111 protein-coding genes and 1 tRNA gene (1 of these 112 only partly in view) are annotated in these 110,595 nt (G+C 64.0%); 51 read left to right on the top strand and 61 right to left on the bottom strand.

What is annotated here, in order from left to right:
* Together ACQ6S1_RS06545 and ACQ6S1_RS06540 are read left to right on the top strand one after the other, a co-directional pair.
* Nucleotides 1–476, top strand: the 3' end of a protein-coding gene (locus ACQ6S1_RS06545; protein ID WP_445040388.1) for a tyrosine recombinase XerC. It extends 478 nt beyond the left edge of the window; only the last 476 of its 954 coding nucleotides appear in the window; the start codon falls outside the window, past its left edge; the stop codon is at nt 474–476.
* Between the two features lie 47 nt (nt 477–523).
* Nucleotides 524–649: a hypothetical protein gene (locus ACQ6S1_RS06540; RefSeq protein ID WP_445040387.1), complete on the top strand. Its 126-nt coding sequence runs from the start codon at nt 524–526 to the stop codon at nt 647–649.
* Nucleotides 650–792: 143 nt separating this feature from the next.
* On the opposite strand, the gene lpdA is transcribed toward ACQ6S1_RS06540, so the two are convergent.
* From lpdA to zapE, 7 genes are all read right to left on the bottom strand, one after another.
* On the bottom strand, nt 793–2,196 hold the full coding sequence (lpdA, locus tag ACQ6S1_RS06535) for a dihydrolipoyl dehydrogenase (RefSeq protein WP_445040386.1): 1,404 nt from the start codon (nt 2,194–2,196) through the stop codon (nt 793–795).
* A 22-nt stretch (nt 2,197–2,218) separates the two neighbouring features.
* Nucleotides 2,219–2,611 (bottom strand): MAPEG family protein, encoded by a 393-nt coding sequence (locus ACQ6S1_RS06530; protein WP_445040385.1) that lies wholly within the window; start codon nt 2,609–2,611, stop codon nt 2,219–2,221.
* Between the two features lie 16 nt (nt 2,612–2,627).
* Entirely contained in the window at nt 2,628–3,278 is a 651-nt protein-coding gene (locus tag ACQ6S1_RS06525; protein ID WP_445040384.1) for a LysE family transporter, read from the bottom strand.
* 12 nt (nt 3,279–3,290) lie between these two features.
* Nucleotides 3,291–4,568 carry a 2-oxoglutarate dehydrogenase complex dihydrolipoyllysine-residue succinyltransferase gene (gene odhB, locus ACQ6S1_RS06520; protein WP_445040383.1) on the bottom strand — a complete coding sequence of 426 codons (1,278 nt, stop codon included), beginning with the start codon at nt 4,566–4,568 and terminating at the stop codon, nt 3,291–3,293.
* A gap of 42 nt (nt 4,569–4,610) precedes the next feature.
* Nucleotides 4,611–7,559 carry a 2-oxoglutarate dehydrogenase E1 component gene (locus ACQ6S1_RS06515; protein ID WP_445040382.1) on the bottom strand — a complete coding sequence of 983 codons (2,949 nt, stop codon included), beginning with the start codon at nt 7,557–7,559 and terminating at the stop codon, nt 4,611–4,613.
* Between the two features lie 175 nt (nt 7,560–7,734).
* Nucleotides 7,735–8,700, bottom strand: a complete 966-nt coding sequence (gene mdh, locus ACQ6S1_RS06510) for a malate dehydrogenase (RefSeq protein ID WP_445040381.1) — start codon at nt 8,698–8,700, stop codon at nt 7,735–7,737.
* A gap of 64 nt (nt 8,701–8,764) precedes the next feature.
* Nucleotides 8,765–9,898 (bottom strand): cell division protein ZapE, encoded by a 1,134-nt coding sequence (zapE, locus tag ACQ6S1_RS06505; protein ID WP_445040380.1) that lies wholly within the window; start codon nt 9,896–9,898, stop codon nt 8,765–8,767.
* A 160-nt stretch (nt 9,899–10,058) separates the two neighbouring features.
* Here zapE and ACQ6S1_RS06500 point away from each other — a divergent pair, with 160 nt between their 5' ends.
* Entirely contained in the window at nt 10,059–10,913 is an 855-nt protein-coding gene (locus tag ACQ6S1_RS06500; RefSeq protein WP_445040379.1) for a trypsin-like peptidase domain-containing protein, read from the top strand.
* A 10-nt stretch (nt 10,914–10,923) separates the two neighbouring features.
* Here ACQ6S1_RS06500 and ACQ6S1_RS06495 read toward each other — a convergent pair whose 3' ends face one another.
* From ACQ6S1_RS06495 to ACQ6S1_RS06470, 6 genes are all read right to left on the bottom strand, one after another.
* Nucleotides 10,924–11,742 (bottom strand): hypothetical protein, encoded by an 819-nt coding sequence (locus tag ACQ6S1_RS06495; RefSeq protein ID WP_445040378.1) that lies wholly within the window; start codon nt 11,740–11,742, stop codon nt 10,924–10,926.
* A gap of 133 nt (nt 11,743–11,875) precedes the next feature.
* Nucleotides 11,876–12,655, bottom strand: coding sequence for a succinate dehydrogenase iron-sulfur subunit (locus ACQ6S1_RS06490; RefSeq protein ID WP_445040377.1), 780 nt, complete (start codon nt 12,653–12,655; stop codon nt 11,876–11,878).
* A 37-nt stretch (nt 12,656–12,692) separates the two neighbouring features.
* Nucleotides 12,693–14,501, bottom strand: a complete 1,809-nt coding sequence (gene sdhA / locus ACQ6S1_RS06485) for a succinate dehydrogenase flavoprotein subunit (protein ID WP_445040376.1) — start codon at nt 14,499–14,501, stop codon at nt 12,693–12,695.
* Between the two features lie 4 nt (nt 14,502–14,505).
* Nucleotides 14,506–14,886: a succinate dehydrogenase, hydrophobic membrane anchor protein gene (sdhD, locus tag ACQ6S1_RS06480; protein ID WP_445040375.1), complete on the bottom strand. Its 381-nt coding sequence runs from the start codon at nt 14,884–14,886 to the stop codon at nt 14,506–14,508.
* Between the two features lie 2 nt (nt 14,887–14,888).
* On the bottom strand, nt 14,889–15,296 hold the full coding sequence (sdhC, locus tag ACQ6S1_RS06475) for a succinate dehydrogenase, cytochrome b556 subunit (protein WP_445040374.1): 408 nt from the start codon (nt 15,294–15,296) through the stop codon (nt 14,889–14,891).
* 118 nt (nt 15,297–15,414) lie between these two features.
* On the bottom strand, nt 15,415–16,305 hold the full coding sequence (locus tag ACQ6S1_RS06470; protein ID WP_445040373.1) for an HpcH/HpaI aldolase/citrate lyase family protein: 891 nt from the start codon (nt 16,303–16,305) through the stop codon (nt 15,415–15,417).
* A 137-nt stretch (nt 16,306–16,442) separates the two neighbouring features.
* On the opposite strand from ACQ6S1_RS06470, the gene ACQ6S1_RS06465 reads away from it, so the two are divergent.
* Nucleotides 16,443–17,096 (top strand): carbonic anhydrase, encoded by a 654-nt coding sequence (locus tag ACQ6S1_RS06465; RefSeq protein WP_445040372.1) that lies wholly within the window; start codon nt 16,443–16,445, stop codon nt 17,094–17,096.
* 11 nt (nt 17,097–17,107) lie between these two features.
* Here ACQ6S1_RS06465 and ACQ6S1_RS06460 read toward each other — a convergent pair whose 3' ends face one another.
* Nucleotides 17,108–18,133, bottom strand: coding sequence for an aspartate-semialdehyde dehydrogenase (locus tag ACQ6S1_RS06460; protein ID WP_445040371.1), 1,026 nt, complete (start codon nt 18,131–18,133; stop codon nt 17,108–17,110).
* Between the two features lie 217 nt (nt 18,134–18,350).
* On the opposite strand from ACQ6S1_RS06460, the gene ACQ6S1_RS06455 reads away from it, so the two are divergent.
* Both ACQ6S1_RS06455 and bla read left to right on the top strand, forming a co-directional pair.
* Nucleotides 18,351–18,662 (top strand): hypothetical protein, encoded by a 312-nt coding sequence (locus ACQ6S1_RS06455; RefSeq protein WP_445040370.1) that lies wholly within the window; start codon nt 18,351–18,353, stop codon nt 18,660–18,662.
* A gap of 96 nt (nt 18,663–18,758) precedes the next feature.
* Nucleotides 18,759–19,628 carry a class A beta-lactamase gene (gene bla / locus ACQ6S1_RS06450; RefSeq protein WP_445040369.1) on the top strand — a complete coding sequence of 290 codons (870 nt, stop codon included), beginning with the start codon at nt 18,759–18,761 and terminating at the stop codon, nt 19,626–19,628.
* Between the two features lie 54 nt (nt 19,629–19,682).
* Here bla and leuB read toward each other — a convergent pair whose 3' ends face one another.
* Together leuB and ACQ6S1_RS06440 are read right to left on the bottom strand one after the other, a co-directional pair.
* Entirely contained in the window at nt 19,683–20,795 is a 1,113-nt protein-coding gene (leuB, locus tag ACQ6S1_RS06445) for a 3-isopropylmalate dehydrogenase (protein WP_445040368.1), read from the bottom strand.
* Nucleotides 20,796–20,896: 101 nt separating this feature from the next.
* Nucleotides 20,897–21,283, bottom strand: coding sequence for a RidA family protein (locus ACQ6S1_RS06440; protein ID WP_445040367.1), 387 nt, complete (start codon nt 21,281–21,283; stop codon nt 20,897–20,899).
* A 95-nt stretch (nt 21,284–21,378) separates the two neighbouring features.
* Here ACQ6S1_RS06440 and ACQ6S1_RS06435 point away from each other — a divergent pair, with 95 nt between their 5' ends.
* Nucleotides 21,379–21,984, top strand: a complete 606-nt coding sequence (locus ACQ6S1_RS06435; protein ID WP_445040366.1) for a GNAT family N-acetyltransferase — start codon at nt 21,379–21,381, stop codon at nt 21,982–21,984.
* Here ACQ6S1_RS06435 and ACQ6S1_RS06430 read toward each other — a convergent pair.
* Both ACQ6S1_RS06430 and ACQ6S1_RS06425 read right to left on the bottom strand, forming a co-directional pair.
* Nucleotides 21,960–22,730 carry a molybdopterin-dependent oxidoreductase gene (locus tag ACQ6S1_RS06430; protein WP_445040365.1) on the bottom strand — a complete coding sequence of 257 codons (771 nt, stop codon included), beginning with the start codon at nt 22,728–22,730 and terminating at the stop codon, nt 21,960–21,962. The genes ACQ6S1_RS06435 and ACQ6S1_RS06430 overlap by 25 nt on opposite strands.
* Nucleotides 22,730–23,329 carry a cytochrome b/b6 domain-containing protein gene (locus ACQ6S1_RS06425; protein ID WP_445040364.1) on the bottom strand — a complete coding sequence of 200 codons (600 nt, stop codon included), beginning with the start codon at nt 23,327–23,329 and terminating at the stop codon, nt 22,730–22,732. Before ACQ6S1_RS06425 ends, ACQ6S1_RS06430 begins: the two co-directional genes overlap by 1 nt.
* A gap of 152 nt (nt 23,330–23,481) precedes the next feature.
* Between ACQ6S1_RS06425 and ACQ6S1_RS06420 the strand changes: the two genes are divergently transcribed.
* The gene (locus ACQ6S1_RS06420) at nt 23,482–23,676 is read left to right on the top strand and encodes a CsbD family protein (RefSeq protein WP_445040363.1); all 195 of its coding nucleotides are present in this window, start codon (nt 23,482–23,484) and stop codon (nt 23,674–23,676) included.
* Between the two features lie 82 nt (nt 23,677–23,758).
* On the opposite strand, the gene leuD is transcribed toward ACQ6S1_RS06420, so the two are convergent.
* Complete coding sequence (gene leuD / locus ACQ6S1_RS06415) at nt 23,759–24,364, bottom strand: 3-isopropylmalate dehydratase small subunit (RefSeq protein ID WP_445040362.1); 606 nt, start codon at nt 24,362–24,364, stop codon at nt 23,759–23,761.
* A gap of 44 nt (nt 24,365–24,408) precedes the next feature.
* A complete protein-coding gene (locus tag ACQ6S1_RS06410; RefSeq protein ID WP_445040361.1) occupies nt 24,409–24,831 on the bottom strand; it encodes a metallopeptidase family protein in 423 nt (140 codons plus the stop codon).
* 125 nt (nt 24,832–24,956) lie between these two features.
* On the opposite strand from ACQ6S1_RS06410, the gene ACQ6S1_RS06405 reads away from it, so the two are divergent.
* The gene (locus ACQ6S1_RS06405) at nt 24,957–25,262 is read left to right on the top strand and encodes a hypothetical protein (protein WP_445040360.1); all 306 of its coding nucleotides are present in this window, start codon (nt 24,957–24,959) and stop codon (nt 25,260–25,262) included.
* A 53-nt stretch (nt 25,263–25,315) separates the two neighbouring features.
* Here the strand turns inward: ACQ6S1_RS06405 and leuC are convergent, their stop codons facing one another.
* Nucleotides 25,316–26,725 (bottom strand): 3-isopropylmalate dehydratase large subunit, encoded by a 1,410-nt coding sequence (gene leuC, locus ACQ6S1_RS06400; RefSeq protein ID WP_445040359.1) that lies wholly within the window; start codon nt 26,723–26,725, stop codon nt 25,316–25,318.
* Between the two features lie 87 nt (nt 26,726–26,812).
* The gene (locus ACQ6S1_RS06395) at nt 26,813–26,986 is read right to left on the bottom strand and encodes a hypothetical protein (RefSeq protein WP_445040358.1); all 174 of its coding nucleotides are present in this window, start codon (nt 26,984–26,986) and stop codon (nt 26,813–26,815) included.
* A 185-nt stretch (nt 26,987–27,171) separates the two neighbouring features.
* On the opposite strand from ACQ6S1_RS06395, the gene ACQ6S1_RS06390 reads away from it, so the two are divergent.
* The gene (locus tag ACQ6S1_RS06390; RefSeq protein ID WP_445040357.1) at nt 27,172–27,558 is read left to right on the top strand and encodes a hypothetical protein; all 387 of its coding nucleotides are present in this window, start codon (nt 27,172–27,174) and stop codon (nt 27,556–27,558) included.
* Between the two features lie 4 nt (nt 27,559–27,562).
* On the opposite strand, the gene rplS is transcribed toward ACQ6S1_RS06390, so the two are convergent.
* Both rplS and trmD read right to left on the bottom strand, forming a co-directional pair.
* The gene (gene rplS, locus ACQ6S1_RS06385) at nt 27,563–27,958 is read right to left on the bottom strand and encodes a 50S ribosomal protein L19 (RefSeq protein ID WP_445040356.1); all 396 of its coding nucleotides are present in this window, start codon (nt 27,956–27,958) and stop codon (nt 27,563–27,565) included.
* Nucleotides 27,959–28,033: 75 nt separating this feature from the next.
* Nucleotides 28,034–28,786: a tRNA (guanosine(37)-N1)-methyltransferase TrmD gene (trmD, locus tag ACQ6S1_RS06380; protein WP_445040355.1), complete on the bottom strand. Its 753-nt coding sequence runs from the start codon at nt 28,784–28,786 to the stop codon at nt 28,034–28,036.
* 76 nt (nt 28,787–28,862) lie between these two features.
* Here trmD and ACQ6S1_RS06375 point away from each other — a divergent pair, with 76 nt between their 5' ends.
* The gene (locus tag ACQ6S1_RS06375) at nt 28,863–29,405 is read left to right on the top strand and encodes a hypothetical protein (protein ID WP_445040354.1); all 543 of its coding nucleotides are present in this window, start codon (nt 28,863–28,865) and stop codon (nt 29,403–29,405) included.
* On the opposite strand, the gene rimM is transcribed toward ACQ6S1_RS06375, so the two are convergent.
* From rimM to ACQ6S1_RS06355, 4 genes are all read right to left on the bottom strand, one after another.
* The gene (rimM, locus tag ACQ6S1_RS06370; protein ID WP_445040353.1) at nt 29,390–29,947 is read right to left on the bottom strand and encodes a ribosome maturation factor RimM; all 558 of its coding nucleotides are present in this window, start codon (nt 29,945–29,947) and stop codon (nt 29,390–29,392) included. The two genes, ACQ6S1_RS06375 and rimM, sit on opposite strands and share 16 nt — an antisense overlap.
* 56 nt (nt 29,948–30,003) lie before the next feature.
* Nucleotides 30,004–30,384 (bottom strand): 30S ribosomal protein S16, encoded by a 381-nt coding sequence (gene rpsP, locus ACQ6S1_RS06365; protein ID WP_445040352.1) that lies wholly within the window; start codon nt 30,382–30,384, stop codon nt 30,004–30,006.
* Between the two features lie 69 nt (nt 30,385–30,453).
* Nucleotides 30,454–32,019, bottom strand: a complete 1,566-nt coding sequence (ffh, locus tag ACQ6S1_RS06360; RefSeq protein ID WP_445040351.1) for a signal recognition particle protein — start codon at nt 32,017–32,019, stop codon at nt 30,454–30,456.
* Nucleotides 32,020–32,193: 174 nt separating this feature from the next.
* Nucleotides 32,194–32,574, bottom strand: a complete 381-nt coding sequence (locus ACQ6S1_RS06355) for an energy transducer TonB (RefSeq protein WP_445040350.1) — start codon at nt 32,572–32,574, stop codon at nt 32,194–32,196.
* Between the two features lie 109 nt (nt 32,575–32,683).
* On the opposite strand from ACQ6S1_RS06355, the gene ACQ6S1_RS06350 reads away from it, so the two are divergent.
* From ACQ6S1_RS06350 to ACQ6S1_RS06325, 6 genes are read left to right on the top strand one after another with little or no spacing between them, the layout of a single operon-like run.
* Entirely contained in the window at nt 32,684–33,376 is a 693-nt protein-coding gene (locus ACQ6S1_RS06350) for an alpha/beta hydrolase (RefSeq protein ID WP_445040349.1), read from the top strand.
* A gap of 33 nt (nt 33,377–33,409) precedes the next feature.
* Nucleotides 33,410–34,474, top strand: a complete 1,065-nt coding sequence (locus tag ACQ6S1_RS06345; protein ID WP_445040348.1) for an MBL fold metallo-hydrolase — start codon at nt 33,410–33,412, stop codon at nt 34,472–34,474.
* 32 nt (nt 34,475–34,506) lie between these two features.
* Nucleotides 34,507–35,361: a diaminopimelate epimerase gene (gene dapF, locus ACQ6S1_RS06340; RefSeq protein ID WP_445040347.1), complete on the top strand. Its 855-nt coding sequence runs from the start codon at nt 34,507–34,509 to the stop codon at nt 35,359–35,361.
* Nucleotides 35,358–36,605 (top strand): tRNA (N(6)-L-threonylcarbamoyladenosine(37)-C(2))-methylthiotransferase MtaB, encoded by a 1,248-nt coding sequence (gene mtaB / locus ACQ6S1_RS06335; RefSeq protein WP_445040346.1) that lies wholly within the window; start codon nt 35,358–35,360, stop codon nt 36,603–36,605. Before dapF ends, mtaB begins: the two co-directional genes overlap by 4 nt.
* On the top strand, nt 36,605–37,897 hold the full coding sequence (gene ftsY / locus ACQ6S1_RS06330; protein WP_445040345.1) for a signal recognition particle-docking protein FtsY: 1,293 nt from the start codon (nt 36,605–36,607) through the stop codon (nt 37,895–37,897). Before mtaB ends, ftsY begins: the two co-directional genes overlap by 1 nt.
* 5 nt (nt 37,898–37,902) lie before the next feature.
* On the top strand, nt 37,903–38,490 hold the full coding sequence (locus ACQ6S1_RS06325; protein WP_445040344.1) for a septation protein A: 588 nt from the start codon (nt 37,903–37,905) through the stop codon (nt 38,488–38,490).
* A gap of 33 nt (nt 38,491–38,523) precedes the next feature.
* Here the strand turns inward: ACQ6S1_RS06325 and ACQ6S1_RS06320 are convergent, their stop codons facing one another.
* From ACQ6S1_RS06320 to ccmA, 5 genes are read right to left on the bottom strand one after another with little or no spacing between them, the layout of a single operon-like run.
* Nucleotides 38,524–39,108, bottom strand: coding sequence for a DsbE family thiol:disulfide interchange protein (locus tag ACQ6S1_RS06320; protein WP_445040343.1), 585 nt, complete (start codon nt 39,106–39,108; stop codon nt 38,524–38,526).
* Nucleotides 39,105–39,260: a heme exporter protein CcmD gene (gene ccmD / locus ACQ6S1_RS06315; RefSeq protein ID WP_445040342.1), complete on the bottom strand. Its 156-nt coding sequence runs from the start codon at nt 39,258–39,260 to the stop codon at nt 39,105–39,107. Before ccmD ends, ACQ6S1_RS06320 begins: the two co-directional genes overlap by 4 nt.
* Nucleotides 39,257–39,988, bottom strand: a complete 732-nt coding sequence (locus ACQ6S1_RS06310) for a heme ABC transporter permease (RefSeq protein WP_445041224.1) — start codon at nt 39,986–39,988, stop codon at nt 39,257–39,259. Before ACQ6S1_RS06310 ends, ccmD begins: the two co-directional genes overlap by 4 nt.
* A gap of 47 nt (nt 39,989–40,035) precedes the next feature.
* Nucleotides 40,036–40,704, bottom strand: a complete 669-nt coding sequence (gene ccmB / locus ACQ6S1_RS06305; protein WP_445040341.1) for a heme exporter protein CcmB — start codon at nt 40,702–40,704, stop codon at nt 40,036–40,038.
* The gene (gene ccmA, locus ACQ6S1_RS06300) at nt 40,701–41,306 is read right to left on the bottom strand and encodes a heme ABC exporter ATP-binding protein CcmA (RefSeq protein ID WP_445040340.1); all 606 of its coding nucleotides are present in this window, start codon (nt 41,304–41,306) and stop codon (nt 40,701–40,703) included. Before ccmA ends, ccmB begins: the two co-directional genes overlap by 4 nt.
* A gap of 93 nt (nt 41,307–41,399) precedes the next feature.
* Between ccmA and acnA the strand changes: the two genes are divergently transcribed.
* The 3 genes from acnA (at nt 41,400) to ACQ6S1_RS06285 (ending at nt 45,645) form a co-directional block, all read left to right on the top strand.
* A complete protein-coding gene (gene acnA / locus ACQ6S1_RS06295) occupies nt 41,400–44,162 on the top strand; it encodes an aconitate hydratase AcnA (RefSeq protein WP_445040339.1) in 2,763 nt (920 codons plus the stop codon).
* A gap of 73 nt (nt 44,163–44,235) precedes the next feature.
* Entirely contained in the window at nt 44,236–44,967 is a 732-nt protein-coding gene (locus ACQ6S1_RS06290) for a DUF1223 domain-containing protein (RefSeq protein WP_445040338.1), read from the top strand.
* 273 nt (nt 44,968–45,240) lie between these two features.
* Nucleotides 45,241–45,645: a DUF2794 domain-containing protein gene (locus ACQ6S1_RS06285; protein ID WP_445040337.1), complete on the top strand. Its 405-nt coding sequence runs from the start codon at nt 45,241–45,243 to the stop codon at nt 45,643–45,645.
* Between the two features lie 3 nt (nt 45,646–45,648).
* Here ACQ6S1_RS06285 and ACQ6S1_RS06280 read toward each other — a convergent pair whose 3' ends face one another.
* From ACQ6S1_RS06280 to ACQ6S1_RS06260, 5 genes are all read right to left on the bottom strand, one after another.
* Entirely contained in the window at nt 45,649–45,828 is a 180-nt protein-coding gene (locus ACQ6S1_RS06280; protein WP_445040336.1) for a hypothetical protein, read from the bottom strand.
* 79 nt (nt 45,829–45,907) lie between these two features.
* The gene (locus tag ACQ6S1_RS06275) at nt 45,908–46,375 is read right to left on the bottom strand and encodes a DUF3597 domain-containing protein (RefSeq protein WP_445040335.1); all 468 of its coding nucleotides are present in this window, start codon (nt 46,373–46,375) and stop codon (nt 45,908–45,910) included.
* Between the two features lie 47 nt (nt 46,376–46,422).
* A complete protein-coding gene (locus ACQ6S1_RS06270) occupies nt 46,423–47,331 on the bottom strand; it encodes a tellurite resistance TerB family protein (RefSeq protein ID WP_445040334.1) in 909 nt (302 codons plus the stop codon).
* A gap of 114 nt (nt 47,332–47,445) precedes the next feature.
* Nucleotides 47,446–47,988 carry a GNAT family N-acetyltransferase gene (locus ACQ6S1_RS06265; protein ID WP_445040333.1) on the bottom strand — a complete coding sequence of 181 codons (543 nt, stop codon included), beginning with the start codon at nt 47,986–47,988 and terminating at the stop codon, nt 47,446–47,448.
* A 65-nt stretch (nt 47,989–48,053) separates the two neighbouring features.
* A complete protein-coding gene (locus ACQ6S1_RS06260; protein ID WP_445040332.1) occupies nt 48,054–48,836 on the bottom strand; it encodes a Bax inhibitor-1/YccA family protein in 783 nt (260 codons plus the stop codon).
* Nucleotides 48,837–49,070: 234 nt separating this feature from the next.
* Here ACQ6S1_RS06260 and ACQ6S1_RS06255 point away from each other — a divergent pair, with 234 nt between their 5' ends.
* Nucleotides 49,071–49,313 (top strand): hypothetical protein, encoded by a 243-nt coding sequence (locus ACQ6S1_RS06255; protein ID WP_445040331.1) that lies wholly within the window; start codon nt 49,071–49,073, stop codon nt 49,311–49,313.
* Here ACQ6S1_RS06255 and ACQ6S1_RS06250 read toward each other — a convergent pair.
* The gene (locus ACQ6S1_RS06250; RefSeq protein WP_445040330.1) at nt 49,310–51,844 is read right to left on the bottom strand and encodes an ABC transporter permease; all 2,535 of its coding nucleotides are present in this window, start codon (nt 51,842–51,844) and stop codon (nt 49,310–49,312) included. The two genes, ACQ6S1_RS06255 and ACQ6S1_RS06250, sit on opposite strands and share 4 nt — an antisense overlap.
* A complete protein-coding gene (locus ACQ6S1_RS06245) occupies nt 51,841–52,524 on the bottom strand; it encodes an ABC transporter ATP-binding protein (RefSeq protein WP_445040329.1) in 684 nt (227 codons plus the stop codon). Before ACQ6S1_RS06245 ends, ACQ6S1_RS06250 begins: the two co-directional genes overlap by 4 nt.
* 37 nt (nt 52,525–52,561) lie before the next feature.
* On the opposite strand from ACQ6S1_RS06245, the gene ACQ6S1_RS06240 reads away from it, so the two are divergent.
* The 13 genes from ACQ6S1_RS06240 to ACQ6S1_RS06180 all read left to right on the top strand — a co-directional run bounded on the left by ACQ6S1_RS06240 (nt 52,562) and on the right by ACQ6S1_RS06180 (nt 64,578).
* Entirely contained in the window at nt 52,562–53,245 is a 684-nt protein-coding gene (locus ACQ6S1_RS06240; protein WP_445040328.1) for an arylesterase, read from the top strand.
* Between the two features lie 26 nt (nt 53,246–53,271).
* Entirely contained in the window at nt 53,272–53,853 is a 582-nt protein-coding gene (gene thpR, locus ACQ6S1_RS06235) for an RNA 2',3'-cyclic phosphodiesterase (RefSeq protein ID WP_445040327.1), read from the top strand.
* Nucleotides 53,828–54,154 carry a 4a-hydroxytetrahydrobiopterin dehydratase gene (locus ACQ6S1_RS06230; protein ID WP_445040326.1) on the top strand — a complete coding sequence of 109 codons (327 nt, stop codon included), beginning with the start codon at nt 53,828–53,830 and terminating at the stop codon, nt 54,152–54,154. The genes thpR and ACQ6S1_RS06230 overlap by 26 nt, the downstream gene beginning before the upstream one ends.
* Entirely contained in the window at nt 54,155–54,520 is a 366-nt protein-coding gene (locus tag ACQ6S1_RS06225; RefSeq protein WP_445040325.1) for a YkvA family protein, read from the top strand.
* Between the two features lie 158 nt (nt 54,521–54,678).
* Entirely contained in the window at nt 54,679–55,182 is a 504-nt protein-coding gene (locus tag ACQ6S1_RS06220) for an invasion associated locus B family protein (RefSeq protein WP_445040324.1), read from the top strand.
* An 85-nt stretch (nt 55,183–55,267) separates the two neighbouring features.
* Nucleotides 55,268–55,624, top strand: coding sequence for a hypothetical protein (locus ACQ6S1_RS06215; protein WP_445040323.1), 357 nt, complete (start codon nt 55,268–55,270; stop codon nt 55,622–55,624).
* 111 nt (nt 55,625–55,735) lie between these two features.
* Nucleotides 55,736–56,884 (top strand): dual-specificity RNA methyltransferase RlmN, encoded by a 1,149-nt coding sequence (gene rlmN, locus ACQ6S1_RS06210; protein WP_445040322.1) that lies wholly within the window; start codon nt 55,736–55,738, stop codon nt 56,882–56,884.
* The gene (locus ACQ6S1_RS06205) at nt 56,881–57,327 is read left to right on the top strand and encodes a hypothetical protein (protein WP_445040321.1); all 447 of its coding nucleotides are present in this window, start codon (nt 56,881–56,883) and stop codon (nt 57,325–57,327) included. Before rlmN ends, ACQ6S1_RS06205 begins: the two co-directional genes overlap by 4 nt.
* A gap of 50 nt (nt 57,328–57,377) precedes the next feature.
* The gene (locus ACQ6S1_RS06200; protein ID WP_445040320.1) at nt 57,378–57,986 is read left to right on the top strand and encodes a LemA family protein; all 609 of its coding nucleotides are present in this window, start codon (nt 57,378–57,380) and stop codon (nt 57,984–57,986) included.
* A gap of 4 nt (nt 57,987–57,990) precedes the next feature.
* A complete protein-coding gene (locus tag ACQ6S1_RS06195; RefSeq protein WP_445040319.1) occupies nt 57,991–58,824 on the top strand; it encodes a TPM domain-containing protein in 834 nt (277 codons plus the stop codon).
* Complete coding sequence (locus ACQ6S1_RS06190; protein ID WP_445040318.1) at nt 58,825–59,445, top strand: TPM domain-containing protein; 621 nt, start codon at nt 58,825–58,827, stop codon at nt 59,443–59,445. It abuts the gene before it with no gap.
* A gap of 59 nt (nt 59,446–59,504) precedes the next feature.
* Nucleotides 59,505–64,247: an NAD-glutamate dehydrogenase gene (locus ACQ6S1_RS06185; RefSeq protein WP_445040317.1), complete on the top strand. Its 4,743-nt coding sequence runs from the start codon at nt 59,505–59,507 to the stop codon at nt 64,245–64,247.
* A gap of 58 nt (nt 64,248–64,305) precedes the next feature.
* Nucleotides 64,306–64,578 carry a hypothetical protein gene (locus tag ACQ6S1_RS06180; protein ID WP_445040316.1) on the top strand — a complete coding sequence of 91 codons (273 nt, stop codon included), beginning with the start codon at nt 64,306–64,308 and terminating at the stop codon, nt 64,576–64,578.
* 15 nt (nt 64,579–64,593) lie between these two features.
* On the opposite strand, the gene ACQ6S1_RS06175 is transcribed toward ACQ6S1_RS06180, so the two are convergent.
* The 5 genes from ACQ6S1_RS06175 to htpX form a co-directional block, all read right to left on the bottom strand.
* Nucleotides 64,594–64,749 carry a hypothetical protein gene (locus ACQ6S1_RS06175; protein WP_445040315.1) on the bottom strand — a complete coding sequence of 52 codons (156 nt, stop codon included), beginning with the start codon at nt 64,747–64,749 and terminating at the stop codon, nt 64,594–64,596.
* Between the two features lie 135 nt (nt 64,750–64,884).
* On the bottom strand, nt 64,885–66,471 hold the full coding sequence (purH, locus tag ACQ6S1_RS06170) for a bifunctional phosphoribosylaminoimidazolecarboxamide formyltransferase/IMP cyclohydrolase (RefSeq protein WP_445040314.1): 1,587 nt from the start codon (nt 66,469–66,471) through the stop codon (nt 64,885–64,887).
* 60 nt (nt 66,472–66,531) lie between these two features.
* On the bottom strand, nt 66,532–68,244 hold the full coding sequence (locus tag ACQ6S1_RS06165) for a heparinase II/III family protein (RefSeq protein ID WP_445040313.1): 1,713 nt from the start codon (nt 68,242–68,244) through the stop codon (nt 66,532–66,534).
* 76 nt (nt 68,245–68,320) lie between these two features.
* Nucleotides 68,321–69,637 (bottom strand): RsmB/NOP family class I SAM-dependent RNA methyltransferase, encoded by a 1,317-nt coding sequence (locus tag ACQ6S1_RS06160; RefSeq protein WP_445040312.1) that lies wholly within the window; start codon nt 69,635–69,637, stop codon nt 68,321–68,323.
* Nucleotides 69,638–69,668: 31 nt separating this feature from the next.
* On the bottom strand, nt 69,669–70,628 hold the full coding sequence (gene htpX, locus ACQ6S1_RS06155) for a zinc metalloprotease HtpX (protein WP_445040311.1): 960 nt from the start codon (nt 70,626–70,628) through the stop codon (nt 69,669–69,671).
* An 85-nt stretch (nt 70,629–70,713) separates the two neighbouring features.
* On the opposite strand from htpX, the gene ACQ6S1_RS06150 reads away from it, so the two are divergent.
* From ACQ6S1_RS06150 to ACQ6S1_RS06135, 4 genes are all read left to right on the top strand, one after another.
* Complete coding sequence (locus ACQ6S1_RS06150; RefSeq protein ID WP_445040310.1) at nt 70,714–70,923, top strand: DUF1674 domain-containing protein; 210 nt, start codon at nt 70,714–70,716, stop codon at nt 70,921–70,923.
* A 254-nt stretch (nt 70,924–71,177) separates the two neighbouring features.
* Nucleotides 71,178–72,968, top strand: coding sequence for an ABC transporter ATP-binding protein (locus tag ACQ6S1_RS06145; protein ID WP_445040309.1), 1,791 nt, complete (start codon nt 71,178–71,180; stop codon nt 72,966–72,968).
* A gap of 13 nt (nt 72,969–72,981) precedes the next feature.
* Nucleotides 72,982–74,352, top strand: coding sequence for a TIGR03808 family TAT-translocated repetitive protein (locus tag ACQ6S1_RS06140; RefSeq protein ID WP_445040308.1), 1,371 nt, complete (start codon nt 72,982–72,984; stop codon nt 74,350–74,352).
* The gene (locus ACQ6S1_RS06135) at nt 74,339–75,064 is read left to right on the top strand and encodes an extensin-like domain-containing protein (protein ID WP_445040307.1); all 726 of its coding nucleotides are present in this window, start codon (nt 74,339–74,341) and stop codon (nt 75,062–75,064) included. The genes ACQ6S1_RS06140 and ACQ6S1_RS06135 overlap by 14 nt, the downstream gene beginning before the upstream one ends.
* A 6-nt stretch (nt 75,065–75,070) precedes the next feature.
* Here ACQ6S1_RS06135 and msrA read toward each other — a convergent pair whose 3' ends face one another.
* The 5 genes from msrA to tsaD form a co-directional block, all read right to left on the bottom strand.
* The gene (msrA, locus tag ACQ6S1_RS06130; protein WP_445040306.1) at nt 75,071–75,685 is read right to left on the bottom strand and encodes a peptide-methionine (S)-S-oxide reductase MsrA; all 615 of its coding nucleotides are present in this window, start codon (nt 75,683–75,685) and stop codon (nt 75,071–75,073) included.
* Between the two features lie 89 nt (nt 75,686–75,774).
* Nucleotides 75,775–77,724, bottom strand: a complete 1,950-nt coding sequence (gene acs, locus ACQ6S1_RS06125; protein WP_445040305.1) for an acetate--CoA ligase — start codon at nt 77,722–77,724, stop codon at nt 75,775–75,777.
* Nucleotides 77,725–78,125: 401 nt separating this feature from the next.
* A complete protein-coding gene (locus ACQ6S1_RS06120; protein ID WP_445041223.1) occupies nt 78,126–78,548 on the bottom strand; it encodes an EVE domain-containing protein in 423 nt (140 codons plus the stop codon).
* A complete protein-coding gene (locus tag ACQ6S1_RS06115; protein WP_445040304.1) occupies nt 78,548–79,528 on the bottom strand; it encodes an NAD(P)H-dependent glycerol-3-phosphate dehydrogenase in 981 nt (326 codons plus the stop codon). Before ACQ6S1_RS06115 ends, ACQ6S1_RS06120 begins: the two co-directional genes overlap by 1 nt.
* A complete protein-coding gene (gene tsaD, locus ACQ6S1_RS06110; RefSeq protein ID WP_445040303.1) occupies nt 79,525–80,577 on the bottom strand; it encodes a tRNA (adenosine(37)-N6)-threonylcarbamoyltransferase complex transferase subunit TsaD in 1,053 nt (350 codons plus the stop codon). Before tsaD ends, ACQ6S1_RS06115 begins: the two co-directional genes overlap by 4 nt.
* A 94-nt stretch (nt 80,578–80,671) precedes the next feature.
* On the opposite strand from tsaD, the gene hemC reads away from it, so the two are divergent.
* The 4 genes from hemC to ACQ6S1_RS06090 all read left to right on the top strand — a co-directional run bounded on the left by hemC (nt 80,672) and on the right by ACQ6S1_RS06090 (nt 85,636).
* Nucleotides 80,672–81,604, top strand: coding sequence for a hydroxymethylbilane synthase (gene hemC / locus ACQ6S1_RS06105; RefSeq protein WP_445040302.1), 933 nt, complete (start codon nt 80,672–80,674; stop codon nt 81,602–81,604).
* A 1-nt stretch (nt 81,605) separates the two neighbouring features.
* Nucleotides 81,606–83,882: a uroporphyrinogen-III synthase gene (locus tag ACQ6S1_RS06100; protein WP_445040301.1), complete on the top strand. Its 2,277-nt coding sequence runs from the start codon at nt 81,606–81,608 to the stop codon at nt 83,880–83,882.
* On the top strand, nt 83,879–85,489 hold the full coding sequence (locus ACQ6S1_RS06095; protein ID WP_445040300.1) for a heme biosynthesis protein HemY: 1,611 nt from the start codon (nt 83,879–83,881) through the stop codon (nt 85,487–85,489). Before ACQ6S1_RS06100 ends, ACQ6S1_RS06095 begins: the two co-directional genes overlap by 4 nt.
* 71 nt (nt 85,490–85,560) lie before the next feature.
* Nucleotides 85,561–85,636 (top strand) — tRNA-Thr (locus ACQ6S1_RS06090).
* A gap of 62 nt (nt 85,637–85,698) precedes the next feature.
* Here ACQ6S1_RS06090 and ACQ6S1_RS06085 read toward each other — a convergent pair.
* Together ACQ6S1_RS06085 and ACQ6S1_RS06080 are read right to left on the bottom strand one after the other, a co-directional pair.
* Nucleotides 85,699–86,418, bottom strand: a complete 720-nt coding sequence (locus tag ACQ6S1_RS06085; protein ID WP_445040299.1) for a class I SAM-dependent methyltransferase — start codon at nt 86,416–86,418, stop codon at nt 85,699–85,701.
* An 82-nt stretch (nt 86,419–86,500) separates the two neighbouring features.
* Nucleotides 86,501–88,687: a TonB-dependent receptor plug domain-containing protein gene (locus ACQ6S1_RS06080; protein ID WP_445040298.1), complete on the bottom strand. Its 2,187-nt coding sequence runs from the start codon at nt 88,685–88,687 to the stop codon at nt 86,501–86,503.
* A 206-nt stretch (nt 88,688–88,893) separates the two neighbouring features.
* Here ACQ6S1_RS06080 and ACQ6S1_RS06075 point away from each other — a divergent pair, with 206 nt between their 5' ends.
* From ACQ6S1_RS06075 to ACQ6S1_RS06035, 9 genes are all read left to right on the top strand, one after another.
* Nucleotides 88,894–89,526, top strand: a complete 633-nt coding sequence (locus tag ACQ6S1_RS06075; protein WP_445040297.1) for a MoeA family protein — start codon at nt 88,894–88,896, stop codon at nt 89,524–89,526.
* Nucleotides 89,492–89,863, top strand: a complete 372-nt coding sequence (locus ACQ6S1_RS06070) for a winged helix-turn-helix domain-containing protein (RefSeq protein ID WP_445040296.1) — start codon at nt 89,492–89,494, stop codon at nt 89,861–89,863. Before ACQ6S1_RS06075 ends, ACQ6S1_RS06070 begins: the two co-directional genes overlap by 35 nt.
* The gene (locus tag ACQ6S1_RS06065) at nt 89,863–90,069 is read left to right on the top strand and encodes a TOBE domain-containing protein (RefSeq protein WP_445041222.1); all 207 of its coding nucleotides are present in this window, start codon (nt 89,863–89,865) and stop codon (nt 90,067–90,069) included. Before ACQ6S1_RS06070 ends, ACQ6S1_RS06065 begins: the two co-directional genes overlap by 1 nt.
* A gap of 1 nt (nt 90,070) precedes the next feature.
* Nucleotides 90,071–91,090 (top strand): ABC transporter substrate-binding protein, encoded by a 1,020-nt coding sequence (locus ACQ6S1_RS06060; RefSeq protein WP_445040295.1) that lies wholly within the window; start codon nt 90,071–90,073, stop codon nt 91,088–91,090.
* A complete protein-coding gene (locus ACQ6S1_RS06055) occupies nt 91,087–92,097 on the top strand; it encodes a FecCD family ABC transporter permease (RefSeq protein WP_445040294.1) in 1,011 nt (336 codons plus the stop codon). Before ACQ6S1_RS06060 ends, ACQ6S1_RS06055 begins: the two co-directional genes overlap by 4 nt.
* Nucleotides 92,094–92,891, top strand: a complete 798-nt coding sequence (locus tag ACQ6S1_RS06050; RefSeq protein WP_445040293.1) for an ABC transporter ATP-binding protein — start codon at nt 92,094–92,096, stop codon at nt 92,889–92,891. Before ACQ6S1_RS06055 ends, ACQ6S1_RS06050 begins: the two co-directional genes overlap by 4 nt.
* A gap of 647 nt (nt 92,892–93,538) precedes the next feature.
* Nucleotides 93,539–94,648: a TRAP transporter substrate-binding protein gene (locus tag ACQ6S1_RS06045; RefSeq protein ID WP_445041221.1), complete on the top strand. Its 1,110-nt coding sequence runs from the start codon at nt 93,539–93,541 to the stop codon at nt 94,646–94,648.
* Nucleotides 94,649–94,720: 72 nt separating this feature from the next.
* Entirely contained in the window at nt 94,721–95,332 is a 612-nt protein-coding gene (locus tag ACQ6S1_RS06040; protein WP_445040292.1) for a TRAP transporter small permease subunit, read from the top strand.
* Entirely contained in the window at nt 95,329–97,185 is a 1,857-nt protein-coding gene (locus tag ACQ6S1_RS06035; protein ID WP_445040291.1) for a TRAP transporter large permease, read from the top strand. The genes ACQ6S1_RS06040 and ACQ6S1_RS06035 overlap by 4 nt, the downstream gene beginning before the upstream one ends.
* Before the next feature lie 9 nt (nt 97,186–97,194).
* Here the strand turns inward: ACQ6S1_RS06035 and ACQ6S1_RS06030 are convergent, their stop codons facing one another.
* From ACQ6S1_RS06030 to gcl, 9 genes are all read right to left on the bottom strand, one after another.
* On the bottom strand, nt 97,195–100,449 hold the full coding sequence (locus ACQ6S1_RS06030; RefSeq protein WP_445040290.1) for an error-prone DNA polymerase: 3,255 nt from the start codon (nt 100,447–100,449) through the stop codon (nt 97,195–97,197).
* A complete protein-coding gene (locus ACQ6S1_RS06025; RefSeq protein WP_445040289.1) occupies nt 100,446–102,008 on the bottom strand; it encodes a Y-family DNA polymerase in 1,563 nt (520 codons plus the stop codon). The genes ACQ6S1_RS06030 and ACQ6S1_RS06025 overlap by 4 nt, the downstream gene beginning before the upstream one ends.
* Complete coding sequence (locus ACQ6S1_RS06020) at nt 101,899–102,696, bottom strand: ImuA family protein (RefSeq protein ID WP_445040288.1); 798 nt, start codon at nt 102,694–102,696, stop codon at nt 101,899–101,901. Before ACQ6S1_RS06020 ends, ACQ6S1_RS06025 begins: the two co-directional genes overlap by 110 nt.
* A 161-nt stretch (nt 102,697–102,857) precedes the next feature.
* Nucleotides 102,858–103,436 carry an HPF/RaiA family ribosome-associated protein gene (locus ACQ6S1_RS06015; protein ID WP_445040287.1) on the bottom strand — a complete coding sequence of 193 codons (579 nt, stop codon included), beginning with the start codon at nt 103,434–103,436 and terminating at the stop codon, nt 102,858–102,860.
* A gap of 127 nt (nt 103,437–103,563) precedes the next feature.
* Nucleotides 103,564–105,477, bottom strand: coding sequence for an OmpA family protein (locus ACQ6S1_RS06010; protein WP_445040286.1), 1,914 nt, complete (start codon nt 105,475–105,477; stop codon nt 103,564–103,566).
* A gap of 224 nt (nt 105,478–105,701) precedes the next feature.
* Nucleotides 105,702–106,676: a 2-dehydropantoate 2-reductase gene (locus ACQ6S1_RS06005; RefSeq protein ID WP_445040285.1), complete on the bottom strand. Its 975-nt coding sequence runs from the start codon at nt 106,674–106,676 to the stop codon at nt 105,702–105,704.
* Between the two features lie 125 nt (nt 106,677–106,801).
* Nucleotides 106,802–107,686 carry a 2-hydroxy-3-oxopropionate reductase gene (gene glxR, locus ACQ6S1_RS06000; protein ID WP_445040284.1) on the bottom strand — a complete coding sequence of 295 codons (885 nt, stop codon included), beginning with the start codon at nt 107,684–107,686 and terminating at the stop codon, nt 106,802–106,804.
* A 45-nt stretch (nt 107,687–107,731) separates the two neighbouring features.
* Nucleotides 107,732–108,499: a hydroxypyruvate isomerase gene (gene hyi / locus ACQ6S1_RS05995; RefSeq protein ID WP_445040283.1), complete on the bottom strand. Its 768-nt coding sequence runs from the start codon at nt 108,497–108,499 to the stop codon at nt 107,732–107,734.
* 48 nt (nt 108,500–108,547) lie between these two features.
* Entirely contained in the window at nt 108,548–110,323 is a 1,776-nt protein-coding gene (gcl, locus tag ACQ6S1_RS05990; protein WP_445040282.1) for a glyoxylate carboligase, read from the bottom strand.
* Between the last annotated feature and the right edge of the window lie 272 nt (nt 110,324–110,595).

Here is a 110,595-nt window from a genome sequence, read left to right as displayed (position 1 = left end):
TGCTCGCTCTGCTCTATGGCTGCGGCCTGCGCATCGCCGAAGCGCTTTCCCTCAAGCGTGAGGAAGCGCCCATCGAGGGCCGCCGCGCGGTAACGGTCACCGGCAAGGGGGGCAAGATGCGCACCGTGCCCATCATCCCGGCGGTCGCCAACGCCATCGAGGATTACATCAAGCTCTGCCCGTGGACGCTGAAGCCGAACGGCCCGCTCTTCGTCGGGGCCAAGGGCGGGGCTCTGTCGCCCCGCATCGTGCAGCGCGCCATGCAGGAGCTTCGCGGCGCGCTGGGCCTGCCGGAAACGGCCACCCCGCACGCCTTGCGTCACTCATTTGCAACACACCTGCTGGCACGTGGTGGTGATCTACGGTCGATCCAGGAACTTTTGGGCCACTCAAGCCTTTCTACGACACAGATCTACACCGAAGTGGATGCCGCCCGCCTCATTGCCGTCCATGCCGCGACCCATCCGCGAGCATGACGCGCCCGAGGCCCGGGATCGCCTCGGTCCGAAAAACGGGGCGGACCATGTCGTTGAAGCGCAGTCTCTATCTTGTCGCAGGTTATTTCGTGGCGCTGACCCTGATGGGCGCGCCCTTCGCCCTGATCGAGGGCGGCGCCCCGTCGAGCGCCATGGCGCAGGCGCAGGACTAGGGTTCACGCAGTTTTGTCGACCCGATGTCACAAAGCCGGGCGATAAAGAGAAAGCTGGTCCCCCAACCGGCACAATCTCCAGGATTCGAGACCCTCGAGATTCGAGAAAGGCCCCGCCGCAAGACGGGGCCTTTCTTGTTGGCTCACATGTGCAGAGCGCGTTTTTCGACGGCGAGCGCCGCTTCCTTCACGGCCTCCGACAGGGTCGGATGGGCGTGGCAGGTGCGGGCGATGTCCTCGGACGATGCCCCGAACTCCATCGCCACGGCGGCTTCCGCGATCAGCGTGCCGGCATCGGCGCCGAGGATGTGCACGCCCAGCACGCGGTCGGTCTCTGCGTCGGCCAGCACCTTCACGAAGCCGTCGGTCGTGTTGTTGACCTTGGCGCGGCCGTTCGCGGTGAAGGGGAACTTGCCGACATTGTAGGCGGTGCCCGAGGCCTTCAGCTCGTCCTCGGTCTTGCCGACGGAGGCCAGTTCCGGCGCGGTGTAGACCACGCTTGGGATCACGTCATAGTTCACGTGGCCCGCTTTGCCGGCCAGCAGCTCGGCCAGGGCCACGCCCTCGTCTTCGGCCTTGTGCGCCAGCATCGGGCCTGCGATCACGTCTCCGATGGCATAGATGCCCGCCACCTTCGTCTGGAAATGTGCGTCGGTCTTCACGCGGCCGCGCTCGTCGAGCTCGACGCCCGCTTCCTGAAGGCCGAGGCCCGCCGTGTAGGGCACACGGCCGATGGCCACCAGCACGACATCGGCCTCGAGCGTCTCGGCCTCGCCGCCCGCCGCCGGTTCCACGCTCACCTTCAGCACGTTGCCGGATGTGTCGACGCCCGTCACCTTGGAACCCAGCTTGAAGGCGAAGCCCTGTTTGGACAGCACGCGCTGGAACTGGCTCGCGGTCTCGGTGTCGATGCCGGGCAGGATGCGGTCCAGGAATTCCACCACCTGCACCTCGGCGCCCAGCCGGCTCCAGACCGAGCCGAGCTCGAGGCCGATCACGCCCGCGCCGATCACCAGCAGCTTCTTGGGGACCGACGTCAGCGCCAGCGCGCCGGTGGACGATACGATGCGCTCCTCGTCGATCTCGATGCCGCGCAGCTTCGCCACGTCCGAGCCCGTGGCGATCAGGATGTTCTTCGTTTCTAGCGTCTGCGGTTCGCCGCTCTCCGGCGTCACCAGAACGCGGCCCGCGCCGGGGATCGAGGCGGTGCCGTGGAAGGCGTCGATCTTGTTCTTCTTCAGCAGGAATTCGACACCCTTGGTGTTGCCCTCGACGCCCTTGTCCTTGAAGGCCTGCATGGCGGCGAGGTCGAGTTCCGGCTGGGATACCTTGATGCCCATGCCGGCGAAGGCATGTCCGGCTTCGGCGAACAATTCGGAGGCGTGCAGCAGCGCCTTGGAGGGGATGCAGCCCACGTTCAGGCAGGTGCCGCCATGGGTCGCCCGCTTCTCGACAACGGCCACTTTCAGCCCGAGCTGTGCCGCGCGGATCGCGGCCACATAGCCGCCCGGGCCGGTGCCGATGACGATGAGATCGTAGCTTGCCATTGTCGAAGAACCTTTCAGAGCGTCACCAGGTGAGGGCAACCAGCATCAGCGTCAGCCCGATGGCCGACGCGATCCAGACGAGAGACCGGATATAGGGGATTCCGGCCAGATAGAGGGGGATGTAGGCAATGCGCCCGGCGAACCACAGCCATGCGCCGAACGCGCCGAGCCCACCGGCCTGGCCCGTCACCACCAGCGCCAGCGCCAGCCCGATGAAGGCCGGGTAGGTTTCCTTGTAATTGTTGAGCGCGCGGTCGGCCCGTCCGGCCAGCGCGCCCTTCGGCTTCACATCGCCGTCGCGCGGGCCGGCGTTCCAGGCGGTGCCCAGCTCCTTCGTCGCCAGCAGGCCCTGCAGGGCGGTGTGCACGAACAGGAGGAGGACGCTGAGGGCAAGGACGATGATCTCGTGCGGCATGTCAGCTCCTCGGGGTTCAGGGCGCGCGTTGCAACGCGAGGCGAACGCCCAGCGCGATGAAGATCAGGCCGGTCGCGCGGCTGACCCAATGGCCGAACCGCACGAAGCCCTTCCGGATCGCGGGCGTCGTGAAGAACACGGCCACCAGCGAGAACCACACGATGCATTCGAGCGAGATCAGCAGGCTGTAGATCGCCTGCCCGGACACGGGCCGCTCGTGAGACACGAGGACGGTGAACAGGGAGACGAAGAACAGGGTGGCCTTCGGGTTCAGCAGATTGGTGAGAAAGCCGATGCCGAAGGATCGCGATGTCGGGCGCTCGGGCAGATCCTGCCGGTCCACGATCATTGCCGGATCGGCGGCATCGCCGCTCTTCCGGCCGGCGCGCAGCGACATGATGCCGATGAACAGCAGATAGGCCGCTCCCGCGAACTTGATGATCGTGAACGCCAGGATCGACTGCGACACGATGAGACCCACGCCAAGGACGGTGTACGTGGCGTGGATCAGGATGGCGGATGCGATGCCGAGCGCCGAGAGCACGCCCGCGCGGCGGCCGAACGCGACGCTCTCCCGCACCACGCAGAAGAAATCGGCCCCCGGCACGATCATCGAGATCGTGAAGATGGCCAGCAGCGTGGCAAGTTCGGCGCCGTCGATCGGCATCGCGTCACGTCCTCAGAGATCGAGGACGAGGCGCGCCGGGTCTTCCAGGGCTTCCTTGACGCGGACGAGGAACGTCACCGCGCCCTGACCGTCGACGATGCGATGGTCGTAGGACAGCGCCAGATACATCATCGGGCGGATCACCACCTGGCCGTTCTTGGCCACGGGGCGCTGCTCAATGCGGTGCATGCCCAGAATGCCCGATTGCGGGGCGTTCAGGATCGGCGTCGACATCAGCGAGCCGTAGACGCCGCCATTGGTGATGGTGAACGTGCCGCCCTGCATGTCCTCCATGGAGAGCTGGCCCTCGCGCGCCTTCTTGCCGAGGCCGCCGATGGTCTTCTCGACCTGGGCGATGCTCAGGGTCTCGGCATTGCGCACCACCGGCACGATCAGGCCGCGATCGGTGCCGACGGCCACGCCGATGTTGTAATAGTTCTTGTAGACGAGATCGGTGCCGTCGATCTCGGCGTTGACCTCGGGAATCTCCTTCAGCGCCTGCACGCAGGCCTTCACGAAGAAGCCCATGAAGCCCAGCTTCACGCCGTGCTTCTTCTCGAATACGTCCTTGTACTGGGCGCGCAATTCCATCACCGCGCCCATGTCGACGTCGTTGAACGTCGTCAGCATTGCGGCGGTGTTCTGGGCGTCCTTCAGGCGCTTGGCGATGGTCTGGCGCAGGCGGGTCATCTTCACCCGCTCTTCCTGCGCGCCCTGGTCGGCCGAGGCCGGCGCACGCACCTGCTGTGCCGGAGCGGGAGCGGGAGCGGCTTGCGCCTGCAGCATGTCGCCCTTGGTCACGCGGCCGTCCTTGCCGGTGCCGGACACGCCCGAGGGGTCGATGCCGGTTTCGGTCGCGATACGCCGCACCGAGGGGGCGAGGCCCGCATCGGAGGGGGCGGCCTTCGGCTCGTTCTTCGGAACGGCGCGTTCCTTCGGCTCTTCCTCGGCGGCGTTGATCGGCTGCGCTGTGTCGGTTTTCGCCTGCGGCTTGCCGGTATCGCCGGCCTTGTCCTTCGTGGAGGGCGCGGCCGAGGAGGCCTGCGCACCATTGCCCTCGCCGATGGCGCCGAGCAGGGCACCCACCTCGACCGTCTCGCCTTCCTGCACGCTGATCTCGGAGAGCACGCCGGCGGCCGGTGCCGGCACTTCCACCGTCACCTTGTCGGTTTCGAGCTCGACCAGCGGCTCGTCGGCGCGCACCGCATCACCGGCCTTCTTGAACCATTTGCCGATCGTTGCCTCGGTGACGGATTCACCAAGCGTGGGAACGCGGATCTCGGTTGCCATGTCCTACCTCTTTGCGCGCCCCTCTCGGGCGTCAGCTTTCGTTCAGGCGAACGCCTCGTCCATCATCTGCTTGAGCTGGGCGAGATGCTTCGGCATCTGGCCCACCGCGGTCGAGGCGGCCGGCGGCCGTCCCACATAGCGCGCGCGCCGCTCACCGGGCGCCTTGTTCGAGGCCCAGTTGATGTATTGATCCACGAAGAACCACGCGCCCATATTGCGCGGCTCTTCCTGGCACCACACGATCTCCGCATTGCGGAAGTGCGACAGCTCTTGCGCCAGCGAACGCGCCGGGAACGGATAGAGCTGCTCGATGCGCAGGATGTAGACGTCGTCGATGCCGCGCTTCTCGCGCTCCTCGACGAGGTCGTAATAGACCTTGCCCGAGCACAGGATGATGCGGCGGATCTTGTCCTCGGAGACGAGGCCCGTGCCGCCCATGCGTTCGTCGAGCTCGTCGTGCAGCCAGCGGTGGAAGAAGGTGCCGGGCCCGAACTTGTCGATGCTCGACACCGCCTTCTTGTGCCGCAGCAGGCTCTTCGGCGTCATGATGACGAGCGGCTTGCGGAAATCGCGGTTCAGCTGGCGCCGCAGAACGTGGAAATAGTTCGAGGGCGTCGTGATGTTGCAGACCTGGATGTTGTCCTCGGCGCACATCTGCAGATAGCGCTCCAGGCGGGCCGAGGAATGCTCGGGCCCCTGGCCCTCATAGCCGTGCGGCAGGAGCATCACGAGGCCGGACATGCGCAGCCATTTCTTCTCGCCGGCGGTGATGAACTGGTCGATCACCACCTGCGCGCCGTTGGCGAAGTCGCCGAACTGCGCTTCCCAGAGGGTCAGGGCGTTGGGCTCGGCCAGCGAATAGCCGTATTCGAAGCCGAGCACGGCCTCCTCCGAGAGCATCGAGTTGATGACCTCGTAGCGTGCCTGGCCCTCGCCCAGATGATTGAAGGGCTTGTAGCGGCCGTCGGTCTCCTGATCGGTCAGCACCGAATGGCGCTGCGAGAAGGTGCCGCGCTCCACGTCCTGGCCGGACAGGCGCACGGGGTGGCCCTCCTTGAGGAGCGAGCAGAACGCCAGGGCCTCGCCGGTCGCCCAGTCGATGCCTTCGCCGGTCTCGATCGCCTTGCGGCGCGCATCGAGGAAGCGGCCGATCGTGCGATGGGCCTGGAAGCCCTCCGGCACCTTGGTGATGCTTTCGCCGATGGCGCGGATCTCGTCGATCTCGATGCCGGTCTTGCCGCGCCGCGGATCGTCGATGTCCTTGCCGGCGGGCCTGAGGCCGGCCCAGCGGCCGTCCAGCCAGTCGGCCTTGTTTGGCAGATAGCCGGAGCCGGCCTCGAACTCGGTGTCGAGCCGGGCGCGCCATTCGGCCTTGCGGGCAGCGACCTCGTCCTCGGTGACGACGCCTTCCTCGATCAGTTTCTTCGAGTAGATCTCGAGCGTCGTCGGACGCTGCCGGATGATCTTGTACATCTGCGGCTGCGTGAAGGACGGCTCGTCGCCCTCGTTATGGCCGAAGCGGCGGTAGCAGAACATGTCCACCACCACGGGCTTCTTGAACTTCTGGCGGAACTCGACCGCGATCTTGGCGGCGAAGGTCACGGCTTCCGGATCGTCGCCGTTGACGTGCAGCACCGGCGCCTCGACCATCTTCGCCACGTCGGACGGGTAGGGCGACGAGCGCGAATTGCGCGGGCTCGTGGTGAAGCCGATCTGGTTGTTGATGATGACGTGGATCGAGCCGCCGGTGCGGTGGCCGTTCAGCCCGGACAGGCCGAAGCATTCCGCGATCACGCCCTGGCCGGCGAATGAGGCGTCGCCGTGCAGCAGGAGCGGCAGCACCGCCGTGCGCTCCTTGTCGCCATGCTGGTCCTGCTTGGCGCGAACCTTGCCCAGCACCACCGGATCGACGATCTCGAGGTGCGAGGGGTTCGCGGTCAGCGACAGATGCACGTTGTTGCCGTCGAACTCGCGGTCCGACGACGCACCGAGATGGTATTTCACGTCGCCCGAGCCCTCGACGTCCTCGGGGGCCGAGGAGCCGCCCTTGAACTCGTGGAACAGCGCGCGGTGCGTCTTGCCCATCACCTGCGTCAGCACGTTGAGGCGGCCGCGATGGGCCATGCCCAGCACGATCTCCTTCACGCCCAGATTGCCGCCGCGCTTGATGATCTGCTCGAGCGCGGGGATCAGGCTTTCGCCGCCGTCGAGGCCGAAGCGCTTGGTGCCCGTGTATTTGACGTCGAGGAACTTCTCGAAGCCCTCGGCCTCGATCAGCTTGTTCAGGATCGCGCGCTTGCCCTCGCGGGTGAACTCGATCGACTTGTCCGGCCCCTCGATGCGCTCCTGGATCCAGGCCTTCTCGGCCGGCTCGGAGATGTGCATGAACTCGACGCCCAGCGTCGAGCAATAGGTGCGGCGCAGGATGGCCAGGATCTCGCGAAGCGTCGCGAACTCCATGCCGAGCACGTGGTCGATGAAGATCTTGCGGTCGAGGTCGCCTTCCTCGAAGCCGTAGGTCGCGGGGTCGAGTTCCTCCAGCGAGCCGGAATTGCGCATGCCGAGCGGGTCGAGGTCCGCCGCCAGATGGCCGCGCATGCGATAGGCGCGGATCAGCATCAGGGCGCGCACGCTGTCGCGGGTGGCGCGTTGCGCGGTCTCGGGCGCGATCTCCTGCCCGGCGCTTGCCGCCTTGGCCTGGATCTTGGTGCCGATGGCCTTTTCGACCGCCGGCCAATTGCCGTCCAGCGCCGAGACCAGTTCCCCGTTCAGCGGGCGCGGCCAGTTTTCCTGCTTCCAAGAGGCGCCCTGCGCGCTTTTCTCGATGTTCTGGGGATTGTCGCCGAGGCCGCGGAAGAAGTCCGCCCAGCCGGCGGCCACCGAATTCGGGTCGCGCTGATAATCGGCGTAGAGATCTTCGAGATAGGCGGCGTTGCCACCGTAGAGAAAGGCGCTGTCGAGGAAGTCTTGGTTCGCCTTTTGGCGTGGCATGATGTGTCCCGGCGTCGTGCGTTCACAGCCCGGCCCCACGCCGGACTGCTGAGATGAAACGGCACCCCGCCGGATCGCTCCGGCCCCGTGCCTAAGGTCTGCCAATCACGGACGGGTTTCAACACCCGTCCGGCAATTTTCGTCAGCGATAATGAATGTTTGCGGCGGTCTTGCGTCAGGAGCCGAGGTGCGGCGCGATCTGCTGGCAGGATTCGACCAGTCCGCGCACGGATTCGATGGATTTCTCGAACATGCCGCGCTCGGCGCCGTTCAGCTCCACCTCGACCACGCGCTCCACGCCGTTCGCGCCGATCACCGCCGGCACGCCGACATAGAGCCCGTCGACGCCGTACTGGCCTTCGAGATGGGCCGCGACGGGCAGAACGCGCTTCTTGTCGCGCAGATAGCTCTCGGCCATCGCGATGGCAGAGGAGGCCGGTGCGTAGAAGGCGGAGCCGGTCTTCAGCAGGCCCACGATCTCGCCGCCGCCCTTGCGGGTGCGCTCGACAATGGCGTCCACCTTGGCCTGGCTGGTCCAGCCCATGCGGATCACGTCGGGCAGCGGGATGCCGGCCATCGAGGAATAGCGCACCAGCGGCACCATGTCGTCGCCGTGGCCGCCCAGCACGAAGGCCGAGACGTCTTTCACCGAGACGCCAAGCTCCTCGGCCAGGAAATAGCGGAAGCGCGCCGAATCCAGCACGCCCGCCATGCCCACCACCTTGTTGGCCGGCAGGCCGGAGGCCTTCTGCAGCACCCACACCATGGCGTCGAGCGGGTTGGTGATGCAGATCACGAAGGCGTCGGGGGCGTATTTGCGGATGCCCGCGCCGACCTGCTCCATCACCTTGAGGTTGGTGCCGACCAGATCGTCGCGGCTCATGCCGGGCTTGCGCGGCACGCCGGCGGTGACGATGACGACATCCGCGCCCTCGATGTCCGAATACTGGTTGGTGCCCTTCATGTTGCTGTCGAAGCCCTCGATCGGCGAGGCTTCGACGAGGTCCAGAGCCTTGCCCTGCGGGGTGCCTTCGACGATGTCGAACAGCACGACGTCGCCGAGTTCCTTCATGCCGGTCAGAAGGGCGAGCGTGCCGCCGATCTGTCCGGCGCCGAGCAGTGCGATCTTGTTGCGGGCCATGGAGAGAGCCTCCCTCGAACGGGTGGGAAAGATGGCCCTGAACTAGCCCGGAGCGGGGGGCGGTTCAAGGAGCGTCGACGGCGATTTCGACCCTCTTCTCTGGCATGCCAAATACCCATGCCGCGGAACGCATTTCCGTGAGGCGCGAGGCGGTGCGCTGGAACACCCAGGCCTGCCGTCCTTCCCTCAGCAAACCTTCGGGTTCGGCAGCGGCGGAAGCGATCAGCCGGACCCGCCGCTCATAGGCCTCGTCCACGAAGAGAACGAAGCGGCGGACGGCGTCCTGCGGCTGGGTGTCGAGCGTCGGAATATGGTCGACGAAAATGGTGCCGTAGCGCCCGGTGATGGCCCCGAAATCGGCGGGTCCGCGGGCCACCTTGCACAGCTCGTCGAATGTGAAACGCGCAACCCCGTTATGCGCATTGGGGATGACAACTTCGCGGCCCTGAACCTGCAAGGTCTCGGCTTTTCCCTGTGCGACGCCGGCGCATCGCCGAAACGCCGCATCCATGGCCGAGTCGGCGCGGCCATCGAGCGGCGCATGCCAGCTCTGCGCGATCTCGCCCTTCTCCTGGCGGAAATCGGTGCGCGAAGAGAGTTCCGCCACGTCGAGCCGCTGTTCCAGCAGCGCGATGAAGGGCAGCACCAATTCGCGGTTCAGCCCCCCGGCATAGAGCTTCGACGGCGGCGCGTTCGAGGTCGCCACCACGATGGTGCCGCGCTCGAACAGGCGGCCGAACAGGCGCGACAGCATCATGGCGTCGGCGATGTCGGTGACCTGCATCTCGTCGAAGCACAGAAGCCGGGTCTCGTCCGCCACCGCATCGGCCACCGACAGAATGGGGTCCTCGCCCGCGCCCAGGCCCGCTTTGCGCTTGGCGTGCACGCGCGCATGCATGTCCACCATGAAGGCGTGGAAGTGCGCGCGCGTCTTGCTCGCCACCGGGGCCAGATCGAAGAACAGATCCATCAGCATGGATTTGCCGCGCCCGACCTCGCCCCAGACGTAGATGCCTTTGGCAATGGTCTTCGCGGGCTTGCGGCCGAACAGCCCGGCCAGGAAGCCCTTCGCGGGTGCGGGCTCGGCCAGCTCCTGCAACAGGCGGTCGAACCGTGCGGCAAGCGCGGCCTGCGCCTCGTCGCGCTCGATCTTTCCGGAGGCGACAAGCGCTCCGTATTGCTCGGTCAGTGTCGGCATTGCAGGCCCGATATAGGCCGGCGAGAGGGCAAAGTCTTCCCCATGCTGGAGGTGAAACAATTTTGCTACGCCCCGGAACCAATGACGGCTTCGTGCGTTCCGCAGGGTTGACGTTATTTGTGGCAGGCTCATCCTGTAGGCAATACAGGGGGCCTGGCTGATGCGCCGCTATGTGTTCGTCGCGTTGATTGCGTTGGTTGCGTTTGGTGTGTCGATGTGGACCGGGGAGGCGGATGCCGTCACCATCGGTTCGGACGCCCGTCTCACCCTGGCGGATTTCGCCGCCAAGACCCGCCAGCCTCTGGAAGTCTTCGAGAGCCGCTACGCCGCCACCGGCATGGTGGTCTGCTCCGGCGTCTATTCCACCGCGCAGCTCACCATCCGCAACGACGTCGTCACTACCGCGGCCCATGCCTTCTACGGTCCGGACGGCAATCCGCGCGGCGACCTGTCGTCCTGCGTCTTCACCATCGCTGTCGACGGCGCGGCGCGCGAGATCCCGCTCGTCGTGTCCTCGCTGAAAGTCGGTTCGCGCAATCCTTATGCGGTGTCCCCGGTGTTCGACTGGGCCGTCGTGCGGCTGGCCGCGTCCGTGCCCAATGCCCGGCCCTATGCGCTCGGCCGGCCGGGCGTCGCGGGCATGCCCATCGTTCTGCTCGCCCATCGCCATCGCGGCTGGGTGTACGATGGACGCAAGGCCATCGAGGCTTGCGCCATCCGCGAATCCCATTTCGAGGACCGCGACAGCCCGCGCGAGATCGCCATCGATTGCAGCGCGGGAGAGGGGGCCTCTGGCAGCGCCATCATGACGCCCGGCGCAACGGGTTCGATGGTCGGCATCTATGTCGGCTGGCGCAGCACCCATCCTGAAACGGCGGGGCCCTATTCCGAAACCCACATGAATTTCGGCGTGGCGGTGGAAGGCGCGTTCCGGTCGGCCATCCTCGCCGTGACGAAGGTTCCGGGGCCGACGGACGTTCCGGCCACCACGGCGTCGGTCGCCGGGCTGCGCTAGGACGCTCCTGTCAGCGGCGGTCGGCGAACGACATCGCCGCCATCTGCTCGGCGGGAACGGGCGGCGTCACGCCCAGGAGATCGTTGGCCTGCCGCACATCGGCCTCGTCCACCTTCCCGCGATTGGCGCAGGCCAGCGCGAAGGCCGCCGATTGCGCGTCGCCGCGATGCGCCGCGTTCTTGTAGGCCGACAGGCAAATGAGGGGCGAAACCTGCGGCGCGCGGGCCATGGCGGCATGCGCCGCGCCCACCCGCTCGCCCTGGGCCGGAATTTCCGTCGGCGTGGCGGCCTTCTGCACGGCAACTTCGGCGGCGGCTTCCGCCCGCGCGGTCGCCGCGATCTCCACCACGGCGCTGGTGTCGGCGGTGTCGAGCGAAATCCCCACAAGGCCATTGGTCTGCGCCACGATGGGGCGGGTCAGATCCTCACCGGCGGCCATGCGCAGCAGCACCGCGGCGGTTTCGAGATCGCCATCCTGGGCGCTCGTCTTGTAGGCGGCCAGCAATTCGATGGGCGTCTTCGCGCCGGCGGTTTCCACGAGGCCCGGCGCCAATTGATCGGAATCGACGAGATAGATCTTTGACGGCGGGTCGGTCCGGGCGTTCTTCACCGACACCTTCTTGCCGGCGGCCTTGCCCTTGCCCGTCCTGGCGGCCTTGCGCACCGCCTTGCCCTTGGACTTCGCTTTGGCCTTCGCGGATTTCTTGGCGGGCGCGGCTTCGGCCTGCGACGCCGCGAGGGGATTCATCGACAGCGAGAGGCCGACCGGAGCCGCCGCCAGCACAAATGCCAGCGCGCAGCCGGTCAGAACGGTATGGGTGAGCTTCATCGATTGTTCCCGAACTGTGCGACGGACGGCGGCGTGCCAAGCCAGCGGTCGACATCGTCTTCGGTCGGGAAACTACAGACCAAATCCGGCTAAAAATCGGCAACCCGGAGGCGAGCTCCGGGCGCTTTGCATGTCAGACGTCGCGTTCCTGCATCAGCTTGCGGATCTCGATGATCGCGGCGGCCGGGTTCAGCCCCTTGGGGCAGACATTGGCGCAGTTCATGATGGTGTGGCAGCGATACAGCCGGAACGGGTCTTCCAGCGTGTCGAGCCGCTCGCCCAGGCCCTCGTCGCGGCTGTCGATCATCCAGCGATAGGCCTGCAGCAAGGCGGCCGGGCCGAGATAGCGCTCCCCGTTCCACCAATAGGAGGGGCACGACGTCGTGCAGCACGCACACAGAATGCATTCGTACAGCCCGTTCAGCTTCTCGCGGTCCTCGGGCGTCTGCGTCCATTCCTTGTCGGGCATGGCCGTGTCGGTCTTGAGGTAGGGCTCGATCAGGTTCACCTGCTCGTAGAAGCGGGTCAGATCGGGCACCAGATCCTTTACCACCGGCATGTGCGGCAGCGGGTACACCTTGATGACGCCGCCCACCTCGTCCATGCCCTTGGTGCAGGCGAGCGTGTTGGCGCCGTTGATGTTCATCGAGCACGAGCCGCAAATGCCCTCGCGGCACGAGCGTCGGAAGGTCAGCCCGGGGTCGATCTTGTTCTTGATGTAGTGCAGGCCGTCCAGGATCATCGGGCCGCAATCGTCGCGGTCGACGAAATAGGTGTCGACGTGCGGGTTCAGCCCGTCGTCCGGGTTCCAGCGATAGACGCGGAATTCCGTCAGCCGGGTCGCGCCCTCGGGCTTCGGCCACACCTTGCCTTCGACCAGTCTGGAATTCTTCGGCAGTTTCAGTTCGGCCATGGCCTGAAAGCCCTCCCGGGCGGTCCTCTTTCGAAACTCAGTAAACCCGCTTCTTCGGAGCGATGTACTCGACCTCGTCCGTCAGGGTGTACGAATGCACGGGGCGGTAATCGATCTCGACGGTCCGGGTCTCGGTGTCGGCCGAGGCCAAGGTGTGCTTCATCCAGTTGACGTCGTCGCGGTCGGCGAAGTCCTCGCGGGCGTGGGCGCCGCGGCTTTCCTCGCGGTTCAGCGCGCTCTCCACCGTCACCACGGCCTGTCCGATGAGGTTGTCGAACTCAAGCGTCTCGATGAGGTCGGAGTTCCACACCAGCGAGCGATCGCTCACCTTGATGTCGTCGGCCTTGGCCCACACGCTGTGGATCAGCTCCTGGCCTTCCTTCAGCACTTCGCCGGTGCGGAACACGGCGCAGTTCGATTGCATCACGCGCTGCATGTCGAGGCGCAGCTCGGCGGTCGGCGTGCTGCCGTTGGCGTGGCGCAGCCGGTCGAGCCGGCCCAAAGCCTTGTCGCAGGCATCGCGGGTGAATTCGGGCTGCGGTGCGCCGGGCTTGATGATCTCGGCGCAGCGCTGGCCGGCGGCGCGGCCGAACACGATGAGGTCGGTCAGCGAGTTCGAGCCCAGCCGGTTGGCCCCGTGCACCGACACGCAGGCCGCTTCGCCCAGCGCCATCAGGCCGGGCACCACGTAGTCCGGGTCGCCGTTCTTCTTCAGCACGACCTCGCCGTGATAATTCGTGGGGATGCCGCCCATGTTGTAATGCACGGTCGGCAGGACGGGGATCGGCTCGCGCGTCACGTCCACGCCCGCGAAGATGTGCGCGCTCTCGGAGATGCCGGGCAGGCGCTCGTGCAGCACGGCGGGATCGAGATGCTCCAGATGGAGCATGATGTGATCCTTGTTTTTGCCGACGCCGCGGCCCTCGCGGATTTCGATGGTCATCGCGCGCGAGACCACATCGCGCGAGGCCAGGTCCTTGGCGTGCGGCGCGTAGCGCTCCATGAAGCGCTCGCCTTCGGAATTGGTCAGGTAGCCGCCTTCGCCGCGCGCGCCCTCGGTGATGAGGCAGCCCGCGCCGTAGATGCCGGACGGGTGGAACTGCACGAATTCCATGTCCTGCAGGGGCAGGCCCGCGCGCAGCACCATGCCGCCGCCATCGCCCGTGCAGGTGTGCGCCGAGGTGCAGGAGAAATAGGCGCGGCCATAGCCGCCCGTCGCCAGGATCGTGGTATGGCCCCGGAAGCGGTGGATCGTGCCGTCGTCCATCTTCATGGCGATGACGCCACGGCAGGCGCCCTCGTCGTCCATGATGAGGTCGAGCGCGAAGTATTCGATGAAGAACTCCGACTTGTACTTCACGCACTGGCCGTAGAGCGTGTGCAGGATGGCGTGGCCGGTGCGGTCGGCGGCGGCGCAGGTGCGCTGGGCGGGGCCGCCCTCGCCATATTCCGTCGTCATGCCGCCGAACGGGCGCTGGTAGATGCGGCCCGCTTCGGTGCGCGAGAACGGCACGCCCCAATGCTCCAGCTCGTAGACGGCGGCCGGCGCGTTGCGGCACAGATATTCGATGGCGTCCTGGTCGCCCAGCCAGTCCGAGCCCTTGATGGTGTCGAACATGTGCCAGCGCCATTCGTCGGCCGACATGTTGCCGAGCGCGGCCGACATGCCGCCCTGCGCCGCCACGGTGTGCGAGCGGGTCGGGAACACCTTCGTGATGCAGGCGGTGCGCAGTCCGGCCTGGCTCGCGCCCAGAACGGCCCGCATGCCCGCGCCGCCGGCGCCCACCACCACCACGTCATAGGTGTGGTCGTGGATCTCGTATGCGGGAGCCGTGTTGCCGTTCATAATGTCACTGCCCGAGGCTGAGCTTGAGGAGGAAATAGGCGGCGATCGCCGACAGGCCGTAGGAGAAGAAGATGTTGCCGACGACGGCGATCTTCCGGGTGGCCTTGCCGTGCACGTAATCGTCGATCACGTTCTGCATGCCCACCTGCATGTGCACCGCGTTGCACAGGATGAACAGGAACAGCGGGATGCCGAGCCAGGGCGAGGAGATCGCGCCCGCGACATCGGTGTAATCGGCCCGGCCCAGCAGGACGAAGGCCACGATCAGCACGATGGAGAGCGGCAGAAGGGCGTAGGACGTCACCTTCATGTGCCAGTATTCGCGCGTTCCGCTGCCGGAAGCGCCGTGGCCGCGAACGCGGGCGAGGGTGCTGCGGGCCACCATGGTCAACCCCTCAGATAGATGACGAGCCAGAGAAGGATCGTCAGCGCGACGGACAGCACGAGCGTGGCCTGCGCCCACAGCATCCGCGTCGGCCGGTCGACGCCGCGCCCGGTGTCCCAGACGATGTGGCGCACGCCGCCGATGGCATGATGGATGATGGCCCAGCTCAGCCCGATCAGGACGACGATGCCGATCCACGAGCCATAAAGCCCGGCCACCCGCTCATAGGCCTCGCGCCCCTGCGCCAACGCGCCCAGCCACACGACGAGCAGGATGATGCCGAGATAGGCGATCATTCCGGTGATGCGGTGGGCGATGGACATCGCCATGGTCCAGGTGAACCGGTAGATGTCCAGATGCGGGGAAATCGGCCGTTGTGGAAGGCTTCGGGCGGGGCGGGTATCGGCCAAGGCGTTGCGTTCCTTATCCTGATCGCTCTTGCCGACCAGGTGATCGGCTTTTCCTATCGAATGCACGGCTGCGGCGCAATGCAGCACCCGGGCTTCCGGTTCGCATAGGGGCCATGCATTAGACTAATTTAAGAGCCGCGATCCTGTCTGCCATGGCGATCGTGCGATGCGCCTCTTCCAGATGCAGGCGCTCCACCATGCGGCCGTCAAGCGCGATCACGCCGCGGTCGGCGTTTTCCGGCTTGTCGAACGCCGCGATCACGTTGTGCGCCTCGGCAATGTCCTCGGCGGAGGGGCCGAACAGCCGGTTCGCGGGTTCCACCTGGCCCGGATGGATGATGGTCTTGCCGTCCATGCCCAGGGTCCGGGCCTGGGTGCACTCGGCCTCGAAACCTTCGGCATCGGTGAACTGGTTGTAGACGCCGTCGAGGATGAACAGGCCCTCGGCCCGCGCGGCCAGCACGGCCAGGCTCAGCCACGGCACCACGGCGGCGCGGTCGCCGGTTTCCTTCACGCGCGTCTCGCGGATGATGTCGTTGGTGCCCAGCACCAGTCCCGCCAGCCGGTGTCCCTCGGGCGTGCGCACCGAGGCCGCGATCTGGGCGATGTCCAGAAGCCCGCGCGCCGTCTCCACCATGGCCCACAGCTTGATGCCGTGCGTTTCGGGCCGTCCGCGCAAATGGCGCTCGGCGGCGAAGATCTCGGCCACGCTTTCCACCTTGGTCAGCAGAACCGCGTCCGGGCGCGCCAGCACGGCGGCGCTCATGTCGTCTTCGAAGAATTCGGTGCGGGCGGCGTTCACCCGCATCACCACTTCGCGGTCGCCATAGCCGCCGGTGCGGATCGTCTCGATCACCTGCTGGCGGGCGCGGGGCTTCACTTCGCGCGCCACCGAATCCTCGAGATCGAAGACCACCGCGTCGACCGGCAGCGACCGGGCTTTTTCCTGAGCACGGCCGTTCGAGCCGGGAATGTACAGAACGCTGCGACGGGGACGGGGATTTTGCATGGGCGCGAGACCTAATTCATTTGGCTGCGATCTGCCAAGTACGCCCGATGCATGGCTCATCCGCAACGTTTGCGCTGCAAAAGGGGCTGGACCGAAACGTAGACAGCTTCTAGGACGCGCGTGCGAAGGAGTACAGCATGCTGCCAAAAGGTCTCGTCGACGGATATCGCCTGTGGCGCGATTCCGGGCTTCCGCAGGAGCGGGGGCGGCTCGCCCAATTGGCCGCTCTGGGGCAGGCGCCGCAGGCCTTCATCATCGCCTGCTGCGACAGCCGCATGTCGCCCGAGACGGTGTTTTCCTCGGGGCCCGGCGAATTGTTCGTCATGCGCAACGTGGCGAACGTGGTGCCGCCCTACCAGCCGGACGGCCGCCACCACGGCACCTCCGCGGCCATCGAATTCGCGCTGCTCGGCCTCGCGGTGCCCCACATCGTGGTGCTCGGCCATTCCTATTGCGGCGGCGTGAAGGCCTATCTCAATTCCAGCTTCGACGAGGGCGCGCGGGGCGATTTCATCGGCCATTGGATGGATCTGATCGAGGGCGCGCGGGAAGACGCTCTCGGCCGCGATGCATCGCTGACGGGCCGTGCGCTCGAACTCGCGACCGAGGAGGCGGGCATCCGGGTTTCGATCCGCAATCTGCGCACCTTCCCCGAGATCGCCCGGCGCGAGGCCGAGGGCACCTTGTCCCTGCACGGCGCCCATCTCGACATCGCCAATGGCCAGCTCACGGCCATGGACGACGAAACGGGCGCTTTCGCGCCCGTCATCAACACGTCCATCTTCGGGTGAAAGCGGGCGGCTCAGGCCGCCTTCTTCAGCAATCCGCGATTGATGAGGCATTCGGCGATCTGAACCGCGTTCAGCGCCGCGCCCTTGCGCAGATTGTCCGAGACGATCCACATCGACAGGCCGTTCTCGACCGTGAAATCCTCGCGGATGCGGGAGATGTAGGTGGCGTCCTCGCCGGTCGCCTCGTACGGCGTCACGTAGCCGCCGGCCTCGCGCTTGTCGACGACGAGGCAGCCCGGCGCCTCGCGCAGGATGTCGCGTGCCTCGTCGGCCGAGATCGGGCGCTCGAACTCGATGTTCACCGCTTCCGCATGGCTGACGAACACCGGCACGCGCACGGCCGTGCAGGTCAGCTTGATCTTGGGGTCGAGGATCTTCTTGGTCTCGACCATCACCTTCCACTCTTCCTTGGTGAAGCCGTCGTCCATGAAGACGTCGATGTGGGGAATGACGTTGAAGGCGATCCGCTTGGGAAACTTCTCCGGGGTGGGCTCGTCGTTGACGAAAATGCCCTTGGTCTGGTTCCACAGCTCGTCCATGGCGTCCTTGCCGGCGCCGGAGACGGATTGATAGGTCGAGACCACCACGCGTTTGATCGTCGCCGCGTCGTGCAGCGGCTTCAAGGCCACCACGAGCTGGGCCGTCGAGCAGTTCGGATTGGCGATGATGCCCTTCTTGGTGTAGCCGGCCACCGCGTCGGCGTTCACTTCCGGCACCACCAGCGGCACGTCGGGGTCGTAGCGCCAGGTCGAGGAATTATCGATGACGATCGCGCCCTGGGCTGCGATCTTCGGCGACCATTCCTTCGACACCGCGCCGCCGGCCGACATCAGGCAGATGTCGGTCTTGGAGAAGTCGAAATTCTCGAGGTTCTGGCATTTGAGGGTGCGGTCGCCGAACGACACTTCGGTGCCCTGCGAACGGCGCGAGGCAAGAGCGACGATCTCGTCGACGGGAAAATCCCGCTCGTCGAGAATGTTCATCATTTCGCGGCCCACATTGCCCGTGGCGCCGACGACGGCGATCCGATAGCCCATCAGGGGTTCCTCTTCTGCGCGCCCGGCCTCGCGGACGCGGCTCCATGCATGGCGGATGTGGCACGTGCCCCGTCCGTCATCAAGATGACGCCCGCTATAGGCGAAGACATCGCGAAGTCAACGAAACGCTGACGATTGTGGCCTAATTGCGCTTGTGGAACCTTCCACCGTGCGTGCACATTGCCTTTTCAAGAGATCCGTCGTCCGGAGCAACACCATGCGTATCCTGTCTGCCGCGGCCATCGCCGCCCTCGCTGTCACCGCGCTGGCCGCGCCTGCCTCGGCCCAGGAAGACCGCAATCTCCCGGGCGTGCGCGTCACCATCGGGCCGAGCTTCCTCGATCCGGGCACCGCGCAATCGCCGCGCACCGTGCGCGACTACGAGAAGTCGAACCTCACGGGCAATTCCTTTCTGTCGTCGAATTATTCCGGCGTCGAAGGCTTCCAGCGCTTCCCGTTCCACGATTCGCTCGACCTGCCCGACAATCCGATGATCTACGTCCTGCGCGCCCCGGATCGGGTTCGCTGATCGGCCGATTTTCCCGAGATTGAGAAAAGCCCCCGTCAACCGGGGGCTTTTTTGTTGTGCTATGTCCGGCCGCTCTCGAACGCGGATGAGACCATCATGAACCCCACACGGCGCCTTCTCCTGTGCGGCCTGGCCTGCGTGCCCATGACGAATGCCTTCGCCCGTGAAAGGGATTGGGCCGGCGAGCTGGCGAAGCTCGAAGCAGGGATCGAAGGCCGCCTCGGGATTGCCGTGCTCGACACCGGCACCGGGCGTGCGCTGCACCATCGCCGGAACGAGCGCTTCCCCATGTGCAGCACATCCAAGCTGCTCGCCTGCGCGGCCTTGCTGGAGCGGGTGGATCGCGGCGCCGACCAGATCGATCGCCGCATCCGCTTCGGTCGGGACGATCTCGTGGACTATTCACCACTCACCGAGCCTCACGCCGGCGGGGCGGGCATGACGCTCGACGAACTCTGCCGCGCCGCCATGATCGTCAGCGACAACACGGCCATGAACCTCATCCTCGGCGCGATCGGCGGGCCGCCAGCGGTCACCGCACTGGCCCGCGCTCTGGGCGACGACACGACCCGGCTCGACCGCACCGAGCCCACCCTGAACGAGGCCGTGCCCGGCGATCCGCGCGATACGACCACGCCGGCCGCCATGGCGGCAAACCTCCGCAAGCTCGCGCTCGGCACGCACCTGTCCGAGGCATCGCGCAGGCGTCTGGCCGGCTGGCTCGTCGCCAACGAGACGGGCGATGCGCGGCTGCGGGCGGGTCTTCCGAAGGATTGGCGCGTCGGCGACAAGACCGGCAGCGGCGTCCGTGGAACGACCAACGACGTCGCCATTTTCTGGCCGCCCGTCCGTCCGCCCCTGATCGCGGCGGTCTACCTCACCGAAACGGACGCCCCGCCCCGGAAGCGCGAGGCCGTTCATGCCGCGATCGCCCGGCTGGCGGTGGAATGGTCCCGCACTGCCTGACACAATAAAAAAGCCCCGGCGAACCGGGGCTTTTTCGTCTTGTGAAAGCAGGCCTCAGCCCAGCTCGTGCTCGAGGGCGGCGATGATGGCCTTGCCCATGTCCACGGTGCCGATGCTCTTCTCGCCCGGCGCGGCGATGTCGGCCGTGCGCAGGCCCTGCGACAGCACGCGGGCGATGGCGCGGTCGAGCGCGTCGGCCAGGTCGGCCATGTCCAGCGAATAGCGCAGCGCCATGCCGAAGCTGGCCAGCTGTGCGATCGGATTGGCGAGGCCCTTGCCGGCGATGTCGGGCGCGGAGCCGTGAGCCGGCTCATACATCGCCTTGCGCTTGCCGGTCTGCGGGTCCACCGGGCCGAGCGAGGCCGAGGGCAGCATGCCCAGCGAGCCGGTTAGCATGGAGGCCACGTCCGACAGCACGTCGCCGAACAGATTGTCCATCACAAGCACGTCGAACTGCTTCGGATTGCGCACGAGCTGCATGGCACAATTGTCGGCCAGGATGTGCTCCAGCGTCACGTCGGAATAGTCCTTGGCGTGCAGCGCCGTCACCACCTGGTTCCACAACAGGCCGCTCTTCATCACATTGCGCTTCTCGGCGGAATGGACGCGGTTCTTGCGCAGGCGCGCCAGATCGAAGGCGACGCCGGCGATGCGCTCGATCTCGCTGGTCGTGTAGACCTGCGTGTCCACCGCGCGGCGCTGGCCGTTCTCCAGCGTCACGATCTCCTTCGGCTCGCCGAAATAGGTGCCGCCGGTCAGCTCGCGGATGATGAGGATGTCGAGACCCTCGACCACTTCACGCTTCAGGGACGACGAATCCGCCAGCGCCGGATAGCAGATGGCCGGGCGCAGATTGGCGAACAGATCGAGGTCCTTGCGCAGGCGCAGCAGGCCGGCTTCAGGGCGCTTCTCGAAGGGCACCTTGTCCCATTTCGGTCCGCCCACAGCGCCGAAGATGATGGCGTCGGCCGCATCGGCCTTGACCATGGCCGCGTCGCTGATCGCCTCGCCGTGCGCGTCGAACGCTGCGCCGCCCACCAGATCTTCCTCGATGGCGAAGGAGGCGATGCCGCGCGCCTCGATCCATTTGATGAGCTGCTTGACCTCATCCATGACCTCCACGCCGATGCCGTCGCCGGGAAGAAGAAGGAGCTTGTGCGTGGCCATGTCGATCATTCCTTGCGGTATTTTGTATGCCTGTGGGGCGAGGGCCCTGCCTAATCCCAGCCGGACGCGGTGACAAGCGCCCGGAGGTCCTTATACGCCCGTCAGCTCTTCTTGAGAGCCGTCAGTTCGATCTCGATCAGCATTTCCGGGCGGTAGAGCCCCGACACCACGTAGATGCCGGCGGCCGGGCGGGCCTCGCCGAGATATTCGCCGCACACGGGGAACACCTTTTCGGCATCCGTCTGGCTCGTCACGAAATACTGCACGCGCACCGCATCGGCGAAGCTCGAACCGGCTTCTTCGAGCGTTTTGGCGATGATGGCGAAGGCGTTGCGGGCCTGCTGCACCACGTCCGCCGGGAAGGTCTTGGTCTCCGGGTCCGGCCCGGTCGTGCCGGCCACGAACACCCAATCGCCCTGCACCACGGCGCGGGAATAGCCCGCGATCTTCTCGAATTCGGAGCCGGAGGAGATGAGGCGGCGGGTCATGGAGGCGTCCTTCCTTGTTGCGGTCCGCACATCGCGCAATGCGGCGCGGCACGCAAGCCTTGTTGAGGCGGGGCCGCACCTGATACCCCGTTTTCATGAGCGATCTGCCCGACCATCCCGCCGCGATCAGCCTCGAAGGCCGCTTCGTCCGCCTCGAGCCCCTGTCCGACGAACACATTCCGGACCTGGCCGCCGCGGCGCGCGATCCGCGCATCTGGGGCTATTCGGTGCGCGGCGAGGTCGACGATTATCTCGGCACGGCCCAGCACTGGATGCGCACCGGCGCGGCCGTTCCCTTTGCCGTTCGGCAGAAGTCCGATTGCCGCATCGTGGGCATGACGCGGCTGTTCGACATCGTGACGCCGCACCGCCGGCTGGAGCTGGGCTACACCTGGTACGTGCCGGAGGTCTGGGGCACCGTGGTGAACCCGGAGGCCAAGCGCCTTCTGCTGGGCCATGCCTTCGAGGGCTGGGGCGCCCATCGCGTTGAGTTCAAGATCCACCACGGCAATCTGCGCAGCCAGGCGGCGGTCGCCAAGCTCGGCGCCGTGCGCGAGGGGGTGCTGCGCGCCCACATGATCCTGCCGGACGGCACGCGGCGCGATTCGGTCGTGTTCTCCATCATCGCCGACGAATGGCCGAACGTCCGCGCACGGCTCGACGAGCGGCTGAAGGGCTACAGCCCCGAAAACCAATTGTAGCCCTCGTTCTCCCAATAGCCGCCGTCGTATCGGTCGGTCACCTCGATCGAGACGACGTGCTTGGGGTTCTTGAAGCCCAGTTTGGTCGGCATGCGCAGCTTCATCGGGAAGCCGTAGATGCGGGGCAGGGTCTCGCCCGCGAAGGCGAACGACATCTGCGTCTGCGGGTGCAGCGCGGTCGCCATGTCGATCGAGGTGAAATAGCCGTCAGCGCAGCGCAGCGTGACGTAGGGCGCGCGCAGATCCGCCCCGACGCGCTGCAGGAAATCGGAAAACCGCACCCCCGTCCAGGAGCCGATGGCGCTCCAGCCCTCCACGCAGATGTGGCGGGTGATCTGCGTGAAATGCGGCAGCGCATTCAGCTCGGCCAACGTCCACGGCCGCGCCTCGGCGATCTTGCCGGCAAGCTCCAGCCGCCAGTCGGCGCCGTTCACAACGGGTGCCTGATCGGCGCGATAAAAGCCGTTGAACGGAAAGGGCCGGGTGATCATCTCGGCCGGATATTCCGGTGCCAGCTTGTCCGGGTTGAACAGCAGCGCCTGCACCCTGTCGTTGAAGCGCGACATCGTGCTCAGCACGGTCTCCGCCGACCGGCTGTCGGAGAGGTCGCAGCCCGTCAACATCACCAGCGAGCCGAGGCCTGCCGCGCTCTTCAGAAAGGCCCGCCGCGTCGTGGGGTCGAGGCCGCGTGCAGCGTCGCGGATCAGGTCGTCAGCATCGATGTCGGGACGGCGGGGGCGGCGCATCAGCGGCCTCTTACCATGGAGAGAAGGCTGCGCGGCACGGCCAGCGCCATCGCCACGTGCACGGCGCTGAAGAGGACGACGGCGCTCATCGCCACGAAATGGACGAGCCGCGCCCCCTCATAGCCGCCCATCACGGCGGCGATTTCCTGAAACTGGATCGGCTTCCACACGCACAGGCCGGACACGATCAACGCCAGCATGGCCGCGATCACGCCCACATAGGCCGTCTTCTGCACGGCATTGTAGATTGTCAGGTCCTCGTGGCTCAGCCGCCCGCGCAGGAAATCGGACGTATCGGTCCACACAGCGCGCGGCGTCAGCGGCCAGAACCGGGCGCGGAAGCGGCCCGAGATCAGGCCGAAGGCGAGGTAGATCAGGAGATTGCCCGCGAACAGCCACATCGCGGCGAAGTGCCATTGCAGCGCGCCGCCCAGCCAGCCGCCGAGCGTGACGCCGTCCGGAAAGCGAAAATCGAACAGCGGCGAGGCGTTGTAGATGCGCCAGCCGCTCATCACCATCAGCAGGATGGCGAAGGCGTTGATCCAGTGCGTCAGGCGCACGATCAGCGGATGGATCACGGGGCGTGGCGGGGGGCTCATTCCAGCAATGATAGGCCGGTTGGCGGCTTCTGGAAGCGCACATCTTCGCGACGGCGTTCGGCGCGCTATGGAACAATCAGACGGGATGGCGGGTTGTTATGGCAAGGCAGCGACAGTCTAGCTGCAGAAGAAACAAGAAGAGGAGCCGAACAATGGGCGGAACCACCGACAAGATCAAAGGCATGGCCAATGAGGCCACCGGCAACGTCAAGCAGGGCGTCGGCAACATGACCGGCGACGAAAAGATGAAGGCGGAAGGTAAGGCTCAGGAGCTCAAGGGCGAAGCCCAGCAGGCCTTGGGTGATACCAAGAATGCCGTCAAGGATGCTGCCAACAAGCATCTCTGAGCGAACGCTCGAAACGCCTCGATGCTCAACTGATAATCGACATTGAGTGGCCCCGTTCCTGAGGAACGGGGCCGTTTCGCGTTCAGGCCCAGGGGCGCTCGGCTGCGAGCTTCGTCTCGTAATCGGCGATCTGGGGGGCCTTCACCATGGTCAGGCCGATGCCGTCGAGCCCGTTCAGCATGCAATGCTTTTTGAAGGGGTCGATGTCGAACCGGATCACGCCGCCGTCGGGCCCGCGGATCTCCTGCGCCTCCAGATCCACCGTCAGCCGGGCATTGGCGCCTCGCTCGGCGTCGTCCATCAGCTTTTCCAGCTCTTCCGGCGAGACCTTGATGGGCAGAATGCCGTTCTGGAAGCAATTGTTGTAGAAGATGTCCGCGAACGAAGTCGAGATCACGCAGCGGATGCCGTAATCCAGCAGCGCCCACGGCGCGTGCTCGCGCGAGGAGCCGCAGCCGAAATTCTCGCCCGTCACGAGGATCTCGGCGCCGCGATAGGCCGGCTTGTTCAGCACGAAATCCGGGTTCTCGTTGCCCTGCTGGTCGAAGCGCATCTCGGCGAACAGGCCGGCGCCCAGTCCCGTGCGCTTGATCGTCTTCAGATATTCCTTCGGGATGATCATGTCGGTGTCGATGTTCACCAGCGGCAGGGGCGCCGCGATCCCGGTCAGCGATGTGAAAGGCTGCATATCGTCCTCCGTCGGCGCGTCGGCCGTCTCGTTCCGTGTCGGCCTCAGCGGGCCGCGTCCACCTCGGCCTCGATGGCCTCCATATCCTCGTCGGACAGCCCGATATGGTGTCCGATCTCGTGGATCAGCACATGGGCGACGATGTCGCCCAGCGCTTCCTCGTTCTCCAGCCAATATTCCAGAATGGGCCGCCGGTAGAGAAACACCCGGTTCGGCATCTGCCCCGTCTGCGGCGTCGCGCCGCCCTGGGCGATGCCCACGCCCTGGAACAGGCCAAGCAGGTCGAACTCGCTCTCGATGCCGAGTTCTTCCAGCACGTCCGCCTCGGGAAAATCCTCGACGATGATCGGCACCTCGCCCGACACCCGGCGGAATTCCTCCGGCAGGCGCGCGAAGGCGTCGATCGCCAGCGTCTCGAAATCGCTGAGCGTCGGCGCCGTGCGCGGGGTCCAGTCGAAAGCCGTCATCGGGGCGCTCCCTCGTTCACCATGTGCCGGGAAAAGCCCATGGCGATGCTCGTAAATCTACCTTGGGGATGAAACCGATCCCGCGTTCGGCAGTTAACCTTCCATCCACCGGAAAGGATATCCCGATGAAATTGTTTGCCACGGCCGCCCTCGGCCTCATGCTCGGCGGCCTCGCCATGGTCGCTCCGGCCTCCGCTGTTCCGGCTCCGGTCGCCCAGACCTCGTCGGCGGCAACCGCCACATCCGGCCTCGATCTCGTCCAACATCGCGATTATCGCCGTGACCGTCATCGCGACTGGCGCCGCGATCGCCATCATCGCCGGGCCGACCGCCATGTGCGTCGCCATCGCGAGGTGTGCCGTTACCGCAACGTGCTCCGCCGCGACCATCGTGGCCATCGCGTCACCCGTCGCGTTCTGGTCTGCCGCTAAGAGCGATCAGAGCCCAACGATCAGCGGCCGCCCCACGGGCGGCCGTTTTCGTTTCAGTGACCCCAGTCGCGAATGTCGACGAAGCGCCCGGCCACCGCCGCCGCCGCCGCCATGGCCGGCGAGACGAGGTGCGTGCGGCCCTTATAACCCTGACGTCCCTCGAAATTACGGTTCGAGGTCGAGGCGCAGCGCTCTTCCGGGCGCAGCTTGTCGGGGTTCATGGCCAGGCACATCGAGCAGCCAGGCTCGCGCCAGTCGAAGCCCGCCGCCTTGAAGATCTTGTCCAGACCTTCCGATTCCGCCTGCATCTTCACGAGGCCGGAGCCGGGAACGATCATGGCGTTGACATCGGGGTGCACCGACTTGCCCTCGACCACCTTGGCCACGGCCCGCAGATCCTCGATGCGGCCATTGGTGCAGGAGCCGATAAAGATGCGGTCGAGCTTGATGTCGGTGATCTTCGTGCCGGGCGTCAGGCCCATATATTGCAGCGCGCGCCATTTCGCGGCCCGCACGTTCTCGTCGGCGATCTCGTCGGGGTTCGGCACCAGGCCGGCGACGGAGGTCACGTCCTCGGGGCTCGTGCCCCAGCTCACGATGGGCGGCAGCGAGGCGGCGTCGAGCCGCACCTCGCGGTCGAAATGGGCGCCCTCGTCCGAGACGAGCGTCTCCCAATAGCGCACGGCCGCATCCCAATCGGCGCCCTTGGGCGCGCGGGGGCGATCCTTCAGATAGGCGAAGGTCGCGGCGTCGGGCGCGATCAGGCCCGCGCGTGCGCCGCCCTCGATCGACATGTTGCAGAGCGTCATGCGCCCTTCCATCGACAGCGCGCGAATGGCCTCGCCGGCATATTCGATCACAGAGCCGGTGCCGCCCGCGGTGCCGATCTCGCCGATGATGGCGAGCGTGATGTCCTTGGCGGTCACGCCCTCGGGCAGCGCGCCGTCCACGGTCACACGCATGTTCTTGGCCTTGCGCTGGATCAGCGTCTGGGTGGCCAAGACGTGCTCCACCTCCGAGGTGCCGATGCCGTGCGCCAGCGCGCCGAACGCGCCATGCGTCGAGGTGTGGCTGTCGCCGCACACGATCGTGGTGCCGGGCAGGGTGAAGCCCTGCTCGGGGCCGATGATGTGGACGATGCCCTGCCGGGCGTCGAACTCGTTGTAATATTCGATGCCGAACTCGCGGGTGTTCTCGGCCAGAGCCGCGATCTGGGTGGCGCTCTGCGGGTCCGGGTTCGGCAGGTTGCGGTCCGAGGTCGGCACGTTGTGATCGACCACCGCCAGCGTCTTGTGCGGGGCGTGCACCTTCCGGCCCGCCGTGCGCAGGCCCTCGAAGGCCTGCGGGCTCGTCACTTCGTGGACGAGGTGGCGATCGATGTAGAGCAGGCAGGTGCCGTCGTCCTGCCGTTCGATCACGTGGTCGTCGAAGATCTTGTCGTAGAGTGTGCGCGCCTGGGTCATGGATCGTCTCGTCGTGTCGTTCACGTAGCGTCGGCCGCGCTCCGCAGGGAACGTCGGCAATCTCTCGGCGGCCCGTGGGCCGTCAGCTCAGAGGGAACGCGTAAGGTCTGCCGCGCCGGCGGCAACGAGGCGGCCGAAGAACCGCGCGGGCATGCGCGCATGGTCGTCCAGCGAGGCGAAATCCAGCGTCGAGCGCACGCGCGGAACGATGCCGCGGCATGGGCGCACGCTGTCACAGATCTCGGGACGCGACGGGTTCATGACGCCGCTTATAACATTTCCAAGGCGTCGCGGTAAATAATCTTCGGGGCTCGACGCCCCGTCCTTGGCGCCGGCTCTGGTATATCAAACCACATCACGAGTTTGGGTATTGTCGGCTTTCCGCAAACATGGTCAGCTTCCCGACGGCATCGCCTCATAACGAAAAACGTCCGGGAGGAAACGGCATGTCATTCTACGGTCTCGGGGCCGTTTTGGGTGCGGTCCTGCTCATGTCCGCAGGCGCCGCCGTCGCGCCTCCGCTGCGCGCGCCGCTCCAGTGCGGCAACAGCGAGGATTTCGTGGCGCGTCTGTGCACCGGCGCGAGCTATTCCGATGTGCTGGCCCGCACGCTCGCCCAGCGGGTGCGCTCGGCGGCCTATGATGGCCAGGATGCCGTTCTCGACGCCTTGTTCTCGTCGCCGGTTCCGGGGGTGGACATCTCGCCCGGCCAGCGTCTCGCACGGTGGTGGATGGAGCAGACGGGCCAGGCCGTCATGTCCCGCTATTCCTACCAGTTGCCCCATGTAAAAAACGCGGCCGAAGCCGCGCTTTTGGAACGTCCGGAAATCTGAAGCCTCAGGCCGTGGCGGCCGCGGCCTGCGAACGGTCGGTCTTCTTCTCGGCGATACGGGCCTTCTTGCCGCGCAGCTCGCGCAGGTAATAGAGCTTGGCGCGCCGCACCTTGCCGCGACGCAGCACCTTCAGCGAATCGATGATGGGCGAATAGAGCGGGAACACACGCTCGACGCCTTCGCCGTAGGAGATCTTGCGGACCGTGAAGTTCTCGTTCACGCCGCCGCCGGACTTGGCGATCACCACGCCCTCATAGGCCTGGATGCGCGAGCGCTCGCCTTCGCGAACCTTCACGTTCACCTGGACCGTGTCGCCGGGAGCGAACGAGGGGATCACGCGCTGCGCAGCAACGACGTCCATCTGCTCGCGGTCGAGCTGTTCAATGATGTTGGCGGCCATGACACCTTCTCCGCAGCGCCGCGCCCGAGCAAGCGGGGGCGCTCATGCACCTGAATTCCTGATTGAGCGGCGCTATTACCCGATCTTCGGCGGCTTGTCGACGCCTGATGACAGGCTCGCGACATATTTCGCAAAGAGATCGGGTCGGCGCGCCCGCGTTGCCTTCACCGATTCCAGCTTTCGCCACGCCGAAATGGCGCGATGATCGCCCCAGGTCAACACGTCCGGAACCGCCCGCCCGCGCCATTCGGCCGGTTTCGTGTATTGCGGGTATTCCAGCAGCCCGTTTTCGAAGCTTTCGTCCGACCCGGATTCGTCGTGCCCCATCACGCCGGGCAACAGCCGCACGCAGGCATCGAGCAAAAGCAAAGCGGCCGGTTCTCCGCCGGACAGAACCGCGTCGCCGACGGAAACCTCCTCGATCCCGCATTCCTGGATGAAGCGTTCGTCGACCCCCTCGAATCGGCCGCAGATCACCACCACACCCGGTCCGGCCGCGAGATCGCGCACCAGATCCTGTGAGATCGGCCGCCCGCGCGGCGTCATCAGCACGCATCGGCGCACATCGGCGCATATCGGCGCATCATCGGCGCACGCATCGGCACTCTCCAGCGCCGCCGCCAGCACGTCCGGCCGCAACACCATTCCGGGCCCGCCGCCGAAGGGCGTGTCGTCCACGCTGCGGTGGCGATCCGTGGCGAAATCACGGGGGTTGATGGTGTCGAGCGTCCAGATCCCGTTGTCCCGCGCCCGCCCGGCCAGGCTCATGCCGAGAGCGCCGGGAAACATGTCAGGATAGAGGGTTAGAACCGTCGCGCGCCACGTCATCGCGTCACCTCGGTGTCAAGCCGCTGTCATGCAGCATCGGGCAGGGTGCAGTCGACATGCCGTAGGTAGGGCCGCGATGGAAGACCCATTTCGAAACCAGCTCCGGGAAAACGAACGCGTCCTGTGGCGCGGAACGCCCGATCCGATGGCCTTCGCCCTGACCTTCGATAGCCTGGCGCGGGCCGGTTCGGCGTTGGTCGTCATCACGATGCTGTTGCTGGCACCCCCGTTGAACGTGGCGAATCCAGCGATCGCAGCCATCCTGTCGATCGGCCTCATATCATTGTTATTGCTTGCTTTTTTCACCCTTTTGACGCCGGTGTTGCGTTACGTGGGAGGCCGGGGCACGGCCTACGCCATCACCAGCGATCGCATATTGATGTCGCGCGGTTTCGGCCGCCGTATCATTCCGCTGGAGACGCATCAGATCGAGTGCCTCGAAACGCGGCCACGCAGTTCCAGGCGTGGCGATATCGTGCTGCGCCGTCGCATCGTCCAAGGCGTGGAAGGCTGGCGCACCGCCGAGCACGCCCTTATCGCCGTCGAAGATCACGAGAGCGTCGCACGTCTGATCGCCGACCGGCTTCTCGCCGATCCCGGCGTTCAGCCCGCCTCCTGATCGCTCTCACGCTCGCGCTCTTCCTTGCCCTCATCCAGCCAATCGCCCGGAGGGGCGATCACCACGCGCCCTTGGGGCACATCGACGGAGGGCACAAAGTCGCGTGTGAACGGCAAATAAGCGCTCGGGCGCTTTTCCAGAGCGATTTCAAGAACATCGCCCGCCCCGAAATCGACGATCGCAGCGATCTTGCCGATGGGGGTGCCGTGCTCATCCTCCGCTCGCAGGCCGATCAGGTCGGCCTGGTAGAATTCGTCTTCGTCCTCGTCCACGGCGGGCAGGCGCTCGCGCGGCATGTAGAGGCAGATATTGGTCAAGGCCGCGGCTGCATCGCGGTCGGCCACGCCGTCGACGCGTGCCACCACCATGTCGCCCTGCAGGCGGGCCGTGGTCAGCGTAAAAAATCGTTTGCCGTCCTCGCTCTCCAGAGGGCTGTAGCCCTTCAGAGAGAGCGGGTCGGCGGTGTAGGCCTTGACGCGTATCTCTCCCCGCACGCCATGGGGCGCGCCGAAAACGCCGACAAGGATGCGGGCAGGAGCCATTCGCGCACTCACCTATCCTATTGCCGCGCCGAAGCTTTCCGGCGCGGCAAGGGTTCTCAGGCCTCAGCCGATTCGGCAGGCGTGGCAGCAGCGGCAGCGGCTGCTTCCTCGGCGGCCTTGGCGGCGTCGAGACGCTCCTGCGCCTTCTTGCCCGGCTGACCCTTGTTGGGGTTGTTGCGGGCGTCGCGGGTGGCGATGCCCTTCTCGGCGAAGAAGCGCAGAACACGGTCGGTGGGGGTCGCGCCCTTCTTGATCCATTCCTGGGCCTTCTCGACGTCGAGCGTCACGCGCTCGGCATCCTTGGCCAGCATCGGGTTGTAGGTGCCGACGCGGTCGATGAAGCGGCCATCGCGCGGCGAGCGCGAGTCGGCGACGACGATGCGGTAGAACGGACGCTTCTTGGCGCCACCACGGGACAGACGGATCTTAAGGGACATTTTCTTCTCCTGTTTCTCTGGGCGGGCAGAGCCCTTTCCCAATATCTTCAAGTGCTTGGTTTAAAATCGCTATTTCTTCTTACCGAACCCGGGAAACCCGCCCAGTCCAGGCAGGCCATTGCCGAGGCCGGGTAATCCGCCCGGCGCGCCGGGGAAATTCGGGGGCAGCCCGGGCATGCCTCCGGGCGGCAATTGCGGCATGCCGCCCGGGCCGCCCTTGGCCATTTTCTCCAGCATATCTGGCGTCACGCCCGGCGGCAGACCGCCCGGCATTCCACCGCCCATGCCCGGAATGCCGAGCTTGCCGGCAAGGCCCGCAAGCCCGCCGCCACGGCCGCCCTTGCCCATCATCTTCATCACATCCGCCATCTGGCGGTGCATCTTCAGAAGCTTGTTGACGTCTTCGACCCTGGTGCCGGAGCCGGCCGCGATGCGCTTCTTGCGCGAAGCCTTGAGGATGTCGGGATTGCGCCGCTCGGCCGCGGTCATCGAACCGATGATGGCCGATTGGCGCTTCAGCACTTTGTCGTCGAGATTGGCGTTTTCGAGCTGTGCCTTCATCTTGCCCATGCCCGGCAACAGGCCCATCACGCCCGACATGCCGCCCATGCGCTGCATCTGCATCAGCTGGTCGCGCAGATCGTTGAGGTCGAACTGGCCCTTGCGCAGCCGCTCCGCCGTCTTGGCCGCCTTCTCGGCGTCCATCTGTTCGGCGGCGCGCTCCACAAGCGCAACCACGTCGCCCATGCCCAGGATGCGGCCGGCGATGCGGGAGGGGTCGAACTCTTCCAGCGCGTCCATCTTCTCGCCGACGCCGATCAGTTTGATCGGCTTGCCGGTCACGGCGCGCATGGAGAGCGCCGCGCCGCCGCGGCCGTCGCCATCGACGCGGGTCAGCACGATGCCGGTCACGCCGAGTGCGCCATCGAAGGCGCGTGCGGTGTTCACCGCGTCCTGACCGGTCAGCGCGTCGGCCACGAGGAGAACCTCATGCGGATTGGCGATCCGCTTGACCTCGGCGGCCTCGGCCATCAGGGCCTCGTCCACCGTGGTGCGGCCCGCGGTGTCGAGCATCACGACGTCATAGCCGCCGAGCCGCGCCGCCTGGATCGCGCGCTGGGCGATCTGCACCGCCGACTGACCGGCCACGATCGGCAGCGTCGACACGCCGATCTGCGTGCCCAGCACGGCCAATTGCTCCATCGCCGCCGGGCGGCGGGTGTCGAGCGAGGCCATCAGGACCTTCTTGCGCTCGCGGTCCTGCAGGCGCTTGGCAATCTTGCCGGTCGTCGTCGTCTTGCCAGAGCCCTGGAGGCCGACCATCAGGATCGGCACGGGCGCGGCAGCTGCCAGCGAAATCGATTGGGCGTCGGAACCAAGCGTCGCCACCAATTCGTCGTGGACGATCTTGATGACCATCTGGCCGGGCTTGACCGAGCGCAGCACCTCGGACCCCACCGCGCGCTCACGCACCCGGTCGGTGAAACCGCGCACCACGTCCAGCGCCACGTCCGCTTCCAGCAGCGCCCGCCGCACTTCGCGCATGGCTTCGCCAACGTCGCTCTCCGAGAGAGCGCCGCGTCCGCGCAGCTTGTCGAATATGCCGCCGAGGCGGTCCTGAAGGTTGTCGAACATCCGCTTCCCTTTTCTCGGCACGCGCAACACAAAGTGCGCCCGAGGGCGCATCGCGCTGTCGGGCGTTGACCTCCAGCCTCAAGGGCTGGTCGGTTGCTCACACGTATTTAAGCGTGAGAGAAGTGGTGGCGAATACAGGCGCAGGCCGGCAAAGTCAAGATTTTGGAGGCCTGCTCACCGCGGTCTGACAGGGCGCGGAGCTTCTCGAGGATCGTTGAACACCATAGTGCCGTGGAAGCGGATCGGTGCGTCGAGGCTCGCCGGAACGGGCGGGAACTTCGTGCTGACCACGATATCGATGAAGCCTTTCTCGAGAGCTTGTTTCATTCCGCCAAAAACGCGGACATCTCTGATCGAGCCATTGCGCGTGAGCACGAAAGAGTAGCGTACTTGTCCTCCTGCCCGCGCAACTTTCGGATAGTGGACATTGGCGACGATCGCCGACCGCACGCTGTCTCCATATCGGTCGAGATCTGAGGCGGCGGAGGCCGGAGTCGCAGCCATACCCAGCAGAAGCGCCGAGAGCACTCCTACCTTCGCAATAAACATTTTCATTCAAGTCCCCCGCGTCACACAACCAAAGGGGGAGCAAAAAGGCAATGGTGAAAACAGGTTGAACGCCCCTTGCCTTGCTCGATGTATCAGGGAGTGGCACAACCCCCGCATGATCGATTCAAAGCTCACCGGCCGTCTCGACTTCGCTCATACCACGCCCACCAAGCCGCCCTTCGCGGCCGGGCGCTACAATCTCGGCCTGTTCGAGGAACGGGACGCCCAGATTGTTGTTCCGGAAGGCATCGATCCCACGGTGCCCGTGCCGTTGATGGTGCTGTTCCATGGCGGCGGCGGCAGCGCCGACAAGATCACTCCCATCATGCAGAAGCATGCGGAAGACAACAAATTCCTGCTTCTCGTGCCGCAATCGCTGCTGCCCACCTGGGATATCGTCATCGCCGGCAATGGGCCTGACCGCGAGCGCCTCGATGTCGCCCTGGCCGAGATCGCCTCCCGGTTCACCATCGATCGCGAGCGCGTCGCCTTTGCCGGCCATTCGGACGGCGGCTCCTATTCGCTGTCGAACGGCGTCGCAAACGGCCATTTCGTCACGCATATCCTTGCCATGTCGGCCGGCTTCATGACTCCGCTGGCTCAGGAAGGCACGCCGCACATCTTCATCGCGCATGGCTCGAAGGACACACAGACTCCCGTCGAGACAGCGGGTCGCGATCACGCCACCAAGTTGAAGGCGGCAGGCTATGACGTCACCTACATCGAATATGATGGGCCCCATGCCTCGCAGCCGCCCATCGTGTCCGTTGCCGTCAAGTATTTCCTCAATTATCCGCCACGTGGCTGAGCCAAACGGGGCAGGGGCGCGTTACACCTGACCATGAAGCGTCGCACCCTCCTGAAAGCCGTCGCCGTTCCCGCTCTTCTCGCCGCTGGCGGCGTGGCGTGGGGTCGCAGTTCTGCCGGCGGCAATTCCTATTATTCGGGTCCCGTTTCCGATCATTTCGACGGCGAACGGTTCTTCAATCCCGGCAATCCGCCCGACAAGCCGGCATGGGTAACCGTTCGTGCCGTGTTCCTCACGCCGAAGGCGGAATGGCCGGATCATTATGAAAGCCCGTTTCGTGATGTGCCTCCGCCGCGGGTGGAGGGGGCAGGTCTTCGCCTCACGCTTATCGGCCACGCGTCTTTCCTGCTGCAGGCGGGCGGTCAGAACATCCTGATCGACCCGGTCTTTTCGGAACGCGCCTCTCCCTTCACCTTCATGGGGCCGGAGCGGCACAATCCGCCGGGGATCGCCTTCGACGATCTGCCGAAGATTCATGCGGTTCTTGTTACGCACAATCATTACGACCATCTCGACACCGACACCCTGTCGCGCCTTGCCGCCCGGGACAATCCGCGCGTCCTCACGCCGCTCGGCAACGACACCATCATGCGCAATCATGATCGGGCCATCGCGGCCGAGGCCTACGATTGGGGCGCCCGTGTTGAGCTTGCTCCGGATGTTGCCGTCACCTTCGTGCCGACAGCTCATTGGTCGGCGCGCTGGCTGGGCGACCGGCGAAAGGCGCTGTGGGCCAGCTTCGTCATCCACACGCCGGCAGGGCGGATTTATCATGTGGGAGACACGGCGTTCGCCAACGATGCGAACTTCACGGCCCATGGCCGGGAATATGGGCCGTTCCGGTTGGCCGTCCTGCCGATCGGGGCCTATGAGCCGCGCTGGTTCATGAAGGACGCGCACATGAACCCCGACGAGGCGGTGAAAGCCTTCCAGGCTCTTCGTGCCGAACAGGCGGTTGGTCATCATTGGGGTACGTTTCAGCTGACGGCCGAGCCGGTCGATGCTCCGGAGCGGGCATTGGCCGATGCGCTGGCGGCTGGCGGCATCGGGCGCGAGCGTTTCGTCGCCTTCCGGCCCGGTCAGGTCCTGGAGGTGTAGCGGATGCGCTGCACTTCGCCCTATATGAAGTCATGAGCGCGCTCGCGAACCATCCCTTCGTCAAGATGAATGGCCTTGGCAACGAGATCCTGGTTGTCGACCTGCGCGACGGCACGCCTGCGCCATCGCCGGAAGAAACGCGTGCGATCCACGCCTCGGGCCTGACCTTCGATCAGATCATGACGATCGAGCCCGGCTCTGGTGATGAAGATTTTCGCACGCGCATCCTCAATCAGGACGGCTCGGAATCCGGGGCCTGCGGTAATGGCACGCGCTGCATCGCCTGGCTGGTAATGGAAGAAACCGGGAAAGACCGTCTGCGGATCGGGTCGGCAGGAGGGGCGTTGATCGCCGTCCGGGGTGATGGCCCCCGAAGGATTACCGTCGATATGGGTGCGCCGCGTTTTGGCTGGGCCCAGATTCCGCTGGCCGAGCCGTGCGAGGATACACGCGCCATCGCGGTCGAGGCGGGGCCCCTGCGCACACCGTCGGCTGCGAATGTCGGCAATCCGCACGCCATCTTCTGGGTGTCCGACATCGAAGCCTACGATCTAGCCGTCCTCGGGCCCGAGCTCGAGCGGCACCCGATGTTTCCGGGGCGGGCCAACATCTCGCTGGCGCATGTCACCTCGCGCGATGCTCTGACGCTGAAGGTGTGGGAACGTGGCGCCGGTCTCACCCTGGCGTGCGGCACGGCGGCCTGCGCGGCGGCGGTATCTGCGGCGCGCACCGGCCGCACCGGCCGCCAGGTGTGTGTTACCTTGCCGGGCGGCGAACTCCTGATCCACTGGCGCGAGAGCGACGACCACATCCTGATGACCGGCCCGGTCGAGACCGAGTTCGAGGGTCGGTTCGATCCATCGATCTTTGCGGGCCACGCCGCATGAGCGTGGAAGTCGTCACCTTCGGCTGCCGGCTCAACATGAACGAGTCGGAGGCCATCCGCCGCGCCGCGCTTGAGGCCGGCCGCAACAATCTCATCGTCGTCAACACGTGCGCCGTCACCGCGGAAGCGGGTCGTCAGGCGCGGCAGGCCATCCGCCGCCTGCGCCGGCTCAATCCGGGTTCGGAGATCGTGGTTACGGGCTGCGCCGCCCAGGTCGAACCGCACACCTATGCCGATATGCCCGAGGTTTCGGGCGTCATCGGCAACGGCGAGAAGATGCAGGCCGACACATGGGCCGCGCCTTTCGGGCTCGACAGCAGCGAGCGCATTCGTGTCGACGACATCATGTCCGTGCGCGAGACGGCCCATCACCTCGTCGATGGCTGGCAGGGCCGTCCGCGTGCCTTCGTGCAGGTGCAGAACGGCTGCGATCATCGCTGCACATTCTGCATCATCCCATATGGCCGAGGGCCCTCCCGCTCGGTGCCGATGGGCGTGGTGGTCGATCAGGTGCGCCATATTGTGGCGCGCGGCTGCGGCGAACTGGTCCTGACCGGCGTCGATCTCACCAGCTACGGTGCCGATCTGCCGGGTCGGCCCGCCTTGGGCAAGCTTGTGCGCACCATACTAAAACTCGTGCCCGAGCTGCCGCGCCTGCGCATCTCGTCCATCGACGCGGTTGAGGCCGATGACGATTTGCTGGCCGCGTTCGCCGAGGAGCCTCGCCTCATGCCGCATCTGCATCTGTCGCTTCAGGCAGGCGACGACCTCATCCTCAAGCGTATGAAGCGCCGTCATCTGCGGGCCGACGCCATTGCCTTCTGCAACAATGTCCGGCGCCTGCGGCCGGATATGGTGTTCGGCGCAGATTTCATCACGGGTTTCCCGACCGAGACTGAAGGCCAGTTCCGTCGCACGCTCGATCTCGTGGGCGAATGCGGGCTGACGCATCTCCACGTTTTTCCATTTTCCGCCCGCCCCGGCACGCCGGCGGCGCGCATGCCAGCTGTGGCGACCGAGATTGCGCGCGAACGCGCCGCTCGCCTCCGCATACGCGGAGCCGGGGCCCTGCACCGGCATCTCTCGGGTGAAATCGGCAGGCACCATGTGGTGCTTGCGGAAAATAACCATACCGGGCGCACCGAAGGCTTTGCGCTGGTGAAGCTCGCGCGCCCCACCGAGACCGGACGTCTCGTACCTGTCACCATCGCCGGCCACGACGGCGCACAGCTATTGGCAGCCTGATGAGCGAACCCGAACAGCCCAAACGCGGCTTCCTCTCCCGCCTGCTTGGTATTCCGGTCAAGCCCGAGCCCGATCCGGAACCTCAGGCTGATGAGAGGCTCGGGGGCCTGACGCCGGAACCACCTGCTGTGGTCGCGACGCAACCGGAAGTTCCGCCGGCCCTCGATATTCCAGATCTCGTCGTGCAGCCGCTGCCGCGTTCAACAGACGAGGATGCGGCGGCGACCGAGGAGGAGCTTCCGGATATCGAGCCGGACGCCGCGCCTGTCCCGGAACTGCCCGTTGAAGTGGATGTGTCGGCTGTGCCGGAAGACGCAGCTCTGTCGCCCTTCGTGGCGCCATCGAGCGAGCCTCCGCCCGTCGGCACGCCGGGTCCCGGCTGGTTCACGCGCCTTCGGCAGGGGCTTCAGCGCACGTCCGACCGTCTGGGTACCGGCATCTCGGACCTATTCACCAAATCGCGTTTCGATGCCGGGACGCTGGACGATCTGGAAGACCTGCTGATCCAGGCCGATCTTGGCATGGACACAGCCATTCGCATCACGCAGGAAGTCGGCCGCCAGCGTCACGAGCGCGGCCTTGATGCGCACGGCGTTCGTGGCGTGGTGGCGAGCGAGGTCGAAAAGGCTTTGCAGGCTGTCGCCAAGCCGCTCGTCGTGGATGGAGCCGAAAAGCCTTTCGTCATCCTCATGGTCGGCGTGAACGGTTCCGGCAAGACGACGACGATCGGCAAGCTCACTCAGAAATTCCGGGACGAGGGGCGCAGCGTCTGGCTTGCGGCGGGCGATACGTTCCGCGCGGCGGCTGTCGATCAGTTGCGGGTCTGGGCCGAGCGTACGGGCGTGCCCATCGTCACCAAGGATGTCGGCGCGGATTCGGCTGGTCTCGCCTTCGAAGCCTTGGAAAAGGCGCGTGCCGCGAACGCCGACGTTCTCCTCGTCGACACGGCCGGCCGCCTGCAGAACCGGGCCGAGCTGATGAACGAGCTCGAAAAGGTGATCCGCGTCCTCAAGAAACAGGACGCAACCGCACCGCATGCCGTGCTGCTCGTGCTCGATGCCACCGTGGGCCAGAACGCCCTCAGCCAGGTCGAGGCGTTCCGCAAGACTGCGGGCGTGACCGGCCTCGTCATGACCAAGCTCGATGGCACCGCGCGCGGCGGCATTCTCGTGGCCGTCGCCGAGAAGTTCGGCCTGCCGATCCATTTCATCGGCGTCGGCGAAAGCGTCGGTGATCTCGAGCCCTTCGATCCTCGCGATTTCGCACGCGCTCTGGTGGGGCTCGACAAGTGACCGACATGAACCCTTCGACAACTCCGAAGCACCTCAACCCGCTGTTGAAGCTCGCGCTCGAACTCGGCCCGCTGGCCGTATTCGTCATCGCCAACAATCGCGCCGATCTTTTTTGGGCCACCGGCCTGTTCATGGCTGCGACCGCATTGGCGCTCATCGTGTCCTGGGTGATGATGCGGCGCCTTCCCACCATGCCGCTCGTCACAGGCGTGGTCGTCCTCGTGTTCGGCGGGCTCACGCTCTATCTGCACGACGAGCTCTTCATCAAGCTCAAGCCCACCATCGTCAATCTGCTGTTCGCGGCCGTGCTGCTTGGCGGCCTGGCCTTCGGCAAATCGCTGCTGGCCATCGTGCTCGACACGGCATTTGCTCTGGATGAAGAGGGCTGGCGCAAGCTCACCCTTCGCTGGGGTGTTTTTTTCGTGTTCCTCGCCGTGTTGAACGAGGTCATCTGGCGAAATTTCTCGACGGATTTCTGGGTGGGCTTCAAGTTCTGGGGCGTCTTCCCGCTCACCTTCCTGTTCGCCGCCTGCCAGTTTCCGCTGCTCCAGCGCCATGCCATCCCCGAAAAGGCCGCGCCGGAGCATCTGTGATCAGGCCGTGACGTCGAGGAGGTGCTGCCGCCCTTAGCGGCTGGCCTGTGCCGTGCCCCGTTCGGCCTTCTCGATTTCCGGCAGGATGATGTCGGTCAGCGAGGCCTCGGTCAGCGGACCGATGTGCTTGTAGGCGATACGCCCGTCCTTGCCGACGATGAAGGTCTCCGGCACGCCGTAGACCCCCCAGTCGATCGCGGCACGGCCGGCCTCATCCATGCCGATCGCGGCGAACGGATTGCCGAGATCGTTGAGGAAGCCCCGGGCATTGTCGGGCTTGTCCTTGTAAGCAATACCGACAAGCCGGGCACGGCCCAGCTCCGACAGGCGCATCAGCAGCGGGTGCTCCTGGCGGCAGGGTGCGCACCAGGACGCCCAGACATTGACGATGGTGATGCGGCCATTGCCGAGATCCGCGCGCGACAGGCCGGGAACCGGCTTCCCGCTCGTCTCGGTCAGGCCCTCCAGCGGCGGCAGCGTGAATTCCGGCGCCGGCCGGCCGATCAGGGCCGACGGGATGCGTGAGGGGTCGCCGGAATACAGGCGCACGTAGAACAGCACGCACAGTGCGACGAACAGCGCCAGAGGCAAAATGATAAGCGCGCGCCGCAGTGTCATGGCTGCTCGTCCTGCCGTGCAAGCCGCGCTTCCAGCTTCACCAGTGCCGCCTTTTGCCGGCGGTGCTGGAGAAAGCTCCAGGCGATCAGAGCCAGAAGCGTAACAGCGGTGAAGCCATAGGCCGCGATGATATAGCCGGAATGCTCGTTCATGCGCCGCTCCTTGCCGCCCGCAGCCGCAGGCCGCGCAGGCGGCGGCGTATCAATTCCGTCCGCATCGCCGCCAGATGCAGAGTGATGAACATCAGCGTGAACGCCGCGGCGTTGATCATCAGGGGAATGAGGATGGAGGCATGGATGGTCGACCCGCCGGCGCGGAAGACCGAAGCCGGCTGGTGCAGCGTGTTCCACCAGTCCACCGAGAATTTGATGATGGGAATGTTGACGAAACCAACGAGCGTCAGGATCGCGACAAGACGCGCCGCCCGCGTGGGTTCGTCGAGCGCCGCGCGCAGGGCGATGACGCCCAGATACATCAGGAACAGCACGAGCTCCGACGTCAGGCGCGCGTCCCACACCCAATAGGTGCCCCACATCGGGCGGCCCCACAGCGAGCCGGTGACCAGCGCGATCAGGGTAAAGGCCGCGCCGATCGGGGCCGCCGATTGGGCGGCGACATCGGCCAGCGGATGTCGCCAGACGAGAACCCCGAGGCTTGCCGCCGACATCAGCGACCACGCGAACATCGACAGCCAGGCGGCCGGTACATGGATGAACATGATGCGCACCGTGTCGCCCTGCTGGTAATCGGCCGGCGCCACGAAGAAGGCCTGCCACAGCCCAAGAGCCAGGAGCACGATCGTCAGAAACGCAAGCCACGGCACCACGCGCACGGCGAACGATTGAAAGACCGCAGGATTTGCGAGCGACATCACGGACATCATCCGGGCCGATGTAGCTCCGCCGGTTTTCGGAGGCAATGGCATGGTCACTGCAGTGCTCCTCGCAGGGCCGCGGCGGCGGCGATTGGCGCCAGCACAAGGCTGGCGAGCGTCACACCCATCAACAATGCTAGGGGCGCGAAAGATGGCGTCGCCGAAAGAACATTTTCCGTGGCCGATACGCCGAAGATTAGGGTCGGCACGGTCAGCGGCATGACCAGAACCGGCAGCAGCAATCCGCCCCGCTTCAGGCCCACGGTCAGCGCCGCGCCCATGGCACCCAGAAGGGTCAGGGCGGGCGTACCTATCAGGAGGGTCAGAGAAATCGAGGCGAGCGCCGGCGGCGGCATGTTCAGCAGCAGCCCCAACAAGGGCGCCGCGACCGCGAGCGGCAGGCCCGTTCCCACCCAATGCGCAGCCACCTTGGCCAGAACGATCAGGGAGAGAGGCGTCGGCGCCGCGAACAGAAGATCGAGCGATCCGTCCTCCGCGTCGGCGCCGAACAGGCGGTCGAGGCCGATAAGCGTCGACAGCAGTGCGGCGATCCACAACATGGCCGGCCCGATCCGTGCCAGCAGAACGAGATCGGGGCCGATGGCGAAGGGCGTCACCGCCACCACGCACAGGAAGAAGACAAGAGGCAGGCCGAATCCGCCGCCCGCGCGCACCAGAAGCACGAAATCCCGGCGCATCACCGCCGCAATGCTTGTCATCATGCCGCGTGCCCCAGAACCATGTGCCTGAGGTCCGGCCATCCGAGGTCCGAATGCGTGGCGGCCACCACAAGCCCGCCTTCGGAACGATGCGCGGCAACGAGCGTGGCGAGGCGGGCCAGACCATCGGTGTCGAGTGCGGTCGCCGGTTCATCCAGCAGCCAGATCGGCCTTTGGCAGGCCAGAAGCCGCGCCATGGCCAGGCGACGACGCTGCCCGGCCGAGAGCATGGCGGCCGGAAGATCGGCCGCATGGCCGATGCCGACGGTTTTTAGAGCGCGTTCGGCATCGATGCCGCCTCCGCCCAGGATGCCGATCCAGGCGGCGAGGTTCTCGAGCGAGGTCAGCGCGGATTTCGCACCATCGGCATGGCCCAGAAGATGGATGTGCTCGGCCGGCAAACTTTCCTCGCTCATGCCGCCGAGTTCGATGCGGCCTTTATCGAGAGGCAGGAGATGGGCAAGGGCACGCAGCAAGGTCGACTTTCCCGCGCCGTTGGGGCCTGTCACCACCAGCGCCTCGCCGGGCTCGACCTTGAGGGACACCTCATCCAAAACCAGCCGCTCCCCGCGCTCCACAGCAATGCAGTCCACGATCAAACGCATGGCAGCACCTCATTGGTATGCCACCGCTTTTTCTGGAAGGATTCGAAGGCAGCCCCTATAATCCGCGCGCGAACGGCCGAACCGCCCCAGGCGATGCTCGACGTCCCCGTATTTTCCCGCCGGAATGTCCAGGTTCCGGCCCCATGTCCGGTGAAAGGACCCGCCATCGTGACCACGTCTTCCCTCGACAGTTTCAAGTGCCGCAAGACGCTCACGGCTGGTGATAAATCCTATGTCTATTACAGCTTAGAGGACGCCGAGAAAAACGGCCTCTCCGGAATTTCCCGACTGCCGGTGTCGATGAAGGTTCTTCTGGAGAACCTCCTTCGCTTCGAGGACGGGCGCACCGTCAAGGCCGAAGACATTCGCGCCGTCGCCGAATGGCTGGTGGAGCGCTCCAGCCAGCATGAGATCGCCTTCCGCCCGGCGCGGGTCCTGATGCAGGATTTCACGGGTGTCCCCGCGGTGGTGGATCTCGCCGCGATGCGCGATGCGATGAACGCCCTGGGCGGCGATCCCCGGCGCATCAACCCGCTCATTCCCGTCGATCTGGTCATCGACCATTCCGTCATCGTCGACGAGTTCGGTACGCCGCAGGCCTTCGCCCACAATGTCGAGCTCGAATACCAGCGCAATGGCGAGCGGTACCGTTTCCTGAAATGGGCGCAGCAGAGCTTCGACAATTTCCGCGTCGTACCCCCGGGCACGGGCATCTGCCATCAGGTCAATCTGGAAAACCTCGCCCAGACTGTCTGGACGAAGGATGAGAACGGCGAGACCGTCGCCTATCCTGATACGCTGGTCGGCACCGACAGCCACACCACCATGGTCAACGGCCTATCGGTTCTGGGCTGGGGCGTCGGTGGCATCGAGGCGGAGGCCGCCATGCTCGGCCAGCCGCTCTCCATGGTCATTCCTCAGGTCATCGGCTTCCGCGTCTCGGGCAAGCTGCGCGAGGGCGTCACCGCCACCGACCTCGTCCTCACCGTCACCCAGATGCTGCGCAAGAAGGGTGTCGTCGGCAAGTTCGTCGAGTTCTTCGGCCCTGGCATTGGCAACATGGCGCTGGAAGACCGCGCGACCATCGGCAACATGGCGCCGGAATACGGCGCGACCTGCGGCTTCTTCCCCGTGGATGTCGAGACCCTTCGTTATCTTGCGCAGACCGGCCGCACACCTGACCGCGTCGCCCTGGTCGAGGCCTATATGAAGGCGCAGGGCATGTTCTGGACGCCCGAGACGCCGGATCCGGAATTCACGGATCTGCTCGAACTCGATCTCGACAGCGTCGAGCCCTCGCTCGCCGGTCCGAAGCGTCCTCAGGATCGGGTGCTCCTGTCCGAGACCAAGACGGGCTTCGTCGAGGCGCTGTGCAGCGAGTTCAAGAAGAACGAGGAAGTTGGCGCCCGCTTCCCCGTGGAAGGCGAGGATTATACGATCGGCCACGGGGATGTCGTCATTGCGGCGATCACCTCCTGCACCAACACCTCCAATCCCAGCGTGATGATGGCCGCAGGCCTGCTGGCCCGCAACGCAGTCGCCAAGGGGCTCACTGTCAAACCGTGGGTGAAGACCTCGCTTGCGCCCGGATCGCAGGTCGCCGCCGATTATTTCGAGAAGGCGAACCTGCAGGACGATCTCGACAAGCTCGGCTTCAACGTCGTCGGCTTCGGCTGCACCACCTGCATCGGCAATTCCGGCCCTCTGCCGGAGGTCATCTCGGAAGCCATCAATGCCCATGACGTGGTGGCTGCGGCGGTCCTCTCCGGCAATCGCAATTTCGAAGGCCGTGTGAACCCCGACGTGCGCGCCAATTATCTGGCATCGCCGCCGCTGGTCGTCGCCTATGCGCTGGCCGGCTCGCTGCAGGTCAATCTGGCGCGCGATCCGCTCGGCACGGGTTCGGACGGCCAGCCGGTCTATCTGCGCGATATCTGGCCGAGCAGCCAGGAGGTGGCCGAGTACATCCGCGAGAACGTGACGAAGGAGATCTTCGCCAGCCGCTACGCGGACGTGTTCAAGGGCGATGAAAACTGGCAGGCCATCGCGGTGTCCAAGGGGCTTACCTTCCCTTGGGACGATGCCTCGACCTATGTGCAGAACCCGCCCTATTTCGAGGGCATCACGTCCACGCCCAAGCCCATCGAGGACATCGACGACGCTCGCATCCTCGGTCTGTTCCTCGATTCCATCACGACCGACCACATTTCTCCGGCCGGTTCGATCAAGCAGGAAAGCCCGGCGGGTCATTATCTGCGCGACCATCAGGTACGGCCACAGGACTTCAACCAGTACGGCACGCGGCGCGGCAACCATCAGGTCATGATGCGTGGCACTTTCGCCAACATCCGCATCAAGAACCAGATGATTCCCGGCATCGAGGGCGGTGTCACCGTTCATGAACCGTCTGGTGAAAAGCTGCCGATCTTCGATGCCGCCATGCGTTACAAGCAGGAGGGCGTGCCCCTCGTCGTTTTCGCGGGCAAGGAATACGGCACCGGCTCCTCGCGCGACTGGGCGGCCAAGGGCACCGTTCTGCTCGGCGTCCGCGCCGTCATCGCCGAAAGCTTCGAGCGTATCCATCGCTCCAACCTCGTCGGCATGGGGGTGGTGCCGCTCGTCTTCGGCGCCGGCACCAGCTGGAAATCGCTTGGCCTAACGGGCGTGGAGACCGTCACGATCCATGGCCTGTCCGAGGGGCTCAAGCCGCGCGACGTGCTGCTGGCCAAGATCACCTTCCCGTCAGGCGAGGTGAAGGAAGTTCCGCTGGTGTGCCGCATCGACACCTATGAAGAGCTGGAATATTTCCGCAACGGTGGCATCCTGCACTACGTGCTGCGTTCGCTCGCGGCCTGATCGTCATCTCCGCCCGCTCCCTCTCGCTCTCGTGACTCACGAGGGCGGGAGAGCGGCCTAGAATGCGCGGACCATGCCGTCATCGACGCTCTCTCTCCCTGCTCTGGTTCTCGCTCTCACGACAGTGTTTGCCGGCACTTCTGCCGTCGCCGAACCTCGGGCCGTCGTGGAATTGTTCACGAGCCAGGGCTGCGCGGCGAGCCCCAAGGCTGACAGCCTCCTTTCGGATCTGCTGAAGCGCGGCGATGTCGCGGTTCTGACCTTCCCCGTGGATTACTGGGATTATCTCGGCTGGAAAGACACGTTCGGCGATCCCGCGCATACCGCGCGCCAGCGGGCCTATGCCCGCGCTCGCAGCGATCGCAAGGTCTACACACCGCAGATCATGGTGAACGGCGTCGTTCCCGCCGTGGGCAGTGACCGGACAGCTGTCGAGAAGGCGATCGACGAGACGCTTGCGGGCGCAGAAGTTCTGCAGATTCCGATTGAGGTCGAAGAGGCCGGCGGGCAGATCGCCGTCGAAATTGGGGATCACCCCGCCAGCCCGGACGCTGAAGTCTGGCTGTTTGCCTTAAGCCGCACCAAGACCGTCGAGATTGCCGGCGGCGAAAATGCACACCGCAAGATCACCTACACGAACGTCGTTAGGCGGATGACGCGCCTCGGCGCTTGGGCCGGAAAGGCCGTGCATTTCATGGTGCCGCATTCCGAAGCCGTGCCGAAGGATGCGGATCATTATGCGGTGTTGGTGCAGCGAGGGTCCGGCAGCATGCCGGGTGCCATTCTCGGCTATTCCGAGCGCTGACAAGGCAAAAAAAAGGGGCCGGCGAACCGGCCCTTCTAGTACCCGCGCAATCTTCGCGGGCTGATCGGTTGGCCCGGCCGCGCAACCGTCAGGGGCTGGGGGGCTGGAAAAAGACGGTCAAACGACCGGGCACCGAGGCAACGATCCGATATTGCTGGCCGGGTACGGCGGCCAAAGGGCCGAACAGCGGCGAAAATAAGAATTCTCTCGCGCCTGAAATAGGGTAAGGCGCGGCTTGCGCATGCGGCGCTGCGGGGTGATCATGACGTTCCGATGAAACCATCCGAGGTGCGTATGGGAGACGTCGAAGCCATAGAAAATCTGCGGGCCCGCCGGTCTAACGGTCCGGCCGGGCCTTCATCACCGACACCGCCCCCAACTGCGGTGGCCTTCAACCGACTTGAACTCCGCGAGATCCTGAATGTCTATGGCCGCCTGGTGGCGGCTGGTGACACGCGCGATTATGCGATCGACATGCTGAAGGAACGGGCGGTGTTTTCGCTGTTCCGCCACATGGGGGAAATGCCGCTTTACCGGATCGAGAAGAACCCCGCTTTGCGCAGCCGGCAGGGCATGTATTCCGTCGTTGCCGCAACAGGTCTGATCCTGAAGCGTGGCAACGAGCTGGATCGGGTTTTGGGTGTGTTGGACCGCAAGGTCCGGCTGGTCGCCGGCTAGCGCCTATTCTTCCTCGACCAGAGCCTCGATCGCACCGATGGCGAGCTCGAGATCTGCGATCTTGCGCAGGGCGTTATCGGAGGGGAGCATATCGGCCTCGGCGGCCTGCAGCAGAAGCGAGCGCTGGGCGTCCATGAGACGGTCCTGAAGCGCTGTGAGCTGGTTCTTGGTCGTGTCGTTCATTGGAATGCCATAACGCGGCGGCGGAGACTTATCCACCCCTTAAGCGAGAAGCGGCCTGCCGAAGCAGGCCGCTTATTCATCAGGCCTGGAGATCTGCCGGGATCTTGCCGCCGTTTTCCGCCAGCTTGGCCATCAGCTGCTTGTGCAGCCAGATGTTCATCGTCGCGCTGTCGTCGGTGTCGCCTGTGTAGTTCAGATCCTGTGCCAGTTCCTTGCGGGCGGCGAGGCTGGAATCGAGATCCAAGGCCTTCATCAGGTCGACGATCGAAGTGCGCCAGTTCAAGGTCTGGCCCTTTTCCTTCACCTTCTGATCGAGGACGGCAGCGACGTCGACATTGCCGCCGGCCGGTGCTGCGGTCGGGCGGGCTGCGGAGCCGGCCGCGCTTCCGGGAGCACCCGCCGCAACGTTCGGCTGTGCGACGCCGCCTGAGGCGCTGGTCGTGGTTCCTGTCGTACCGGTACCTGCACTTGGTGCCGTACCGGGCGCGGGGGCTGCCTCTGCCCGGCCGCCGAAGATCGAGCTCATGATCTTTCCGAGAATGCTCATATCGTCCTCCTGTGGGGATCTGTCATTGATTGCGTGTGGAGCGTTGATCAGGCGAGGCCGCGGGCCGCGGAGACGATCTGCGCATCGAGATGCGCAACGAGATCGGCGGGCAGATCGAGCAGCGCCGCGAGGCGGTCGAGATAAGCCTTTTCCTCCGGCGTGTCGGGATCGCCGATGACTGCCCGGGAGGCGACATAAAGCTCGGATGCCTGCTCTCGCGAGCGCGCAAGGCGGGCGATCGCCGCTGCATCCGCCCGGTTTCCGATGGCATCGAGCAGAAAGCCCTTCTCCTCGGAGCTCAGCCCGAGTTCGCGGATCTGCTCCTGAATGCGGGTGCCTTCCTCACTGTCGAGGTGACCGTCGGCCTTTGCGGCGGAAATCATGGCCTGCACGAGCGCGACGCCCAGTTCGCGACCGTCCTGATCCTTTTCCTCGTCCAGATGGAAGCCGCTGCCAGCCGGAGGCGGCGTGTTGGGCACGCTCGTCTGCTGCGCGGCGGCCTCGGCGCTTTGTTGCTCCTGCCAGTTCTTGTAGGCCTTGTAGGCAAGGGTCCCGAGGATCGCGAGGCCGCCCGTGCGGATCAAGCCGCCGCCATCGCGCAGCTCGCCGCCCGAGCGTCGGTTGCGTCCCGCGAGCAGGATGGACAGAAGTCCGCCACCAGCCGCCAATCCGCCAAGCCCGCCTGGGATGCGCGAGGCGAGATCGCCGAGACCTCCTCCTGCGCCACCAAGGCCTCCCAAGCCACCGAGGCTGCCGAGATCGAAGCCACCGCGCCCCTCGGGCAGGCCGGAATCGGAACGCCCTCCGCCGAAGCCTCCCGGGCGGCCGCCAAGACCATCGCTGAGGCTGCCTAGGTCATTGCTTTCGTTGCCGGGCCGCGGCTGAGAACCACGCGAAAGGCCGCCGCGGCCCGCTTGGCCGCCGAGCATGGTGTCGAGAATGGAGCCGAGATCCATGGGCTGTCTCCTGCTGTTCTATGCAGCGGAGAAAGCCTTTCAGACCCCGTTCGGTTCCGAGGAATGGAGGAAACAGACCTTTGTTCAAGCGTCCCGAGGGAGGCTTCAATAGGGTCATTCGCCCGCCGGCTCGCCCGGCTCGAAATCGGGGAGGGAGCGATCGCCCAGGCCGAGAGGCCGCTGCATGATGGGCGTGTCGATCCACTGCCCAAACTTGCGGCCCACGGATTTCATGGTGCCGACCATCTCGAACCCGGCCCGCTCATGCAGCTTCACCGAGCCGACATTGGCGCTGTCGCCGATGACCGCGATCATCTGCCGGAACCCGTGCACTTCGCATGCCGCGATCAAGGCCGTGAGCAGGGCACGGCCCACGCCTTTGCCTTGCCAGTTCTCGGCGACATAGATCGAATCTTCCACCGTGAAGGCATAAGCGGGCCGTGCGCGGAAAGGGCCCGCATAGGCATAGCCTGCCACCTGGCCATCGATCTCGGCGGTCAGGTAAGGAAAGCCGCCCTCGGTAAGGCCGGTAAAGCGCCGTGTCATCTCCTCCAGACCCGGCACCTCCAGCTCGAAGCTGGCGGTGCCGGTGCGAACTGCGTCGGCATAGATGAGGGCGATGGCGGGCAGGTCGTCGGATTTGGCGGCACGGATCATGGCGCCAGAATGCACACAAAAAAGCCCCGGACAATGCCGGGGCTTTTCGTGATTCTGATCGTCCCTTACTCGCGATTGCCGAGCAGCGAGAGCAGCATCGTGAAGAGGTTGATGAAGTCGAGGTAGAGGGCCAGCGCGCCCATGATCGCCTTGCGGCCCATCATGGTGCTGTCGTCCACCGCGTTGTACATCTCCTTGATGCGCTGGGTGTCGTAGGCGGTGAGGCCCGAGAACACCAGCACGCCCGCCACCGAGATGACGAACTGCATCATCGAGCTCTGCATGAACAGGTTCACGACGCTCGCGATGATCAGGCCGAACAGGCCCATGATCAGGAACGTGCCGAGGCCCGACAAGTCACGCTTCGTGGTGTAACCGTAGAGGCTCAGCGCGCCGAACGAGGCGGCAGTGATGAAGAACACGCGAGCGATCGACGTTCCCGTATAGACGAGGAAGATCGTCGACAGCGACAGGCCCATCAGCGCCGCGAACGACCAGAACGCGATCTGCGCGCCGGATACCGTCATCGTGTGTAGGCGGGCCGACAGGAAGAACACCATGCCGAGCGGTGCCAGCATCACGGCCCATTTCAGCGGACTGACGAACAGCGCATAGCCGATGCCGGTCAGATACACGCCGTCGCGGATTTGAGCAGCAGCGCCGGCCGGGTTGTTCGTAACCGAGGCCATGAAAGCGCCGATCGCGAACAGGCCCGTAATGGCAAGACCGATCGCCATGTAATTGTAAACGGCGCCCATGTAGGACCGCAGGCCCTGGTCGATTACCCCGGCCTCCGTGCGGGCGCGGGTGTCGATCCCGACATTCCCGAAGCGGTCGAAGTTAGCCATAAACGTTCATCCCCTTGGTTACCCCGCATTCGTGGCGCGGGATCTCAGCACGCAATATGGGAAATCGAGGTGCTGTGAACAAGCGTAGTTCTACGGCTCGCGGCGGTTTTCGCCTCACGAGAGCGCGAGTTAGGTGCCTGTGGATTTTCCAGTCCGAGCTGGTAAGGCTCGATGTTGTCGGTGCAGAAAGAACCATTGCGGCAAGGGCCGCTTGCTGACCAAGGGGGAAAGTACGTGGCTCTTTGGGACGACGACAGAAGCGCTTTTCACGATGGCGTCCTCATCGTGGAGTTCACGGCCGACACGGAAGCATTCCTATCGCTCGAACGTGCGATGAGTCCCGATGACCCTGGCGATGATGCCCGGGAAGTGATCATGCTCGGCATGGTGTCGGGTCCGTGGGCGGATCGGGACGAGGCCGTGTCCCGCTGTAAGGAAAGGGCCGAGAGCCTGATGGCGGAGGCGGGATATCTCTAGAGTTCCCGCAGCACCCGAGCCGGCTTGTGGCGCACCAGCCGCCAGGTTCCCGCCAATCCCAGTATGAGCGTCAAAACCAGGGCCAGAGCCGTGACGGACAGGATGCCCGTGGCGTCGAAATGAAAATCGATCCGCATCATCTGCGTCACGATCACCAAAGCGGACAGCGAGCCTGCCACCATTCCGAAGATGGCGCCCGCCGCGCCGATCAACAGATATTCGAGCCCGAAGGCTGTCATGATCGACGCGCGGGTTGCGCCCAGCGTTTTCAGGATCATGGCGTCGTACAGCCGGTAGCTGTGACCGGCCGCAAGCGCGCCCGCGAGAACGAGCACGCTTGCCAGGACCGTCACGCCGCTTGCCGAGCGGATGCCCAGCACGAGCTTGCCCACGACGTCGCCGATCGTGGCCAGGGCATCCTTGACGCGGATCGCGATGATCGAGGGAAACTGCGCCGCCGCGTCGCGCAACAGCGTGCGTTCGATCTCGTCGCCTGCATCCGGCAGCGCCAGCGTCGCAAGGTATTGATACGGCGCCCCGGCAAAGGTGTTGGGCGAGAACACCAGCACGAAATTGATGCCGAGATTCTCCCAGTCGACGGTACGGAAATTGGCGATCTTCGCCGAGATTTCGCGGCCCAGCACATTCACCACAACCTCGTCGCCAAGTTTCAGGCCAAGCTCACGCCCAAGATCGGTTTCGAACGAGACGAGGTTGTCACCGGTGTGGCCGGGTTCCCACCATTGCCCGGACGTGATCTCGGAGCCTTCGGGCAGGGTGTCGGAATGGGTCAGGCCGCGGTCGCCGCGCAGCACCCACTCGGCCTCGCCTGCCGGGTAATTCTCGGTGCTCTGTCCTTTCAGCTGCGTGATGCGACCGCGCAGCATCGGCACCTCGCTGATCTCGGCACCCGGTGCCTTGTCGTTCAGGAAAGTCTTGAAGGCTGACTGTTCGCTGTTGGGAATGTCGATGAAGAAGAAGCTGGGCGCGCGTTCCGGCAGGCTTGCCGTCAGCTGGTTGCGGATCGAGGAATCGATCAGCGTCACCGTCACGAGCAGTGCGATGCCCAAGCCGAGCGAGAGCACGATCGAGGGCGTGAGTGCGCCCGGACGGTGGATGTTGGCAATGGCCAGTCTCAGCGCCGTGTCAGTGGCGCGTGGAACACGGCGGGCCAGGATGATGATGCCGGAGGCGACGAGCCGGAGCAGGCCAAGGATCAATATCGCGGCGGCGACGAAGATCAGAGCGATCTTGCGGTCGAAGGCTGTTGCCACCGTCAGCGCCAGCAGGGCCGCCAATATGGCGCCCGTCAAGACGATGTAGCGGCGGCGGGGCAGGCGGCGCATGCCTTCCGAGAGGTGTTCGCGAAACAGCGCGGAGACCGGCATGTCGTGGGCGCGCCCCAAGGGCCACAATGCGAAGACGAGCGCCACCAGCACTCCGAACAGAGCCGCCAGGACAAGCTGGCCGGGTTCCACGGATGCCGCGAAGGGCAGGGGCAGCAGGGCGGAGAACGCCCATTCCACAGCGAAGGGCAGAAGCGCGCCGGCGATGAGGCCGATGGCGATGCCGATCGATGCGATCATCAGGATCTGCACCAGATAAATCGCGAAGATACGCCCACCCGACGCGCCGAGGCATTTCAGCACCGCGGCCGTCTCGCGCTTCTTCTCGACGAACGCATTGACCGCATTGGCCACGCCCACGCCGCCCACGACAAGTGCCGTCAGCCCGACAAGCGTCAGGAACTGGCTGAACAAGGCGATGTTGTTCGACAGCCGCTCGGACGCATTGTCTCGCGTGCGGGCGCGCCATCCGGCCTGCGGAAAGGCTTCCTTGGCCTCGTCCAGTATGGCCTGCGGCGCGCCGGCCGATGAATCGGCCAATGCCAATCGATAATTCCAGCGCACGAGGCTGCCCGGCACCAAAAGGCCACTCGCGGCCAAGGCCTCGCGTGAGAGCAGGACGCGGGGGCCGAGCCCGATGCCTTCCGAAAGTGCGTCGGGTTCCGAGATCAGCTCCGCCCGCAATTCCACCATTGCGCTGCCGATGCTCAGCCGGCTGCCGATCGGCACGTTGAGGCGCCCGAGAAGGGCCGGGTCGACCACGGCGCCGAATGCGCCATCACGTTCCGCCAGTAGATCGGACAGGGGCCGTTGGGGCTCGGTCCTCACGTCGCCGGCCAGAGGATAGGCGCCGTCGACCGCCTTCATCTCGGCCAATGCCGCATCGCCGTTTTCGCTGCGGGTCATGCTGCGCAGCGTGGCGACGGCCGACACCCGGCCTTTTTGCTCCAGGAAGGAGAGTTCCTCCGAAGTTGCCTCGCGGTGAACGAGTGCAAACGCCGCATCACCACCCAGAATGGCGCGTCCTTCCCGGGACAGGCCGGCGTTCAGGCCCTGCGCCAATGAGCCCACCCCGGCGATCGAGGCGACACCCAGCGCAAGGCAGGCGATGAAGATGCGAAACCCGCTCAAGCCCCCGCGCATCTCGCGCAGCGCAAGCCGAAGCGACAGCAGAAATCCGCTCACGCGCTCACCAATGTTTCGGCCGCTTCGATCATGCCGGAGCGCATCCGCACCACACGGTCGCAGCGCCGCGCCAAGGCGGGGTCGTGGGTCACCAGAACAAGTGTTGCGCCGCGCTCTCGCGTCTTCGTGAAGATCAGATCGGCGATCATCCGTCCGGTCGCCTCGTCGAGGTTGCCGGTGGGTTCGTCAGCCACCAGAACCTCCGCGCCAGGGGCGAGCGCACGGGCCAGCGCAACGCGCTGCTGCTCGCCGCCCGACATCTGTGCCGGGTAATGGCCGGCACGCGCGCTCAGCCCCACCGCCTCCAATTCCGCCCGGGCCCGCGCGAGCGCGTCGTCGACGCCCGCAAGTTCGAGCGGCACGGCGACGTTCTCCAGCGCCGTCATGGTCGGGATGAGGTGAAAGCTCTGGAAGACGACGCCGATGTGGCGGCCGCGAAAGCGGGAGAGCGCATCCTCGTCCTGGGCGGTCAGGTCGGTGCCCAGCACGGATACTTTCCCCGCGTCCGGGCGCTCGAGCCCGGCCAGCACCATCAGCAGCGACGACTTGCCCGAACCGGAGGGGCCTGTAAGCCCCACGCTCCGGCCCCTATCTATGTGCAGCGACACCCCTTTCAGAATGTGGACGCGCCCGGCTCCCCTGCCGAGGCTCAGTTCTACGCCGTCGAGGTCGATCGCCATGCCGTCCGCACATTCCTCTGTTCAGGAGTTCTGCCATATGGAGAAGGTGTCCCCCTCCCGCCAGTCACGATACGGTGGGCGCGCCGTCCGCATTGTCGCAGCGCTCGTCGCGGTTTGTCTTGCCGTCATCACGTTTCCGGAAGCCGCCATGGCGCGCACGCTGAAACTCGTCGCCTTCGGCGACAGCCTCACCGCCGGTTATGGGCTTGCGCCCGCGGAAGCCTTTCCGAATGTGCTTGAGCGATCGCTGAAATCACGGGGCCACGATGTCGTCGTCGCCAACGCCGGTGTGTCGGGCGATACCGTGGCGGCCGGGCTCGCCCGCCTGGACTGGTCGATCCCCGGTGGCACAGACGGCGTCATTCTCGAGCTTGGAGCCAACGACGCCCTGCGCGGTCAGGACCCGGCGGCGACAAAGGCCGGCCTCGTCAAGATTCTCGACCGCCTGAAAGCCCGCAACATCCCCGTTCTCATCGCAGGCATGTACGCCCCACGCAATCTCGGCGCGGCCTATACGGGTGCGTTCGACGCGATCTATCCGGATCTCGCGAAGCAATACGGACATCCACTCTATCCGTTTTTCCTTGATGGCGTGGTGGGCGAGGCGCGTCTCAATCTGCAGGACGGCATCCATCCCACGGCCGAAGGCGTACGCCTCATCGTGGACAGGATCACGCCGAGTGTGGAAGATTTTATCCGCCGGATCGATTCCGGTTCCTGAGATTCGCGCCTCACGGAGTGAACGACATGCCTCGCTTGTTCACCGGGCTCGAAGTGCCGGCGAAGATCGCCGATCGTCTCGCTCTGCTACGCGGCGGGCTTCCCGGCGCCCGCTGGATCGATGTCGAGAATTATCACATCACGCTGCGTTTCCTTGGCGACGTGGACGAGCGCACCGCGCGTGAGGCCAGCCTTGCGCTGGGCAATGGTCATCGTGAGCCGATCCCCGTCACCATCGACGCGCTGGATGCGTTCGGGGGTGTCCGGCCGCGCTCGCTGATCGCAAAGGTCGAGCCCGGCGCGGAATTGCTGGATCTTCAGGCCGAGCAGGAGCGGGTGCTGCGGCGTGTCGGTCTTCCTGCGGAAAGCCGCAAATACACGCCCCATGTCACCCTCGCGCGGCTGCGTGACACTTCTCCCCGCGCCGTGGCCGATTGGCGGGCGATGCGGGGAGGCATGGCCCGCATGACATTCGAGGCGAGCCGCTTCGTGCTGTTTTCCTCGCGCGATTCCACCGGTGGTGGCCCATATCTGGTCGAGCAGACCTATCCGTTCGGATTCGAGATGGACGAGGATGAGCACGATGACGAAGACGGCCTTGCATGGTGACGAGCGCGCGGCGGCGCTCGCTTCCCTGGGCGGTTGGGCGCTCGCCGCTGACGGCACCGCCATCCACCGGCAGTTCACCTTCGCCGATTTCTCCGAAGCATTTGCCTTCATGACGCGGGTGGCATTGGCCGCCGAGACGATGAACCATCACCCGGACTGGGCGAATTCCTACGACAGGGTGGACATATCTCTGTCCAGTCACGACATCGGGGGCTTGAGCGAACGCGATATTCGACTGGCCCGGACGATCGATCGTCTCGCGGATCAAACGGAACGTTCTCCCGCTCATGGAGCTGCCTGAATGACGGATGCTGCCGATCTCGATCTCGAACTTACGGAAAAGGAACGCATCGTCCGCAAGGGCTTCTGGCCGAAGCTGCGTCGTATGGCGGCGAGGCTTCCCTTCGCCGAAGATGCGGTATCCGCCTATTATTGCGCGTTCGACCGCGAGACTCCGACACGCGTACGGCTGATCCTGCTGGGCGCGCTCGTGTATTTCATCGTTCCGTTCGATGCGGTGGCGGATTTCCTTCCCCTGTTCGGGCTCGCGGACGATGCCGGCGTCCTGTCCGCAGCGCTCCTCGCCGTTGGCGCGCACATCAGCGACAGCCATCGCGCGGCAGCGAAATCTGCCCTGGAGAACATGCGGAACGGGCTGCAGGCGTAAGGCCCGGCTGGCCACACTTCACAAATCTTCTCCAAATTTCGCCAATTTTTACCTGTTGTCAGCATTTCCCGGCCCACATTTGGACCGCGAGGGGGGTCGTTCCCCCGCCAGTCCACTCACGCCGGCACGGCCGGCCGAACGCAGGATTGCCCAGGACCATGATCGCCCGCCGCCTCTTTCTGACGCTCCTTCTCATCGCGTTCGCGCCGGACGTGTCCAACGCGCAGACCGGCCAGCAATTGCTCGGCCAGTTCCAGGACTGGAGCGCCTACACCGCAAATTCGGGCAGCAAGGTCTGCTTTGTCATCTCGCAGCCGAAATCGCGCGCTCCGGAAGGCCTGAATCGCGATCCAGCTTACTTCTTCGTGTCGCATCGCCCCGGCGACAGCGTTCGCAACGAGGTCAGCATCCAGGTGGGCTTCCCCACCCGCGCCGGCTCGACGATGGATCTGACGATCGGGTCGAACACGTTCCAGCTGGTCACCCAGAACGAGCGCGGCTGGTCGAACGGGCAGGACGACGCGCGGCTGGTGGAGGCCATGCGTGCCGCCGGTTCCGTCACGGTGAGTTCGACGTCCGGTCGCGGCAACGTGACCACGGACACATATTCGCTTCGCGGCATCTCGGCGGCGCTCGACAAGATCAACGCGGAGTGCCGCTGATCCCGAGCGGTATTTCAACCGCCGAGGGAACCAGTGTTGCTGCAACGGGTTGTGACCCCTGGGACATCCAAAGGGAGCAATCCAAATGCGGAAATCACTTCTTTTCACGACGATGGCGGGCGCTCTTCTTGCGGCCAGTGCGGCTGGTGCTCAGACCGGCAGCAACCCGGCTCCGTCTACCCCTGATTGTGAGGCGGGTTCGGCCGGTTGCGTGAGCAAGGGCCAGAACACCACCACCACAGGTACTCAGCCCGGCTCCACGAACAATACGGGTTCAAGTGACAGCTCGACTGGTACGGGAGCTGGCGCGGGCACAGGCACGAGCGGTGATGGCACCGGATCTGGTGATGGCGGTGGCGCCGGTGGCGGTACCGGCGGTGGTGCTGGCGGCGGTGGGGCTGGCGGCGGTTCCGGTGGTTCCGGCGGCGGCGGCTCGCAGTAATCCATCCACGTCTGAAATACGAAATAGCCCCGTGTAAAACGGGGCTATTTTGTTTATATAGCCGCTATGCTGGCTGTCTCTGAACCTGTCGCGGCGCAAACCGCCGTTTCCATGCCGTCGCTCATTGGGCTGACGCGGGCCGAACTGTCCGATGCCCTCGGCCATGCCGGTGTGCCCGAGCGCGAGCGCCGCATGCGCGTGTCCCAGCTCTGGCACTGGATCTATCATCGTGGCGTGACCGATTTCGCGGCGATGACGAATGTGTCCAAAGGCCTCCGTAGCGTATTGGAACAGGCTTTCACGCTGGAACGGCCGGAGGTCGTCTCCGAGCAGATTTCGGTCGACGGCACCCGCAAATGGTTGATCCGTCTGCCGCCTCAGGGCAATGACCGGCGGCCGCACGAGGTCGAAGCCGTCTATATCCCGGAATCCGATCGCGGCACGCTATGCGTGTCCAGTCAGGTCGGCTGCACGCTGGCCTGTACATTCTGCCACACAGGCACTCAGACCTTGGTGCGCAACCTCACCTCGGCCGAGATCGTGGCGCAGCTCATCGTTGCGCGCGATCGCATCGGCGACTGGCCGGGTATGCCGCGTTCAACAGAAGGTCTTGTTCCGGACGGCGAACGTGCGGTGACGAACATCGTCTTCATGGGCATGGGCGAGCCGCTCTACAATTTCGAAGGCGTCAAGGCCGCCATCGAGGTGATGTCGGACGGCGAGGGTCTGTCGCTGTCGCGCCGTCGCATCACCGTGTCCACCTCGGGCGTCGTGCCGGTCATCGAGAAGCTGGGCGAAGAGGTGGGCTCCATGCTCGCCATCTCGCTGCACGCCACGCACGACGAGCTCCGCAACAAGCTCGTGCCGCTCAACAAGAAGTACCCGATCGCCGAGCTTCTTGAGGCGTGCCGTACGTATCCCGGCGCGTCGAACGCCCGCCGCATCACGTTCGAATATGTGATGCTGAAGGGCATCAACGACAGCAATGCCGAGGCGCGCGAACTCGTGCGACTGTTGAAGGGCATTCCGGCCAAGATCAATCTCATCCCGTTCAACCCATGGCCCGGCACAGGCTATGAATGTTCGGACTGGGATCGGATCGAGGAATTTTCCGAGATCGTGTTCCGAGCGGGCTATGCCTCGCCGGTCCGCACGCCGCGCGGCCGCGATATCCTGGCTGCCTGCGGCCAGCTCAAATCAGCCACCGAGCGCTTGCGGGCAAAGGAGCGCATGGCGGCCGCGGGCATCGCCGCCGAGTGACCATTCTTTCTCGCATCATCCTGATCCCGGTTGGTTATCTGGCGGCGATCTTTGCGGCGATCGCGTTGATCGCCGGCGTCGAATGGGTGCGGGCCTATCCGCCTGTGGCGGGCGATCCCGGCCTTGTCACGATGACGGCGCTGGCGGTCTTCACCGATGCGGTCGTCATGTCGGGCATCATTGGCTACACGGCGCTCGGCCCGGTGCTTGTCGCGGTGGGCCTCGCCGAGATCTTCGCGCTGCGCAGTTTTTTCTATTTCGCCGCCGTCGGTCTCGCGATTGCCGGGGCTTTGTCGCGCATTCTGGGGCCCGCCGATTATCCCGCGCTGCCGGCTGAGCCCGCGCTCATTGCGGCGGCGGGCATTGCCGGCGGCCTCGGATATTGGGTTTCGTCCGGACGCTGGTCGGGAATAAAACGCCCGCGGGAACCCATCGCTTCCTGAACTGGTTTCTGCCATGCTTCCCGGTTAGTGGAAGCACGTTCAGTTCCCGAATGGAGATCGAGCCTGTGGCCAATCCCTTCTTCCGCATCCGCGCGGTCCTTGTCGCCGTCCTGTTCGGCAGCCTCGTCGCCGGTTGCGGCGTCAACACCATTCCCACCCTCGACGAGCGGGTGAACGGGGCGTGGGGCGAGGTGCAGAATCAATATCAGCGGCGCGCCGAATTGATCCCGAACCTCGTTGAAACCGTGAAGGGCTTCGCCGCGCAGGAGCGTGAAACCCTCACCGCCGTGGTCGAGGCGCGCGCCAAGGCGACGTCGATCAACGTCAACACCGACCAGCTGAGCGATCCGGCGGCGGTCGAACGCTTCCAGCAGGCGCAGGATCAGTTGTCCGGTGCACTTGGTCGTCTGTTGGCCGTCACCGAGAACTATCCGGACCTGAAGTCCAATCAGAACTTCCTCGCGCTGCAATCGCAGCTGGAGGGAACGGAAAACCGCATTGCCGTCGCCCGGCGCGATTATATCGGCACGGTCCAGGCCTATAACACCGAGGTCCGCACCTTCCCTGGCCGTCTTTGGGCCTGGATTTACGGCGCCTCGCCGAAAGCCACTTTCACGACATCCGAACAGAATCAGACGGCGCCGCGGGTCCAGTTCTGATCCGATGACCGGGCTCGTTCTTCCCGCGTACGGCCGAACATTGTCGGCGTTGCGGAGCATCGTTCTCGCGGTGCTCCTGCTCGTCGCAACGGCGCTTTGCGGGGGCATGATCGTTCACGCCGATCCGGCCTTTCCCGCATTGAGCGGGCGCGTCGTGGACGAGGCGGAGATCCTCGACATCCAGACCGAAGCGTTGATCGAGGGCAAGCTGGCTGAGCTTGAACGCAAGAGCTCAGATCAGCTCGTCGTCGTCACCCTGCGCTCCCTGCAGGGCTACGACATTGCCGATTACGGGTATCGGCTTGGCCGCCATTGGGGCATCGGGCAAAAAGGCACGAACAACGGCGCGCTCCTTCTCGTTGCGCCCAACGAGCGTAAGGTCCGTATCGAGGTGGGGTATGGCCTCGAAGGTGCGATCACCGACGCAGCCTCCCGTTTCATCATCGAGAATGCGATCCTGCCCCGCTTTCGTGCGAACGATTTCGCCGGCGGCGTGTCGCGCGGTGTGGACGACCTTGTCCAGCTTCTCGAAGGCGACGAGGATTTCAAGCGGCGCATCGAGCAGGCCGCGCAGGGCAGTCGCGCCACGGAGGATAGCGGCGGCATCCCGTTTGTCGTCCTCGTCTTCATCGGTTTCTGGATTCTCACCCTGATGTTCGGTCGCCGGAATGGCCGTGGTCGCCGCCGGCGCGGCACATTGCCCGTCATCCTGCCGTTCCCCGGCAGTTTCGGCGGTGGTGGAGGTGGCGGCTTCGGCGGCGGCTTTGGCGGGGGAGGTGGAGGGTTCAGCGGCGGCGGCGGCTCGTTCGGCGGCGGCGGATCCTCGGGGAGTTGGTGAATGCAGACTGAACCCCTTACCGAGGCCCAGGCTGCCCTTATCCGGACAGCCGTGGAGAAAGCCGAGGCCGGAACGGCCGGCGAAATCTTCGTTGTGGTCGCCGAGCGGGCGGACGAATACCGGCTGGTGCCGGTGTTCTGGGGCACCGTGGCGGCCTTTGTCGCGGTGTGGCCGCTTCACCTGTTCACTGATCTTAATTTTGATCTGGTGCTGGCGCTTCAGCCGCTGGTATTCGCCGTCGTTGCGTTCGCCCTGTCGCACCGCACCATGCGCACACGTCTGGTGCCGCCATGGCTTGCCGACGAGGAGGTGGAGCGCGCCGCGCGTGACCAGTTCCTGGCGCATGGCATCCATCTCACCAAGGACCGCACCGGCGTTCTCATCTACGTGGCTCGCGCCGAGCGGCGTGTCGAGATCATCGCCGATGATGGCATCGCCGCCCGCGTCGACCAGTCCGAATGGGATGAAGTCGCCGAGGAGATCGTGCGCGAGGCGCGGGAAGGCAGGCTGACGGAAGGCCTCATCACCGCCATCCATCATTCCGGCCGCCTTTTGGCCAAGCATTTCTCCCCGGCGCCCGACGATGCCAACGAATTGCCGGACCAGCTGATCCGGATCTAGCTGGCGGACATGCTGCGGACATCCTCTTACGCTACGCACCGACCGAGGAGGACGTGCTTATGTTGACTTCCGATCGCAGAGCCGTGCAGGAGCGCATTCGCGAGGCGGTGCGCCAGCCCGAGCTCGGTAAGACTTCGCCGGATTTCGCGGAAGCGCTCTTCGCCAATACGCCGTCCGCGGACCTAGCCGATCTGAAGGCGCCGGCTCTCGCGGCCCTGACCCATGCCGCATGGGAGCACCTGAGCACCAGCGCGCTGAACCGTCACGATCTCAAGATCGTCAATCCCGATTTTCCCGGCTGCACGGACATCACCGTGGTCGAGATCGTCAATCACGACATGCCTTTCCTGCTGGATTCGGCCATGGCGTGCCTGCTCCAGCGAGGGTTCGAGCCGCGGCTTGTCGCCCATCCTATCTTCGCCGTCGAACGCCGGGCGGATGGCGCGATCAACAGCTTCGAGGTTGCGGAGCCGGGCGATGGCCGCCGTCATGAAAGCCTCATCCATCTGCACATCGCGCGCATCGAGGATGAGACCGCGCGGCAGGACCTGGCCGAGGACCTTGCCCGCACCTTTGACGACATCCGTGCCGCGACGGACGATTTCGCCGTCATGGAGGCGCGTCTGTCCCAGGCGCTGGAGGGTCTTCGCACGCCGGGTACAGGCCTGAAGGAGGCCGACATCGCGGAGGCGGAAGCCTTCCTGCGCTGGATGATGGATGACAACTTCATCTTCATCGGCCTGCGGGAGTTGCCCTTGATCGAGGGGCAGGAGGCGACCGGCGAGGGTTTCGGTATCCTTCGGGACGCGCAGACCTATGTGCTGCGCCGGGGCGGCGCCTTCGTCACCACGACGCCGGAAATCCGTCGCTTCCTGGCCGAGCCGGTGCCGCTTCTGGTCACGAAGGCCAGCGTCCGCTCGCGCATCCATCGTCGCGCCCATCTCGATTATATTGGCGTGAAGCTTTTCGACGCACAGGGCCGCACGGCCGGCGAATTGCGGATGGTCGGCTTGTTCACAGCTACCGCCTACACCCAGCCCGTCGCCTCCATCCCCCTGTTGCGCCGCAAGTTCGAAGCGGCCAGCCAGGCCACGGGCTTCAATCCGGAAAGCCATTCCGGCCGTGCGTTGGCTCAGATCGTGGAAAGCTATCCGCGCGATGAGCTGTTCCAGATCGATGCCGACACGCTTGCGCGCTTTGCCGTCGATATCGTCAGCCTGTATGAGCGCCCGCGCCTGCGTATTCTCGTGCGTCCTGACGCGTTCCATCGTTTCGTTTCGGTCTTCGTGTTCGTCCCGCGTGACAAATACGATTCCGACGTGCGCGCCCGCATCGGCACACGTCTGGCCGAAGCTTTCGAGGGTCGTGTCTCCGCCTTTCACCCGTCCTTCCTGGAAGGCGTGCCGCTGACTCGGGTGCACTACATCATCGGCTGCGACGGCGAGGACGCGCCCGATACGGATCTCGTCGCGCTCGAACAGGCCATCGTTCTCGAGGTCCAGACATGGACCGACCGCCTCAAACTGGCGCTCTCCGAAAATTACGAGGGCCCGGCCGCGCGCGGCCTTGCGGCGCGTTATGCCAATGCTTTCTCCGCTGGCTACCGCGAAGCATTCGCGCCGGGTGATGCGCTCGCGCACATCGCGCGTATGGAAGCGCTGGACGAGCAACGATTCTACGCCATCCAGTTCGTGGAAGAGGGAACACCCGACGACGACCGCGTCGGCCTCGAAATTCTCTCGCTGGGACGTTCCATTCCGCTCAGCGAGCGTATCCCCGTTCTAGCCGCCATGGGCTTTGCGGCCGATGACGAGCGCACATTCGAGATCAATGTCGGGTCCGAGCGGGCCATCTGGCTGCATGATATGCGGCTGCGTCGCGCCAATGGCGGGTCTGTCGATCTCGCCGCCCGGCGCTCGGTGCTGACGGAACTCGGCGAAGCCGTCGCGACCCGTTGCGCCGAAAGCGACCATTACAATGCGCTGGCCCTGGAAGTGGGGCTCGACTGGCGCGAGATCTCTCTCCTGCGCGCCGTCTCCCGTTACCTGCGGCAGGCGGGCATTGCTTTCAGCCACGAATACATGGCGGGCGTCGCGGTGAAGCACGCCGCCATCTCGGCCCGCATCGTCGCTTTGTTCCACGCCCGCTTCTCACCGGACGGTCCGGATGATCGCACCGCCGCCCAGGCGGATGTCCTCGCGGCGATCGAGGACGATCTGGCGAATGTCGAAAGTCTCGACGAGGACCGCATCCTGCGCCGCTTCGTCAATCTCGTGCAGAGCATGGTACGGACCAATTTCTACCAGCGCGAAGCGGACGGCGGCCCGCGTCAGGTCGTCTCCTTCAAGCTGGAGGCCGCAAAGGTCGACGCGCTGCCTGCGCCGCGCCCATTGTTCGAAATATTCGTCTCGTCGCCTCGCGTGGAGGGCGTGCATCTCCGCTTCGGGCGAGTGGCGCGCGGTGGCTTGCGCTGGTCCGATCGGCCTGAGGATTTCCGGACCGAGATCCTCGGTCTGGTCAAGGCACAGCAGGTCAAGAATGCGGTGATCGTGCCGGTCGGGGCAAAGGGCGGCTTTGTGCCCAAACGCCTGCCGCCCGCATCGGACCGCGCGGCCTGGATGGCGGAGGGCACCGAGGCCTACAAGATCTTCATTTCGGCCCTGCTCGACCTGACCGACGACATCGAGGGCGCGGACAATGTGCCCCCCGCCGATACAGTGCGCCACGACGCGGACGATTCCTATCTCGTGGTTGCCGCCGACAAGGGCACGGCCACGTTCTCGGACACGGCGAATGGCCTTGCCATCGCCCGCGGGTTCTGGCTCGGCGATGCCTTCGCATCCGGAGGCTCGGTCGGCTACGATCACAAGAAGATGGGCATTACGGCGCGCGGCGCCTGGGAAGCCGTGAAGCGGCATTTCCGCGAGATGGACATCGATATCCAGTCCACGCCCTTCACGGCGGCTGGCGTGGGCGACATGTCCGGCGACGTGTTCGGCAACGGCATGCTGCTGTCGCGCCAGACCCGGCTCGTCGCCGCGTTTGACCATCGCGACATCTTCCTTGATCCGGATCCCGACCCTGCTCGTTCCTGGGACGAGCGGAAGAGGTTGTTCGATCTGCCGCGCTCCAGTTGGAGGGATTACGATTCCGGCCTGATCTCCGAGGGCGGCGGCGTTTTCCCGCGCGGCGCCAAATCGCTCGATCTGTCGCGACAGGCGCAGGCCCTCCTCGGATTGCCTACCTCCCGCGTTACCCCGCAGCAGGTCATGCAGGCCATTCTGCGGCTGGATGTCGATCTGCTGTTCTTCGGCGGCATCGGCACCTACATCCGCGCCTCTTCGGAAAGCGATTCCGCCGTCGGCGATCGGAGCAATGATCCGATCCGCGTCACGGGCTCCGAGATCCGGGCGAAGGTGGTGGGTGAGGGCGCCAATCTTGGTGCGACGCAGCTCGGCCGGATCGAAGCGGCGCAAACCAATGTCCGCATCAACACCGACGCCATCGACAATTCCGCCGGCGTCAACACTTCCGACTACGAGGTGAACATCAAGATTGGCCTGCAGCCGGCTCTCAACGATGGCCGGCTGGGCGATGACACACGTTCGGCCTTCCTCGCCAGCATGACGGACGAAATTGCCGGCCTCGTTCTCGCGAACAATCACCGCCAGACATTGGCACTCTCCCTGACTGAGCGTCGCGGTGCGGAAGATCTGGGGTTCGAGCGTGTCCTGATGCGCCGTCTGGAGGAGCGTGGCCTGCTCGATCGTGCGGTGGAATATCTGCCGGATGAGGCCGCGCTCGATGCGAGAGCGGCGAACGGCCGTTCTCTCACCCGGCCCGAACTCGCCGTGCTTCTGGCTTACGCCAAGAACGCCCTTTATGCGGATCTGCTAGAGAGCGGCGTGCCGGACGATCCCTATCTCGGCCGTGAGCTCGGGCGTTATTTCCCGGGCCCGATGCGAGAGGGTTATCGCGCCGATATCGATGCCCATCGGCTGCGGCGCGAGATCATCACCACCCGGCTCGCCAACGCCATGATCGATCTTGGGGGGCCCTCGCTTCTGCCGCGCTTGGGCGATGTCGGGGTCGATGAGGGCGCGGCGGCCTTTGCCGCCGTGCGTGACAGCTTCCGGATCGGCGAATTGATGGCCGGGATCGACGCACTTGACGCGAAGATCTCAGGCAGTCTCCAGCTCCAGCTCTATGGTTCGGTCCAGGATCTGCTCCTGTCGCGGATGCCGTGGTTCCTGCGAAATGTCGATCTGAAACAAGGCCTCCAGGACGTCGTGGCGCGTTTCCGCGCCGCGCTGGACGAGGTTCGTGCCGGCCTCGGCGACGTTCTGGGCGAGGAGGCGACAACAAGCTGGCGCGCCCGTGCCGATGAATTCGAGGCGGCCGGTGTTCCCGCAGAACTGGCGTCCTGGCTTGCGGCTCTGCCGGCTCTTGCGCGGGCTCCGGATGCGGTTCTGGTCGCCGAGCGCTCAGGCCTTCAGATCGTGCCCGCTGCACAGAAGCTTTTCGCGACGACCGAGCAGCTCTGTCTCGACGCGCTTCAGCAGGCCGCATCCGCCATCGCCGTCGGCGACCATTACGAGCGTCTGGCCATCGATCGGGCTCTGAGCGAAATCGGGGCCGCTGTGCGCGCCTTGGCGGCACGGCCGTCGGATCACGGCGTCATTCTCCTGCCGGAGGATGCGGCGCAGGTCTCGCGGCAACTGGCAGATATCAGCCGGTCGGGCCTGTCGCTGGCGAAGCTGACGATCGCTGCCGACATGATCTCGGGGCTCGCCAGAAGCTAGGCTGCGCGAACATCTCGCCTGTTCATGCGTTGCTTCTTCGAAAAAGGGAGGAGCGCTCATGGCCGATGTAAACATGGAAGAATCTGCGACCGTCGTCTGGAATGACGACACGCCGATATTGGGCGACATCCATAACGGATCGGGCACTCATCCGCGCCATTTCGAGCACATGGCCGATGCCCTGGATTTCGTCTACGCGGAGATTCCGGATCGTCATCGTCCGTCGGTGCGTATCAACACCTCCGGCCACGTCTACCATTATGAGGATATCGAGCGCATTCACGAGGCTCGCGCCCGTGGCGAGCGGATCAGGCGCCCGGAATACGACTAACCCCGTGCGGTGATATCAGCGGGCGATTTCGACCACATGTCCGGCCGTGACAGCGGCTGAGACGATCTGATGCGCCGCATCGACGCGATGGGGAATCTGAGGATTAGCCGACACGGAGCCGGTGTCGGGAGCGAACGGGGTGAGGGCGAGGCCCAGAAGAAGAGCGCACATCAAGCTACGCGGCAAACGCGAACTAATGATCTGCATCGAACCCCCGACAAATCGACGCGGAAAAACCGGCCGCAGCGACGTTTTCTTAACGGTACGCTTTCCGGTTGTCACGCGCCCCGCGTCGGTTTCTTCCCTCTAGTGTCGAAAATGCCGCACGCCGGTGAACACCATTGCGAGACCCCGCGCATCGGCCGCTTCGATAACCTCTTGATCGCGCACGGATCCGCCCGGCTGGATGGCGGCGACGGCGCCTGCGTCGGCTGCGGCGATCAATCCGTCGGCAAACGGGAAAAAAGCATCAGAGGCGACGACGCTGTCCCTCAAAGGTGATTCGCCGAGGCCTGACGCCGCGGCGATTTCAGTGGCTTTGCGCACTGCCACCTGGGAGGCGTCAACCCGGCTCATCTGGCCCGCGCCGATCCCGATCGTGGCGTTCTTCTTCGCATAAACGATCGCGTTCGACTTCACGTGCTTGACCACACGATAGGCAAACAGCAGATCGTCCAATTCGCGGTCGGTCGGCTTGCGGCGTGTCACCACGCGCAGATCGGCATCGTCGACGACGGAATCGTCGCGGCTCTGCATCAGGAGCCCGCCGGCCACGCTCTTCACCGTCAGCCCTCCAACGCGCGGATCGGGCAGGCCTCCCGTCAGGAGAAGGCGCAGATTCTTCTTTGCGCCGATGATCTCGATGGCCTCGTCGGTCGCATCGGGAGCGATGATCACTTCCGTGAAGATCTTCACCATTTCGGCTGCGGCTGCCGCGTCCAGCGTGCCATTGACGGCGATGATGCCGCCGAAGGCCGAGACGGGGTCGCTCGCGAGTGCCCGGCGATAAGCGTCGGCCAGATCCGCGCCTTCGGCAACGCCGCACGGATTGGCATGCTTGACGATGGCGCACGCCGCCGTCCGTGCGGGGTCGAACTCCGCCACCAGCTCGAAGGCGGCGTCGGTGTCGTTGATGTTGTTGTAGGACAATTCCTTGCCCTGTAATTGGCGGGCACCAACCACTCCGGGCCGTGCATCCTGGGAGGTCCACAGGCTCGCGGTCTGGTGCGGGTTCTCGCCGTAGCGCAGCACCTGTTTCAGGCTGCCGGACAGCGCGCCGAACGCGAGCGAACTTTCACCGACGTGGCGCGACATATAGCCGGCGATGGCGGCGTCGTAGGCTGAGGTCCGGGCGAACGCCTTTGCCGCCAGCGCTTCACGAAGCTTCAGGGACGTGGCGCCGTCATGGGCGTCCATCGCATTCAGCACGCGCACGTAATCGGCCGGGTCCACCACAACCGTTACGTCGGCATGGTTTTTCGCCGCGCCGCGGATCATGGCCGGACCCCCGACATCGATGTTCTCGACCATATCGTCGTGGTCGGCGCCGCGCGCCAGCGCCTGCTCGAACGGATAGAGATTGACGACCAGAAGATCGATCGGAGCAATGCCGTGTGCCTCGGCGGCGGCGTCATGCTCGGCATTGCCGCGAATGGCCAGAAGGCCGCCATGCACCGCCGGATGCAGCGTCTTCACGCGGCCGTCCATCATTTCGGGAAAACCCGTCAGGTCGGACACGTCCCGCACCGGCAATCCAGCATCCTTCAGCGCGCGAGCCGTGCCGCCGGTCGACACCAGATCCACATGGCGCTCATGCAGAGCGCGGGCGAACTCGATCACTCCGCTCTTGCCGGAAACGGAAATGAGCGCGCGGCGAATGGGGCGATAGGCCATATCGGATCTTCCTCGGGAGAGGGCTAGGCGCTTAGCACGAGGGTCCCCTTGGCGAAACCCTCAGCTCAGGCCCAGGGCCGCCGGTGCCACTTCGCTGCCCGTCTGGGTGAACGACCAGGAAACCCGCATTCCGGCCTGACGTCCCAGCGAAACCGATATCTGCTCTGAGGGAACGGGGCCGTCGGGACCGGCGAAGAACACGCTTTCCTCGATGTCAGCCAGGTGGTCGTCGCACGAAAACAGCCAGACATCGCCCGAGGGCGGCACCAGCAGCACGGCCCGGCCTTCATTCAGTCGTGTCGCGCGGACGCCCGGGTGGAGGTGAAAGCGCAGCACGGCTTCCGCGCTGCCGGCGCGTACCGGGCGCAGCACATCGAGGCCTTCGAGTTGCCTTCCATCGGCCTGCAGGCGCAGAATGCGCTCATGGACGAAGCCGAACCGTGCGGCATAGCCGTCATGGCTTGCACGGAGCACGCGCGCATCGCTGCGGTCCTCGCGGGCCACGATCACCGAACGCGGCCCCTCGCGCAGCAGCGAGCCGGCAAGCCCGGCGATCCAGCCCTTCAGAAAGCGGCTCGACGAGGCGTCTGCAATCGTCAGCGTGGAATGGGCGGCGGTGCGGCGTGCCGCACGGCGCATGTTCTCGACGCCACGTGCCGGTGCACCGCAATTGACGACGATGCGGTCGCGCTGCGCGGAAAACTCGAACGACAACGTACCGGCATGCGCCGTCCGGCTCAGCTCCATGGGCGGCGGCATGCCGGTGTCGGCGATCACCATCGTCCCCGGCGCCTCCAGGCGCTGATAACCGGAGAAGGAGGCGTTGAGCACGGGATTGCCATGAGCATCGTCACGCGCCAGCACCGCATCCAGACGTTGCTGTGCAGTCGGTCCCATGCCGTTGAACAGAGCCAGCGCTCCTCCGGGGTGACGGAAGAAGCGCAGCATCGGCAGCATTCGGTCGAGCGCGGGCATAAGCTCGCGAGGCGGTTCCAATGCACGTTCGTTGAAGGCGGTCAGCAGCGGCAGCAGGTTTTCCGCCCAGGCCAGCAGGTCAGCCGGGTTGCGCGTCGCGGGTCCACCATCGGGCAGAACGAGGCGGGGCAATTCGGTGTTGAGATGCGTCGTGCCGATGCGCAGGGCGCGTGCCTGATCGGGCAGAGCGAGGCCGGCCGCGGTCAGCGCGATTGCGGGATAAAGCCGCGCAAGGCCAGCAGGCAACCGCAGCAGATCGCGCCGCAGATTGGCCGTCTGTCGACCCAGAATACGCAGGAGCGTGCGGCGAAACCCCTCTTCCGCTCCATCGAGCAGGAATCCGGCATGGGTCAGCAATCGGATCAGTCGGCATGCCGCGATATCCGGCTGGCGCGCGGTGCGGTTAAGCCGGCTGTTCGCCGCCCATTCCTCAACGAGAGTTCGGGCATAAGCGCGCGACAGGGCGTTTTCCGTCGCGGCGAGGTCCGCGAGCCACGCAAAACCTTGCAGATGGCGCGCCCATTCGCTGGAGGGCGGCGTGTGCGCGAAGATAGAAATTCCGCCGGCCTCCACGCGATAGCCGGCAAATTCGAAGACGCCGCCATAGAGCTCGACGCCGCGCGCCGCGTCGCCGGATGCGACGGATGCCGGCACTGGCCTGATGTCGGATGGCATCGCCAGAGGCGGCGTCAGGCGCAGAAGGCGTCGCGGGCTGAGGCGTGCAAGCCCCTGCGCGCCCACCAATGCCGCCAGCCGGAACAGGGTCCGGGCACCGTCCGCTATGGCGTCAATCGCCAAGAAGCCTGCTCCTGATTCGTTCGAAGGGCATCACGATAGAAGCAGGGCTTCGAAATGGCCATTTCCGGCGAGGATTTCAGATCCTGGCCCGCAGCCGGGCGGCGAAGAAGCCGTCGATCCCGGCCAGACGCGCATCTTCGTGGGGAAGGTGCACCGGCAGGGTGCGCAATTCTCCCTGCGTGTTCAGCATCTCGGTTCGCCCGCTGATCTCGTCAGCCGTGACGGGCACGCGTTCAAGGCTGTCGTTTCGCTCCAGCAGCGCCGCGATCTGCTGCTCGCCTTCTTCAGGCTCGAGCGAACACGTCGAATAGACCAGAACGCCGCCGGGCTTCAGCAGACGTGCGGCCCTATCGAGAAGGCGCGCCTGCAACGCGGCCAGCTTGTCGATGTCGTCGCCGCTCTTCAGCCACGCCACGTCGGGGTGGCGGCGGATCGTGCCGGTGGCCGAGCACGGCGCGTCCAGCAAGATGGCGTCGAAAGGCTCATCCTCGAAGGCGGTGGCATCGGCTGTGATTGTCCGCGCCGACAGGCCGAGCCTCTTCAAATTCTCGCTGAGGCGGCGCAGGCGTGGTGCCGAACGATCGACAGCTGTCACGTCCGCGCCTGCGGCTGCCAGCTGAGCGGTCTTGCCGCCGGGTGCGGCACAGAGATCGGCCACGCGCATGCCCGCCGAGGGCTTCAGCAACCTTGCCGGCAAGGCGGCCGCGGCATCTTGCACCCACCATTCACCGGCCGCGAAACCGTCCAGTTCGGTGACGGGTCCATGCGGCACCAGCCGTATCGAGCCGGTCGGCAACAGGATACCGCCGAGCCGTTCGGCCCAGCCCTCGGCATCGTTCTTGATGGTGATGTCGAGCGCCGGCTCCGTCCGCTCGACTGCGGCAATCGCCCCGGCCTGGCCTACGCCCCAAACCTCACCCCAGCGCGCCATCAGCCAGTCGGGAAGATCGCTGTCGGCGGCGTTCATCTTCGCCAGCAGGGCCTCACGCTCACGCGCAACATTGCGCAGCACGCCGTTCACCAGCGGGGCAAAGGGCCGGGCCGCGCGGTCGGCATGGGCCTGCTCTACCGCCAGATCGACCGCGGAATGGTCGGGCACCTCCATGAGCAGGATCTGGGCCGCACCGGTTAGCAGGATGCTTTCCAGCGCCCCACGCGGATCGAGGGGCTTGCGCAGAAAGCCGGCAAGCGCCCGCCGCAGCGAGCCGAGCCGCCTCAGGCTCGCCCCAGCAATGGCGCGGGCCAGCGCCCGGTCGCGCGCGTCGAGGTCGGCCATCGGACCGCGCGGATCGTCGAGCGCCTCATCGAGAGGGCGGCCGCGCTGCAAGACGCCATGGAGAAGCTGGGTGGCGGCGCGGCGTGCCGCGAGGCCTTGGGTATGGGAAGGGTTCATCGGCCCCTTATGACCTGTGTCGCGGCGGAAATCAGCCCCACGGTCCGCGCCGCGCTCCACCGCCGCCCCACGGGCCGCCATTGCCACTGCGTGCAACGGACGGGGAAGGTTGTGCTCTGCCGAAACCCGCGCCCGTGGACGTGCCCATCTGCGCCGCCAATTGCTGCAGTGCCGCGATGCGGTTGCCGGTGTCGGGATGGGTCGAGAACAGATTGTCCATCCGCGCGCCGGAGAGCGGATTGATGATGAACATGTGCGCGGTGGCCGGGTTGTGCTCGGCTTCCACGTTCTCCACGCGATGGGCGGCGCCCGCGATCTTGCCGAGCGCAGAGGCAAGCCAGATCGGCTGGCCGCAGATTTCGGCGCCCAGCTTGTCGGCCTCATACTCGCGCGATCGCGAAATCGCCATCTGCACGATCATCGCACCGATTGGCGCCAGGATCATGATGGCGATCGTGCCGATCATGCCGAAGCCGCCATTGTTGTTGTCGCGGTTGCCGCCGAACAGAAAGGCGAAGTTCGCCAGCATGCCGATGGCACCCGCGAGGGTGGCCGTTACGGTCATGGTCAGCGTGTCGTAATTCTTCACATGCGCGAGCTCATGCGCCATCACGCCGGCCACTTCCTCGCGGGTCAGCGAATTCAGCAGGCCGGTCGTTGCCGCAACGGCGGCGTTCTGCGGATTGCGGCCGGTAGCGAAGGCGTTCGGCTGCGGATTTTCAATGATATAGACACGCGGCATGGGCAGTTCGGCGCGGCGGGCCAGTTCCTGCACCATGCCGTAATATTCGGGCGCGCTGCGGGCATCGACTTCGCGTGCGCCATACATGCCGAGCACCATCGAGCCGGAATTCCAATAGCTGAAGGCGTTCATGGCCAGCGCCACGGCAAAGGCGATCATCATGCCGCCAGAGCCGCCGATCACGTAGCCCACCGCCATGAAAAGAGCCGTCATGCCGGCAAGCAGTATGGCGGTTCTCATATGGTTCATCGGGGTCTCCAAAGCTGGCGCGTGACGTGCGCCACGTTCGAGATATATGTTGGAAAAGAAGGGTTCGACCGCAAGGAGCACGGCCATGGCTGATCCTGCCGACAACGACAATGTGCGGGCGCCGCAGCCGCGCGTCCTGACCCCCGAAGCCGAGCGTGCCTTGGCCGAGGCTGAAGCCCGCCGTGCGGCGTCCGAATCGGCATCGTCCCAGACCCGCGAGATCAGCGGCCGCAAAGGCTTGGAGCCGGTGCGCTATGGCGATTGGGAAGTGAAGGGTCTGGCCACCGATTTCTGACCACGCCGCTCGCGCGATTTTCGGGTTTGCCTGCCGCGTCGGCGTCATCTATCCTTTTGCCATCGTCCATTCGAGCAGGGGAGGGCACATGACCACGTCACGTCGATCGCCCATCCCCGTTGCAGGTCGCGGCTAGGCTTCTGCCGCCGGACCACTAGCCGCTGTTGCGGCTTCATATCTCCTGTTCTTTCGGCGCAGCCGGCCCCGGCCTTGGCGCGCCCCTTTTGATGGACCGGCTTTGGCCGGATTGAACCATGACCCGATCCCGCTCCCGGCGATCGGACGCCATCGCGTCCGTTCTTGCCTTCACCTTCCGTCACTGGCGCCGTCAGCCCGGCCTGCTCGGGCTCATCGCCGGCACGATGATCGCCGCAACCCTCGCCGACATCGTCATACCGGTTTTTGCGGGTCGCCTCGTCGATGCCATGACGAACGATGCCAATGATCGCGACGCGGCACTTCAGGCAGCGCTGTGGGCGTTCGCGGGTATGGCCGTGCTCGGCTTCGCCATGCTCGTGCTGCGCCAGATCGCCTGGGGCGGCATCATTCCCTTCACGCTCCGCATCATCTCCGACGTGGGGCAGGACGCCTTCCAGCGCGTCCAGCGCTTTTCGTCGGACTGGCACGCCAACAGTTTTGCCGGATCCACCGTGCGCAAAATCACGCGCGGCATGTGGGCGCTCGACGTGCTGCACGATACGATCCTGCTGGCACTGCTGCCCTCGCTCATCGTTCTCCTCGGCACCATGGTCTTGCTGGGTGCGCACTGGCCGATCATGGGGCTGGCCATGGGCGTCGGCAGCATTGCCTATGTCGGTCTTACCTTTGTGCTCGCCACGCGCTTCATCGCGCCGGCCGCGCGTTTGTCCAATCAATGGGACACGCGCATGGGCGGTACGCTTGCCGACGCGATGAGCTGCAATTCGGTCGTGAAATCGTTCGGTGCAGAAGACCGCGAGGATGCCCGGTTCGGTGCGGTCGTCGCCAAATGGCGGCGGCGGACGCGGCGCACCTGGGGCCGCCACAACATCGCGGCCGGCCTGCAGATTCTCGTCCTGCAGCTGCTGCGTCTCTCCATCACGGCGGTGGCCATCTGGCTTTGGTGGCAGGGCCGCGCCAGTCCGGGGGATGTCACCTACGTGCTCACCACCTATTTCGTGGTGCACGGCTATCTGCGCGACATCGGCATGCACATCAATCAGTTCCAGCGCTCGGTCAACGAGATGGAGGAACTCGTCGCTTTGCACGATGAGGCTTTGGGCGTGGAAGACGCGCCGGCCGCCGCGCTGATCCGCATCGCGCGCGGAGAAATCCGGTTCGAGCACGTCGCCTTTCATTATGGCGCCCACACCACGCCGCTCTATCGCGACATGGATGTCACCATCCATGCCGGCGAGCGGGTAGGCCTCGTCGGCCATTCCGGATCGGGCAAGACCAGTTTCGTCAAACTCATCCAGCGGCTCTACGACGTCACGGGCGGTCGCATCCTCATCGACGGGCAGGATATTGCGCAGGTCACGCAGATTTCGCTGCGTCGGCAGATTGCCATCGTCCAGCAGGAACCCATCCTGTTCCATCGTACCCTGGCCGAGAACATCGCCTATGCCCGGCCCGGCGCCTCCATGGCCGAGATCGAGAACGCAGCGCGTCTGGCCAATGCGGAAGGCTTCATCGCGCGCCTGCCGAAGGGCTATCAGACGCTCGTCGGAGAGCGGGGCGTCAAGCTTTCGGGTGGCGAGCGCCAGCGCATCGCCCTCGCCCGTGCATTTCTGGCCGATGCGCCGATCCTCATCCTCGACGAGGCCACGTCGAGCCTGGATTCCGAGTCCGAGGTGCTGATCCAGCAGGCGACCGAGCGATTGATGCAGGGCCGCACGGCGATCATCATCGCCCATCGTCTGTCTACCGTGCGCACGCTCGATCGAATCCTCGTGTTCGCGGATGGCGAAATCGTCGAGCAGGGCCGGCACGAGGAACTGGTGCAGAAGCCGGGCGGCCATTACCGTCGGCTGTTCGAGACGCAGGCCGGCACGGCGGCACTTTGAACAGGAGCGGCGCGTGGCATCTGCGACTGGGGTGAACGCGGCCGATCACGGCTTGATGCCTGACCGTCCGTCAGATCAGACCACCGCCTTGCAGAGAGCTGTCGACGCCGCGCAGCAAACGGCATTGCCGCTCTTCATCCCGAAGGGTGTCTACCGTGTCGGCACCGTCCGCATCACGGCCCCGCTCGCGGTCCAGGCGGCGCCCGGCGGTGCGGTGCTGACGGCCGCCCGTACCAGCCCGATGCTTGACATTGCGCCGGATGGCGACGGTCGGATCGGTCCCGTTCACCTCCATGGTCTCGTCATCGACGGGGAACACCGCCCCTTCTCTGACGGGGAGGAACCCGCGCTTATCCGCGCCCGGGACGTCGAGGATCTTATCGTCGAGAACGTCACGCTCAGAAATTCGTCCTCGTCCGGCCTTTATCTCGAGCGCTGTTCGGCACGCATCCGGGACAATTCCATCGAGAACGTCGCCGAAAGCGGCATCTTCACCCAGGATTGCGCCGGCCTCGTCATCCGCGACAATCGTATCCGCCGATGCGGCAACAATGGCGTCCGTTTGTTCCGCAGCCGGATCGGTGAGGAGAACGCCCTCATCACCGGCAACATCGTGGAGCACATTTCGGCAGGGCGCGGCGGCACCGGTCCCTACGGCAATGCCATCCTCGTCTTCCGTGGCAATCGCGTCACCGTGCGCGACAACAAGATCGCCGGTTGCGCCTTCTCGGCAGTGCGGCTCAACGCCTCCAGCGGCTCGCACATAATTGCCAATTCCTGTCGGGATTGTCGCGAAACCGCAATCTGGGTGGAGGCCCCGGGGCCGGAGCCCTATGAGGGAGGCATCGTCTCCGCCAACATAGTCGATGGCTGCGGTTCCGGCATCGCGGTGGTCAACATCAACAATGGCGGCCGCCGCGTGGTCATAAGCGACAATCAGATAACCAAGGCAGGTCCCAACACCATTTCAGGCGATGGCATCACCTACAGCACCTGGGGGCGTGGCATCAGCGCCGAGGCCGATGTGCTGGTTTCGGGCAACATGATTGAAAACGCGAGCGATTGGGGCATCTTCCTGTTTCCCGTCAATTTCGGCGCCTTGTCATCGATGAAACTCGTCGCGCAGGCCCAGAACAATGTGCTCAAGCACTGCGCCGGCGGCATCGGCTTCCACAAGGACGATGCCGAGTTCGGCCGTCTGCTGATCGGCGGCAACAGCGTGTACGGCTATGCCTCGAACGCCAAATTCGGCGCCATCGTGCCGGTCTCCTATGACGGTTCCACGGGCGAGGTCACGCGCCAGTCCGGCGCGTCCGACATCGGCAATGCGACGGAGAGCGGTTTCCCGAACGTGATGCTGTTCCAGAACCATGTCTTCAACTGAGGGGCAGGCCGCGCCTGCGCCTGTGCCTCGCCCCTCGCGGTTTGCGCGCCTTTTGCCGCGTGTCCTGCTGGGTCTTTGCGCAATTGCCCTCGCCACATTCGTTGCGGTGGAGCGCTATGCGCCGCTCGATCCGTCCGCCCAACCTCATCTCTTTACCGGCCTGCAATTGGCGCTCATGCGTGCCATGCCGGAGCGCTGTCCGGCGGCCCTCGCGCGTGCCGAGGGCATCAGCTTCACGCCCGCCCCGCGGCCCATGGAGAACGGCTGCGGCTATCCCGACGGTGTGCGCCTGCGCAGCACGAGGGTGGATTACGGCGGGCCGGTGCTGCTGGCGTGCCCGGCCGCCATCGCTCTCGTGATGTGGGAACGCCAGGTGGTTCAGCCGCAGGCGCGGCGCATCTTCGGCAAGCCCGTGGCCCGCGTGCAGACCTTCGGCACCTATTCCTGCCGCAACATCTACGGCCGGCAGAACGCGCGACGCAGCCAGCATGCCCGCGCCAACGCCATCGACATCGCCGGTTTCACGCTGGCGGGTGGAGAAGCGATCAGTGTCCGCCGAGACTGGACGGAAAGCGAAAAGAAGTCGGAATTCCTGCGTGCGGTTCGGCAGGGCGCTTGCGGCCCGTTCGGCACGGTGCTCTCACCGGATTACAACGCCGCCCACGCCGATCATTTTCATCTCGACATGGCAAATTGGCGGGTCTGCCGTTAGCGAGCCTTAAAGAGAAGCATGGGCTTTCGCACCCCACACCTTCTGCAGCTTGGCCTCACGTCCGCAGCCGATGAGGTACGATTTGTAATGCGCCGGATTGGTCCGGGCGAAATCCTGGTGCTCGGGTCCGGCCGGCGTGAAGGTCGATGCGGGTTGGATCTGGGTCGCGACGTCCGTCTTCAGCTCCGTCGCCACCTCGGCCTTCGATGCCTCCGCCTGTCGGCGCTCTTCCGCGCCGCCGACAAAGATCGCGGTGCGGTACTGCTCGCCGAAATCGCAGAATTGGCCGTTCGGACTGGTCGGATCGATGTCGTGCCAGAAGATGTCGAGGAGTTTGCCGTAGCTGATCTTGGCGGGATCGTATGTCACCTGCACGGCTTCGAGGTGCCCGGTGCCACCGTGTACCACCTCCTTATAGGTGGGGTTTTTCGTCGTGCCTCCCATGAAGCCAGATACGGCCGAAACCACGCCCGGCTTTCCATCGAAGGCCTTTTCGATCGACCAGAAACAGCCGCCGGCGAAAGTGGCGGTCCTCGTTTCCTGTGCGAAGGCGGGGGCGGCAATGCACGCCGCGGCGAGAGCAAAAGCGAGGCTGGCGGAACGGTAAGGAAGAAACGGCATGACGCTGTGTCCGGGTTGCGCCTTGAAGATAGGTGCAACCCCCGTCCACGGACATGCCGTCCTCTCTCAACTCGGCGTGATGCCCAGCCTTACTTCACCGTGTCGCGATGGTGCCGGTTCTCCACGAGATCGTGCACCACCGAGGGGTCGGCCAGCGTGGAGATGTCGCCCAGATTGCCGAAATCGTCCTCGGCGATTTTGCGCAGGATGCGGCGCATGATCTTGCCGGATCGGGTCTTCGGCAGGCCGGGCGCGAACTGGATCACGTCGGGCGTGGCGATCGGGCCGATCTCGTGCCGCACCCATTTCACCAATTCCTTGCGCAGGTCTTCGCCGCCATCCTCGCCGGCCATCAGGGTCACATAGGCATAGATGCCCTGGCCCTTGATCGTGTGCGGATAGCCCACGACAGCCGCTTCCGAGACTTTGGGATGCGCCACCAGCGCGCTCTCGATCTCGGCGGTGCCGAGGCGATGACCGGAAATGTTCAGCACGTCATCCACGCGGCCGGTGATCCAGTAATAGCCGTCGTCGTCGCGCCGGGCACCGTCCCCGGTGAAGTATTTGCCCTTGTAGGCCGAAAAATAGGTGTCCATGAAGCGCTGGTGGTCGCCATAGACCGTCCGCATCTGGCCCGGCCAGCTGTCGGTGATGACGAGGATGCCCTCGCAGGCCCCCTCCAGCACCTTGCCCTCGCCGTCGACGATTTCGGGCCGCACGCCGAAGAAGGGTTTGGTGGCCGAGCCGGGCTTCAGATGGGTGGCGCCGGGCAGGGGCGTGATCATGTGGCCGCCGGTCTCGGTCTGCCACCAGGTGTCGATCACGGGGCAGCGGCTGTCACCCACCACCTCGTAATACCAGTCCCAGACGTCCGGATTGATCGGCTCGCCCACCGTGGCCAGCAGCCTGAGGCTCTTGCGCGAGGTTTTCGTCACATGCTCGTCGCCCGCGCCCATCAGCGAGCGGATGGCCGTCGGGGCAGTGTAGAAGATGTTGACGGCGTGCTTGTCCACCACTTCCCAGCAGCGCGCCGGGCTCGGAAAGGTCGGCACGCCTTCGAACATCAGGGTGGTCGCGCCGTTGGCCAGCGGCCCGTAGATCACATAGGAATGGCCTGTCACCCAGCCGATGTCGGCGGTACACCAATAGATGTCGCCATCGTGGTAATCGAACGAGGTTCGGTGGGTGTAGCTGGCATAGACCAGATAGCCGCCCGTCGTGTGCAGCACCCCCTTCGGCGTGCCGGTCGAGCCGGACGTGTAGAGGATGAACAGCGGATCCTCCGCGCCCATCTCCTCGGGCGGGCATTCGGCGGAAACCCGGGCTGCCGCCTCGTCGTACCAGATGTCGCGGCCGTCCTTCATCGCCACGTCGCCGCCGGTGTGCCGCACCACGATCACGCGGCTCACATTCGGGCACCGCTCCAGCGCCTCATCGACATTGGCCTTGAGCGGGATCTTGCGGCCACCCCGCACGCCTTCATCGGCGGTCAGCACGAAATTTGAATCGCAATCGACGATGCGGTTGGCGATCGAATCCGGCGAGAAGCCGCCGAACACCACCGAATGCACGGCCCCGATCCGGGCGCAGGCCAGCATCGCGTAGGCCGCCTCGGGGATCGTCGCCATATAGATGGTCACGCGGTCACCGCTCTTGACGCCGTTGGCCTTCAGCACATTGGCGAAGCGGCAGACCTCCTCATAAAGCTCGCGATAGGTGATCTTGCGAACATTTCCGTTCGGATCGTCCGGTTCGAAGATGATGGCGATCTGGTCGGCACGGGTTGCGAGATGGCGGTCGATGCAATTGGCCGCCACGTTCAGCGTGCCGTCCTCGTACCATTTGATGGACACGGCATTCGGCGCGAACGAGGTGTTCTTCACCCGTGTGAAGGGCTTGATCCAGTCGATCCTGCGGCCGATCTCGCCCCAATAATCGTCCGGATCGCTGATCGAGCGCGCATATTGCGCCTCGTATTCCTGTTCATCCACCCAAGCCCGCTCGGCGGCCTCGCCCGTCACCGGATGGAGTTCAGACATGGTTCTCTCCCAACATGGCCCGGTACGATCCGGATCTCTTTCCGTGCCCATTATGAGGACAGGCCGTGTTGAGGCAAGGAAGCGTGCGGGCTGAATTCGTAATAATACGGGATGAAGAGAGCGCCATGGCGAAGCATTCGAGCCGGGCGGAAACAGAAATGCCCAGGACCGCGAAGGCACGCGCGCCTCTTGCGCGATGCGGCGCCGTTCCGGACCTGGGCAGATCGTGAAGTTCCCGAACCAGACAGGCCGCTTGATGCGGCCGGAGGGCGGATCGGTCGGAGTACATCCGTCCGTCCCAATCCCCTCGCCGCGATCCTTGGACCGCCGGGCGACGCCTCACCGTCTGGCTGGGTTAATGCTGATATGGTGAACGGTTGCCGGCTTACAAGGGCCGCCGCTCAGAAACCTCCGACCGCGCCCATGTCGCAGACGATCCGCCATTCCTCCTCGGTCACCGGCTGCACCGAAAGCCGCATCGAGGTGACCAGCGACATTTTGGAAAGCTCCGGCGTTGCTTTCACGACGGCAAGCGTCACCGGCTTCGGCACTTCGGTTAGCGCCCTTATGTCCACGCACTCCCATGTTCCGGTCATATCCGTGGAATCCGGATGTGCCTTGGCGCACACCTCGACAATACCGACCACATCCTTCGTGGCATTGGAATGATAGAAGAAGCCGCGGTCTCCGATCTCCATCGAGCGCATATGGTTGCGGGCCAGATAATTCCGCACCCCGTCCCATTCCTGCCCCGCTGCGCCCTTGGCTTTCAGGTCCTCGAAGGAAAAGACATCTGGTTCGGATTTGAACAGCCAGTATCGCATCATTCCTCTGCCTTCAGCGGACGCGCCAGAAGAGCTTCCATGGCCTCATCCACCGTGATTGCGCGTTCGAGTACGTCGCGCACGGCCAATGCGATGGGCAATTCCACGCCGTTTCGCTGACCGAGCGCAACGAGCGCCTGCGCGGTGAACGTGCCCTCGGCAAGCTTGTCCGGTGGATTCTCGCCGCGCCCGATGGCAAGGCCGTAGCTGAAATTTCGGGATTGCTCGGAGGTTGCCGTCAACACGAGGTCGCCCAGCCCGGACAAGCCCATCAATGTTTCCGGGCGGGCGTCGATCGCCGCTCCCAGCCGCCGCAATTCTGCGAAGCCGCGCGCGATCAGGGCCGCGCCCGCGCTTGCGCCAAGGCCTCGCCCCGCCGCGATGCCTGCGCCGATGGCCAGCACGTTTTTTGCCGCCCCGCCGATCTCGACGCCTCGGACATCGTCGGACCGGTAGAGCCTGAGACCCGCCGAGGCGAGGCTCGCGGATAGGTCTGCGGCCAGCCACTCGTCATCGGCGGCCAAGGTCACGGCCGTCGGCAGGCCTCGCGCCACATCGGCCGCGAAGCTCGGTCCTGACAGAACGGCGACGGGATGATTGGGGAGCGCCTCCCGCAACACGTCCGACATGAAGGCCAAGGTGCCGCGTTCGATGCCCTTCGCGCAGGAAATGACGGGGATACCCACCTTCAGATGGCGCTCGACAGTGCCTGCGGCCGCGCGCATGGCTTGCGACGGCACCACCATCAGCACGGCGTCCGCATCGCTCAGATCCTCGACATCTCCCGTCGGCGTCACTGCCGGTTCGAGGGAGACGCCCGGCAGATAACGCTCGTTGGAGCGTGCCTCGATCAAATGATCGGCCTGTTCGCGGTTGGCTTCCCACAGCACCACATCCCGCCCGGCCCGGGCTGCCGCGTTGGCAAGCGCCGTGCCCCAGGCGCCGCCGCCCACCACGCCAATGGTCGCAAAATCGGTCATGCACGTGCTCCCGGCAGGGCCGAAGCCGCATCGAGCGGCCAGCGTGCGCGCGGTGCGAAATCCAGCGGGTCGGTCAGTCCCAGTGCGAGCCGTTCCGCTCCCGCCCAGGCGATCATGGCGCCATTGTCGCCGCAGAGGTCGAGCGGCGGGGCGACCAGGGGAATACGGAACTGGTCGGCCACGTGGAGCAGATTGCGGCGCATGGCGGAATTGGCCGCCACGCCTCCGGCGACGACCAGAGCGTTCGGCTGGCCGTATTCGCCGATGAAGATCTGGGTGGCCAGGCGCACCCGGTCCACCACCATGTCGATCACCGCCTTCTGGAACGACGCGCAAAGATCGCACACATCGCGTTCGGTCAGCGGTGCGATGCGTTCGGCCTCGACCCGCACGGCCGTCTTCAGACCGGCCAGGGAGAAATTGGGCTCCGGGCGCCCCACCATCGGGCGAGGGAATGCGAAGCGCGCCGGATCACCGCGAAGCGCCGCATGTTCGACCTCGGGTCCGCCGGGATAATCGAGCCCCAGCAGCTTTGCCACCTTGTCGAAGGCCTCACCGATGGCATCGTCGATCGTGGTGCCCAGCCGCTTGTACTGACCGACGCCGCGCACGGCGAGCAGCTGCGTGTGTCCGCCCGAAACGAGCAGCAGCAGATAGGGAAAACGCACGCCGTCCGTCATCCGCGCCGTCAAGGCGTGTCCTTCCAGATGGTTCACGGCCAGGAAGGGCTTTCCGCTGGCGAAGGCGAGGGCCTTGGCTGTGGTCAGGCCGACGATGACGCCGCCGATCAATCCGGGGCCGGCGGCAGCCGCGATGCCGTCGATGTCCGACATCGTCAGTTCGGCCCCGTCGAGCGATTGCTGAATGATTCGGTCCAGCGCATCGACATGAGCGCGCGACGCGATTTCGGGAACGACGCCGCCATATGCGGCATGCTTTTTCACCTGCGACAGAACGACGTTGGACAAGGTGCGCCCGCGGCCCTCTTCATACTCGACGATGGCAGAGGCGGTCTCGTCGCAGGTGGTCTCGATGCCGAGAACGCGCATGGCATGATCCAGAGAAAGGGTGCGGCAAGGGTTCAGGAATGCCGCGCCACCCTATAATCTGTAGTCCCGCATCACAACGCTTTAGCGGATCCTCATGAGCACACCCTTCCTTCGTCTCGGTACGCGCGGCAGTCCGCTGGCCCTGTGGCAAGCCCGAGCCACCCAGCGTGCATTGGCCGAGGCGCACGGCGTCGCGTCCGATGACATCGAGATCGTGGTCGTCCGCACCACCGGAGATCAGGTCCGGGATCGCCCGCTGGCGGATGTTGGCGGCAAGGGGCTGTTCACGAAGGAGATCGAGGAAGCGCTGTTCGACAGGCGAATCGATCTCGCCGTCCATTCCGCCAAGGATGTGCCGACCTTCCTGCCGGACGGTCTGGTTCTGGCGGCCTGTCTTCCGCGCGCCGACGTCCGTGACGCCTTGATCGCGCCGCAGCACGGTACGATCGATGCGCTTCCCGAAGGGGCCGTGGTCGGAACGGCCTCGGTGCGGCGTGGCGCCATGCTCAAGCATTTGCGGCCCGACATCCAGACGGTGCTGCTGCGCGGCAATGTCGAGACGAGGCTCCGCAAAGTGGAAAGCGGCGAGATGCACGCCACCCTGCTGGCCCTGGCTGGACTGACCCGGCTCGGGCTCGAAGCCCACGCCACCGAAATCCTTGAGCCCGAGCGCTTCCTGCCGGCATCGGGGCAGGGCACGGTGGCCATCGAGATCAGGGCGGATGACGGAAGGACCGCGGAATTGCTGGCCGCCATCGATCACGGGCCGACCCATTTTTCGCTTCTCGCGGAGCGCGGTTTTCTGGCGGCTCTCGATGGATCGTGCCGCACGCCCATCGGCGGCCATGCGGCCATCGAGGACGATCATCTCGATCTGAGAGGTCTCGTCATCGAGCCGGAGGGCCGGGCGTCCTGGACGGTCCGCCGCGAAGGATCGGCGTCGGATGCGGAAAAGATCGGCCGCGACGCCGGGGAATATCTGCTGGCCCAGGTGCCCCCCGGCATCATCGTCAGCGAAAGGGTGTGAGATGCGGCTGCTCGTGACCCGGCCGGAACGGCCAGCCGTGCGCACGGCCGAGCGCCTTCGCGCCATGGGCCACGAGCCGGTGTGCGAGCCCTTGCTGAGCCTTCGTTTCGCACCGCCCGCGCGGCTGCTCGGCGCAATGGTGCCCGACGGCGTCATCCTCACCAGCGCCAATGCCGCGCGGGCCATCGCCTCGCATCAGGATCTGGCCCGGCTGGTGCCTCTGAAACTGTGGACGGTGGGAGAACGCACCAGTCGGGCCGCCCGCGAACTCGGTTTTGGGAACCTGCAATCGGAGGCGCCCGATCTTGTCCGTCTGGCGGGGCTCCTTTTGAAGACCGCGCCCGCCCTGAACCTCCTGCATATCGCAGGCGAGGACCGGGCAGGTGATCTGGGAGCAATGATCGCCGGCGCAGGCCACGAGGTGGAGACCCTCGTCGTCTACAAGGCCGATCAAGAAGATGCGATCTCGGCGGAAACCAAGCGCGCGCTCGAGGCCGGCGAGATCGACGCCGTTCTGCATTATTCGGGCCGCACGGCCGCCGCTTATCTCCGGCTCACGGAGCCTTTCCTGGCGGCCGATCGGGCGCCGCCCTCTCACATCTGTCTCTCGGAGGCCGTGGCCGCACCGCTCCGAAAGCGCGGAGCCGATGTCCATGTTGCAACGGATCCGGATGAAAACGCATTGATGGCGTGTCTTCAGGGCGTGGCGGCGGCTCGCCAAGCGGCTGATGCCACGCTAGATAATCTCCGGGCTTCCACAACGAGGAATAGTATGTCCGATCCTGACACGCCACGCCCGGACAATGCCGACGAGCCTCGCCGCGCGAAAAAGCCCCGGCCGGCTGTTCTCGATCTCAAGGCAACCGAGATCGATGCGCCGAAAACGGGCCCTCTGGAAGTTGCGACGCCAGGCATCGATACGCCGCCCGAAGAGAATGCGGCCCTTGAGCCGGCCGCCAGCGTCGACGATCCGAAGGACATCGAAGCCATCCCGCCTGTGGAGAGCGGCGCCCCGGACGCATCTGGCGCTTCCGAGAGTCCCGCGGCCTCTCAGGCCGAATCCCAGCCGGAGCCGGAGCCCTTACCGGCTTCCGAGCCCGCCGCTGTGGAGGTTCCCGCATCGGACGCGGAACCCCGGACCTCGCTCGGCTCCCTGATTGGTGCGGGCGTTGCCGGCGCGGCCATTGCCATCGTGGCGTTTCTGCTGCTGGTGACATCCGAACTCATTCCGCTCACCAGCGCCGACAATCCGGCGCTCGGCAGCCGCATCGCCGCGGTTGAGAATGAAGTGCGGACCCTTGCCGCCCGTCCCCAGCAGGATGGTGATGGTGCTCGGCTCGATGAACTCGCGGCGAACCTGCAATCACTGCGCGCGCAGGTCGAAGCCTTGCCGGTTGCCGCTCCGGCCGCTCCCGAAAATGCCGCTCCGCAGGAAGATGGGCGGGTCGCAGCCTTGCAGCAGCAGCTGGCGGATCTGTCGAGCCGTCTCCAGGCTCTGGCGGATGCGCCCGCTCAGCCCGATCGCTCGGAGGCCGCCATCGCCGGCCTCGTCGGTCGCGTGGACCAGCTCGCGGCCCGTGTCGAAGCACCGCGCGAGCCCGATCCGGCAATCGCCCAAGCCAACGATCAGGCCCAGCAAGCCGCCAATCAGGCGCAGCAGGCCGTCCAGCAGGCGGGTGAAGCGGCCAATGTAGCGAAGGAAGCCGGAGATCGCGCCGCGCAGGCGTCCGAAGGCGCTACGCGTGCGATTGCCGAGGCCAAACGTCTGTCGGTTCTTGCATCGATTGCGTCCCTCGAGAACGCCATCATGCGGGGCGCGCCTTATGCGGGCGCCCTCCAGAACGCGCGTGAGCGTCTGCCCGAGAGCGTGGTCGCCACCCTTCAGGTCAATGCCGAAGGTGGCCTGCCCACTCTGGATGTTCTGGGCGCCGCGCTGAATGGGGCTCTGGAAGCTGCGCCTCGTCCGCAGGTGGCCCCCGGCGGCGGCTTTGTCGATCGCTTCGTCGAGGGTGCCCGTGGCCTTGTCCGGGTGCGGCCGGCGGACGGCTCGGCTCAGGAGGTGCAGGGCGACGACGCCTGGGCGGTGCGCACGCGCGTCCAGTCCCGCCTCGAACGGCGGGCTTATGCGGAAGCCCTGCAGGAATGGGATGCGCTGGATCAGGCGGCGAAGGACGCCACGCAGCGACAGGCGGAGGATCTTCGCCGCCGTCTCGCCGTGGATCAGGCACTGGATTCCGTTCGTTCCGAGGCCCTTCGAGCTGCGGAGACTGAGCAATGATCCGCATTCTCGCATTTCTCGTCGTCATCGCGCTGGCGACGCTTGGCGCGAGCTGGCTGATCGACCGGCCGGGCGCGATCACCATCGTGTGGCAGGGCATGCGGATCGACACGAGCGTTCCCGTAGCCGTGCTGGCCGTGGTGGTTCTGACCATCGCTCTCTTGCTGCTCTGGTGGTTTTTTCGAACGATTTTCCAAATCCCGGAATCGATTTCCGATTTCATGCGCGGCCGCCGCCGCAAGCGTGGCCTGAGCGCGGTGGCGCACGGGCTCGTCGCTATTGGCGTGGGCGACGGCCGGGCGGCGCGCCGCTCCGCGACGGAAGCTCGCCGTCTCATCGGTGACGAACCTCTGACGCTTCTTCTCCGTGCCCAGGCGGCCCAATTGTCGGGGGACCGCGCGGAGGCCGAAAATGCGTTCCGCTCCATGCTTGAGCGCGAAGAAACACGCTCCCTCGGCTATCGCGGCCTTTTCGTGGAAGCGCGCCGGCGTGGTGACGATCAGGACGCGCTCCAGGCGGCCCGGCACGCAGCCGAGGCCGATCCCCGTGTGCCGTGGGCGGGGCCGGCCTTGCTGGAGATGCAAAGCGCAGCCGGCGACTGGGACGGCGCGCTTCAAACCGTCGAGAGGAACGTTTCGGCGAAGACGACCGAACGCTCCATTGGCCGTCGGCAGCGCGCGGTTCTGCTGACTGCCAAGGCGATCGATCTGACGGATCTCAACCCGGAGGAGGCGCGCTCCTATGCCGTGGATGCGGTGAGCATCGCACCCGACCTCGTCCCGGCCGCCGCGCTCGCCGGTCGCTTGCTCGCAGAGGCCGGCGATTATCGAAAAGCCACGCGGATCGTCGAAAAGACCTGGAAGGCCCAGCCGCATCCCGATCTCGCCGAAGTCTATCTTCACATTCGGCCAGGAGATGCCGCTCTCGACCGCCTCAATCGCGCTCAGACACTTCATGATCGTGCGGCCGGCAATGTCGAAGGCAGCCTTGTCCTTGCTCGTGCCGCCTTGGACGCCCGGGAATTCGCGCTCGCCCGGCGTACCCTCCAGCCTCTTGTGGATGCGGGAGCGACCCGGCGCGTATGCCTGCTGATGGCGGAGCTCGACAAGGCCGAATTCCAGGACCGTGGGCGCGCTCGCGCATGGTTGGCACGCGCCCTCGTGGCCGCTCCGGATCCGGCCTGGATCGCGGATGGTGCGGTTTCCCAGGAATGGCAGCCCGTCTCGCCGGCCGGAAGGCTGGATGCCTATGTCTGGGAGGTGCCGGTCGAGCGTCTGTCGGCGGCCGACAGCCGGCTGATCGAACAGGAAATCGCCGAAGAGCAGGCCAGCGCAGACGACGAGCCTGTTCCGGAGGTTATGGCGGAAAGCGTGCCACCTCTGCAGGAAGCCGAGCCGGCATCGTCTGCTCAGCCTGTCGTTGCCGTCGAGCCGCCTTTGGAAGAACCCGCGCCGTCCCTTCCTCGGGCGCCAGCGGAGAAAACCAAACCGCCGTCTCGCGTGCCTCCTCAGGAAATCGTGCTCCCGCTCGGTCATGCACCCGACGATCCGGGCCCGGACACGGACGACGATCTGGATCGCCGGATCACGACGCGTGTCGGGCCCTGATTAATTGAAGCAAACGCTTGCCTTCTGCCCCGCTATTGGCTAGGAGGCGAGGGCGCTGCAGGGCGAAAATCGCCGCAATAGCTCAGCTGGTAGAGCACCTCATTCGTAATGAGGGGGTCGGGGGTTCGAATCCCTCTTGCGGCACCATTTCCACGCTTGCTCATGCGTGTTCCACCAAATGGACTGGTCCGGATCTCGGCACCTCGGTGTTATTTGTCCCACCAGATGAGCGTGCTTCGCGTTCTGAGCAAAAACCGAACGCCTCCGTTCTCCGCGATCAGGAAGCGTCGGATATTTCTTTGAAGATTGTACGCGAAGGATGCGTCGGGCAGCATCCAGCGGAAATCGCCCGCTGCCGCGTCCTCGTCCGGATACCACCGGGTGAAACCGTCAGGGATGTGCAGCACGTTCGGATCAAGGCCGCATTCGCACATTTCATTGAACAGGCGCACGAAGCCCGCCTGCGTGACGGGCTCTTCCTCAAGGATCGGTGCAATACCCTCCAGCAGCGCGCTGTGCAGCGCCCGTGTGCTCGGTCCTGAGAAAAGCATGAGGCAGACGCGTTCGTTCGCCGCGGCGTCCAGTTTCATCAAATCGTGCGGGCCGTTGAAGCGGGCTGCGACGACCACGTCGTGGCGTGGCAGATCGCGACCCACGCGGACCTTGTCCCAATCCGCGGCGACGACTTTGAGATTTGTATATTCCGCGTCCCATGCGTCACGCGTGAGCCGCGCGAGAAGACGGCTTGATCGGTCGAGAGCTGTGACACGCGCGGCGCGCCTCGCCATCGGCATGGCAAGACGGCCCGATCCTGCGCCGAGATCGAGCACGGTCTGGTCCGGGCGCAGGCCCAGCGCCTCGACCTGCGCGTTCGTGAAGGCCTCTCCCCAGGCTTGAGAGCCGATCGTATGTGTCGGACCAGTCCTCATGGGGCGCCGCCTGGGCGAGGGACATCTTGCGGCCTTTACGATGGATGGATGCGACGGACGAGGCCGCCGCATCTCGGATCGTTCAGAAGGTCAGCCGGGCATTCAGGAAGAAATTGCGCCCAGCCTCCGGGAAACCGTACTGCACGGAATATTCGTGGTCGAGGATGTTCCGGACACCCGCACCTGCCGTGAAATTATCGTTCACGCGGTATTCCGCGGAAAAATTGGCCAGCGCGTAACCGCCGGTCTCATAAAAGAGCCTCTCGAAGCGATCGCTCGAAAATCGAGAGGAATACATCTCCACGCTCGGTACCAGCGTAAAGCTGTCGAACGCCTCCCAGCGGGCGTAAAGGAAGCCGGAATGGCGCGGCGTCCCCACGGCCTCGATATTCGGGAATTCGGGTGAATTGATCTCGCGGTCGAGCAGCACGTAATGGCCGCCGAAAGTGAGATTGTCGCGCGCCTGCCATTCCGCCTTCAGCTCGATGCCCTTGTATGCGCCATCGCCGACATTCTGGTTCTGGGCGAATTGCTGTTCCCCGTCCGGATCATTCGGATCGATCACCGTCACGTTGACGCCTTGGATGACGTTGCGCACATCGCTGTAAAACACTGTGGCCCCGAGCTTCACGCCCTCATAGACCGTGTCCGACCAGCCGATCTCGTAATTCGTCGCGCGTTCCGCCTCCAGGTTGGAATTCGGCAAAGCCTCGCCGAAACGGGTGCTGAAGCGTTCCCACAGAGTTGGGAAGCGGGTGCGGTCGGAGACGCTGGCGTGCACCTCGCCCGTATCGCTGAGGCGATAGATGGCCGCCGCCTGCCAACTGAACGCGCCATCGCTCGTGTACGGATATTCGGAGACGATCCCGTCCTCGTAATCCTCGGCGCGCGTCAGATCGCGGTAGTCGTAGCTGATGCCCGCCACCAGATCGAGCCGGTCGGTGGCTCGGAAGGTGTTCTCCAGCGCAAACGACCAGGTGTCCTCTTCCTGCTCCGTCAGCGGGTCGAACGCCGCCGTTGCAAGGCCCGGCTGGTTGATGTTGCGCTTCTCGTGGTTGTCCCGGCGGAAATGCACCGCGCCCTTCAGCGTGTCGCGGGGGTGCAGATCAATGCCGGCCTCGACGCTGCCGCCATAGCTGGTCTCGTCGTAATAGCTGTCGAAAGATCGTCCCGTGGTGCGCGTCGTGAATGTTGAATCGTCGAACGCTGCCAGATGGTTGTCGAGCGTGTTGTAGAACACCTTGGTGTCGATATAGGCGGTCTCGCCCACTTCTGTGTGGGAGAGGAAGTAGATGTTCTGCACATCCCATTTCGGCCAGCGCCAATTGCGCTGATAGCTCGTGCCGGGCGGCTGGTTGGTGATGCCGCGCACAGGTTCGAACACGTTGTAGGGCGCCTGCTTCTCGCCTTCCTGCCGGGTGAAGCTCAGCACATATTCGTCGGTGTCGTTCGGCGTGTAGCCGGCCTTCAGGTTCACGCGCCAGTCCTCGGCTTCCGCGAAATCGCGGCGTCCGCCATCTTCCACCACGCCGGTGCCCACCGGCACGGCATCGTAATCGCGCGGCAGGAAGAATCCGTCGGTGCCGTGATAGGCGGCATTGCCCTGCACATAGATTTGGTCCTGGCGGCTGCCCAGGGAGAGGAAGCCGGTGCGGCCGGCAAGATCGCCGGTGTTGCCGAGGTCGATGCCGGTGCGCACCTCGCCCTCGAATTCGCGTGTCGGCTTGCGGGTCACGAGATTGATCGCGCCGCCCATGCCGCCGGGGCCGTTCAGCACCGACACATAGCCCTTCTGCACCTGTATTTCGGCAAGGTCGGGCGTAATGAAGCGGCCCAGATCGAGCCGGTTGTCGTACGGCAGATAGACGCGGATGCCGTCGATCGAGAGCGGCACCTGGAACAGGTCGAACCCGCGTACGAAGGCGATCTTCTCGTTGCGGCTGCCGCCAAAGCCCTCGACATAGACGCCCGGCACGATGGCGAGCGCGTCGTCCAGCGTGTTGCGATTGGTGGTATAGATGGTCTCGGCCGTCACCTTGTCCTGCGAGATCGCCTGTCCGGCCGTGCCGCCGCCGTTTCTGTCCTCGCCATCGACCACGATGGTGGCGAGAGGAATTTCGATCTGGCCGAGTTCCAGGGCCGCCGGAGCCGACCTGCGCGCACCGGCCGCCGTTGCGGCCTCGGGAGCCGTGCTTTGCGCAAGCGCCGGTCCCATTCCGACAAGAAGAGCCAACACCGAGCACGCGGTCGTATTCTGAAGATAACGCACGTTTTCCCCCACGCCTGCCCCCGCAAGCGAACGCGGGCCGCGCAGCACCCTTGCTGCAAATCTCGACATCGCAATATTTTTTCGGATATAACGAGTCGCAGCCGGCTGCAACGGATCTGCTTGGGGCTGATCTAGATCGCTCGCTACGTGTGATAATTTATATACGATAGAATATAGCGATCGACGCTGAGTTCGGACGTTGAACCATGTTGGCGGGCATAAGCACGGTGCATCCTTCTTCGTCACTGCTCGCAGTCGATGAAGCCCGGGCGCGGATCATCTGGGATCTGCCGGTCACGGCCAGCGAGCGCGTGCCGTTGGAGGAGGCCTTGGGGCGGATCGCGGCGCAGTGTCGTGGTGCACTCGCGCAATCGCCGCCTTTCGCCGTGTCCGCCATGGATGGTTATGCCGTCCGCGCTGCGGATGTCCCGCGTGGCGATACCATTCTGCGGCTTGCTGGCGAGGTCCGCGCCGGCATGACGATGCCCGGTGCTCTCGAAGAGGGGGCATGCCTGCGCATCTTCACGGGCGCGGCTGTACCTGGAGGCGCCGACAGCATCATCATCCAGGAAAATGCGGATCAGGAGGGGGCGCTCGTCCATTTCCGGACCGCGGCCATCCCGGGCGAGCACATCCGTCGGGCCGGCGGAAACCTCAAGGTGAGCCAGCTCTGCGTGGCGGCCGGCCGGCGCGCCGCCGGTGGACGTCGGCGGATTGGTTCCGGTTCTCCGCTTCGATGTGCTGGCAGGGTTCTGATATGGCTGTGCTGTGTGTCCCGGAATGCGGGCAGGCGGAGCAGGGCCCATGTCGCGTTTACAGATCAGGCTGTACTTCGATGACGGAAGCTGGATGGGTCCGGGCAAGGCGGCTCTTCTCGAGGCCATTGCGGAGCATGGTTCCATCTCGGCGGCAGGGCGCGCCATGAACATGTCCTACAAGCGGGCCTGGGATCTCGTCGCCGAAATGAATCGCATTTTTGGCGCGCCGGTTGCCCTCGGACATCTCGGCGGACGCAGCGGTGGTGGGGCCGAGCTGACGCCGCTCGGGCGTGATGTACTCGCACACTTTCGGGCCATGGAATTGGCAGCCGCAAAAGCGGCCAGCCTTCACATGCAAAGCCTGGAGCAGATGCGCCGTACACCAAACGACACTCATCCAGAAAAAGGAGAAGCATGATGAAGTTGAGCGCACGCAACGTTCTGGAAGGCACGGTCGTCGAGGTCGTGAAGGGCCAGACCACCGCGCATGTTCGGATCGACCTCGGGGGCGGAAAGATCGTTACCTCGTCGATCACCAATGAAGCCGTGGACGATCTCGGCCTGAAGGCCGGCGACACGGCCAGCGCCATTATCAAGGCCTCCGACGTCATGATCGGCAAATAACATGCGCACTCTCGTCGCCGCCGCGCTTGCCCTTCTGTTCGCCGGCGCGGCGGCGACGTGGGCACGCGATATCGAGGATGCGACCGGCCGCCGGTTCACCTTGCCCGACAAGGTGGAGCGGGTGTTTGCGGCAGGGCCGCCCGCGGGCCTTGTCATCTATTCCATGGCTCCGGGCAGCCTTCTCGGCTGGACCCGCGCGCTGTCCGCGGAGCAGCTGCGGATGCTGCCGAAAGATGCCGCGAAACCATCGACCGGCCGGCTGACCGGGCGCGGCGGCGAAGCGAATTTCGAGGCGGTACTGCGTCTCGATCCCGAAATCATCATCGATCTCGGCTCCACCGACCAGACCTATGTGTCGCTGGCCGAGCGCGTCCAGCAGACGACGGGCGTGCCGCATTTGCTCTTCGACGGGCGGCTAATGGCCTTGCCGGCGACGTATCGTCTACTCGCAGCGGCGCTTGGAGCCCCGGCGGCCGACGAGCAGGCGCAATGGATCGAGACGCGGCTCGACAAGATCCGCGATGCGCTCGCCGGCCTGGCCGAGGGTGATCGCCCGCGCGTCTATCTTGCCCGCGGCCCCGAAGGGCTGGAGAGCGGCCGGCCTGGCTCTATCACCGGCGAGATCATCGAGATCGCGGGCGGGCGCAACGCCGTGCCGCTGGGCGGAGGCGGGCTCGTCACGATCTCCCTGGAACAGCTGCTGAGCTGGAATCCGGACATCATCGTCGCGCTCGACCCTTCGTTTTACGAAGCCGCTCGGAACGATCCCCTGTGGCAGCAGGTGCGGGCGGTGCGCGAGGGCCGGATCGTTCTTTCCCCGCAGGAGCCCTTTCCCTGGGTTGATTATCCCCCAAGCGTGAACCGCGCGCTCGGTGCCGTCTGGATGGCTGCTCTCCTCCATCCCCAGCGGATGCACACGAACATCCGTTCCGAGGCAGAGGACTTCTACCGCCTGTTCTACCATCGCACACCGACGTCGGATGAGCTTGATCGGCTGCTGGCGCACGCCGTCTTTCGATGAGCGCGCGGGCGTTCTGGAGCTACGGTCTCCCTGTTCTCCTGCTCATGATTGCCGGCGCGTTCGCGTTCGGCGCTTATCCGGTCTCGGGCGTGGATCTCGGCCATTGGCTTGCCTGGCGGCTGGGCATCTCCGACCAGCCGACGGGTGCCGTGGTGGCGGTCGTCGAGAACATCCGGGGGCCGCGCATCCTCGCCGCACTGCTGATCGGTGCGTCGCTGGCGACGGCCGGCGCAGCCTATCAAAGCCTGTTCCGTAATCCGCTCGTCTCACCGGACCTGCTCGGTGTCTCGTCGGGAGCGGCGCTCGGGGCCGTGCTTGGCATTTTCCTGGGCCTGCCCATTCTCGGCATCCAGCTTGCCTCGTTCGGGGGCGGGCTCGTCGCGGTGGTCGCCGTCTATCTCATGGCCTTGACCATGCATCGGCACGATTCTGTGCTTGTGCTGATCCTTACCGGCATAGTTATCGGCACATTGTTCGGTGCGGCCCTGTCCATGCTGAAAGTGCTGGCTGACCCCTACAATCAGCTGCCGGCCATCACCTTCTGGCTGCTGGGCAGCCTGTCCGGGGTGCGCTCCCACGAAGCGTTGATCCTCCTCCCCGTCGTATTGATGGCGCTCGTCCCGCTGCTCCTGCTGCGCTGGCGTATCGATGTGATGACCCTCGGAGACGAGGAGGCCCGGGCGCTGGGCATCGATACGCGCCGCACACGTCTTGTGGTGATCGTCTGCGCCACGCTTCTCACCGCCGCATCGGTCTCCATCAGCGGCATCATCGGATGGGTCGGCCTCGTCATACCCCATCTGGCGCGGCTCACCCTCGGCCCCGCTTTCGCTCGACTGGGCCCTGCGTCGGCCCTCTTCGGCGCCGTTTTCCTGTTGCTGGTGGACACGATCGCGCGCAGCGCGGCGGATGTCGAAATCCCTCTTGGCGTACTGACGGCCCTGGTCGGCGCACCGATCTTCATCGCCATCCTTGCCGCATCCTCGCGACAACAGGCAGCCGGATGAGCACACCACTCTTACAAATCGAAAACCTATCCTTCGGCCCCGCAGGGCGGACGTTGGCAAAAGGTGTGAATGTTCGACTCGAAGCAGGAGAGGTTTTGGCTCTGCTCGGCCCAAATGGGGCAGGCAAGACCACATTCCTCAAGACCCTGTTGCATCTCCAGCCGCCTCCGGTGGGCCGGGTTAGCGTGTACGGTGAGGACATTGCCAATTGGTCGCCAGCCCGTCGTGCCATGAGCCTCGCTTATGTGCCGCAGAGCAGCGGCGGACAATTCGCTTTTTCCGTTCTTGACACGGTGCTGATGGGTCGCACAGCCCGCCGCTCCATGCTTGAAGGTCCTACTAGCGCCGACCATGATGCGGCTTATGCGGCGCTGAATGATCTCGGAATATCTCACCTTGCAGGGCGCAGGTTTACGGGGATCAGCGGCGGCGAACGGCAGCTTGTTCTTATCGCACGTGCACTTGCGCAAGAAGCGCGCATTCTTGTGTTGGATGAGCCGACTGCAAGCCTCGATTTTGCTAATCAAGAGCGCGTGTTGGCGGTTTTGTCCTGGTTGGCCAAACGGAATTTTGCGGTGCTGTTTTCAACGCACCATCCTGATCAGGCTTTCTCTGTGGCCCATAACGTTCTGCTCCTTAGTCGATGTGGAGAAATCCTCCAGGGTCCGGCACTCGAAACAATGACGGAAAGTAATCTTACCCGTCTCTACGGAACCGCAGTCGTCATCAAAATATTTTGCGGTAAAGTTGTCTGTTTTACTAATGATTATGAGAAGCACTCAATCTACGATTGATGCGCCGTTTCATCAGATCTTTGAGTCGGCGAGACTTTGTAGAGGCGCCCGGTGATTGGCCCGCCCACCTGATTTCATTGGCCGCGTGCGCACGCCTTGCGGCGAGCGCAGCCAGTGCCCCGTCGCCCACTCGAAGATGGCCCTGCGTGTTTTGGAAACTGAGGAGTCTTCGCGTGTTGTGCTGACCGGGCTGAAATCGGGAGATCTATTCCAGATTTGTATTGGATGAATCTGGCCCGGCGCGACCTCGTTCCAAAATCCCGATTATGAAGGCAATCTGCGTGGCATCTTCGCCGTCCGCTCAACGGTGCGGCCAATTCAATCGCGGTAAGCGTCACCATCAATTCGGGATATCGATCATGTAGAGGGCATTGTTAAGGTTGGATCTCTGGCTGCGTGGACCGAATACCATGACGGGATCTGAAGCCCGGCCATCGTCCTCAATTGCGTGATCTCGTGCGGAGAGCTTCGTCAGCCGATACGAGTATCGTTGCTGCTCATATTTGAGGACCGATCCGTGCGGTTCCGCTTGCTTCCCGCAATGGTTGAAGTTCTACTCTGATTCATGCCTCGATCGATGGTTCGAGGCGAAGGCCGAATAGCCGTCAGAGCTTGGTCTTATTGAGGGAACAGGAGGCAACGCCATGCTGAACCGCCGTAAATTTATTCGAGCCGCCGCGCTGGGTGCAGGAAGCACCGCCTTGGCTGCACCGGCCATTGCGCAGACGACGCCGAAGATCCAGTGGCGTTGTACGTCATCGTTTCCAAAATCGCTCGATACCATTTATGGCGGCGCGGCGGACCTCGCGACCTTCGTCCGAGAGGCCAGCGACGGAAATTTCGATATTCAGGTCTTCGCCGCAGGCGAAATCGTGCCAGGGCTTCAAGCGGCTGACGCTGTGATCAACGGCACTGTTCAGATGTGTCACACTGCCGCCTACTATTACGTCGGCAAGGATCCCACATGGGCACTCGGCGCCGCAGTTCCATTCGGCTTGAATGCTCGCGCAATGCAGGCTTGGCTGCATTATGGTAACGGCATTAATCTTTTGAATGAATATTTCGAGCCGCAGGGACTACATTATCTGCCCGGGGGTAACACCGGTACTCAGATGGGCGGCTGGTTTCGCCGCGAGATCCGATCAGTTCAGGACTTGAGCGGACTGAAAATGCGTATCGCCGGTCTTGCGGGCGAAGTCATGGGCAAGCTTGGTGTCGTGCCGCAGCAGGTTGCCGGGGGCGACATTTATCCGTCTCTCGAGCGCGGTACGATCGATGCTGCTGAATGGATCGGTCCTTATGACGATGAAAAACTAGGTTTTGTCAAAGTTGCCCCGTTTTACTATTATCCAGGCTGGTGGGAAGGCAGCCTGGAACTGAACTTTTTCGTGAACAAGCAGCAGTTCGATGCTCTTCCGAAGACATATCAGAGCTTGCTCGGCACGGCGGCGCGTGCGGCAACTGTAGAGATGTTGGCAGAGTACGATTATAAGAATCCTGCAGCTCTTAATCGGCTACTGGCTTCGGGGGCGCAATTAAGGCCTTACCCTCAAGACGTCATGGCGGCCTCATTCAAGGCAGCTCAAGAAGTCTATGCTGATATCACAAGCAAGAATGCAGCCTTCAAAAAGATTTACGACTCGATGGTGTCGTTCCGCGCCGATGCTTTCCTGTATCAACAGGTTGCCGAGTATACGTTTGATACTTTCATGATGCTGCGGCAGCGCGAGGGTGCACTCAAGCCCTCCGGAGGGTGACGGTCTCGGACGTAATGGCTTCCGCGTAGATGAAGCGGCCTAGCCGCTTCATTCTTGAAGGAGTGCGCTTCTTTGACATCGCTTCTTGCAGTTTCGCGTGGAATTGACTGGCTGACCGCTTTGATAGGTCGCGCCGTGTCGTGGCTTATTCTTCTGGTCGTTCTGGTCAGCGCTGGAAATGCCGTTGTCCGCAAGGCATTCAATATCTCATCAAATGGCTGGCTGGAAATTCAGTGGTATCTCTTCGGTGCAATTTTCATGCTGGCTGCTGCATGGTCCCTGCAGAAAAATGAACACATCCGAGTGGATATTGTCTCAGGAAATCTTCAGCGTAGGACGAGGGATTGGATAGACCTGATCGGTCACATATTTATGTTGTTGCCTTTTACGGCTTTGATGATTTGGCTTCTTGTTCCCTATGTAAAAAACTCGTTTGTAAGCGGAGAGCATTCACCAAATGCTGGCGGCCTTCTTTTATGGCCGGCGAAATCGCTGCTTCTTTTTGGATTTATTCTTCTATTCGCCCAAGGAATTTCCGAATTGATCAAGCGGGCCGCAATCCTGTTCTGGAAAGTCGAGGATACAACTCCCCTGCATCACGTATCCTCAGTTGAAGATGAAATTGCCAAGTTCATTCCTGAAGATGAAAACTCAGTAGTTGCGAAGCCGGGGGTGCGGTCATGATTGAGTTCATCGCCCACAATCTGGCGCCGATCATGTTCGTGTCGCTCGTGATATTCCTGCTTCTTGGATATCCCGTCGCGTTCGCTCTTGCCGCAAATGGCCTGCTTTTCTTCGTCATCGGTGTGGAGCTCGCCCCGATTTCGTCGGGTGAAATCAACCTGTTCTGGCCTCTTTTGGGGGCGCTGCCGGATCGCTTTTTCGGTGGCATCATGGCGAACGATACTCTGCTCGCTATCCCATTCTTTACATTCATGGGACTAATTCTCGAACGGTCGGGAATGGCGGAGGATCTTCTCGACACAATCGGACAACTCTTTGGACCGTTGCGAGGTGGACTCGCTTATGCGGTCATATTTGTCGGTGCCCTTCTGGCGGCCACGACAGGGGTAGTGGCTGCATCCGTTATTGCCATGGGCCTGATCTCACTTCCGATCATGTTACGTTACGGCTATGATCGACGTCTTGCATCTGGGGTGATCGCGGCCTCCGGAACTCTAGCCCAGATCATTCCCCCTTCTCTTGTTCTGATCGTTCTGGCAGATCAATTGGGACGATCGGTCGGCGATATGTATGCTGGGGCCATTATCCCAGGCTTGGTTCTGACCGGTCTGTATGTCACTTACGTATTCATCGTTTCGATGATCTGGCCCAATGCGGCGCCGGCGCTGCCACCTGAAGCGCGGACCCTTGGAAAGGGTGTTACTTCGCTCATCATTGCGCTGGCCGCAGCGGTGGGAATTGCTTTTATCTGCGATCGATTTTTACTTCCGATCGTACCGGAATCCGCAAGCGTGTGGGCGGCAACCATCGCAACGATCCTTCTTTACCTCGTCGCGGCGTTGAACAAGCGTTTCAATTGGTCGCTGCTGTCTTATCTTGCGCAGCAGGTCATCATTGTGATGATCCCACCCTTGGCGCTGATCTTTCTTGTTCTCGGAACCATTTTTCTGGGAATTGCTACCCCGACGGAGGGTGGAGCCATGGGGGCCGTGGGCGCGATCGTTTTGGCGTGGGCAAACCGTCGCCTTTCAATACCCCTGCTCATTCAGGCAATGGAATCGACGACGAAGCTGTCGGCATTTGTACTTTTTATTCTTATCGGCGCTCGAGTTTTCTCACTCACCTTCTATGGAGTGAACGGGCATTTGTGGGTAGAAGAACTTCTGACAAGTGTTCCCGGAGGAGAAACGGGATTTCTCATTGCCGTCAATGCGCTCGTCTTTTTCCTTGCATTCTTTTTGGACTTCTTCGAGCTGGCATTTATTATTGTTCCGTTGCTGGGTCCGATCGCAGACAAGCTCGGCATTGACCTGATTTGGTTCGGTGTTTTGCTAGGTATTAATATGCAGACGTCCTTCATGCATCCGCCGTTTGGATTTTCGCTGTTCTATCTGCGCTCGGTTGCGCCGCGAGGTACTTTTATCGACAAGGTCACAGGGCGGCAGACAAGAGGCGTGACCACCGCTGAAATCTACTGGGGAGCGATCCCCTTTGTTTGCATCCAACTGATAATGGTGGCGCTGACCATTCTGTTTCCTCAAATGGTCATGCATTACAAGTCGGCGCCACGGTCTGCTCCCGCGGTGCAGACGGGACCGCAGGGCAATGAACTCGGTTTGCCTCCTCTTGGGCTTCCCGATCAGCAGGCTCCGCAGAACAACCCGTTGGGATTGCCGCCTTTGGGACTCCCGTCGCTTGGTCAGCCTGCGTCCGGGGCGGGGCAGGGGGGTGATACCGGTAATATTCCAGCGCCTTCTTTTGTGCTTCCGCCGCCGCAATTCGAAGCTCCCCATGCGTCCCCACAACAGCCTGGCGCCCCTGGGGAGACGCCGCCACCGGCAACGCCTCAATAAAAATGCCGATTAATGGAAATCACGGGATTTGGGGATGATCCTTTCCTGGCGTGGATGGGTAGATGTGCGTGGATGCTGAGGGTGAAGGATTTCATCCGCTCTGGTGAGCTGGAAATGCGCGTGCCGGTGAGCTGCAAGATCCTGCAGATCCTTGCTGCGATCGATCAGTCTCTGTGAGACGAGATGGACGACGCCTTCCTCACTGCGTTGCACTCGGCCATGAATTTCGATCAGCCGGGAGCCCATGACCTCGCGGCGAAACTGTTGAAAGAGACTTGCCCATACCACGATGTTCGTGATGCCGGTTTCGTCCTCGATTGTCATGAAGATGACGTTGCCATTTCCTGGACGTTGGCGCACCAGTACGATACCGGCAGTCTTTACCCAAGAATTATGGCGTGCCGCATCGACCGATTTACAGGTGAGAATGTTTTCGGAATGGAACCTCTCCCTTAGAAACTGAAGCGGATGAGCTTTCAACGATAGCCGCGTCATCTGGTAGTCCGTGACCACATGCTCAACAAGCGGCATTGTTGGAAGACTCATATTAGGTTCTTCTACAAGTTCGTTAGTACCCGCCGCAGCGAACAGAGGCAGTGTTTCTGCGTCAGGCATACGCTTGAGGTCCCAGAGCGCCTTGCGGCGGTCTAGGCCGATCGAACGGCAAGCATCGGCATCTGCCAGCAACTCCATTCCTGGGCGGGGGAGTTCCGCGCGCCGTGCTAGTTCTTCAAGACTTGTAAAGCCGCCGCTACGACGGGAGGTAAGCTGGTTTGCCCATTCTTTGCGAAAACCATCGATCTGTCGTAGACCCAGGCGTAGTGCAGGCATTTTGTCTTGCTGCTTTTCTAGAACGTTATCCCAAAAGCTTGCATTGATATCGATAGGCCGGACCTCGACACCGTGTTCGCGTGCATCGCGGACTAATTGCGCCGGAGCATAGAAACCCATGGGCTGAGAGTTCAAGATGGCGCAAGTGAAGACCGCCGGGTGATGGCATTTGATCCAAGCCGAGACATAGACCAGATGGGCAAAAGCAGCCGCATGGCTTTCCGGAAAACCATAGGTGCCGAAGCCTTCGATCTGTGAAAAACAGCGCTCGGCGAATGCGCGCTCATATCCTCGGCTAGTCATTCCGTTGATCATTTTTTCCTTGAAGGTATGGATCGTTCCGACATGTCGGAATGTGGCCATGGCGCGCCGCAATCCATTGGCCTCCTCCGGGCTGAAACCTGCGGCCACAATGGCCAGCCGCATTGCCTGCTCTTGAAAAAGAGGCACTCCGAGTGTTTTGCCGAGGACGGTTTTGAGCTCGTCTGGTGGGTGAGGGGGCGCAGGAGATGGGTAACTCTCCGCTTCTTTTTTAGCGCGCCGTCTCAGATAGGGGTGAACCATGTCTCCCTGAATTGGACCGGGCCGCACGATCGCAACTTCTATGACGAGGTCATAGAAGTCCTTGGGTTTCATGCGCGGGAGCATATTAATTTGGGCCCGACTTTCCACTTGGAACACGCCGATGGAATCGCCCTTGCCCAGCATGTCGTAAACAGCTTCGTCGCCTGCCCCAATCGACGACAGATTGTGGTGAATGCCTTGCGCCTGCAGTAAAGCAAATGCTTTCTTGATGCAGCTCAGCATACCCAAAGCAAGCACATCGACCTTGAGAAGGCCGAGAACATCAATGTCGTCCTTGTCCCACTCGATGAAAGTGCGGTCGGGCATGGCCGCGTTGCCGATGGGGACTATTTCGTCCAGCCGCCCTCTGGTCAGGATAAAGCCACCAACATGCTGAGATAAATGACGCGGGAAGCCTATCAATTGATTGGCAAATCTCACGGCACGCGCGATTTCGGGATTTTTGGGGAGGAGGCCGGAATCGCGAACCTGATCTTCCGGAAGATTGTCGCCCCAGCTTCCCCAAACGGTAGCAGCCAAGGACGAGGTAACATCCTCTGTCAAACCTAAAACCTTGCCGACCTCACGGATGGCGCTGCGTGGTCGATAAGTAATAATAGTGGCTGCAATGGATGCACGATGGCGACCATAGCGGCGATAGATGTATTGAATGACTTCTTCCCGTCGCTCATGCTCGAAATCGACGTCGATATCGGGCGGTTCTTTGCGTTCCTTCGATAAGAATCGGGCAAAGAGGACATCAATTTCCTCAGGATCGACATTGGTTATGCCGAGAATAAAGCAAACAGCGGAATTTGCCGCAGATCCTCTTCCTTGGCACAGAATACCGCGATCATCGGCGAAACGAACAATATCATGAATGGTAAGAAAATAGCGCGCGTAGTCTTGCTCCGCGATAAACGCCAATTCTTGTTTGACCAATCGCTCGGTCTTGATTGGTATTCCTTCAGGATATCGCAGCCAGGCGCGCTGCCAGGTCAATTCTTCCAGATGCTGCTGTGCGGTCTTGCCGGGCGGCACGGGCTCATCTGGATAGTCCGGGCCTATTTGCTCGAGTGAGAAGTTCATTCGCGCTCTCAGGTGCTGACTTTCCTCGATTGCTTCCGGCGCGTCGCGGAACAGACGAGCCATTTCCTTAGTATCTTTCAAATGCCTCTCGGCATTGACCTCAAGCATTCGGCCAGCGTTTTCGATTTTCAGCCCTTCTCTTATGCAGGTCATGATGTCCTGCAAAGGCCGCCTGGAAGAGACGTGATAGAGCGGATTATTGGTGGCCAGCAGAGGTAATCGATATTCCTCGGCTATATTTTTCAGAACTGCGAGGCGGCGCTGATCCCGGCCGGTCCTTTGCATAACAGCTGCAATCCATAAAGCTCCGGACGCGGCTTCGGCGAGTTGAGGAAGAACTGGCGTAAGTTCTTTAGTGTTTATTTCCGGAACGACAATGAGGAGAAGATGACGTGTGTCGGCCAACAGATCGCCGAGTCGTAGACGGCACTGACCTTTTTCTCCACGAAGATTACCTTGAGTGAGAAGGCGGCACAGCCTTGCCCAGCCGACGCGATTCTCAGGATAAACGACGATGTCAGGAGTGCCGTCCTCGAAAGCAAGACGGCTCCCGACTAAGAGCTTGAAAGGCAATTCTTGGCCAGGATGTTCGGTAACATAGGCAGACGCCGCGCCCTGGACTGGAACATAGGCCCTTACAACACCCGCAACCGTGTTGCGATCGGCAAGACCTAGGCCATTCAGACCAAGTTCAGCCGCGCGGTTGACCATTTCATGCGGATGGGAAGCTCCTCGCAGGAATGAAAAATTGGAGGTAGCAACGAGTTCGGCGAAGTTCACGCGAACAGCCCATGGATATACCAGCCTGGAGGTGACGTTTCGGCTCCATAAAAACCTTCACGATAGAGCCAGAAGCGATGACCTTCGCGATCTTCGACCCGAAAATAATCGCGTGTGGAAAAAGCCCCGTCCGTTTTCCACCATTCAGGGGCAATGCGCTCTGGTCCTTCGGCCCTGGCGATTACATGCAGGAAACGTCGCCAACGAAAACGACGGGGTGCCCCATCCGGTATTTCCGCCACAACCTGCACGGGTTCGGGCGTTTCGAAGAGATAAAGAGGCCGCAAAGGTGGCTCTTCGGCTAAGGGGTTTGGCCAGTCACTTTTCCTGGCGGGTATTGATAGGCCTGAAAGTGCTTTCGCCTGCCATTCAGGGACGTGGCTGTCCATAGAAGCAAAACGGAGAACTTTTTGAGGAGAGAACCTGGCACCTAACCTATCCAGCAATTCCACAATATGCTCAGCCGGTGCCTCATCTCTATCCAGACTGGGTTGAACCGCTAAACACTGTTCCACGATCAAGGCCGCGAGGCGGATCATGTCAAAACCGAATCCGGGATCTAGAGGATCGGCCAAGGTGTCCAATCGCTCAAAGAAGAGATGGGCCAAATGAGACGGTGAGCAGGAGGCTTGGCTGGTGGCAACGCGGATGTGACGTACAATGCCATCCGCCCGAAAGAAGCTTGCTTCAAATAATCGGCCACCTTCGCCCCGTTCTTCGAGCATGGGCTGAAGATCGACTGCAAGCTTATGAATGGTGGCGAGAATGTCTTTGGACCGACCTATGGGTTCGGCAAAGCGATGCTCCGAGGTGAAATTCGGGAGGGAACTTCGTGGTGAAATGGGGGTATCAATTTCACCCAATGTCCGGGCAAGACGATCAAGCAGAGCAGAGCCAAAACGTGCCGCGAGGGGTGCCCGTGGACGATCGGCAAGGTCGGCAATCGTTTTCAAACCCGCTCGTGCCAGAGCCGTAATAGTGTGAGCATCGAGGTTAAGGGCCGACAAAGGCAACGGCCTTACGGCTTCTGCTTCCTCGCCTGATGAAACAATGATGTTGGGGGAGAAGCGTGCCAAGGCATGGGCGGCATCCGGCGTTCCAGCGATCGCTATTCTTGCAACAAAACCTGCGTGAAATAGACACTTCTTTATATCCATGAGGACGTTAGTCTCTCCCCCAAGAAGATGGGCGCAGCCGGTGATATCGAGTGTAAGACCATCCGGTTGCCAGATGCCGACCAAAGGAGTGTAACGATCACACCAGGCGGCAAGCTGATTCAGAGCCTCGGCATCCGCGGCGATATCTTCATCAATGATCAGAAGATCTGGTACCCGTGCTCTGGCGTCCGCCAATGTCAGACCCGAGTGCAATCCAAAGCTTAGTGCCTTGCGGTCCAAATGGGTGATGCGCAAGGCATTCTTCACGCGCGCAAGTACGATAAGCGGCCGCTCATCCAGCGCGTTGCAACATTTCCTGTGCTGTCGACGCGCGCGATCGCTGGCGAGAAAGGGTAGCCACAGGGCGAGATAGCGCCGGTTGTCGGAAAGACGACAGATCACGGTCCCATTCCACAATCCATGCATCAGGAGGAAAGCCTGCCCGATGCCGAAGCAGGTTCAGTTCGATGATGGGATATCCAGGTGCTTCGGCCTCAAGGGGAATGGAGGGAAGAGCACGTGCCTGCCAGCGGGTGAGGGCGGCGCTGGGTTCGGGTTGGGCTGATATTCGGAGGAGGAATGTGCTGATGGATGTGCGAGTGGCTGCGCTTGTGAGGCGCCGTGTCGCCGTCAGATCGAACGCGGCCGCCTGCCCCCAGGGCTCCAGGATGACGGCGCCCAGTGCCGCGCATTTCAGGGCTTCATGGCCCGCGCGCAGAACGGAAATCGCATCCTTCACCTTGACCAGGATGATGCGGGAAGGGTTCATTCCCCATTCCATCAGGCCCGAAGGATAGACCTCTCCCAGCTCGCGGGCATTCATCTCCTGCCGCACCCAGACAATGGTGCTGTCGGGTTTGGTGGCGCGCAGGACCATGGCCAGGGTGATGCCGGTCGCGGCATATCCCTCAAGCGTGTTGGAGGCAAAGATCTCATGTACCGCCCCACAGGGAAGGCCGCCGCCGAGGGCTTCATCCAGCTCGGGGATTCCGAAGGTAAAACGCGCCCGGTCTCCCAGATCCATCCTTTCCGAGGACTGAATCTGGGCAAGGTCCCGCCGAAGCTGTGCAAGGGTTTCCTGCTTGCTCATGAATGAGTGTGTTCCCTGTTTGTTCTAGAAAAGAACGCCCAGGTTCGAGAGTCAAGCGGGATTCTGAAGGAAGAAAAAATCCCAGATAAAACAGGGCTGTAAGGCTGGATGAAAGAGAGGCCGCATAAGCGGCCTCCCCAAAAGAGTCACGAGTTTTCGCGTCAGGCGCTTTCCTTGACACGAACCTTGGATGCGATAGGGCCGGTGTCGCCGAGATCCTCCACATAATGGACCTCGTCCCCCCGGCGCAGATTATCGAAATCGCCGGTCAGCAGGCTGTTGCGGTGGAAATAGAGCAATCCGCCTTCAGCGGTCAGAAGGAAGCCGTGATCCTTCTCCGGCGCAAGCTCCGCAACCTGTCCGAGATATTGGTTCGAGCCATCGTGGTGTGGCGATTTGGTGCGCCCCTTCAATTGCTCCTTGAAATCGAGAAGCTGGCGCTCTGCGATGCGGAACGCTTCATTGATGGCGTTTCGCATGTCCGGATCCTGGAACTTCTGCTGCAGATGCTCCGGTTCATGGCTGACCACGATGTCCTTGCGGCCGGGAAGACCCACTTCGATGCGCACCACGGGCGGAATCGAGTTCGTGGCGTTGGTCGCACGTCGCTCCACCCGCACGCGGCAGGTGATGATCCGCTCGAACAATTTCTCGAGTTTGGCGACCTTCTCGCGGATGGCCTCTTCCACCCATTCGGAACTCTGGATGTTGTGGAAGGTGATCTCGACAGGAATCTGCACGCTTTCCTCCTTCTGCCTAGCCAGACAAAACGTGCCGGAACCCGGATCGTTTCCGCAACAGGGAATTCTACGCAAAAGCCCGCCGGAACATCCGGCGGGCTCTCTCAAGCGGTAATTTGGCTGCGGCTTATTGCTTGGCGTTGAGCAATGGTGTGATGCGCCGCACCGTGACGCGGCGATTTTCCGCGTTCGCGCTCTCGGTATCGACCTTCAGATATTGCTCTCCGTAGCCCTGGGTCACGAGGTTCTCCGCCGGGATCCGGAAATCCTGGCTGAGGATCGCAGCAACCTCTTCGGCGCGGCGGTCCGACAAGGACAGGTTGTCGATGTCGCTGCCCACCGCATCGGTGTGCCCCTCGATCATGAAGACCTCGCTCGGATCACGATCGATGACCGCGCGGATGGCCTTGGCGAGTTCCTCGAGACGCCGGCTTTGGTCCGCAGGCACGGTCCATTGGCCGAATGCGAACTGGATCGTGTTCACATCGACGCTGCGGACGCGCTCGCGCAGGCGAACATTCTGGCGAACCTCATCGAGCGAATAGGGACGCTCGATCCGCGTGACGGGAGGCGCCCGAAAGGTTTCCTCCAGATCCTCGTAGCTGGCATCGCCGTATTCGACGACATATTCGTCGTCCGGAAGATCGACCTCCACGGGAGGAAGATCGAGATAGATGTTCGGGCCACGGGGACGGCGCGTGTTGTCGATGATGACGACCTCGCGTCCACCCTCCCGGCGATAGCGCCGCAGCAGACGGCCCTCATCGTCGTTGATGGTCACGATCTCGATCCCGCCCGGGCGACGGATCACGGTCTCGACCTCGCCACGGCGGCGCTCGACGCGGATGTCCTCATCGCGATATCCGCGGCGAAGGCGCTCCGTCTCGTCGTGACGGATGATGGTGCGGCCATTTTCGCGGATGATGGTCCGATCGTCACCCTCGCGGATGATCAGACGATCGCCCTGACGCTCCTCACGACGGCCGAACCGCTCATCGAGGCGCCGGTCGCGACGGTCATCGTCACGGCTCTCGCGGCGTTCCGGATCCGAACGGCGGAAATCACCGCCGCCCTGGCGGGCGTCGCCGCCACGGAATTCTTCGTTGGCGCGCCGGTCACGGCCCTCATCATCGCGGCGGTCTCCGCGATCGCGGCGATCATCCGAGCCACGCCGGTCATCGCGCTCGCCCTCACGACCTTCGCGGCCGCGACGGTCATCTCCCGGACGGCCGGTTTCGCCTGCAGCGGGTGCGGGAACAGGGGTTGGAGCCGCGCCTGGTGCCGGAGGTGCCGATGGATTGAGGGGGCGCTCGGCCGGGGGTGCATCGCGGCGATTACGTTCTTCGGCTCGCTTTTCCTTGGTCTCCTGGAGCTGACGCTTCATCTCTTCATTGCGCTCCTCCCGAGACCGGGGAGCCTGTCGCTGATTGTCCGGGGCGCGTTCGGGAGCAGCGGTCGGGGCGGGGGCTGCCGGAGCCGCTGCCGGCGTCTCACCACGCGCGGGCGCCTCGCTGCGTGGTTCCGCGGCCGGAGTTTCCGCACGAGGGCGAGGTTCGTTACCGGTGGCGCGTTCCGGGCGCGGGGCACGCTCCTGAGCGGGCTCGGCGCGTTCTGGCCTTGCTTCACGTTCCGGACGTGCCTGCTCGGGGCGTGCCTCACGCTCAGGGCGTGCTCCCCGTTCGGGACGCGGTTCGGTCCGCTCGGCGCGGGGTGCGCGTTCCGTGGCGCCTTCGCCGCGCTCGGGGCGCTCAGCACGTTCAGGGCGTTCTGCGCGTTCCGGACGTTCGGCTCGCTCGGGCCGGGGTTCGGCTCGTTCGGCGCGCGGCGCACGCTCGGGCCGCTCACGCGGCGCTTCGCTCTCGGAACCGGATTCCCGGCCTGCGCCCCGCCCGCGTGGTGCCTCTCCTTGCGGAAGCTCATCCGGTGCGGCCTGGGCCATCTGCACGGACGGTGGTGCGTCAAGCGCATGTGCGGAAAAAGCGAGGAGGCCGCCGGAAATCATCGTACCGGCAAGCAAAGCGTAGCGCATGTTTTTCATCATTGGACCTTCGTAGATAACCGAAGACGACGTTCTCGTATAATTGCGCTGTTTGTGTCGTTTTATTGTTCTTAACTGCGCAATATTTCTGAACGAACGTTCATCTAACGATTAGTGAGAAGCCGAACATGGCTGGGCGCCACTTAAGCGGTTGAGAACGTGGTTCGGTTCCTTCCGAAGCATAAAAAAAGGGGCGTTGCCGCCCCTTTTAGTCAGATAAGAGCTGATCAATTCAGCCCGGCGATCTTTGCCCGCTGCTTCACCAGCGCCAGCACCACATCGATCGTCGGCGTCGGTACATCCAGCATGCGGCCCATTTCCTGAACCACCGTGACCAGAGGCTCGATCTCCATGGGACGGTCACGCTCGAGATCCTGGAGCATGGACGTCTTGTGTGCGCCGACGGCGCCCGCGCCGTTGATGCGGCGCTCCACATCGACCCGGAAATGCACGCCCTGACGGGTGGCGATCTCCTGGGCCTCGAGCATCATCGACTTGGCGATGGCGCGCGTGGCCGGATCGGACGCGATGATGTCCAGCGTGGCATGGGTGAGCGCGCTGATGGGATTGAAGCAGAGATTGCCCCACAGCTTCAGCCACAGCTCGTCGCGGATGTTCTCCATGACAGGCGCCCGCAGGCCGCCCGCGCCCATGATTTCGGACAGCTGCTCGACGCGCTTGGTGCGCTCGCCGGACGGCTCGCCGATGGGGAATTTGTCACCATAGACGTGCTGGATGACGCCCGGCTCGATCACCTCGGTGGCGGGATAGACGATGCAGCCGATCGCACGCTCGGGCCGCAGGGCCTGCCATTGCTGCGCGCCGGGATCGATGCTCTCCAGCGTACGGCCTTCAAGCGCGCCGCCGAACTTGTAGAAGTACCAATAGGGTACCCCGTTCACCGCCGTCACGATGCTGGTGTCGTTTCCGAGCAGAGGCTGCATGGAATCGACCACGTTCGGGACGGAATGGGCCTTCAACGCGATGATGACGTAATCCTGGGGGCCGAGCTCTTTGGGGTCGTCGGTGCAATTCAGATGCTCGACCCGCTCTTCTCCATCGATCAGGAGTTTGAGCCCGTTCTTCTTCATGGCTTCCAGATGGGCACCACGCGCTACGAGGCTGACCTCAGCGCCGGCACGTGCCAGCTGAACGCCCATATAGCCGCCGATGGCTCCAGCACCGTAGACGCAGATCTTCATGGATCCCTCCTCTTGGCATTCCCCTCTCGACCAGACCAATCAAGCCTGGCCGTTTTTATAAGCGGGGCGTTCGAGACGTCCCGCCATGTTGGTGAAGCAGGGCACAGCCTGCTTTCGAGACCAGCTTAGCCGATTTCGTGTCCTGAGAGCAGTTCGATGGCCTTGATGAGGGCCGAATGGTCGAGTGCCGCTCCGCCATTGGCGGCGAGGCCGTTCATCAGCTGGGCGGCGTTGGCCGTGTTCGGCAGGGCGACGCCCAGGCTGCGCGCGCCGTTGAGGGCCAGGTTCAGGTCCTTCTGGTGCAGCTCGATGCGGAAGCCCGGATTGAAGGTGCGCTTGACCATGCGCTCGCCATGGACTTCCAGGATGCGCGAATTGGCGAAACCGCCCATCAGCGCTTCACGGACCTTCGCGGCGTCGGCACCCGCCTTGGATGCGAAGACGAGTGCTTCGGCCACGGCCTGGATGTTGAGCGCGACGATGATCTGGTTGGCGACCTTGGTGGTCTGTCCATCGCCATTGCCGCCGACGAGCGTGATGTTCTTGCCCATCAGGTCGAACAGCGGCTTGACCTCGTCGAACACCGCCTGATCGCCGCCGCACATGATGGTGAGGGAAGCGGCCTTGGCGCCGACCTCGCCGCCGGACACCGGGGCATCGATGTACTTGCCGCCGAGCTCTTCGATCTTCTGGGCGAACTTCTTGGTCTCGATCGGCGAGATCGACGACATGTCGACCACGATCTTGCCGGTCGCGAAGCCCTCGGCCACGCCGTTCTTGCCGAACAGCACGGATTCCACGTGCGGCGTGTCGGGCACCATGGTGAAGATGATGTCCGCAGCCTGGGCCACGGCCGCGGCGCTGTCCGCCTTCTTGCCGCCCTGGGCGACGAGATCCTCGGGCACGCCCTCGATCGTGTAGAGATGGACCGTGTGGCCGGCCGCGATCAGGTGGCCCGCCATCGGCTTGCCCATGATGCCGAGCCCGATAAAGCCGAGTGTCTTAGCCATGTATTTCCCCGTTGATTTTTCAAACAGATGCCGGACGAACCGGTCTTACTTCGGCAGCCAGGTCAGGCCGGATACGGTGTCGCTCTTCGGCTTGTACTCGCCGCCGATCCAGCCATCGTAACCGATCTCGTCGATAAACTTGAACAGGAATGGGTAATTGATCTCGCCGGTACCCGGCTCGTTGCGGCCGGGATTGTCGGCCAGCTGCATGTGCGCGATGCGCGGCAGGTTGGCCTTGATGGTGGTGGCGAGATCACCTTCCATGATCTGCATGTGATAGATGTCGTACTGGAAGAAGAGGTTGTCGGAGCCGACCTCGTCGATGATCTCGAAGGCCTGCTTGCTGTTGGTCAGGAAGAAGCCCGGGATATCGCGGGTGTTGCAGGCCTCGATCAAGAGCCTGATGCCGGCGTCCTTCAGGCGGGGCGCGGCGTATTTCAGGTTCTCGACGAAAACGCGGCGGGCATCCGCGGGATCGACGCCCTTCGGGATGCCGGACAGGATGTTGACCTGCTTGCAGCCCAGCGCCGTCGCGTAGGTGATGGCCTTGTCAACGCCGGCGCGGAACTCGTCCTGCCGGTCGGGCAGGGTGGCGATGCCGCGCTCGCCGTTCGCCCAATCGCCAGCCGGGAGATTGTGGAGAACCTGGGTCAGGCCGTTGGCCTTCAGGCGCTCCGCAAGCTCTTCCGGCTGGAAGTCGTAGGGGAACAGATATTCGACGCCCTTGAAACCAGCCTTCGCGGCCGCCTCGAAGCGGTCGAGGAAGGGAAGCTCGTTGAAGAGCATGGTCAGGTTCGCGGCGAATTTCGGCACAGGCCTTCTCCGTGTTCAGTCAGACGTGTCGGATGAGAAACCGGCCGATTACTCGGCCGGAACGCTCTCGGGCTCAACGTCGAGGATTTCCTCGAACTCGTTGATGTTGTCGATCTCGGTGCCCATCGCGATGTTGGTGACGCGCTCGAGAATGAACTCGACCACAACCGGCACCTGATGCTCGTCCATGAGTTCCTTGGCGCGCGCGAAGGCGTCCTGGAACTCATTCGGCGATTTCACCCGGATGGCCTTGCAGCCCAGCCCTTCGGCAACCGCCACGTGGTCGACGCCGTAGCCGGCCTGCGAGCCGTCCGCCTCGTCGAAATTGACGTTCTCGAAGGCGAGGGACACCTCGAAGTCCATCTGGAAGCCGCGCTGAGCCTGACGGATGAGGCCCAGATAGGAATTGTTCACGACCACATGCAGATAGGGCAGCTTGTGCTGCGCACCGGCCGCCAGTTCCTCGATCATGAACTGGAAGTCGTAATCGCCCGACAGCGCCACGATGTTGGCGTCGGGGCGGGCTGCGCGCACACCGAGCGCAGCAGGAAGCGTCCAGCCGAGCGGGCCGGCCTGACCACAATTGATCCAGTTGCGCGGCTTGTAGACGCGCAGGAATTGCGCACCTGCGATCTGCGACAGGCCGATCGTCGTGACATAGGTGGTGTCGCGGCCGAAGGCGGCGTTCATCTCTTCATAGACGCGCTGCGGCTTCAGCGGCACGTTGTCGAAGTGGGATTTGCGCTGCATGCGGCGCTTGCGGTCCAGGCATTCGGCCGCCCAGGCGCTGCGATCCTTCAGGGCACCGGAGGCCTTCAATTCGCGCGCCGCCTCGACGAGAAGCTCGAGAGCCGCGCCGGCATCCGACACGATGCCGAGATCCGGACCGAACACGCGTCCGATCTGGGTGGGCTCGATGTCGATGTGCACGAATTTGCGGCCGGCTGTGTAGACTTCCACCGAGCCGGTGTGGCGATTGGCCCAGCGATTGCCGATGCCGAACACGAAATCGGACGCCAACAGGCTGGCATTTCCATAGCGATGGCTGGTCTGAAGGCCGCACATGCCGGCCATCAGGTCGTGATCGTCGGGGATCGTGCCCCATCCCATCAGGGTCGGGATGACCGGGATGCCCGTGATCTCCGCGAATTCGGTGAGAAGGTCGGAGGCGTCGGCATTGATGACGCCGCCGCCGGAGACGATCAGCGGACGCTCGGCTTCATTGAGGAGAGCCAGCGCCTTGTCGATCTGCTTGCGGGACGCCTTCGGCTTGTAGACGGCGAGAGGCTCGTAGGTGTCCTCGTCGAACTCGATCTCCGCGACCTGCACGTCGATCGGCAGATCGATCAGGACCGGGCCCGGACGACCCGAGCGCATCAGATGGAAAGCCTGCTGGAACACCATCGGCACGAGGGCGGCCTCCCGCACCGTCACCGAGAACTTGGTGAGCGGCTTCGAGATCGACTCGATGTCGACAGCCTGGAAATCCTCCTTGTAGAGGCGCGCCCGGGGAGCTTGGCCGGTGATGCAGAGAATCGGAATGGAATCGGCCTGGGCCGAGTAGAGGCCGGTGATCATGTCGGTGCCGGCGGGGCCGGACGTGCCGATGCAGACGCCGATATTGCCGGCCACGGCGCGGGTGTAGCCCTCGGCCATGTGGGAGGCGGCCTCGACGTGACGGGCGAGGACGTGGCGGATCGAGCCGCGCGCCTTCATCGCCGAATAGAATGGATTGATGGCCGCGCCCGGCACACCGAAGGCGCATGTCACGCCCTCTTTCTCCAAAACCCGGACGGCGGCATCGACCGCACGCATCTTGGCCATGTCAGTTTCCCCTCTAAACCTGTTTTGGGTGCTGTCGGGCAGCGGACCGGTTTTGATAACGGGCCGTGCCACACTCAGCAAAAGGTCGCAAGACGAAAGTCGGGTGAAAGCCGCCTCAAGCGATTCTCTCAGCCCCTGTTCCGCCCCGGTATTTAAGTTCGCTTCGAATGACTTTCCATCTAAGCGACTGATTTATATTCTTAAATACCGTATACCACGAAAATGTTATCGATGCCAGCGCCAAGTGTTAGAAACTCTGCTAGGAAGCTGCT

The organism is Terrihabitans aquatilis (genome assembly GCF_052542005.1).
The sequence above is the reverse complement of the archived record's forward strand: the minus strand, read 5'-3'. Positions and strand labels throughout refer to the sequence as shown.

What these genes read in the sequence shown, in the direction of transcription:
- ACQ6S1_RS06540 (WP_445040387.1), top strand. Translation starts at nt 524, where the DNA reads ATGTCGTTGAAGCGCAGTCTCTATCTTGTCGCAGGTTATTTCGTGGCG.
- lpdA (WP_445040386.1), bottom strand. Translation starts at nt 2,196, where the DNA reads ATGGCAAGCTACGATCTCATCGTCATCGGCACCGGCCCGGGCGGCTAT.
- ACQ6S1_RS06530 (WP_445040385.1), bottom strand. Translation starts at nt 2,611, where the DNA reads ATGCCGCACGAGATCATCGTCCTTGCCCTCAGCGTCCTCCTCCTGTTC.
- ACQ6S1_RS06525 (WP_445040384.1), bottom strand. Translation starts at nt 3,278, where the DNA reads ATGCCGATCGACGGCGCCGAACTTGCCACGCTGCTGGCCATCTTCACG.
- odhB (WP_445040383.1), bottom strand. Translation starts at nt 4,568, where the DNA reads ATGGCAACCGAGATCCGCGTTCCCACGCTTGGTGAATCCGTCACCGAG.
- ACQ6S1_RS06515 (WP_445040382.1), bottom strand. Translation starts at nt 7,559, where the DNA reads ATGCCACGCCAAAAGGCGAACCAAGACTTCCTCGACAGCGCCTTTCTC.
- mdh (WP_445040381.1), bottom strand. Translation starts at nt 8,700, where the DNA reads ATGGCCCGCAACAAGATCGCACTGCTCGGCGCCGGACAGATCGGCGGC.
- zapE (WP_445040380.1), bottom strand. Translation starts at nt 9,898, where the DNA reads ATGCCGACACTGACCGAGCAATACGGAGCGCTTGTCGCCTCCGGAAAG.
- ACQ6S1_RS06500 (WP_445040379.1), top strand. Translation starts at nt 10,059, where the DNA reads ATGCGCCGCTATGTGTTCGTCGCGTTGATTGCGTTGGTTGCGTTTGGT.
- ACQ6S1_RS06495 (WP_445040378.1), bottom strand. Translation starts at nt 11,742, where the DNA reads ATGAAGCTCACCCATACCGTTCTGACCGGCTGCGCGCTGGCATTTGTG.
- ACQ6S1_RS06490 (WP_445040377.1), bottom strand. Translation starts at nt 12,655, where the DNA reads ATGGCCGAACTGAAACTGCCGAAGAATTCCAGACTGGTCGAAGGCAAG.
- sdhA (WP_445040376.1), bottom strand. Translation starts at nt 14,501, where the DNA reads ATGAACGGCAACACGGCTCCCGCATACGAGATCCACGACCACACCTAT.
- sdhD (WP_445040375.1), bottom strand. Translation starts at nt 14,886, where the DNA reads ATGGTGGCCCGCAGCACCCTCGCCCGCGTTCGCGGCCACGGCGCTTCC.
- ACQ6S1_RS06470 (WP_445040373.1), bottom strand. Translation starts at nt 16,305, where the DNA reads ATGCAAAATCCCCGTCCCCGTCGCAGCGTTCTGTACATTCCCGGCTCG.
- ACQ6S1_RS06465 (WP_445040372.1), top strand. Translation starts at nt 16,443, where the DNA reads ATGCTGCCAAAAGGTCTCGTCGACGGATATCGCCTGTGGCGCGATTCC.
- ACQ6S1_RS06460 (WP_445040371.1), bottom strand. Translation starts at nt 18,133, where the DNA reads ATGGGCTATCGGATCGCCGTCGTCGGCGCCACGGGCAATGTGGGCCGC.
- ACQ6S1_RS06455 (WP_445040370.1), top strand. Translation starts at nt 18,351, where the DNA reads ATGCGTATCCTGTCTGCCGCGGCCATCGCCGCCCTCGCTGTCACCGCG.
- bla (WP_445040369.1), top strand. Translation starts at nt 18,759, where the DNA reads ATGAACCCCACACGGCGCCTTCTCCTGTGCGGCCTGGCCTGCGTGCCC.
- leuB (WP_445040368.1), bottom strand. Translation starts at nt 20,795, where the DNA reads ATGGCCACGCACAAGCTCCTTCTTCTTCCCGGCGACGGCATCGGCGTG.
- ACQ6S1_RS06440 (WP_445040367.1), bottom strand. Translation starts at nt 21,283, where the DNA reads ATGACCCGCCGCCTCATCTCCTCCGGCTCCGAATTCGAGAAGATCGCG.
- ACQ6S1_RS06435 (WP_445040366.1), top strand. Translation starts at nt 21,379, where the DNA reads ATGAGCGATCTGCCCGACCATCCCGCCGCGATCAGCCTCGAAGGCCGC.
- ACQ6S1_RS06430 (WP_445040365.1), bottom strand. Translation starts at nt 22,730, where the DNA reads ATGCGCCGCCCCCGCCGTCCCGACATCGATGCTGACGACCTGATCCGC.
- ACQ6S1_RS06425 (WP_445040364.1), bottom strand. Translation starts at nt 23,329, where the DNA reads ATGAGCCCCCCGCCACGCCCCGTGATCCATCCGCTGATCGTGCGCCTG.
- ACQ6S1_RS06420 (WP_445040363.1), top strand. Translation starts at nt 23,482, where the DNA reads ATGGGCGGAACCACCGACAAGATCAAAGGCATGGCCAATGAGGCCACC.
- leuD (WP_445040362.1), bottom strand. Translation starts at nt 24,364, where the DNA reads ATGCAGCCTTTCACATCGCTGACCGGGATCGCGGCGCCCCTGCCGCTG.
- ACQ6S1_RS06410 (WP_445040361.1), bottom strand. Translation starts at nt 24,831, where the DNA reads ATGACGGCTTTCGACTGGACCCCGCGCACGGCGCCGACGCTCAGCGAT.
- ACQ6S1_RS06405 (WP_445040360.1), top strand. Translation starts at nt 24,957, where the DNA reads ATGAAATTGTTTGCCACGGCCGCCCTCGGCCTCATGCTCGGCGGCCTC.
- leuC (WP_445040359.1), bottom strand. Translation starts at nt 26,725, where the DNA reads ATGACCCAGGCGCGCACACTCTACGACAAGATCTTCGACGACCACGTG.
- ACQ6S1_RS06395 (WP_445040358.1), bottom strand. Translation starts at nt 26,986, where the DNA reads ATGAACCCGTCGCGTCCCGAGATCTGTGACAGCGTGCGCCCATGCCGC.
- ACQ6S1_RS06390 (WP_445040357.1), top strand. Translation starts at nt 27,172, where the DNA reads ATGTCATTCTACGGTCTCGGGGCCGTTTTGGGTGCGGTCCTGCTCATG.
- rplS (WP_445040356.1), bottom strand. Translation starts at nt 27,958, where the DNA reads ATGGCCGCCAACATCATTGAACAGCTCGACCGCGAGCAGATGGACGTC.
- trmD (WP_445040355.1), bottom strand. Translation starts at nt 28,786, where the DNA reads ATGACGTGGCGCGCGACGGTTCTAACCCTCTATCCTGACATGTTTCCC.
- ACQ6S1_RS06375 (WP_445040354.1), top strand. Translation starts at nt 28,863, where the DNA reads ATGGAAGACCCATTTCGAAACCAGCTCCGGGAAAACGAACGCGTCCTG.
- rimM (WP_445040353.1), bottom strand. Translation starts at nt 29,947, where the DNA reads ATGGCTCCTGCCCGCATCCTTGTCGGCGTTTTCGGCGCGCCCCATGGC.
- rpsP (WP_445040352.1), bottom strand. Translation starts at nt 30,384, where the DNA reads ATGTCCCTTAAGATCCGTCTGTCCCGTGGTGGCGCCAAGAAGCGTCCG.
- ffh (WP_445040351.1), bottom strand. Translation starts at nt 32,019, where the DNA reads ATGTTCGACAACCTTCAGGACCGCCTCGGCGGCATATTCGACAAGCTG.
- ACQ6S1_RS06355 (WP_445040350.1), bottom strand. Translation starts at nt 32,574, where the DNA reads ATGAAAATGTTTATTGCGAAGGTAGGAGTGCTCTCGGCGCTTCTGCTG.
- ACQ6S1_RS06350 (WP_445040349.1), top strand. Translation starts at nt 32,684, where the DNA reads ATGATCGATTCAAAGCTCACCGGCCGTCTCGACTTCGCTCATACCACG.
- ACQ6S1_RS06345 (WP_445040348.1), top strand. Translation starts at nt 33,410, where the DNA reads ATGAAGCGTCGCACCCTCCTGAAAGCCGTCGCCGTTCCCGCTCTTCTC.
- dapF (WP_445040347.1), top strand. Translation starts at nt 34,507, where the DNA reads ATGAGCGCGCTCGCGAACCATCCCTTCGTCAAGATGAATGGCCTTGGC.
- mtaB (WP_445040346.1), top strand. Translation starts at nt 35,358, where the DNA reads ATGAGCGTGGAAGTCGTCACCTTCGGCTGCCGGCTCAACATGAACGAG.
- ftsY (WP_445040345.1), top strand. Translation starts at nt 36,605, where the DNA reads ATGAGCGAACCCGAACAGCCCAAACGCGGCTTCCTCTCCCGCCTGCTT.
- ACQ6S1_RS06325 (WP_445040344.1), top strand. Translation starts at nt 37,903, where the DNA reads ATGAACCCTTCGACAACTCCGAAGCACCTCAACCCGCTGTTGAAGCTC.
- ACQ6S1_RS06320 (WP_445040343.1), bottom strand. Translation starts at nt 39,108, where the DNA reads ATGACACTGCGGCGCGCGCTTATCATTTTGCCTCTGGCGCTGTTCGTC.
- ccmD (WP_445040342.1), bottom strand. Translation starts at nt 39,260, where the DNA reads ATGAACGAGCATTCCGGCTATATCATCGCGGCCTATGGCTTCACCGCT.
- ACQ6S1_RS06310 (WP_445041224.1), bottom strand. Translation starts at nt 39,988, where the DNA reads ATGTCCGTGATGTCGCTCGCAAATCCTGCGGTCTTTCAATCGTTCGCC.
- ccmB (WP_445040341.1), bottom strand. Translation starts at nt 40,704, where the DNA reads ATGATGACAAGCATTGCGGCGGTGATGCGCCGGGATTTCGTGCTTCTG.
- ccmA (WP_445040340.1), bottom strand. Translation starts at nt 41,306, where the DNA reads ATGCGTTTGATCGTGGACTGCATTGCTGTGGAGCGCGGGGAGCGGCTG.
- acnA (WP_445040339.1), top strand. Translation starts at nt 41,400, where the DNA reads ATGCTCGACGTCCCCGTATTTTCCCGCCGGAATGTCCAGGTTCCGGCC.
- ACQ6S1_RS06290 (WP_445040338.1), top strand. Translation starts at nt 44,236, where the DNA reads ATGCCGTCATCGACGCTCTCTCTCCCTGCTCTGGTTCTCGCTCTCACG.
- ACQ6S1_RS06285 (WP_445040337.1), top strand. Translation starts at nt 45,241, where the DNA reads ATGAAACCATCCGAGGTGCGTATGGGAGACGTCGAAGCCATAGAAAAT.
- ACQ6S1_RS06280 (WP_445040336.1), bottom strand. Translation starts at nt 45,828, where the DNA reads ATGAACGACACGACCAAGAACCAGCTCACAGCGCTTCAGGACCGTCTC.
- ACQ6S1_RS06275 (WP_445040335.1), bottom strand. Translation starts at nt 46,375, where the DNA reads ATGAGCATTCTCGGAAAGATCATGAGCTCGATCTTCGGCGGCCGGGCA.
- ACQ6S1_RS06270 (WP_445040334.1), bottom strand. Translation starts at nt 47,331, where the DNA reads ATGGATCTCGGCTCCATTCTCGACACCATGCTCGGCGGCCAAGCGGGC.
- ACQ6S1_RS06265 (WP_445040333.1), bottom strand. Translation starts at nt 47,988, where the DNA reads ATGATCCGTGCCGCCAAATCCGACGACCTGCCCGCCATCGCCCTCATC.
- ACQ6S1_RS06260 (WP_445040332.1), bottom strand. Translation starts at nt 48,836, where the DNA reads ATGGCTAACTTCGACCGCTTCGGGAATGTCGGGATCGACACCCGCGCC.
- ACQ6S1_RS06245 (WP_445040329.1), bottom strand. Translation starts at nt 52,524, where the DNA reads ATGGCGATCGACCTCGACGGCGTAGAACTGAGCCTCGGCAGGGGAGCC.
- ACQ6S1_RS06240 (WP_445040328.1), top strand. Translation starts at nt 52,562, where the DNA reads ATGGAGAAGGTGTCCCCCTCCCGCCAGTCACGATACGGTGGGCGCGCC.
- thpR (WP_445040327.1), top strand. Translation starts at nt 53,272, where the DNA reads ATGCCTCGCTTGTTCACCGGGCTCGAAGTGCCGGCGAAGATCGCCGAT.
- ACQ6S1_RS06230 (WP_445040326.1), top strand. Translation starts at nt 53,828, where the DNA reads ATGACGAAGACGGCCTTGCATGGTGACGAGCGCGCGGCGGCGCTCGCT.
- ACQ6S1_RS06225 (WP_445040325.1), top strand. Translation starts at nt 54,155, where the DNA reads ATGACGGATGCTGCCGATCTCGATCTCGAACTTACGGAAAAGGAACGC.
- ACQ6S1_RS06220 (WP_445040324.1), top strand. Translation starts at nt 54,679, where the DNA reads ATGATCGCCCGCCGCCTCTTTCTGACGCTCCTTCTCATCGCGTTCGCG.
- ACQ6S1_RS06215 (WP_445040323.1), top strand. Translation starts at nt 55,268, where the DNA reads ATGCGGAAATCACTTCTTTTCACGACGATGGCGGGCGCTCTTCTTGCG.
- rlmN (WP_445040322.1), top strand. Translation starts at nt 55,736, where the DNA reads ATGCCGTCGCTCATTGGGCTGACGCGGGCCGAACTGTCCGATGCCCTC.
- ACQ6S1_RS06200 (WP_445040320.1), top strand. Translation starts at nt 57,378, where the DNA reads ATGGAGATCGAGCCTGTGGCCAATCCCTTCTTCCGCATCCGCGCGGTC.
- ACQ6S1_RS06195 (WP_445040319.1), top strand. Translation starts at nt 57,991, where the DNA reads ATGACCGGGCTCGTTCTTCCCGCGTACGGCCGAACATTGTCGGCGTTG.
- ACQ6S1_RS06190 (WP_445040318.1), top strand. Translation starts at nt 58,825, where the DNA reads ATGCAGACTGAACCCCTTACCGAGGCCCAGGCTGCCCTTATCCGGACA.
- ACQ6S1_RS06185 (WP_445040317.1), top strand. Translation starts at nt 59,505, where the DNA reads ATGTTGACTTCCGATCGCAGAGCCGTGCAGGAGCGCATTCGCGAGGCG.
- ACQ6S1_RS06180 (WP_445040316.1), top strand. Translation starts at nt 64,306, where the DNA reads ATGGCCGATGTAAACATGGAAGAATCTGCGACCGTCGTCTGGAATGAC.
- ACQ6S1_RS06175 (WP_445040315.1), bottom strand. Translation starts at nt 64,749, where the DNA reads ATGTGCGCTCTTCTTCTGGGCCTCGCCCTCACCCCGTTCGCTCCCGAC.
- purH (WP_445040314.1), bottom strand. Translation starts at nt 66,471, where the DNA reads ATGGCCTATCGCCCCATTCGCCGCGCGCTCATTTCCGTTTCCGGCAAG.
- ACQ6S1_RS06160 (WP_445040312.1), bottom strand. Translation starts at nt 69,637, where the DNA reads ATGAACCCTTCCCATACCCAAGGCCTCGCGGCACGCCGCGCCGCCACC.
- htpX (WP_445040311.1), bottom strand. Translation starts at nt 70,628, where the DNA reads ATGAACCATATGAGAACCGCCATACTGCTTGCCGGCATGACGGCTCTT.
- ACQ6S1_RS06150 (WP_445040310.1), top strand. Translation starts at nt 70,714, where the DNA reads ATGGCTGATCCTGCCGACAACGACAATGTGCGGGCGCCGCAGCCGCGC.
- ACQ6S1_RS06145 (WP_445040309.1), top strand. Translation starts at nt 71,178, where the DNA reads ATGACCCGATCCCGCTCCCGGCGATCGGACGCCATCGCGTCCGTTCTT.
- ACQ6S1_RS06135 (WP_445040307.1), top strand. Translation starts at nt 74,339, where the DNA reads ATGTCTTCAACTGAGGGGCAGGCCGCGCCTGCGCCTGTGCCTCGCCCC.
- msrA (WP_445040306.1), bottom strand. Translation starts at nt 75,685, where the DNA reads ATGCCGTTTCTTCCTTACCGTTCCGCCAGCCTCGCTTTTGCTCTCGCC.
- acs (WP_445040305.1), bottom strand. Translation starts at nt 77,724, where the DNA reads ATGTCTGAACTCCATCCGGTGACGGGCGAGGCCGCCGAGCGGGCTTGG.
- ACQ6S1_RS06120 (WP_445041223.1), bottom strand. Translation starts at nt 78,548, where the DNA reads ATGCGATACTGGCTGTTCAAATCCGAACCAGATGTCTTTTCCTTCGAG.
- ACQ6S1_RS06115 (WP_445040304.1), bottom strand. Translation starts at nt 79,528, where the DNA reads ATGACCGATTTTGCGACCATTGGCGTGGTGGGCGGCGGCGCCTGGGGC.
- tsaD (WP_445040303.1), bottom strand. Translation starts at nt 80,577, where the DNA reads ATGCGCGTTCTCGGCATCGAGACCACCTGCGACGAGACCGCCTCTGCC.
- hemC (WP_445040302.1), top strand. Translation starts at nt 80,672, where the DNA reads ATGAGCACACCCTTCCTTCGTCTCGGTACGCGCGGCAGTCCGCTGGCC.
- ACQ6S1_RS06100 (WP_445040301.1), top strand. Translation starts at nt 81,606, where the DNA reads ATGCGGCTGCTCGTGACCCGGCCGGAACGGCCAGCCGTGCGCACGGCC.
- ACQ6S1_RS06095 (WP_445040300.1), top strand. Translation starts at nt 83,879, where the DNA reads ATGATCCGCATTCTCGCATTTCTCGTCGTCATCGCGCTGGCGACGCTT.
- ACQ6S1_RS06085 (WP_445040299.1), bottom strand. Translation starts at nt 86,418, where the DNA reads ATGAGGACTGGTCCGACACATACGATCGGCTCTCAAGCCTGGGGAGAG.
- ACQ6S1_RS06075 (WP_445040297.1), top strand. Translation starts at nt 88,894, where the DNA reads ATGTTGGCGGGCATAAGCACGGTGCATCCTTCTTCGTCACTGCTCGCA.
- ACQ6S1_RS06070 (WP_445040296.1), top strand. Translation starts at nt 89,492, where the DNA reads ATGTCGCGTTTACAGATCAGGCTGTACTTCGATGACGGAAGCTGGATG.
- ACQ6S1_RS06065 (WP_445041222.1), top strand. Translation starts at nt 89,863, where the DNA reads ATGAAGTTGAGCGCACGCAACGTTCTGGAAGGCACGGTCGTCGAGGTC.
- ACQ6S1_RS06060 (WP_445040295.1), top strand. Translation starts at nt 90,071, where the DNA reads ATGCGCACTCTCGTCGCCGCCGCGCTTGCCCTTCTGTTCGCCGGCGCG.
- ACQ6S1_RS06055 (WP_445040294.1), top strand. Translation starts at nt 91,087, where the DNA reads ATGAGCGCGCGGGCGTTCTGGAGCTACGGTCTCCCTGTTCTCCTGCTC.
- ACQ6S1_RS06050 (WP_445040293.1), top strand. Translation starts at nt 92,094, where the DNA reads ATGAGCACACCACTCTTACAAATCGAAAACCTATCCTTCGGCCCCGCA.
- ACQ6S1_RS06035 (WP_445040291.1), top strand. Translation starts at nt 95,329, where the DNA reads ATGATTGAGTTCATCGCCCACAATCTGGCGCCGATCATGTTCGTGTCG.
- ACQ6S1_RS06020 (WP_445040288.1), bottom strand. Translation starts at nt 102,696, where the DNA reads ATGAGCAAGCAGGAAACCCTTGCACAGCTTCGGCGGGACCTTGCCCAG.
- ACQ6S1_RS06010 (WP_445040286.1), bottom strand. Translation starts at nt 105,477, where the DNA reads ATGATGAAAAACATGCGCTACGCTTTGCTTGCCGGTACGATGATTTCC.
- ACQ6S1_RS06005 (WP_445040285.1), bottom strand. Translation starts at nt 106,676, where the DNA reads ATGAAGATCTGCGTCTACGGTGCTGGAGCCATCGGCGGCTATATGGGC.
- glxR (WP_445040284.1), bottom strand. Translation starts at nt 107,686, where the DNA reads ATGGCTAAGACACTCGGCTTTATCGGGCTCGGCATCATGGGCAAGCCG.
- gcl (WP_445040282.1), bottom strand. Translation starts at nt 110,323, where the DNA reads ATGGCCAAGATGCGTGCGGTCGATGCCGCCGTCCGGGTTTTGGAGAAA.